A 113645-nucleotide genomic window follows, 5' to 3' on the forward strand; every position below is an offset into this window, starting at 1 on the left:
GGCCAGATCGACCGCCACGGTTGTGCAGGCCGACAAATCGGAAGAAGACAGGGATTGATCAATCGAACTATGATTTTTCATGGACTCGCCCTCGCTGTCGTTGGCTGTTTAGACTGCCACCGTGGCGGATTGACGCCTCGGCTTGGGCGAGTCCATCCAATTACAAGGGTTGCGGTTAGCCTCTGGGATGGTGTTTGGCGTGCAGGTCTTGCAAGCGGGCGCGGGCGACGTGGGTGTAGATCTGCGTGGTCGACAGATCGCTGTGGCCGAGCAGCATTTGCACTACCCGCAGGTCGGCGCCGTGGTTGAGCAAGTGTGTGGCGAAGGCATGGCGCAAGGTGTGCGGCGACAGCGACTTGCCGATCCCGGCCACCTTGGCCTGGTGCTTGATGCGATGCCAGAAGGTCTGCCGAGTCATCTGCTCGCCGCGCTGACTGGGAAACATGACATCGCTGGGACGCCCGCCAAGCAGCTCCTGGCGGCCATCGCGCAGGTAACGCTCGACCCAGACAATCGCCTCCTCGCCCATCGGCACCAACCGCTCCTTGCTGCCCTTGCCCATCACTCGCAGCACACCTTGGCGCAGATTGACCTGCTCCAGTGTCAGGCTGATCAGTTCCGTCACACGCAAGCCGCAGGCATAAAGCACTTCGAGCATGGCGCGGTCGCGTTGGCCGATGGCTTCGCTCAGGTCAGGCGCTTTTAACAAGGCCTCCACATCCGCTTCCGACAGGGATTTGGGCAACGGCCTACCCAGTTGCGGCATATCGACACGCAAAGTCGGATCGACGGCGATCAGCTTTTCCCTCAACAGATAGCGATAAAAGCCACGCACACCGGAGAGAAATCGTGCGGTGGAACGGGGTTTGTAGTTTTGCTCCAGGCGCCAGGCCAGGTGATCGAGAATCAACTCGCGCCCGGCATTGATCAACTCCAACCCTTTTTCCTGCAGCCAACCGTTGAACAGGGCCAGGTCGCTGCGATAGGCATCGCGGGTGTTGTCGGAAAGACCTTTCTCCAGCCACAGAGCGTCGAGGAATTGGTCTATCAGGGGATGATCGATGGCGGGCATAAAGGCTCAGGCAAGACCGACAGTACGGCCAAGGAAGATAAATCGCAGGCAACAAAAAAGCAGCCCGTAGGCTGCTTTTTTCTGCATCGGAAGCTGGACTTAAGCCAGTTTTTCCTTGATGCGAGCTGCTTTACCGGACAGGTCACGCAGGTAGTACAGCTTGGCTTTACGTACGTCACCGCGACGTTTAACGGCCATGCTGTCGATTTGCGGGCTGTAGGTCTGGAAAGTACGCTCTACGCCAACACCGTTGGAGATTTTACGAACGGTGAAAGCACTGTTTACGCCGCGGTTACGCTTGGCGATAACAACACCTTCGAACGCTTGCAGACGCGAACGGTCGCCTTCCTTCACTTTCACCTGAACGACAATGGTGTCGCCCGGGGCAAAGGTAGGGATCTCTTTGGTCATCTGCTCTGCTTCGAGTGCAAGGATGATTTTGTTAGTCATGCTGTGCTCCTAAGGTAAATCGTCGGATCTACCATCGATACGTTGTTAACTATCGTCCCGCTCGCGGATGTATTCCTCGAGCAGCTTCTTCTCTTCTCCAGAAAGCGAGCGGCTTTCCAGAAGATCGGCGCGTCGTTCAAAGGTCCTACCAAGGGACTGCTGTAAACGCCAACGCCGGATATGCGCGTGATTGCCACTTAGCAACACGTCGGGAACACGCTGATCCGCATACACCTCCGGTCGGGTGTAGTGCGGGCAATCCAGCAAACCATCCGTAAAGGAATCTTCCTCGGCGGAGTCCGCATGCCCTAAAGCTCCAGGCAGCAGTCGTGTAACCGCATCGATCAGGACCATCGCCGGCAGCTCGCCGCCAGACAGTACATAGTCGCCAATCGACCACTCTTCATCGACATGAGCCTCTATAAAGCGCTCGTCAATGCCTTCATAGCGGCCGGCAATCAGGATCAATGCATCCAGATTCGCCAACTCGCGTACCGCCGACTGAGTCAGTTGACGGCCTTGGGGGGACAGGTAAATTACCTTCGCCGCCTCCCCGGCTGCTGCCTTGGCCTGAACCAACGCATCTTCCAGGGGCTTGATCTTCATCACCATGCCCGGACCACCGCCAAATGGGCGATCGTCCACAGTGTGATGTCGATCCGTCGTGTAGTCTCGCGGATTCCAACAGGTGAGCTGCAAGAGCCCCTGTTTCACCGCACGACTGGTGATGCCGTACTCGCTGATGGCGGAGAACATCTCGGGAAACAAACTGATCACTTCTACGCGCAAGTTAGCCACGCTTAGAAGTCCGCATCCCATTCCACCTTCATCTCGCCTGCGGCAAGGTCGACGGCCAACACGCATTGCTCCGTATAGGGCAACAGGCGTTCGCGATCATCCAGGCTGCCAGCGCAAGGCTTGACCACCATTACATCATTGGCGCCGGTTTCCAGAAGATGATCGATTTTCCCGAGCAATTGCCCGAGTTGATCAATGACCTTCAGACCTTCCAGCTGGTACCAGTAGTACTCGCCGTCGGTCAATTCAGGGAACAGGTTGCGCGGCACGCAGATCTCATAACCAGCCAGAAGACGCGCTTCTTCACGATCATCAAGACCCTTGAGCTTTGCGACCAGGAACTTGTCGCTCCCGCGTCCGCTGACCAGCTCGACCTGTTTCACATTACCTTCGCGCTTGAGCGTCCAGGTTTTGTACTGCAACAGGTTTTCAGTCGGATCAGTAAAGGAATACACCTTCACTTCGCCGCGAACGCCATGAACCGAATAAATTTTGCCAATAACGATCAAATCATCAGCAACAGCTGGCGTCGCGTTCATATTGCTCAGGCCGCAGCCTTAGCCGCGTCCTTCAACAACTGAGCAACACGCTCAGAAGGTTGTGCACCAACGCTCAGCCAGTAGGCTACGCGCTCTTGGTTCACGGACAGACGGACTTCTTGACCACGAGCAACAGGGTTGAAGAAACCAACCTGTTCCTTGTGCGAACCGTCGCGCGGGTTGCGGCTGTCGGTTACGGTCAAGTGGTAAAACGGGCGCTTTTTGGAGCCGCCAAGGGCAAGACGGATTGTTAGCATGTGAACATCGTTCCTGTAGTCGGTGCTGCAAATCTAAAGGCACAGCGGGCATAGGTGCCCGAAAGGCCGCATATTCTAAGGAATATCCGGACTTTTGCAAATGACTTTTTCCGGCGGCCTTTCAGTCGCCATCAAGATTTGCTATAGAGCCGTCGTTGAAAACGGCCAGTCAGCTCCCGCCAAGTGCGGGTTTGCTGGAGATCCCACTTCCGTGTGGGAGGTGCAAGGGCAAGCCCCTGCGTAAATTATTTACATTCTCGGCATGCCGCCGCCGGGCAACATACCGCCCATGCCGCGCATCATTTTGGCCATTCCGCCTTTTGCGGAGAATTTCTTCATCATCTTCTGCATCTGCTTGTGCTGCTTGATCAAGCGACCGATGTCCTGCACCTGAGTGCCGGAACCCATGGCGATCCGGCGTTTGCGCGAACCGCTGATCAGCTCAGGGTCGCGGCGCTCGGCCGGGGTCATGGAATTGATGATGGCTTCCATCTGCTTGAATTGTTTCTCGGCCGCACCCTGAGCGTTGCCCATCTGCGCCAGGTTCATGCCGCCGATATTTGGCAGTTTGTCCATGAGGCCGCCGAGGCCGCCCATGTTTTTCATCTGTTGCAACTGATCGCGGAAGTCTTCGAGGTCGAAGCCCTTGCCCTTCTTCAGCTTCTTGGCCAGTTTGTCGGCCTTGTCCTTATCGAGGGTCTGCTCGGCCTGCTCGATCAGGCTGAGTACGTCGCCCATACCAAGGATGCGCGAAGCAATACGCTCAGGATGGAACGGCTCGAGCGCTTCGCTCTTCTCGCCCATACCGATGAACTTGATCGGCTTACCGGTGATGGCGCGCACCGACAGTGCAGCACCGCCACGGGCGTCGCCGTCGACCTTGGTCAGGATCACACCGGTCAGCGGCAGCGCGTCGCCAAAGGCCTTGGCCGTGTTGGCGGCGTCCTGACCGGTCATGGCGTCGACCACGAACAGCGTTTCGACCGGGTTGATCGCGGCATGCAGCGCCTTGATCTCGCCCATCATCTCTTCATCGATGTGCAGGCGACCGGCGGTATCGACGATGACCACGTCGATGAATTTCAGTTTTGCTTCTTTAATAGCCGCTTGCGCGATGTCGACCGGCTTCTGGCTCAGGTCGGACGGGAAGAAGGTAACGCCGACTTCACCCGCGAGCATTTCCAGCTGCTTGATCGCCGCCGGACGGTAAACGTCCGCAGACACGACCATGACCGACTTCTTCTTGCGCTCTTTAAGGAAGCGCGCGAGTTTGCCGGCGGTGGTGGTTTTACCCGCCCCCTGCAAACCGGCCATCAGCACGACGGCTGGAGGAACGGCGCTCAGGTTCAAGTCTTCGTTGGCCGCGCCCATCAGGCTTTCGAGCTCGGCCTGGACGATCTTCACGAAGGCCTGGCCCGGCGTCAGGCTGCGCGACACCTCGGTGCCGACGGCGCGTTCCTTGACCGAATTGACGAAGTCCTTGACGACCGGCAAGGCGACGTCAGCTTCGAGCAACGCCATGCGCACTTCGCGCAGGGTGTCTTTGATGTTGTCCTCGGTCAGCTTGGCCTTGCCGGTGACATGGCGCAGCGTCTGCGAGAGACGGTCGGTTAAGTTTTCAAACATTGCGCGATCCTTTCAGGCCCTGTGTAGACCGGGATAATGGCGGCCCAGACCGGAATAAACATGTGCTCGGCGAGCCTGCGGCGTGGGCAGGTCGCGGATTATAGCGAAGACTGCGTCTGGCGGACACCTCGTCGTCAGGTTGCATGGTCTTTCGTGCTGCGGGGGTTCTATGCCAAACTCAGCGCCTTTCGGGCTTGCCTAACAGGATTTATGCTCCCCTTGTCACCCAGTCTGCTAACTACCCTCGCCGCCGCCTGCTTATATGCCGCTGCGACTCTCTATCAGGGCACTCGTCTGGCCACCGGTGCCAAGGCGAACAAACGCCTGCTGGTCACGCTCGGCGTACTCGCCGTGCTGGCTCATAGCGCCAGTCTGTTCACCCATCTGCTGACACCGATTGGCCTGGGCCTGGATTTTTTCAGCGCCGCCAGCCTGATTGCCGCCGCGGTGATTGCCCTGACGCTGTTGGCCTGCTCGCGGATCCCTGTGGAAAACCTGCTTATATTGCTGTTCCCGCTCGGTGCCGCCACCGTGCTGCTCGCACAGTTCGCCCCCGCCGGCACCGTGCAGATCATCGACGAAGAACCGGGCATCCTCGCCCACATCCTGCTGTCGATCCTCGCCTACGGCATGTTCACCATCGCGGTATTCCAGGCGTTGCTGCTGCTGGTTCAAGACCATCAGCTCAAGCACAAACACCCGTCCGGCCTGATCAAGAACTTCCCGCCGCTGCAAACCATGGAAAGCCTGCTGTTCGGTTTCCTCTGGGCCGGCTGGACCCTGCTGTCGCTATCGCTGATCTCCGGCTGGCTGTTCGTCGACAACCTGTTCGCCCAGCACCTGGTGCACAAAACCTTGCTGGCATGCCTCGCCTGGATCGTTTTCAGCGTGCTGCTCTGGGGCCGTAACCACCTCGGCTGGCGCGGACACAAGGCCATTCGCTGGACCCTCGCCGGTTTCTGCCTGCTGATGCTGGCCTATTTCGGCAGTAAGCTGGTTCGTGAATACATCCTGCATATCTGACGGGCGGCATTAATGGACGACTTGCCCATAGGGCCGATGCTCGCGGTAGTGGCCCTGCTGATTTTATGGTCGGGGCTGTTTACCGCCATCGAAGCTGCGCAACAGTACTTGCTCGCCCAGCGGACCGCTTCGCGTTCGAGCGACAAGCCGGTGGCAAAACTGAGCTTTTCGCTCAATAGCCTGATCCTCTGCAACACCCTGTGCCGCGCACTGGTCGTGGTCATTAGCACCTTGCTGGCGATTTTCACTTGGGCGGAAAACGGTCCATGGGTGGCCTGCCTGGGGGCTGGCGCCGCGCTTCTGGTGTTCGCTGACTACCTGCCGCGTACCCTCGCCGTCCGTTATCCGGACGCCGTCCTGACCCTGGGCAACACCTTGCTTGGCGCGCCACTGAAAATCATCTATCCCGCCGCCTGGTTGCTCAATGGCATAAGCCAGCTGCTGATGCGACCGTTCGCCCGCAAAGTCAACGTGGTGCAGCAGAGCGAAGACCAGGCCCCGAACGATCGGCTCGACAATCACGAACACGCCGTCTGCCGCCCACACCCGCTGGCAGGCATCCATGCGCTGGACAACATCACGGTCAACGACATTCTGGTGCCACGCAGTGACGTCGACGGGGTCAATCTGGACGACTCCCTCGAGGAAATCATCGAGCAGCTTCGCGCCAATAAACGCACGCGCTTGCCGGTTTTCCACAGCGACATCAATCAGGTCGAGGCGGTGCTCAATACCCGGCAGATCCGCCATCTGCTGTCCGACGCCAGTCTGACCCGAGAGGCACTGCTGGCAGCCTGTCACGACCCTTACTTCGTGCCGGAAAGCACCCCGTTGCAACTGCAGCTGTTGAATTTCCACAAACAACAGCGACGCCTGGGCATGGTGGTCGACGAGTACGGCGAAGTGCTCGGTGTCGTGACTCTGGAAGACATTCTCGAAGAAATCGTCGGCGAGTTCGAAAGCCAGCACAGCCTGGATAACCCGCACATCCATCCACAGGCCGATGGCCGCCTGGTGATCGAAGGTGCAGCGTCGATTCGCGAATTGAACAAGAGCCTGGGCTGGCACTTGCCGAGCGACGGTCCGAAAACCCTCAACGGGTTGGTGACCGAGGCGCTGGAGACGATTCCGGACAGTGCGGTATGCCTGAAGATCGGGCGTTATCGGCTGGAGATTCTGGAGACTGAAGACAATCGGGTCTCGCGAGTGCTCATCTGGCATACGAGTTCGGCCCCAGCGGTTGTACCTGCACGATAGATCGCGGCGATCTTTTTGCCCTTGTTGAATCGTTAGCCGCCTTTCTATAATCGAGCCGCTTATCCAAGCCCCGCCATACCCAAGTGCTACCCGCACTCCGCGTTAAGCCCACATCCCTGGGTGTTCGACCATAATAATTCGCTCCACTGGGGCACATGACTGTCAGGGATAACCGCATGACGACCAGCACGACTTATAACGACACCGCGCCTGCGCAGCCGACGAACTCCGCCACCCGCGTGGCGACCGCGAGTTTCATCGGCACCGCCATCGAGTTCTACGACTTCTACGTCTATGCCACTGCCGCTGCGCTGGTGATCGGTCCGGTATTCTTTCCGCAGACTTCCGGCACGGCACAGATGCTGTCGGCGTTCCTCACCTTCGGCATCGCCTTCCTGGCTCGACCGCTAGGATCGGCGCTTTTCGGCCACTTCGGTGACCGCACCGGGCGCAAATCGACGCTGGTTGCCTCGCTGCTGCTGATGGGCGTATGCACCACGCTGATCGGCGTGCTCCCGGGTTACGACAGCATTGGGGCCTGGGCGCCGATCCTGCTCTGCGTGCTGCGCTTCGGCCAGGGCCTGGGACTCGGCGGCGAATGGGGCGGCGCGGCGCTGCTGGCCACCGAGAATGCGCCCAAGGGTAAACGCGCCTGGTTTGGCATGTTCCCACAGCTCGGCCCCTCGATCGGCTTCCTCGCGGCCAATGGGCTGTTTCTGACGCTGGCCATGACCCTGAACGACGAGCAGTTCCGCTCGTGGGGCTGGCGGATTCCGTTCCTGCTCAGTGCCGCGCTGGTGATGGTTGGTCTGTACGTGCGCCTCAAGCTCCACGAAACCCCGGTGTTTGCCAACGCAATGGCTCGCCAGGAGCGGGTGAAGATCCCGCTGGTCGAGCTGTTCAGCCAATATTGGGCGCCGATGTTGCTGGGTGCCGGGGCGATGGTGGTGTGCTACGCGCTGTTCTATATCTCGACGGTGTTTTCGCTGAGCTATGGCGTGTCGACGCTCGGCTACACCCGCGAGACCTTCCTCGCACTGCTGTGCTTCGCCGTGCTGTTCATGGCCGCCGCTACGCCGCTGTCGGCCTGGGCCAGTGATCGTTACGGGCGCAAACCAGTGTTGATCATCGGCGGTGTGCTGGCGATTCTGTCCGGCTTCCTGATGGAGCCGCTGCTGACCCAAGGCTCGACGTGGGGCGTGGCGCTGTTCCTGTGCATCGAGCTGTTTCTGATGGGCGTGACGTTTGCGCCGATGGGTGCTCTGCTGCCGGAACTATTCCCCACTCACGTGCGGTATACCGGTGCGTCGGCAGCCTACAACCTGGGCGGCATTGTCGGGGCCTCGGCGGCGCCGTTCTTCGCACAGAAGCTGGTCGCGATGGGTGGCTTGAGTTATGTCGGCGGGTATGTGTCGGGGGCGGCGGTGCTGAGCTTGATTGCTGTACTGTGCCTGAAGGAAACGCGCAATAACGATCTGAATCGGGTTGCCTGACAGATCGCCATCGCGAGCAATCTCGCTCCCACAGGGTTCTTGGTTGGCCACAGATTGTGTGTACACCCCAATTCCCATGTGGGAGCGAGCGTGCTCGCGATAGCCGCGACTCGGTTTACAACTCTACAACAACAGCCTGGGAAGCGCGGGTCGCTTTAGCACGAGCCGCTTCAATCGACTCATCCCGCGCCAACGCCACACCCATCCGACGCTGACCATTGACCTCAGGCTTGCCGAACAGACGCAACGCAGTATCCGGTTCGCTCAACGCAGCACCGAGATTGGCGAAAGCCGTCTGTGTCGACTGCCCTTCCACCAGAATCACCGCCGAAGCCGATGGGCCGAACTGACGAATCAATGGAATCGGCAGGCCCAGAATCGCCCGTGCGTGCAGCGCGAACTGCGACAGGTCCTGGGAAATCAACGTCACCAGACCGGTGTCATGTGGACGCGGCGAGACTTCGCTGAACCAGACTTGATCGCCTTTGATGAACAGCTCAACACCAAACAGACCACGGCCACCCAAGGCTTCAGTGACGGCTTTGGCAACGCGCTCGGATTCGGCCAAGGCAATCGGACTCATGGCTTGTGGCTGCCAGGATTCCTGATAGTCGCCCTTCTCCTGACGGTGACCGACTGGCGCGCAGAACGTAGTGCCGCCAACGTGACGCACGGTCAACAGGGTGATTTCGTAGTCGAAGTCGATAAAGCCTTCGATGATCACGCGGCCTTTACCGGCACGGCCGCCTTCTTGAGCGTAATCCCAAGCGGTTTTCACGTCATCGGCGCTGCGCAGCAGGCTCTGACCTTTGCCCGACGAGCTCATCACCGGTTTAACCACACATGGGAAGCCGAGGTCTTCGACAGCCTTGCTGTAATCCTCGAAGGTGTCGGCGAAGTGGTACGGCGAGGTCGGCAGGTCCAGCTCTTCAGCGGCCAGGCGACGGATGCCTTCGCGGTTCATGGTCAACTGCGCGGCGCGAGCGGTCGGGATCACGGTGAAGCCTTCGGCTTCCAGTTCCACGAGGGTCGCGGTGGCAATGGCTTCGATTTCCGGCACGATGAAATGCGGCTTTTCGGCTTCGATCACCGCTCGCAGGGCGGCGCCGTCGAGCATGTTGATCACATGGCTGCGATGGGCGACCTGCATGGCTGGCGCATTGGCGTAGCGATCCACGGCAATCACTTCAACGCCCAGGCGTTGCAGCTCGATCACCACCTCCTTGCCCAACTCGCCACAGCCACACAGCAATACGCGGGTCGCGGTTGGCGACAATGGAGTTCCGATACGGGTCATCTCAGGTCCTCAAGAAGCGGATCATCGAGGGTCGCAGCGCCTGGCGCGCTTCCCATGGGGAGAAAGCGCGGCATTTTACATGAACCGAGGGGTTTGGCTTTAACCGGGAATCGCGTTCTTGCGCAGGCGCCAGGCCATTGCGATCCAGACAATGGTTACGCCCGCGAACTTCGAGCCCATGGCGGTGAGGATCACGCCTGGAGTGAACGCATCGATCATGCCGAAGAAAATGAAGGTGTCGAGGGGAATACTCAGGGCCGAACTTATCCACAGGCGGTCGTGCAAGGGACGCTTGGTGATGCTGAACACCAGCCAATCGATGCATTCGGACACCGCGAACGCAGTGGCGCTGGCCAGCGCGATGGAGGGATCGGACGTCACGTAGGACAACACCAGCGCTGCCAGCATCGCCGCGATCGCGCCATGGCCGAAACGGGTTTGCACCATATCGCGCAAAACGAACACCAAACCACCCCAAGCCGACCAGATGATGTCCAGGTGCGGGGCGGTGGAAAAGGCGAAGTTGATCAGCACGACGCTGCTGATGTAAGCGATCAGGAAGAACATGGGGCAGCGGGATACCTGTCAATTTGGCGCACAGAGTACCGTAGGAGCTGACGAGTGCAACGAGGCTGCGATCTTTTGACGTTGTTTTTAAAGGCAAGATCAAAAAATCGCAGCCTAGTTGCACTCGTCAGCTTCTACAGGTCAGGCGTTTTGTTGATCATCCAAAGTAACCCGCTCGACTTCGCCCGCTCATGGCACAACCCCAACACCTTGCGCCGCTCTTCGTTGTCCATCCGGCTCCAGCGCGTGATCTCCTCAACTGTGCGCTGACACCCGGTGCAAATATCGTCCTCGTCCAGCGCGCAGATATTCACGCAAGGCGATCGAACCGGGCGCTCGGGCGTGCTCATTCTTCCTGCTCAACCAGATCGCGGGCATAACGTTGCGAGTTATGCACATAGTGGGCAGCGCTGGCCTCCAGCATTTTTTTCTGCGGCTCGGTCAGCTCGCGCACCACTTTGCCGGGAGAGCCCATGACCAGCGAACCGTCTGGAATCTCCTTGCCCTCACCAATCAGTGAGTTGGCGCCGATGATGCAGTTCTTGCCGATTTTCGCGCCGTTGAGGATCACCGCGTTAATCCCGATCAAGCTGTAATCGCCCACCGTGCAGCCATGAAGCATGGCGTTATGGCCGATGGTCACGCCGGTGCCGATGGTCAGCGGGTAACCCATGTCGGTGTGCATCACCGTGCCGTCCTGGACGTTGCTGTTCTTGCCGATCAGGATCAGTTCGTTGTCGCCACGCAGCACAGCGTTGAACCAGACGTTGGCGCCCTCTTCCAGTTTGACCTTACCCACCAGCACGGCATTGGGTGCGACCCAGCTCTGCGGATGGGTTTCGACGCGGGCGTCGCCCAGGCGATATTTCATCTTATTGTCCTCAAGGCCAGGCTGGCTCACGTGCAAAAAGCGGGGTTCGCGCCATACGAGCGATGGCTTCAGGTGTTGATAAACGTCTTGGGTGGCTCGTGCAGGCTGATTTTGGCGTCATAGAGCAGGTTGATCAACTCGACGATCATAATCGCCGTCAGGCCCCAGATTTTGTACTCGCCATAGCGATAGCTCGGCACGTACCAACTGTGCCCCTGGTAATCGATTCGATGGGTGTGTTCGCGCGGATCCTTGCGGAAGAACTCCAGCGGTACGCTGAAGACTGCGGCAATCTCGGCATCGTTGGCCCGGTACTCGACAAAGTCCGGAATCACACCGACATAGGGTGTGACCTTGATGCCGTGCAGGGAGATCAACGGGCTCAGCGGGCCGATCACTTCGACCAGCCCCGGCGGCAGACCGATTTCTTCTTCGGCTTCGCGCAAGGCGGTGAAAATAAGGTCCGGGTCTTCAGGGTCGCGTCGCCCGCCGGGAAAGGCGACTTCGCCGCCATGGGTCGAGAGCCCGCTGGCGCGCAGGGTCAGAACCAGTTCCGGTTCGTCACTGCGAGTGATGGGCACCAGTACCGCGGCTTCAGGGAAACGTTTGTCGGTTTCCAGTGTGCGTGGGGTGTGGTTGCTTACTCGATGCAGTAGCTCGTCCAGCATGAGACTTCTCGATTTATTCGCTACCTCGCATCATGCACCAATCGAACCGACCGCCCAACCCCATAACCACTGCATGTCGCTAAACGACAACTTGCCGACAGACACCGCCGCACGCCAAGATAGGCGCAGCATTCAGGAACCCAAGCATGAAATTTTGCAGTCAGTGCGGCAACCCGGTCACCCAGCGCATTCCCGAGGGCGATTCACGCCTGCGTTTTGTCTGTGACAGCTGTCAGGCGATTCACTATCAGAACCCCAATATCGTCGCCGGTTGCGTGGCGACCTGGGGCTCCAAGGTCTTGCTGTGCCGACGCGCCATCGAGCCTCGGCTCGGTTATTGGACCCTGCCCGCCGGCTTCATGGAAAACGGTGAAACCATCGAGCAGGCGGCCATTCGCGAGACGGCCGAAGAAGCCTGCGCGCGGGTGCGCAACCTGAGCATCTATACGCTGATCGACGTGCCGCACATCAGCCAGGTGCATGTGTTCTTCCGCGCCGAGCTAGTGGACCTGGACTTTTGCGCGGGTCCCGAGAGCCTGGAAGTAGCGCTTTTCGAAGAAGCCGACATCCCTTGGTCCGAGCTGGCTTTCCGCACGGTGGGCCGTACCTTAGAATGCTTCTTCGCTGACCGGCGGACCGAGGTCTACCCCGTGCGGTCCGAGTCGATCCCACCGCTTGCTCAGCCTGCCATTACATAAAGCTCCTTGATCTAAAATCACCTATAACTAAATAGTCGCGACACCTCTTAGGGATATCGTTTCAATGCGCTGGTTGCTTGCCGTGTTTTGCTTGTCGTTCGTTGCTATCTCCCAGGCTTCCGTCGCTGAAACCCTGGACGGCAAAGTCATCGAAAAAGTTCTCGTACTCAAGTCCGCCCACCAAATGCAATTGATCAATGACGGCAAGCCGATCAAGACCTATCGCATCTCATTGGGAAAAAGACCCATCGGCCCGAAACTCATGGAAGGCGACAAACGCACGCCTGAAGGTTTTTACTGGCTGGACTGGCGCAAGGTCAGTGACCGTTTCAATCTGGCGATGCACATCTCATACCCGAACATCAGTGACTCCGCGCGCTCCCGGCGTGAAGGCGTCGAACCCGGTGGCATGATCATGATCCACGGCACCCCGGACACTGAAGAAAACCCCGAAGACCTGTTCCACACGCTGGACTGGACCGACGGCTGCATTGCCATGCGCAACATGGACATGCGCGAGGTTTGGGGTTTGGTGCCGGACGGCACGATGATCGAAATCCGTCCGTAAAGGCTACCTTCGGTCGCCCTCGAAAAAATAAATTCAAAAGATCGCAGCCTGCGGCAGCGCCTACCGGGTAGATACCAATTTCACCCGTAGGAGCTGCCGCAGGCTGCGATCTTTGCTTTCAAAACCCCCACCGCTAATACCACTTCAAACCAGCAACCCTATTACCCATCAATCAGGGCAGGCTTTCCCGCGCCAACAGCAAAGTGGTCTCATTGACATGGTATTTAAGTGGTATTAGTTTTCACCCCACCACCGGGCGACAACAATCCTATATCCGCATCGGACCAAACCTACATGAATGACCTCCACGCCCTACGCCCTGACGACACCCAGCCCACGCCGTTGTACCTGCAACTGGCGCGCAATCTGGAAGCGGCGATCCATGCCGGCCAGTGGAAAGCCGAACAGGCGATGCCGTCGGAGCGCAACCTCAGCGAAATGCTGGGCATCTCCCGGGTCACTGCACGCAAAGCGCTGGAAGTTCTGTTCGAGCAAGGCCTGATTCGCCGCAACCAGGGTTCCGGCACCTTCATCACCCCGCGCCTGGAACAACCGCTGTCGCGTCTCTCGGGTTTCAGCGAGATGCTGCGGCTGAAGGGCTTCGTCCCCGGCTCGCAATGGCTGGAACGTGAAATCACTCCGCCAACCCACGAAGAACTGATCCGCCTCGGCCTCTCGCCGAACGACAAGGTCGCGCGGCTCAAGCGTCTGCGTAAAGCCGACGACACGGTAATGGCGATCGAGATGAGCACCCTACCCGCCTCGATCATTCCCAAGCCGCAAGCCGTGGGCGACTCCCTGTACGAATACCTCGACGGCATCGGCAAGCCGATCGTCCGCGCCCTGCAGCACATTCAGGCGATCAACGCCTCGGACGAATTCGCCGCCCTGGTGGGCATCGCGCCCGGCACCGCCATGCTGCTGATGACCCGGGTCGGTTACCTGGAAGACAACACGCCGATCGAAGTCACCGACACCTACTGCCGCAACGACTATTACGACTTTGTCGCAGAGCTTCGTCGCTAGACAAGCAAACGAGAACCAATCATGTCCGAAGACAACATCCTCACCGCCCACGGCTGGGTTCACGGCCGGCTGATTCACGAACACGGTAAGGTCGTGTCGATCGAAGGCCAACCGTGCGATCCAGCCGACAACGACCTGCCTTACCTGCTGCCGGGTTTCATCGACCTACACGTTCATGGCGGCGGCGGAAAAGACATCATGGAAGGTGCGCCAGCCTTCGAGACCATCACCAAAACCCACGTGCGTTTCGGTACGACCTCGCTGCTGGCGACCACCATGACCGCGCCGCCGGAAGAAATTTCCAGCGTGCTCAAAGCCGTCGGCGAATATTGCGAGCGGCGCCCGAAAGGCAGCGCCCGAGTCCTTGGCGTGCACCTCGAAGGCCCGTACATCAACCCCGGCAAACTTGGCGCCCAACCGAATTTCGCCCACACCGCGTTGATGGCCGAAGTCGAAGAATATCTGGCACTGGCGCCGATCCGGGTGATCACCATCGCCCCGGAAATCGCCGGCCACGACGCCTTGATCCGTGACCTCAGCGCTCGCGGCGTGCGGATGCAAATTGGCCACACCCTCGGCAGTTACGAGGAAGGCGTGGCCGCGCTTGAAGCCGGTGCCAGCAGTTTCACCCACCTCTACAACGCCATGAGCCCGCTGCATCACCGCGAGCCGGGCATCGTCGGCGCGGCACTGGCCCACGCCAAATACGCCGAGTTGATTCCGGACTTGCTGCACGTGCACCCCGGCGCCATCCGTGTGGCCCTGCGTTCAATCCCGTGCCTGTATTGCGTCACCGACTCCACCGCCGCCGCCGGCATGCCCGACGGTGAATACAAGCTCGGCAGCCACACCGTGACCAAATGCCTGGGCGGTGTGCGCTTGCCCGACGGCACTCTGGCCGGCAGCACGCTGACCATGGATCAGGCTTTGCGCAATCTGGTGAAGATCGGTTTGCCGATCGCCGAGGCCTCGCAACGTCTTTCGCAATTCCCCGCCGACTACCTCGGCCTCAACGAACGCGGGCGCCTGCAACCCGGCAGCTGGGCCGACTGCGTGCGGCTGGATCGCTCACTCACACTGACCGCCGTCATGGTCGAAGGAGAAGACATTGACTTCAAAAATGCTTGAAGAGGCGCTGTCCTCGTTCGAGGCCGTGCAAGCCCAATTGCAGCAACTCGACCCGCAGATGATCGAGATCGCCGGGCGCCTGCGCCGTCAGCCACCGCAAGTGGTGATGACGGTCGCTCGCGGCAGCTCCGATCATGCCGCCAGTTATTTTGCCTACCTGACCATGCAGCAGTTGGGCTTCCCGGTGGCGTCGTTGCCGATGTCGGTGGTGACCATGCTGCAAGCACCGCTGAAGGTCAGCGGCCAAGTGGCGTTCGCCTTCTCGCAGTCCGGGCAAAGTCCCGATCTGGTGAACAGCATGCGTCTGCTGCGCAAGCGCGGCGCCCTAAGCATCTCGATGGTCAACGCCGAGAGTTCGCCGCTGGAGGCCGCGTGTGAGTTCAGCCTGCCGCTGTGCGCCGGCACCGAAAGCAGCGTCGCCGCGACCAAGAGTTTTATCGCCACCCTCAGCGCCAGCGCCCGTTTGATCGCCCACTGGAAAGAGGATGCGCAATTGCTGGAGGCCGGCCTCGCGCTGCCGGAAGGTTTGCGCGAGGCGGCGAAACAGGACTGGAGCCCGGCCATCGACGCCCTGCGTGATTGCCAGCGACTGATGGTGATCGGCCGTGGCGCCGGTTTCGCCATCGCCCAGGAAGCCGCGTTGAAATTCAAGGAAACCTCGGCGATCCAGGCCGAAGCCTTCAGCAGCGCCGAGGTCCGTCACGGCCCGATGGCGTTGATCGACGAAAATTATCCACTGCTGATCTTCGCCCCTCGCGGCGCCGAGCAAGCCGGTTTGCTGAGCCTCGCCGCCGACATGCGCCAGCGCGGTGCCCGCGTATTGCTGGCCGCACCGGATGATGTTGCCGAACGCGACCTCACCCTGACCCGCGCCGAGCACCCGGCCCTCGACCCGATTCTGGCGATCCAGAGTTTCTACGTCATGGCCGCAGGCCTGGCCGTCGCCCGAGGCATGGACCCGGACCAGCCGCGGCACTTGAGCAAAGTGACCCGCACGCACTGAGTGGAGAACCCTGTAGCAGCTGTCGAGTGAAACGAGGCTGCGATCTTTTCAACGCAGAATCAAAAGATCGCAGCCTCGTTTCACTCGACAGCTGCTACAGGGCGAGTTGATCCGAACCGTATTTCCTGATGAGACCGAGCCATGCACAACAATAATAAAGAGCTGACCCTCAGCGCCCCGCTCAGCGGCCCGGTGCTGACGCTCGCCAAAGTTCCGGACCCGGTGTTCGCCAGCGGCGCCATGGGCGACGGGATCGCCATCGATCCGCTGAACGACACCCTCCATGCCCCGTGCGCCGGCGTCGTGGTGCACGTCGCGCGCACCGGCCACGCCGTCACCCTGCGTGCCGACAACGGCGCCGAATTGCTGCTGCACCTGGGCCTCGACACCGTCGAGTTGCAGGGCGAAGGCTTCTCGATGCTGGTCAAGGAAGGCGCGCGAGTCAGCAACGGCCAACCGTTGTTGCGCTATGACCTGGACAAGGTCGCGCAACAGTGCAAAAGCCTGGTCAGCTTGATGATCCTGACCAACAGCCAGGACTTTCAGGCGCGGCCGATCACGCTGAAGTCAGTGAAAGTTGGCGAGCCATTGCTGCATATCATTCGTCGGCACGCGTCGGGTGCGCAGGCTGAAGCGGAGCTATCCGGGGAAGAAATTCATGGTTACGTTCGCATCGCCCATCGTGGCGGGCTGCATGCTCGTCCGGCGGCGCTGATTCGTCAGACGGCGCAAGGTTTCAAGAGCAAATCGCAGCTGCATTTCGCTGGGAAATCGGCGACCTGCGACAGCTTGATCGGACTGATGGGTTTGGCCGTTGGCGAACAGGACGAGGTTCAGGTCAGCTGCCAGGGCCCGGACGCCGAAGCCGCGTTGCAAGCGTTGCTGATCGCGTTATCCACAGCATTGGCCGAAGACAGCCACGCCGCCGCGCCGACACCGATTGCCCGACGCACTCGAGCGGCCGAAGCGGATGTGCTGCACGGCGTCTGCGCCGCTCCCGGTTTGGTTGGCGGGCCGTTGTTCCGCTTGACCGCTATCAGCCTGCCGGAGGACGCCGGCAACCATGATCCCGAGCAACAGCTACACGTTCTCGACACCGCGCTGACCGTTGTGCGCAGTGAAATCGACCACACGCTGGCCCAAGCCAGGAAACATAAAAACACCGACGAAGAAGCGATCTTTGCCGCGCACCTCGCCCTGCTCGAAGACCCGGCGTTGCTAGACGCGGCGAACACTTCCATCAACCAGGGCATGGCCGCGACCCACGCCTGGAGCCAGTCGATCGACGTGCAGTGCGAGGTGCTCCAGCAACTCGGCAGCCTGTTGTTGGCCGAACGCGCCAACGATCTGCGCGACCTCAAACAACGCGTGCTGCGCGCCCTGCTCGGCGAAACCTGGCACTACGACGTGCCGGCCGGCGCCATTGTCGCCGCGCAAGAATTGACGCCGTCCGATCTGCTGCAACTCAGTCAGCAAGGTGTCGCCGGGTTGTGCATGGTTGAGGGCGGCGCGACTTCCCACGTGGCGATTCTCGCGCGAGGCAAAGGCTTGCCGTGCATGGTTGCACTGGGTTCTACGCTGCTGGATCAGCAGCAAGGCCAAGCGGTTGTGTTGGATGCCGATGGCGGTCGCCTCGAACTGATGCCCAGTGCCGAACGTTTGGCCGAGGTGCATCAAGCACAACTCGATCATCAACAGCGCCGCGCCGAGCAACAGGCTCAGGCTCACACCCCGGCGCTGACGCTCGACGGTTTGCAGATTGAAGTCGCCGCCAATGTGGCCTCCAGCGCCGAAGCGGCTGATGCCCTGGCCAATGGCGCCGACGGCGTCGGCTTGCTGCGTACCGAGTTTCTGTTTGTGGATCGCAGCACCGCGCCGGACGAAGAGGAACAGCGCGCCGCCTATCAAGCCGTGCTCGACGCCATGGGCGACAAGTCGGTGATCATCCGCACCATCGACGTTGGCGGCGACAAACAACTCGACTACCTGCCGCTGCCGGCGGAGGCCAATCCAGTGCTTGGCCTGCGCGGCATTCGCTTGGCTCAGGTCCGTCCGGAAATCCTCGATCAGCAACTGCGCGCCTTGCTGCATGTCAGTCCACTTTCGCGTTGCCGGATCCTGTTGCCGATGGTGACCGAAGTCGATGAGTTGCTGCACATCCGCCAGCGTCTCGACGCGTTGTGCACTGAACTCGGTGTGCTTGAGCGTCCAGAACTGGGCGTGATGATCGAAGTCCCGGCCGCCGCGCTGCTGGCCGAGCAGCTTGCAGAGCATGCGGACTTCCTGTCCATCGGAACCAACGACTTGTCGCAATACACCCTGGCCATGGACCGCGACCACGCCGGCCTCGCTTCGCGGGTAGACGCCATGCACCCGGCGCTGCTGCGGCTGATCGCCCAGACCTGCGCCGGTGCTGCGGTGCATAACCGTTGGGTCGGTGTCTGCGGCGCGCTGGCCTCCGATCCTCTGGCCACGCCGGTTTTGATTGGCCTGGGCGTCAGCGAGTTGTCGGTCAGCCCGGTACAGATCGGTGAAATCAAGGACCGCGTCCGCCACCTGGACGCGAGCGAATGCCGACGCCTCAGCCAGGACCTGCTCAAGTTGAGCAGCGCCGCTGCTGTGCGTCACGCCTGTCACCAGCAATGGCCTCTGAGCTGAACAACAACAAAAATCCAGGGAGATACGCCATGTACCAATACTTCATCGAAGGCCTGCAGCGCCTCGGCCGCGCGCTGATGCTGCCGATCGCGATCCTTCCCATCGCCGGCCTGTTGCTGCGTCTGGGCGACACCGACCTGCTGAACATCGCGATCATCCACGACGCCGGCCAGGTGATCTTCGCCAACCTGGCGATGATCTTCGCCATCGGCATCGCAGTCGGTTTCGCCAAGGACAACAACGGCACCGCAGGTCTGGCCGGGGTGATTGGCTACCTGGTGATGATCTCCACCCTCAAGGTGCTCGACGCGAGCATCAACATGGGCATGCTCGCCGGGATCGTCAGCGGCTTGATGGCGGGCGCGCTGTACAACCGTTTCAAGGACATCAAGCTCCCGGAGTACCTGGCATTCTTTGGCGGCCGGCGCTTTGTGCCGATTGTCACCGGGTTCGCCGCCGTCGGCCTGGGCGTCATCTTCGGCTTGATCTGGCCACCCATCCAATACGGCATCAACAGCTTCGGCACGTTGATGATGGAGAGCGGCAGCTTCGGCGCGTTCGTCTTTGGCGTTTTCAACCGCCTGCTGATCGTCACCGGGCTGCACCACATCCTCAACAACATGGCGTGGTTCGTCTTCGGCAACTTCACTGACCCGACCACCGGAGCCATCGTCACCGGCGACCTGTCGCGCTACTTCGCCGGTGACCCGAAGGGCGGCCAGTTCATGACCGGCATGTTCCCGATGATGATCTTCGGTCTGCCCGCCGCGTGCCTGGCGATGTACCGCAATGCTTTGCCGGAACGCCGCAAGGTCATGGGCGGGATCTTCCTGTCGATGGCGCTGACGTCGTTTTTAACCGGTGTGACTGAGCCGATAGAATTCGCCTTCATGTTCCTCGCGCCGCTGCTTTATCTAGTGCATGCGTTGCTGACGGGGCTATCGATGGCGATCACCAACCTGCTGAACATTCACCTCGGGTTTACGTTTTCCGGTGGTTTGATCGACATGATTCTCGGCTGGGGAAAATCCACCAACGGCTGGTTGATGGTACCGGTCGGCCTGGCGTATGCGGTGATCTACTACGTGGTGTTTGATTTCTGCATTCGTCGGTTCAACTTGAAGACGCCGGGGCGTGAAGATGTTCTGAAGGGCGACAAAGTAGTCATCGCCGAGAATGAACGGGCCGGGGCTTACATCAAGGCGCTGGGTGGTGCACAGAATTTGATCACCGTGGGTGCGTGCACCACTCGGCTGCGGCTGGACATGGTGGATCGCAACAAGGTAAACGATGTGGAGTTGAAAGCGCTGGGTGCGATGGCGGTTGTGCGTCCGGGCAAGGGTGGGAGTTTGCAGGTGGTGGTCGGGCCGATGGCCGACAGCATTGCCGATGAGATTCGCTTGGCGATGCCTGCTTTGGGGCGTGCGATCATTTCCTCCCCCGCTGCGATGATCGATACCCCGAAACCTGCGGCGGTGGCGAATTCAGAAGCACAGCAATGGCTGAACGCTTTGGGTGGCGGCGAGAACGTGGTGCAGATGGATTGCATCGCCATGACCCGGATACGGCTGCAACTGGCGGACGGCAAGGCCTTGTCGGAGTGTGATTTGAAGGCGTTGGGTTGCCAGGGTGTGAGTCAGTTGGACGGCGGCGTTTGGCATCTGTTGGTTGGCGACAAGGCAGCGAGTTTGAATGATGCGCTGAATGCGTTGGTGAATCGCAGTGAGGTGAGTGCCAAGGTTTAAATTGTGGGTCCTCCCGGGCAATAAAAAACCCGCTGAAATCACTTCAGCGGGTTTTTCATTTCAGCGATCTGGAAGATCAGAAATCCTCCAGCCGCCACACCTCATAAGCCGGTGTCTCGTAGGGATGACTGAGTTTCAATGCTGCCACCACGGCCACCATCAACTCATCCGCCACCACAAGCTCAACCTTCCATTCCTCAACCTGCTCGACCTGCCCCGCTTCACCAATAAACGGCTGACTGCCATCCAACGGGCGAAACTGGCCGAGGCCGAGCACTTGCCAGGCGCAATGGTCATAAGCACCGATCCGCCCGCCACCGGCGGCGAATACGGCACCCTTGACCTGTTCCACATGACTGGCCGGAACAAAAAAAATGAGCTTGTACACGGCGCTTAGTTCACCCAGACGCGCGCGTTACGGAACATACGCATCCAAGGTGCGTCTTCGTTCCAGTCTTCCGAACGCCACGAGTTCTGCACCGCGCGGAACACACGCTCCGGGTGAGGCATCATGATCGTCACGCGACCGTCACGGCTGGTCAAACCGGTGATCCCGCGCGGCGAGCCATTCGGGTTGGCCGGGTAGTTTTCGGTGACCTTGCCGTGGTTGTCGACGAAACGCATCGCCACGCAACCCGACAGATCGGCTTCCAGCAACGCTTCTTCGCTGGCGAACTCGGCATGACCTTCACCGTGAGCAATAGCGATCGGCATACGCGAACCGGCCATGCCCTGCAGGAAGATCGAGTTCGACTCCTGGACCTGAACCATCGCCACGCGCGCTTCGAACTGCTCGGAGCGGTTACGCACGAAGTGCGGCCAGAACTCGCTGCCCGGGATCAGCTCGTGCAGGTTGGACATCATCTGGCAACCGTTGCACACGCCGAGGGTGAAGCTGTCGTTACGTTCGAAGAAGCCCTGGAACGCATCGCGAGCACGGCTGTTGAACAGCGCGGACTTGGCCCAGCCTTCGCCGGCGCCGAGAACGTCGCCGTAGGAGAAACCACCGCAAGCGACCAGGCCTTTGAACTCGTTCAGGTCGACACGGCCGGCCAGAATGTCACTCATGTGCACGTCGATCGCGTTGAAACCGGCGCGGTCGAACGCGGCCGCCATTTCCACCTGACCGTTGACGCCCTGCTCACGCAGCACGGCAACCTGTGGGCGGATGCCTTTCTTGATGTAAGGCGCGGCGACGTCCTGGTTGACGTCGTAGCTCAGCTTGACGCTCAGGCCCGGGTCGTCTTCTTCCAGCAGCACGTCGAACTCTTGCTCGGCGCAGTCGGCGTTATCACGCAGACGCTGGATCTGGTAGCTGGTTTCAGCCCACTGACGTTGCAGCAGACGACGCTGGCCTTCGAACACGGTTTCGCCGTTGAAGGTGATGTTGATCTGGCCGTTGTTCATCGGCTGACCGATCACCGACACGCACTCGCCCAGACCGGCAGCGCTGAACTGCGCGAGGATGTCTGGAGTAGCGTCCTGGCGAACCTGGATCACGGCGCCCAGTTCTTCGTTGAACAGGATCGCGGCGATGTCGGCGGAAGTTTCTGCCAGACCGTCGAGGTTCAGGCTCAGACCGCAATGGCCGGCGAAGGCCATTTCCACGGTGCTGGTCAACAGACCACCGTCGGAACGGTCGTGGTAAGCCAGCAGGTGACCGTCGGCGTTGAGGCCCTGGATCACGGCGAAGAAGGCTTTGAGGTCTTCGGCGTCGTCGACATCGGGCGCTTGCGAGCCGAGCTTGCCGTGAACCTGGGCCAGGATCGAGGCGCCCATGCGGTTCTGGCCACGGCCCAGATCGATCAGGATCAGGTCGGTGGTGCCCTTGTCCATGCGCAGTTCCGGCGTCAGGGTCTGACGGATGTCAGCCACTGGCGCGAAACCGGTCACGATCAGGGACATCGGCGAGGTGACGGTCTTGTCGACGCCTTCATCGTTCCAGCGGGTGGCCATGGACATGGAGTCCTTGCCCACCGGAATGGTAATGCCCAGTTCTGGACACAGTTCCATGCCGACCGCTTTGACGGTGTCGTACAGACGCGCGTCTTCGCCTGGGTGACCGGCAGCGGACATCCAGTTGGCCGACAGTTTGATGTCGGAGATTTTGTTGATGCGCGAAGCCGCGATGTTGGTCAGGGTTTCGCCGATGGCCATACGGCCCGACGCCGGAGCGTCCAGCAGTGCCAGCGGAGTGCGCTCGCCCATGGCCATGGCTTCACCGGTGTAAACGTCGAAGCTGGTGGCGGTGACGGCAACGTCGGCTACCGGAACCTGCCACGGGCCGACCATCTGATCACGGGCCACGAGGCCGGTGATGGTGCGGTCGCCGATGGTGATCAGGAAGCTTTTGCTCGCCACGGCCGGGTGATGCAGAACGCGTTCGACGCAGTCTGCAATCTCGAGGGTCGACGGATCGAAATCGTCGCCCAGTTCGTTTTCACGAACGGCCGAACGGTGCATGCGTGGGGCTTTGCCCAGCAGCACTTCGAGCGGCATGTCCACCGGGCTGTTGCCGAAGTGACTGTCGGTGACGGTCAATTGTGGCTCGGCAGTGGCTTCGCCAACAACGGCAAACGGGCAACGCTCGCGCTCGCAGATCGCCTGGAAGCGTTCGAAGTCAGCCGGGCCGACCGCCAGAACGTAGCGTTCCTGGGATTCGTTGCTCCAGATTTCGTGCGGGGCCATGCCCGGCTCGTCGTTTGGAATGTTGCGCAGTTCGAAGCGACCGCCACGGTTGCCGTCGTTAACCAGTTCCGGGAAGGCGTTGGACAGACCGCCCGCGCCGACATCGTGGATGAAGCTGATCGGGTTGTGCTCACCCAACTGCCAGCAACGGTCGATGACTTCCTGGCAGCGACGTTCCATTTCCGGGTTTTCGCGCTGTACGGAAGCGAAGTCCAGGTCAGCCGAGCTGGTGCCGGTGGCCATGGAGGAAGCGGCGCCGCCACCCAGACCGATCAGCATCGCCGGGCCGCCGAGCACGATCAGCTTGGAACCGACGGTGATCTCGCCTTTCTGTACGTGTTCGGCACGGATGTTACCCATACCGCCGGCCAGCATGATCGGCTTGTGGTAACCGCGAACTTCGTCGCCACGCGGGGTGGTGATCGACTGTTCGAAGGTACGGAAGTAACCGGTTAGGGCCGGACGACCGAATTCGTTGTTGAACGCGGCGCCACCCAGTGGGCCTTCGATCATGATGTCCAGCGCGGTGACAATGCGCTCAGGCTTGCCGTACGGCACTTCCCACGGCTGCTCGAAGCCCGGGATTTGCAGGTTGGACACGGTGAAACCGGTCAGGCCAGCCTTTGGCTTGGCGCCACGGCCGGTAGCGCCTTCGTCGCGAATCTCGCCACCGGAACCAGTGGATGCACCCGGGAACGGGGCAATCGCGGTCGGGTGGTTGTGGGTTTCGACCTTCATCAGGATGTGCACCGGTTCCTGCACCGCGCCGTACTGGCGGGTTTCAGGGTCCGGGAAGAAACGACCGGCGACGTTACCGACGATCACCGAAGCGTTGTCCTTATAAGCCGACAGAACGCCTTCGCTGTGCATCACGTAGGTGTTCTTGATCATGCCGAACAGGCTTTTTTCCTGGCTCTGACCGTCGATGTCCCAACTGGCGTTGAAGATCTTGTGACGGCAGTGCTCGGAGTTCGCCTGGGCGAACATCATCAGTTCGATGTCGTGCGGGTTGCGCTTCAAGCCGACGAAGGCGTTGACCAGGTAGTCGATCTCGTCTTCGGCCAGGGCCAGGCCCAGCTCGGTGTTGGCTTTTTCCAGCGCGGCGCGGCCGCCACCCAGTACGTCGATCGCGGTCAGCGGTTTCGGCTCGGCGTGGCTGAACAGGCCGGCAGCTTGTTCAAGGTTGCCGAGGACGATTTGGGTCATGCGGTCGTGCAGCACACCTGCGATCAGCTGCGCTTCGGCGTCGCTGAACTGGCCGGCGACGTAGAACGCGATGCCGCGTTCCAGGCGCTGGATTTTCGTCAGGCCGCAGTTGCGAGCGATGTCGCTGGCTTTACTGGACCATGGCGAGATGGTGCCGAACCGCGGCAAGACCAGGAACAGACGACCGGTCGGCTCTTGTACGGGAACACTTGGGCCGTACTTCAGAAGGCGCGCGAGCACCTGCTGTTCGTCGCCGGTCAGGACGCCGGTAACTTCGGCGAAGTGAGCGAATTCAGCATACAAGCCGCTGACAGCCGGGACCTTCTGGCTCAGTTGCTCAAGGAGTTTGCTGTGGCGAAAGGCAGAAAGGGCAGGAGCGCCGCGCAGGATCAACATCTTCGGGACAGCCTCGGGAAGGGGTGTGCTTTGAGGCCGTGCATTCTAGCCTAAACAGGCCGCGACATCACCCGAAACGGTACGGGCGGCTGCACCCGGGCGTCGGGCCGGGTGTTCGGACATAAAATAGCCGCGCGCCGAGCGTTATTTTTTCTGTCACAAAATGCTGCTCGGGCCCATTCCTGCGGGCTCCGGAGCGGTTTTCAGTTGCCTAGCAGACAAGCCCTTCGCTGTCGAGATATGGCGCTCGTGGTCCTTTGCGTATACTGCGCAGATGTTTTCCCCAACGGCTTTGCGTCCGCGGTTCGCCAAATGGCTGATCGCAACCGGACTCTTCCTGGTGCTCAGTGGCTGTGTTGATAAACCCAACACGCTGGAGCGCGTAAAGGAGGATGGCGTGCTGCGGGTGGTTACCCGTAACAGTCCCGCCACCTACTTTCAGGATCGCAACGGTGAAACCGGCTTCGAATACGAGCTGGTGAAGCGCTTCGCCGACGATCTGGGGGTGGAACTCAAAATCGAAACCGCGGAAAACCTCGACGACCTGTTTAATCAGGTGGGCAAACCCAACGGCCCGGTGATCGCTGCTGCCGGCCTGGTCAGCAGCGAAGCACGCAAAAAGCAGGTGCGGTTTTCCCACTCCTATCTCGAAGTCACCCCACAGATCATCTACCGCAACGGCCAATCGCGGCCGACCGACGCGAAGGATCTGGTGGGCAAGAAGATCATAGTGCTCAAGGGCAGCACCCACGCCGAGCAATTGGCGGAGCTGAAAAAGAAATTTCCCGGTATTGAATACGAAGAATCCGACGCCGTTGAAGTCGTCGACTTGCTGCGGATGGTCGATGAAGGCCAGATCGATCTGACCCTGGTCGATTCAAACGAAGTCGCAATGAACCAGGTCTACTTCCCCAACGTACGGGTAGCCTTCGACCTCGGTGACGCCAGCAACCAGAGCTGGGCAGTGGCCGCTGGCGACGACAACAGCTTGCTCAACGAGATCAACGACTACCTCGACAAGGTGAAGAAAAACGGCACCCTGCAACGCCTGAAAGACCGCTATTACGGGCATATCGATGTACTGGGTTACATGGGCGCCACCACCTTCGCCCAACACTTGCAACAACGCCTGCCCAAATACGAACAGCACTTCAAGGCGTACGCCAAGAAGGAGAAAGTCGATTGGCGTCTGCTGGCCGCGGTCGGCTATCAGGAATCGCTATGGCAACCGGCCGTCACATCGAAAACCGGCGTTCGCGGCCTGATGATGCTGACCCAGAACACTGCGCAGGCCATGGGTGTGTCCAATCGACTGGACCCCAAACAAAGCATCATGGGTGGCGCCAAGTACCTGGCCTACATGAAGGATCAGCTGGATGAGTCGATCCAGGAACCGGATCGCACATGGTTTGCACTGGCGGCCTACAACGTTGGCAGCGGTCATCTGGATGACGCGCGCAAACTGGCGGCCAAGGAAGGACTGAACCCGGACAAGTGGCTGGACGTGAAAAAGATCCTGCCGCGCCTGTCCGAGAAGAAGTGGTTCAGCAAAACCCGTTACGGCTATGCCCGTGGCGGCGAACCCGTTCACTTCGTGGCGAACATCCGCCGCTACTACGACATCCTGACGTGGGTGACGCAGCCGCAGCTGGAAGGCAATCAGGTGGCCGAGGGCAACCTGCATGTGCCGGGGGTCGACAAGACCAAGCCGAATCAGGAAACCCCACAGCTCTAACAGAACAACCTAGATCCAATGTGGGAGCGGGCTTGCTCGCGAAAGCGGTGTATCAGTCAACGAAGATGTTGAATGTTAAACCGCATTCGCGAGCAAGCCCGCTCCCACAGGGTTTGGTGTTTGGCTTTAGGCTTTTGCGGCGGCCAGGATCAGTGCTTTCATTTCAGACACCGCCGACTTGAACCCGACAAACAACGCATGCGCCACCAGCGCGTGACCGATGTTCAGTTCGTTGATGCCTTTGATCGCCGCTACAGCTTCAACGTTGTGATAGTGCAGACCGTGACCGGCATTGACGATCAGCCCTTGAGCCAGGCCAAACGCCACGCCATCCGCCACACGCTTGAGCTCTTCAGCCACTTCGGTCGGTGTCTCGGCGTCCGCATAGCGACCGGTATGCAGTTCAATAGCCGGCGCACCAACACGACGAGACGCTGCAATTTGCCGCTCGTCAGCATCAATGAACAGCGACACTTCACAGCCGATCTTCGCCAGGCGATCCACCGCCGCTTTGATCCGCGCTTCCTGCCCCGCCACGTCCAGACCACCCTCGGTCGTCAGCTCCTGACGAGTTTCCGGTACCAGGCAAATGTGCGCCGGACGAATGCGTTCGGCGAACACCATCATCTCTTCGGTGACGCCCATTTCGAAGTTCATGCGGGTTTGCAGCACATCCTTGAGCAGCAATACGTCGCGCTCCTGGATGTGCCGACGGTCTTCGCGCAGGTGCACGGTAATGCCGTCAGCGCCCGCCTCTTCCGCGTCCAATGCTGCCTTGACCGGATCCGGATAGCGCGTGCCCCGGGCCTGACGCAGGGTGGCAACGTGGTCGATGTTCACGCCAAGAAGAATGCGATTGCTGGTGGTCACGGAAGCGCTCCTGAAAATGGAAAAGTTCGGCGCACAGCATACACGGGGCGATAGGGTCTGTTGATGTTTGGCAGCGGCCGCGACGGATGACCACTTGGTGCAGGGCAAGGCGCGAGGAACGTAGTTTGGTTGTTCCAAATAAGTTCCGAGCAACGCAGCCCTGCGCCAAGTGGGCGCCCGTCGCGGCCGCTGCCAAACATCAACAGACCCTATGGCTTGCGAAACAACTCGCGACTGACCAAGGGACGACCGCCCAGATGAACGGCCAGTGCCTGGCGCATCAAGCGCTTGGCTGCCGATAGCGCGCCAGGGGCTGACCAATCTGCATCGGCCATGGCCAACAGCTCGGTGCCATTGAACAGACCGGGTTGCAGCAGGTAGACCCGTTCGAGCCCCGCATCTACTTGAAGACGGTACAGACCGTCCGGCGCGATGGGCTCGTCGTGGATGTCGGTGGTCAGGGCGAAGCCGTAACCCAAATCGTCAAGCAGTCGCCATTCAAAGGAACGCAGCAACGGTTCCAGCGGACGACCTTCGGCAAGGGCAAGCAGGGTCGCGGCGTAGTGGTCAAACACAGCGGGATGCGGGTCTTCGGACGGCAACAGCCGAATCAACAGCTCATTGAGGTAGAGACCGCTGAACAGCGCCTCACCATTGAGCCAGGTAGAGACGCCAACGCTTTCCATGCGACCGACGTTCTTCAATTCACCCCGCCCACGGAACTCGACTTCCAGCGGCACGAACGGTCGCGCCAGCGTCCCGGCCTTGCCCCGAGCGCTGCGCAACACTGCCCGCAGCCGACCTTGCGGCGTGAGGAAATCCACCAATGCGCTGTTTTCGCGGTAGGCGCGACTGTGGAGCACGAAGGCGAGTTGGCCGATGGGTTGGGACATGGAGTTCTCAATGGAGAAACGCAATTTTACAAACAACCCAAAACCAATGTGGGAGCGGGCTTGCTCGCGAAAGCGGTGTAACAGTCAACATCAATGCTGAATGTTACATCCTATTCGCGAGCAAGCCCGCTCCCACAGGGGCTCACTGGTGTATCTGGAACCGAGGGTTACAGGTCGCCGTAACCCAGCGAACGCAAGGCGCGTTCATCGTCGGACCAGCCGCCTTTCACCTTGACCCAAAGGTTGAGCATGATCTTGGAGTCGAACAGCAACTCCATGTCCTTGCGCGCCTCGGTGCCGATGCGTTTGATCCGCTCGCCCTTGTCGCCAATGATGATTTTCTTCTGGCCGTCGCGCTCGACGAGGATCAAGGCATGGATGTGCAGGGTTTTGCCCTGTTGCTTGAACTCTTCGATTTCGACGGTGATCTGGTACGGCAGCTCGGCGCCCATCTGGCGCATGATTTTCTCGCGTACCAGTTCAGCGGCGAGGAAGCGGCTGCTACGGTCGGTGATCTGGTCTTCCGGGAAGAAGTGATCGTTTTCCGGCAGGTAACCGGCAATCACGCGCTCCAGCGTTTCGAGGTTATGCCCGTGCTGGGCCGAGATCGGCATGATCTGCGCGTTCGGCAACTGTTCCTGCAACCAGGTCAGGTGCGGCATCAACTCGGCTTTATCTTCGATGCGATCGGTCTTGTTCAGCGCCACGATCAGCGGGCCGGTCACGTATTGAACGCGCTCGAGCACCATCTGGTCTTCGTCGGTCCACTTGGTGCGGTCAACCACGAAGATCACCACGTCGACGTCTTTCAATGCTGCCGAAGCGGTCTTGTTCATGTAGCGGTTCAGGGCTTTCTCGCCACCTTTGTGCATGCCGGGGGTGTCGACGTAGATCGCCTGCACGGCGCCTTCAGTCTTGATGCCCAGCATGTTGTGGCGAGTGGTCTGAGGCTTGCGCGAGGTGATCGCCAGCTTCTGGCCGAGGATGTGGTTCAGCAGCGTGGACTTGCCCACGTTGGGACGGCCGACGATGGCGACATAGCCACAGCGAGTTGCAGTTGAATCAGTCATGGCCATTCTCCACGCCCAGGGCAATCAGTGCTGCAGCGGCCGCTACCTGTTCGGCAATACGACGGCTCACACCCTGACCTCGGCTTTTTTCATTCAGTAAGGTGATTTCACATTCGACGAAGAACGTCCGGCAATGCGGCTCACCCTGGATATCCACCACTTCGTAACGCGGCAGTTCACAACCCCGCGACTGCAGGAACTCTTGCAGACGGGTTTTTGGATCTTTGTTAGTGTCGACCAGCGTCAGGCCTTCGAACTCCCCGGCCAGCCAGGCCAGTACGCGTTCGCGTGCCATGTCCATGCCGGCATCCAGGTAGATCGCACCGATCAGCGCTTCAAGGGCATCGGCCAGAATAGACTCGCGACGGAAACCGCCGCTTTTCAATTCACCGGAACCCAGGCGCAGGTATTCACCCAGATCGAAACCGCGGGCCAGTACGGCCAGGGTCTCGCCTTTCACCAAGCGAGCGCGCAATCGCGACAACTGGCCTTCGCGGGCCAGCGGGAAGCGATCGAACAGCGCCTCGCCAGCGACAAAGTTAAGGATGGCATCACCGAGGAATTCCAGGCGTTCGTTGTTACGTCCGGCAAAGCTGCGGTGAGTCAGGGCCAGGACCATCAGTTCCTGATCCTTGAAGGTGTAGCCGAGCTGACGCTCGAGACGGCTTAAGGAGACGCTCACGGTTTACCCACGCTGAGTTCGTGGTTGGGTTCCACCGCCATCGCCGTGATGCGGCGCAGGCTTGGGACAATTAACGCTGTGTTCAAAAATAACGTCCTGAATATCATTGGCTTCATGCTTCGGGGCCGATTGTGCCGACTCCAGAAATGCATTCGGCGCTGTGTTCAACAGCGCCGTGTGTGATTACTTGATCAGGCCAACCCGCGAGAAATTCGGCAGGTGACTGAGTTTAGGTTCCGGCCAGCTCATCCAGACTGCGAAGGCCTTGCCGACGATATTCTTGTCGGGAACCATGCCCAGCAGATCCTTGGGAATGCTCGGATCATCCCAGTAGCGACTGTCATTCGAGTTGTCGCGGTTGTCGCCCATCATGAAGTAGTGCCCGGCAGGCACGGTCCACGAATGGTCCGGCGTTGCGCGGTAACGGCTCATTTCCTTGCGGATCAGGTGCTCGGCAACGCCGAGTTTTTCCTTGTAGAGCTCGGCGCTGCCCAACGTGCCCGGCTCGGAGCCGACCAGTTGTTCGGCAATCGACTCACCGTTGACGAACAGACGCTTGTCGGCGGTGTAACGAATCTGGTCACCCGGCAGGCCCACCACACGTTTAATGTAGTTGACGTTCGGATCGCTCGGGTAGCGGAACACCATCACATCGCCGCGCTGTGGATCACCGACTTCGATGACTTTCTTGTCGAGCACCGGCAAGCGGATCCCGTAAGAAAACTTGTTCACCAGAATGAAGTCGCCAACGTCCAGGGTCGGTTTCATCGAGCCGGAAGGAATCTGGAACGGTTCCAACAGGAACGAACGCAGTACCAGCACGATGAACAACACCGGGAAGAACGACTTGCCGTATTCGACCAGCAGCGGCTCTTTATTCAGTTTCTCGACCACCATCCCATCAGGCTGGCTGACACTGCCCTGATAGGAGGCAATGGCGGCACGCCGACGCGGCGCCAGGAAAACCAGATCGAGCAACGCCAACAGGCCGCAGACGAACACGGCGATGACCAGCAACAGCGGGAAATTTAGTGACATAGGACCTAACTATCCAACCTGAGCACTGCAAGGAAGGCTTCTTGTGGAATTTCCACGTTACCGACTTGCTTCATGCGTTTCTTACCGGCCTTCTGCTTTTCAAGCAGTTTCTTCTTACGGCTAACGTCACCGCCGTAGCATTTGGCCAATACGTTCTTTCTGAGTGCCTTGACAGAGGTCCGCGCAATAATCTGCCCGCCAATGGCGGCCTGGATCGCGACGTCGAACATCTGACGTGGAATCAGTTCCTTCATCTTCTCGGTCAACTGGCGACCTTTGTAGTGCGCGTTATCCTTGTGCACGATCAACGCCAGGGCGTCGACCTTGTCACCGTTGATCAGCACATCCAGTTTCACCAGATTAGCCGATTGATAACGATCGAAATGGTAATCCAGCGATGCATAGCCACGGCTGGTGGATTTCAGACGGTCGAAGAAGTCCAGGACCACTTCGTTCATCGGCAAATCGTAGGTCACTTGAACCTGGGTACCGAGGAACAGCATGTCGTGCTGTACGCCACGCTTCTCGATGCACAGGGTAATGACGTTACCCAGATGCTCTTGCGGCACAAGAATATTGGCCCGCACGATCGGTTCGCGCATGTCTTCGATCGAAGACAGGTCTGGAAGCTTCGACGGGTTGTCGACGTAAATCGTTTCACCGGTTTTCAGCAGCAGTTCGAAAATTACCGTCGGCGCCGTGGTGATCAGGTCCAGGTCGTACTCGCGCTCCAGGCGCTCCTGGATGATTTCCATGTGCAGCATGCCGAGGAACCCGCAACGGAAGCCGAAGCCCAGGGCGTCGGAGCTTTCCGGGGTGTATTGCAGGGACGAGTCGTTGAGCGTGAGCTTTTGCAGGGCTTCACGGAAATCTTCGAAGTCGTCGGAGCTGACCGGGAACAGGCCGGCGTATACCTGCGGCTGAATGCGTTTGAAGCCTGGCAGCACGTCGACGTCCGGCGTGGAGCTCAAGGTCAGGGTGTCACCGACCGGTGCACCGTGAATATCCTTGATGCCGGCGATGATGAAGCCCACTTCGCCGGCCTTCAGGTCAACGGTGGCGGTGTGTTTCGGGTTGAAGACACCGACGCTGTCCACGAGGTGGATCTTGCCGGTGGACTTGACCAGGATCTTGTCGCCCTTCCTCACACGCCCGTGGCGCACGCGAACCAGGGAAACAACGCCCAGGTAGTTGTCGAACCAGGAGTCGATGATCAACGCTTGCAGCGGGTCTTCATAGTTGCCGGTCGGCGCAGGAATGGTCTTGACCAGACGCTCTAGCACTTCGTCGACGCCCAGACCGGTCTTGGCGCTGCACTCGACCGCGTCGGTGGCATCGATGCCGATGATTTTTTCGATTTCTTCTTTTACGCGGTCCGGATCGGCCTGAGGCAGGTCGATCTTGTTCAGGACCGGCATCACTTCCAGGCCCTGCTCGATCGCGGTGTAGCAGTTGGCTACCGACTGCGCTTCAACGCCCTGACCGGCATCGACCACCAGCAACGCGCCTTCACAGGCCGCCAGCGACCGGCTGACTTCATAGGTGAAGTCGACGTGGCCCGGGGTGTCAATGAAGTTCAGCTGGTACTTGATGCCATCGCGAGCGGTGTAATACAGGGTGACGCTGTGGGCCTTGATGGTGATCCCGCGTTCACGTTCCAGGTCCATGGAGTCCAGAACCTGGGCTTCCATTTCGCGCTCGGCAAGGCCGCCACACATCTGGATGAAGCGATCGGCCAGCGTCGACTTGCCATGGTCAATGTGGGCGATGATGGAGAAATTGCGGATATGACTCAAATCACTCACGGATCAACACTCAAAAAGGCTGCAGGCATAGCCCGCCGAAAAATAGCCGGGAATTGTACCTGATCCACGGCGCAAGCGTCACGTTTGCAGGTCAGACGGCGCCTACAAAAACGCCCCGGTCTTGCGACAGGAGCGTTTTGAGTGACCTGCAAGGTCAGGAGAAACCCTTGATCAGCCGGCCCGGCGCAACAACCAGACCCCGGCCAGGGCACAGACACCCGCCGGAACCAGTACCGCAAACAGTGGCGAGAAACCGAAGACCAGGCTCGAAGGACCGAGCAAATCCTGAACGATACGGAAGGTGAAGCCCACCAGCACGCCGGTAAACACTCGCTGACCGAGGGTCACCGACCGCAATGGACCGAAGATGAAGGAAATCGCCATCAGTACCAGCGCGGCGGTGACCAGCGGTTGCAACACCTTGACCCAAAATGCCAGCCAGTAACGACCATTGCTCAAGCCCTGGTCAGCCAGGTAATGGATGTACCCCCACAGACCACTGATCGACAGCGAATCGGGCGACATCACCACGGTATCCAGCAGTTGCGGGCTCAACGCCACGTTCCAGCGCTCGACCGGAACGGTCACCACTTCGGTGTTCTTGTCATGGAATAACGTGGTCGTGACATCGCTGAGCTGCCAGTGATCCTTGTCGAATTCGGCGCGCTTGGCGAAGCTCGAGGACAGCATGTGGCGCTGATCGTCGAAGCGATAACGGGTCACGCCATATAGCAAACCGTTTGGCTGCACGGAGTTGACGTGAATGAACTCGTCCCCCTGACGGTGCCACAGGCCATGCTTGGCGCTTTGCGCATCGCCGCTGCCCTGGGCCAGCGAGCGATTGGCCTGAGCGGTGACTTCGGTGGCCGGCGCAACGTATTCGCCGATCAGCACACCCACCACCATCAGGATCAGCATTGGCTTCATGACCGCCCAGACGATTCGCCCGATTGACACGCCCGCAGCGCGCATGATGGTCAACTCGCTGTGGCTGGCCAGGCTGCCGAGGCCGATCAGGCAACCGATCAGTGCCGCCATCGGCAACATGTCGTACAACCGACGTGGCGCGGTCAGCAAGACGTAGCTCAACACGTCCATCAAGGTGTAGGTATCGCTGACCTCACTCATCTCATCGATGAACGCGAACAGCGTCGCCAGACCGAGAATGATCCCCAGTACCGCCAGAATTGCCACGAAAACGCTGCTACCAATGTAGCGATCGAGCTTATCCACGAGCCACCTCCAGCGCGCTGCGGCGACTCGCCAACTTCAATTGCATTGCCTCCCAATAGAGCAAGCCCAGGCCAATCGCCAGGAAGATCGCGTGAACCCACCACAACCCCAGAACAGGCGGAATCTTGCCTTTTTCAAGGGCGCCACGAGCGGCAATCAGAATGCTCAGATAAGCCATATAAAGAAGAATCGCCGGCAGCAGCTTGAGGAAACGGCCCTGACGCGGATTGACCCGCGACAGCGGCACCGCCATCAGGGTCACGATGAACACCAGCAACGGCAGGGATAGACGCCATTGCAGCTCGGTGCGGGAGCGGATGTCATCGCTGGCGATCAGGGTACTGGTGGCCATCGCATCACGGTCGGTCACTTCATCGCTGACGTCCGGCTTGGGCAGCAATACGCCGTACTCGTCGTACTTGATCGCCCGGTAATCAGCCTGTCCCGGATTGCCGTCATAGCGATAGCCGTTGTCGAGAATCAGGTAACGGTTACCGTCGGGCCGAATTTCCTGACGGCCCTTCTCGGCCACCAGCACGGAAATCCCGCGATCCTTGTTTTCGGAATTGACGTTCTTCTGCGAAATGAACACGCCGCCAAGGTTGATGCGGTCGTCCGACAGCGTTTCGGTGTAGGTCACCCGCGTTCCGTCACGCAGGGCCTGGAAGCGACCTGGCTCGAGGGTGTCGAACTCGGTCAGGGCATCCTGTTTGTTCAACAGCAACTGGAATTGATTGGCGCCTTGTGGCGCCAGGCTCAGGCTCAGCCATGCCACCACCATCGCGACCAGGGTGGCTGGAAAAAGGGTCATGGCAAGCAGACGTTGCTGACTCATGCCGGTGGCCGCCAGCACGGTCATTTCGCTTTCAAGGTACAGGCGACCGTAAGCCAACAGGATCCCGAGAAACAGGCCCAACGGCAGAATCAGTTGCAGGAAGCCCGGCAGACGGAAACCCATGATCAGGAATAGCGAGCCCGGATCCAGGAGGCCAGAGGCCGCCTGGGCGAGGTATTTAATGAAGCGACCGCTCATGATGATGACCAGCAACACAGCGCTGACGGCGCTCAAGGTCAACAGGACTTCGCGGGATAGATAACGGAAGACGATCAAACCAGACACTCCAGGGTTGTCAGGCTAAGGCGGCCAAACAAGCAAACGTATCGGGCAGCCCACAAGACAGAGCCGCCGAAAAAAGTTGGCGCATTATCCTGTGATTGGGTGCGCCTGTCACTGCGCATGCTCAAGCAGGCGGGTAAAGCGCTGAAGATCGTACAACCGAGGGTTGTCAGGCTCGGGGCACGAGGTTCAAACTGCGGCCTTTGTCGCGGGCCGTGACCCTGCGTCTTTCTATTTATAAGCAAGCTCGAGTGCATGCCGTCGAGCTCTTGCGTGTTGACCATTAATTCAGGGACCCGGACATGGAACTGGTTGTAAAAAGCGTTAGCCCAGAAACGTTGAAAACCGCCACTCTGGTGGTCGCCGTCGGCGAAGGCCGCAAGCTCGGCGCCATCGCCAAACAACTCGACGAACTGAGCGGTGGCGCCATCAGTGCTGTTCTCAAGCGCGGCGACCTGGCTGGCAAAGTCGGCCAGAGTCTGTTGCTGCACAGCCTGCCGAACCTCAAGGCCGAACGCGTGCTGCTGGTGGGCGTTGGCAAGGATGAAGAGCTGGGCGACCGCCCGTTCCGTAAAATCATCGCCGGTATCCTTAACACCCTCAAAGGCCTGGGCGGCAGCGATGCGGTACTGGCCCTGGACGAAGTCGTGGTCAAAGGCCGTGACAGCTACGGCAAGACCCGCCTGCTGGCCGAAACCCTGGTGGACGGCGAATACACGTTCGACCAGTTCAAAAGCCAGAAAGCCGAGCCTCGCACCCTGAAGAAAGTCACCCTGGTGACCATCAAGGCTGCACAGGCTGAAGTCGAGCGCGCCGTGGCCCACGCCACCGCTATCGCCAACGGCATGGCGTTCACCCGCGACCTGGGTAACCTGCCGCCGAACATCTGCCACCCGACGTTCCTCGGTGAGCAGGCGAAGAACCTGGGCAAAGAATTCAAAAGCCTGAAAGTCGAAGTCCTCGATGAGAAGAAGATCAAGGACCTGGGCATGGGCTCGTTCTACGCCGTGGGCCAGGGCAGCGCCCAGCCACCGCGCCTGATCGTCATGCAATACAACGGCGGCAAGAAATCCGAGAAGCCGTACGCACTGGTCGGCAAAGGCATCACCTTTGACACTGGCGGCATCAGCCTGAAACCGGGCGCCGGCATGGATGAAATGAAGTACGACATGGGCGGCGCTGCCAGCGTATTCGGCACCCTGCGTGCCGTGCTCGAGCTGAAACTGCCGATCAACCTGGTGTGCATCCTGGCCTGCGCCGAAAACATGCCGAGCGGCAATGCTTCGCGTCCTGGCGACATCGTCACCACCATGAGCGGCCAGACCGTGGAAATCCTCAACACCGACGCCGAAGGCCGTCTGGTGCTGTGCGACGCCCTGACCTACTCCGAGCGCTTCAAGCCACAAGCGGTGATCGACATCGCGACCCTGACCGGCGCTTGCGTCGTTGCTCTGGGTTCCCACACGTCGGGCCTGCTGGGCAACAACGACGAACTGATCGGCCAACTGCTGAGCGCCGGCCAATCGGCTGACGATCGCGCCTGGCAACTGCCGCTGTTCGATGAGTACCAGGAACAGCTGGACAGTCCGTTCGCCGACATCGCCAACATCGGTGGTCCGAAAGCCGGCACCATCACCGCTGCCTGCTTCCTGTCGCGCTTCACCAAGAACCTCAACTGGGCGCACCTGGACATCGCCGGCACGGCCTGGACCAGCGGCGGCAAGGACAAGGGCGCCACTGGCCGCCCGGTTCCATTGCTGACCCAATACCTGCTGGACCGCGCCAAAGCCTGAAACCGATGACCCAGGGGGCGTCACTTTCGGGTGACGCCGCCCTTGGCTCAGGAACCGCAATGACCAAAGTCGACTTCTATATCCTGCCCAGCGCCGATCCTTCGGCGCGGCTGGATTTCGCCTGCAAGCTCACCGAAAAAGCCTGGCGCATGGGTCACCGCATCTATCTGCATTGCAGCGATGCCGCCCAGCGTGACGATCTCGATGCGCGTTTGTGGGCCTTCAAGGGCGAAAGCTTCGTGCCCCACGGCCCTGCTGAAAATGAGCCGGACGGTTTGATTGTGTTGGGTCTTGGCGATGACTGCGGTCCGCATCAGGACCTGTTGGTCAATCTCGCCCTGAAAGTCCCGGCATTCGCCAACAAGTTCGCCCGCGTGGCGGAAGTGGTGGTGGAAGATCCGACGATTCGTACGGCTGCGCGGGAGAGTTTCCGTTTCTACCGCGAACAGGGCTATCCTCTGCAAGATCACCGTTTACAGCGACTCTGAGCATTCCGATGGACACTCCAAAACCGCAGCAAAAGTCCGCGCATCTGCTGGACGACCTTGAGTCGATCCGTCAATTGCTCGGCGATGACAACCTGCAACCGCCCTTGCTTACCGACACGGTCGAGGACGGTGATCAGGAACAGATTCCGATGCTGTTCGATACGGTCGGCGCCAGCCCAACAATTCCTGAACCGGCGCCACCCGCCCCTGCTGCCCCTGCTGCCCAACCGGCGCCTGCCGCCAGCAAGAGCCCCGACGACCTGCTGCACCTGGATGGCGAACTGCGCGCCGCCGCGCAATTGATCATGCAAGACGTGATCGACGACTTCGCCCCGCACATCGAAACCGAAATCAAACGTCGCCTCAGCGCGCGGATGGAACGCCTCCTCAGCCAGTACGAATAACCCACCCTCCTTGTGGGAGCGGGCTTGCTCGCGAATGCGGTCCAACATTCAACATTAATGCTGACTGACACACCGCCTTCGCGAGCAAGCCCGCTCCCACATTTGATTGGCGTCGTTTTTGATGATGCGCCCTGTCTGCACCCGCTCGCCCTACGCCCCATGCCCCGCTATACTTGCCGGCTTTTCCTGAATAAATGCCAATAGGGTCCCGCCGCGCATGGATAAGACCTACCAGCCGCACGCCATTGAAACTTCCTGGTACAACACCTGGGAGTCAGAGAATTACTTCGCCCCGCAAGGCGCGGGCGAGTCCTACACCATCATGATCCCGCCGCCGAACGTCACCGGCAGCCTGCACATGGGGCACGGCTTCAACAACGCGATCATGGACGCCCTGATCCGTTTCCGCCGCATGCAGGGTCGTAACACCCTGTGGCAGCCGGGTACCGACCACGCCGGTATCGCCACGCAAATGCTGGTGGAGCGTCAACTCGAAGCCCAGGGCCAGAATCGTCACGATCTGGGCCGTGAGAAATTCCTCGATAAAGTCTGGGAATGGAAGGATCAGTCCGGCGGCAACATCAGCCGTCAGATCCGCCGTCTCGGCTCGTCCGTGGACTGGGGCCGCGAGCGCTTCACCATGGACGACGGCCTCTCGGAAGCCGTTAAAGAAGCCTTTGTGCGCCTGCACGAAGACGGCCTGATCTACCGCGGCAAGCGTCTGGTCAACTGGGACACCAAGTTGCACACAGCGATTTCCGACCTCGAAGTGGAAAACCATGACGAGAAAGGTTTCCTGTGGAACCTGAAGTACCCGCTGGCCGACGGCGCCAAGACCGTTGAAGGCAACGATTACCTGATCGTCGCGACCACTCGCCCGGAAACCATGCTCGGCGACGCCGCCGTAGCGGTTAACCCGAACGATGAACGCTACCAAGCCCTGATCGGCAAATTTGTCGAGCTGCCGCTGGTCGGCCGCCGCATCCCGATCATCGCCGACGATTACTGCGATCCAGAATTCGGCACCGGCTGCGTGAAAATCACCCCGGCCCACGATTTCAACGACTACGAAGTCGGCAAGCGCCACAACCTGCCGCTGCTGAACATCTTCGACAAGAACGCCGCTGTATTGCCGGCCTGTCAGGTGTTCAACCTCGACGGCACGCTCAACGAAAGCATCGACGGCAAGATCCCGGCCGAATATGCCGGCCTGGACCGCTTCGAAGCGCGCAAGCAGATCGTTGCTGCGTTTGATGCTGCCGGCCTCCTGGTCAGCGTCAACGACCACGCGCTGAAAGTGCCGAAAGGCGACCGTTCCGGGACCATCATCGAGCCGTGGCTGACCGACCAGTGGTACGTGTCGACCAAGCCATTGGCTGAGCCAGCCATCGCTGCTGTTGAAGACGGCCGCATCGCGTTCGTGCCGAAACAGTACGAAAACATGTACTTCTCGTGGATGCGCGACATCCAGGACTGGTGCATCAGCCGTCAGTTGTGGTGGGGCCACCGGATTCCGGCCTGGTACGACGAGTCGGGCAAGGTCTACGTCGGTCGCGACGAAGCCGAAGTACGTGCCAAGCACAACCTCGGCCCGGACGTTGAACTGCAACAGGACAACGACGTTCTCGACACCTGGTTCAGTTCGGGCCTGTGGACATTCTCCACGCTCGGCTGGCCAGAGCAGACCGAGTTCCTGAAGAAATTCCACTCCACCGACGTGCTGGTGACTGGCTTCGACATCATTTTCTTCTGGGTTGCCCGGATGATCATGCTCACCATGCACTTGGTGAAGAACGAAGACGGCACGCCGCAGGTTCCGTTCAAGACCGTTTATGTTCACGGTCTGGTGCGTGACGGTCAGGGCCAGAAGATGTCCAAGTCCAAGGGCAACGTCCTGGACCCGCTGGACATCATCGACGGCATCGAGCTCGAAGACCTGGTGCAGAAACGCACCTCCGGCATGATGCAGCCGAAACTGGCGAAGAAGATCGAGAAGCAGACCCGCGACGAATTCGCCGACGGAATCGCCAGCTACGGCACCGACGCCCTGCGCTTCACCTTCTGCTCGCTGGCGTCCACCGGTCGCGACATCAAGTTCGACATGGGCCGTGTCGAGGGTTATCGCAACTTCTGCAACAAGATCTGGAACGCCGCGCGCTACGTGCTGGACAAGGGCGAAGACTGCGGTCAGAACGGCGAAGCTTACGAGCTGTCGCTGGCGGATCGCTGGATCATTTCGCAGCTGCAACGCACCGAAGCCGAAGTGACCCGTCAACTCGATCAGTTCCGCTTCGACCTGGCCGCACAAGCCTTGTACGAGTTCATCTGGAACCAGTATTGCGACTGGTACCTGGAACTCTCCAAGCCTGTGCTGTGGGACGAAAACGCGCCGGTCGAACGTCAGCGTGGCACCCGCCGTACGCTGGTTCGGGTATTGGAAGTCGCGCTGCGTCTGGCGCATCCGTTCATGCCGTTCATCACCGAAGAAATCTGGCAGCGCATCGCGCCGCTGGCCGGTATCGAAGGCAAGACGATCATGCTGCAACCGTGGCCAGTGGCCAATGAAGAGCGCATCGATCCGGCTGCCGAGAACGATATCGAGTGGCTCAAGGAACTGATGCTCGGCACGCGTAACATCCGCGGCGAAATGAACATCGGTCCAGGCAAGCCGTTGAACCTGTTCCTGAAAAACGTCAGCGCCGAAGATCAGCGTCGTCTCACCGAGAACGAAGCCCTGCTGAAGAAGCTGGCTCGCCTCGAATCGATCACCGTGTTGGCTTCCGGCGAAGAAGCACCACTGTCCGCCACCGCACTGGTTGGCGAGATGGAAGTGCTGGTGCCGATGGCCGGCCTGATCGACAAGGACGCCGAACTGGCGCGCCTGGACAAGGAAATCCTGCGTCTGCAGGGCGAAGTTCAACGCGTGGGCGGCAAGCTGTCCAACGCCGGTTTCGTCGACAAGGCCCCGGCCGAAGTCATCGAGAAGGAACGCGCCAAACTGGCTGAAGCTGAACAGGCTTTGAGCAAGTTGGCCGAGCAGCATGCGCGGATTGCCAGCCTGTAACGGCAAATCGCAATGAAAACGGGAGGCCCGAAATGGCCTCCCTTTTTTATGCCTGCCGATTTCTCAAACACCGCAAATCCCCCGTAGGAGCTGCCGAAGGCTGCGATCTTTTGACTTTGCTTTAAAAAAACAAGATCAAAAGATCGCAGCCTTCGGCAGCTCCTACAGGGGATATGCGTCATCAGGGAGCGGATGTGGGACAATACCCGCCACTTTTAGCCATACCCGAATCGACCACACCCATGAACGCCCCCCGCACACCAAGACCTGCGCGCAAAAAGCCTGATTCCGCGACCCCGGCCAAAGCCGTGGAGCCCCGCGAGAAGGCCAGCCTGCATCCGCGCAACCGCCATCAGGGTCGTTACGACTTCCCGGCGCTGATCAAAACCACGCCGGAACTGGCGAAGTTCGTGATCATCAACCCGTACGGCAAGGAAAGTATCGACTTCGCCAGCCCGGACGCAGTGCGGGTGTTCAACCGTGCGCTGCTCAAGTCGTTCTACGGCGTCGCCCATTGGGACATCCCGGCCGACTACCTCTGCCCACCGGTTCCGGGGCGTGCCGATTACGTGCACTTCCTGGCCGACCTGCTGGCTAGCGTCAACGACGGTGAAATCCCGCGCGGCGCGCCGGTCAAGGTGCTGGATATCGGCATGGGCGCCAACTGCGTCTATCCGTTGATCGGCTACAGCGACTACCGCTGGCACTTTCTCGGCTCGGAAATCGACCCGACGGCCGTGGCCGCCGCCAAAGCCATCGTGCAGTCCAACGGACTGAACAAAGCCATCCAGTTACGCCAGCAAAGCAACCCCAAGCACATTCTGCTGGGCCTGCTCGAACCCGGCGAACGCTTTGACCTGACCATGTGCAACCCGCCGTTCCACGCCTCGATGGACGAAGCGACCAAAGGCAGCGAGCGTAAATGGCGAGCGCTGGGCCGTGCCGATCCAAAACGCAAGCTGCCTGTGCTGAACTTTGGCGGTCAATCGGCCGAACTGTGGTGTGAAGGTGGTGAAGCACGGTTTGTGACGCAACTGATCGCCGAGAGCGCGCATTTCCAACACAAAGTGCTTTGGTTCAGCACCCTGGTCTCGAAAGCCTCCAACCTGCCGGCGATCCAGACGGCGCTGAAAAAGGCCGGCGTACTGGAAAGCCAGGTTGTGGAAATGTCTCAGGGTCAGAAGCAAAGCCGCTTCGTCGCCTGGACCTTCCAGACCAAATCCGAGCAGCAGGTCTGGCGCGAACGTTGGGCTCGCAAGAGCTGATTAGTCACTGAGACAGCGATTGGCCCTTGGTCAGTCGCTAAATCGCAGACACAAAAAAGCCGTGCCCGGATCACTCTGGAGCACGGCTTTTTTTACTGCGTCTTACTTGTTAACAGCGTCGGTCAGGCCTTTGGCCACAACCAGCTTGATAACTTTCTTGGCAGCGATTTCGATGGCAGCGCCAGTCGAAGGGTTGCGGCCGGTACGGGCAGGACGCTCAGTCACTTTCAGTTTGCCGATACCTGGCAGAGTGATTTCGCCGCCGTTTTCCAGCTGATCGGCAACGATTTGGCCCAGTTGGTCCAGAGCGTTACGCGCGGTGGTTTTTGGCGCGTCGATAGCTTCAGCGATGTCGGCGATCAGTTGGTCTTTAGTAAGAGCCATGTAGTGTTCCTTCCCTATCAAATTCATATGGATTGCAGAGTGCAGTGTCAGCCATCGAGCCCGATCTTCTGGATCTGGCACCCTCGGCCATAACCGCGACGAGTCGGGGTTATAGATACCGAAATCAGGGTTTGGTTCGACCTGACAAATGCTGAATGCACGCTTAACGCAGTGACTTCGCGTAAGACCGGGCAAAACTAGCACAGAGACGGGGAAATATCCGCCTCTAGCTACCCATTTGGTCAGCTTTATTGCTCTAAAACCGTAAAAAACAGCATAAGCGCCGTTGGACACCTGCGAATTGCCCTTCGTGCCGCGCCAAAACCAGTGGTTGCGGTACACTGGGCGCTTTTTCGGGGGAGCACGCCCTCCTCTCTTCAATCAGCCGAGAAGCCCATGCCGATCCGCCATTGCATCGTCCACCTGATCGACAAAAAACCCGACGGCACACCTGCAGTTCTCCACGCCCGCGACTCCGAACTGGCCGAGTCGAGCGCCATCGAGTACATGCTTGCCGACCTCAACGAGAGCTACAACGCCAAACAAGGCAAGGCCTGGGGGTTCTTCCATGCCGAGTCCGGGGCGCATCCGTTCAGCGGCTGGCTGAAGGAATACCTCGATGGCGGCAAGGATTTCACAGCGTTCAGCCGGGTGGCGGTGGAACACCTGCAAAAGCTGATGGAAGAGTCGAACCTCTCTGTGGGCGGCCACGTGCTGTTTGCGCATTATCAGCAAGGCATGACCGACTACCTGGCGATCGCCCTGCTGCACCACAGTGAAGGCGTTGCAGTGACCGATCAGCTGGACGTGACCCCGTCCCGGCACCTGGATCTGGGCCAACTGCACCTAGCGGCACGGATCAACGTGTCCGAGTGGCAGAACAACAAGCAGTCCAAGCAGTACATTTCGTTCATCAAAGGCAAGAACGGCAAAAAGGTTTCGGAGTATTTCCGAGACTTCATCGGCTGCCAGGAAGGCGTCGATGGCCCGGGCGAAACCCGCACCCTGCTCAAGGCCTTCAGTGACTTCGTCGAAAGCGAAGACCTGCCGGAAGAATCCGCCCGCGAGAAGACCAAGACCCTGGTGGATTACGCCAGCAGCCAGGCAAAACTGGGCGAACCCATGGGCCTGGAAGAACTCTCGGAGCTGATCGACGAAGAGCGCCCGAAAGCCTTTTACGATCACATCCGCAACAAGGACTACGGCCTGTCGCCGGAGATCCCGGCAGATAAACGTACCCTCAATCAGTTCCGCCGCTTCACCGGTCGCGCCGAAGGCCTGTCCATCAGCTTCGAAGCGCACCTGCTGGGCTCGAAGATCGAATACGACGAAGAAGCCGGCACGCTGATCATCAAAGGTCTGCCGACCCAGCTCACCGATCAGCTCAAGCGACGTAACTGATGCTCGGCGGCGTACTGAAGAAATGCCTGCTGATCCTGCTGGTGGTCGTGGTCTACCAGAACTGGGGCAAGATCGAGCGGGTGTTCAATCCGGCGCAGGTGGTGTCGGAGCAGACTCAGGCCAAGGCCAACGTCGTGCTCTACGCCACTGAATGGTGTGGTTACTGCAAACTGACTCGGCGCTTTCTCGATCAGAAGGGCATTCCGTACAAGGAGTTCGATATCGAGAAGGATGCCGAGGCGCGCAAGGACTACGAGGCGCTGGGTGGCGGCGGGATTCCGATCATCGATGTGAACGGGACGTTGATTCGCGGGTATGACCCGGATGAAATCCTGGCCGCACTGAAATAAACACAAACCCTGTGGGAGCGGGCTTGCTCGCGAAAGCGGCCTGTCAGTCAACATCAATGTTGAATGTAATGGCCTCTTCGCGAGCAAGCCCGCTCCCACAGGGGTTCATCGGCGCTTTTCGATGCGGAACCCGAATCGCGGAAAGTGCACATGCACCACACCGCCCCGCTCGTCTTCACGACGCAGAATCAATTCTTCACTGTCTGCAAACAGCAACTCACCCACCACCGGATCAACGCCGTAATCGATGGCGGCAATGACCACCTGCTGGCCAGCCTCAAAACCATTCGGTTCGTCGAACTGCTCATCCGGCAATGCGGCCGGTGTGGCATTGCGCGCAACCTCCAGCGCCTCTTCGGAGCTCATCTCGCTGAATGCGCCATGACCGAAGCCCAACACGCGCCCCAGCCACGCCGAAACCGCCGGATAAGCATCGACCAACGGTGAAGTGACGGGCGTGGCTTTGAGGAACCACAACGGATGGGCCAGGGCAAAGTCGGCAATCGATGGCTCACCGAACAGGAAGTCGCCCTGTTCGCGCTGAAGCTGTTGTTCCAGACGCGTCATGATGGTTGGCCATTGATGCCGGGCCTGCTCTGCCGACAGCCGTGTGGCGCTGTCACCACTGAACAACTCCGCGCGATCGGCAATGAACGCCTTGATCGCTTCCGGCGGTAAATTGCCGAAGCGCACAGCGATCGATTCCGGTTGAAACACCAGGCTGACCGCGTGCTGGAACACCACCGAATCCGCCCATGCGGCGACCGTGGCGGCGATCATTTCCTGACCTTCCGGGAAGAACGCCGGCAAGGCTTTTTCCTGTTCCAGACGACGGGCGATCAGCGACGTGTCGCAATAGATATCCGCGCCGATCTGTAACACCGGCGTCTTGCGGTAGCCGCCGGTCAGCGCGGTCAGATCGGGTTTTGGCATCACCGGCGAGATCTTCACCGAGCGCCAGGACAGCCCCTTGAAGCCCAGCAGCAAGCGGGCCTTTTCGGAAAAAGGGGACGTCGGGTAATGATGAAGAATCAACTCAGACATGTTCGGCTCCGCCGCACGGATAAGGAATCCGCAGCTTACCGCGCATTCCCTGAGCAGCCCACCGATCTGCCTGATGGGGACATATCAGTCAGATTGATAAGCCCGCAGCAGCACTCGCCACCAGGCATTCCTTGGCGCTTTTCTTGAGTTTTTTGATCAGCCGTTCCTGACGCAGCGCTTCGCTTTTATCGCAGCAGGCTTCGGTGTAAACCAATGCCACGGCAGGGCTGGAGAGAAAAAAGCGTGCGCCCTTGCCACTCTGGTGGGTGGCGAAGCGACGTACGGGATCATCGCTGATCCCGCAGTAGAGCGAACCATTGGCCGCGCGAACGAGGTAGACGAACCAGGGTTTGCTGACGGGCAGCGTTGGTTCGGCGGCAATGACGGAAGATTCGCTGGCGGTGTTCACGTGGCGATCAAGGCTTGAAAGGAAACAAGCCGCGATCTTATCAGCGACTGGCCTGGAATGCCTTCAGCCCCTTCAAGGCTTGCGCGCGCACGGCGTTTCTCACCGCCGGCGTCCAGCCCAACAACAACCCCTTGAAACCCAGCGCCTGTCGAGACCAGGCCCACAAATCGAAGCTGTCGTGATGCTCGCAGATCTTGCCGTCGCGAAAAACAAAACGTGCCTGAATGTCGTTGACCACGGTGTTGCCGGTCTGGCTGAACAGGTACGTCGCCACCCAATGGGCGCCGCCTGTGCACTCGTCGCTGCGCACGTTATCGAACGTCAGTGAAAAATCCTTGGCCCGAGTGGTGAGCATCCGCCACATGTCGCCTGCATCGCGGCCGTGCAATTCGCCGAACGCTGGATCACTGAACACCACGTCGTCGGTATAGCAGGCGCTCATGGCCTCGGCATCCAGCCGCTGGAAGGCTTGGTAGAACTGGGTGATCAATGCGTTGTGGGCATCACTCATGGACAGGCTCCCTGCGCTTGCAAAGTGGTTTCAAAAGATAGCCTGCACGATAGTCAACAAAGGCGCGAAACACTATCGGCATTCGTGAGCCGAATACCGACAGTGCGCGGGTGTCAGACCTTTTCGCTTTCGACCTGGACGTACAGCGAACGGCCAGCGCCCAGGCCGGCGATGATCGCCCCAAGGCCGATGATGCCGAAAATCCAGCCCAAGGCGTTCCAGCCACCGGTCCAGTCATGCACGATGCCGACCGCGAACGGCCCCATGGACGCCAGGGTGTAACCGAAGCCTTGGGCCATGCTCGACAGGTTCGCCGCGACATGGGCGTCCCGCGAACGCAGCACGATCAGGGTCAACGCCAGACTGAACGTACCGCCCTGCCCCAGACCCAGCAGGATCGCCCAGCCCCACAAGCCTTCGATCGGTGCGTAAAGACAACCGAACAAACCGCCAAGGGTCAGCAGCATGACGATGACGATCGCCAGACGCTGATCCTTGCCACGCGTCGCCAGCCATGGCGCCGCCAGTGAACTCGCCAACTGAACAATGACCGAGCCTGACAGCACCAGACCCGCCTGGGTCGGCGTCAGGCCGCGACCGATCAGGATCGACGGCAACCAGCCGAACACAATGTAGGCCAGAGAAGATTGCAGGCCCATGTAGAGCGTCACTTGCCAGGCCAGTGGATCACGCAACAGACCGCGAACCCGATACGCGACGTTATGCGCGCCGTGTTTGTGCCCGACCTGTGGCAACCAGAAAATCGCCGCGACCAATGTCGGAACCACCCAGAAGCCGAGGCCCAACGCCCAGCTCTTGTCGAAATGCTCGCTCAACGGCACGGTCGCGCCCGCGGCCATCGCCGCCCCCAGGCACAGGGCCATGGTGTAGACACCGGTCATGGTCCCGGCCTGTTTCGGGAAGTCGCGCTTAACGATGCCCGGCAACAAAACGCCGATCACACCGATGCTCGCGCCGGCCAGCACGCTGCCGGCAAACAGGCCGATCTCGCCGAGCGAACTGCGCAGGATGATCCCGCCGGCCAACATCAAGAGAATGCCCAGCACCACTCGCTCGGCGCCAAAACGTCGGGCCAGCACGGGCGCCAGCGGTGCAAACAAGCCGAGGCACAGCACCGGCAATGTCGTCAGCAATCCGGCCTGGGCTGCCGACAAACCGAGGGTTTTCGACACCTCGCTGAGCATCGGCGCCATGCTCGACAGCGCCGGACGCAGGTTCAGCGCCACCAGAATCAGGCCCAGCAACAGCAGCCACGGCCGCCGCAGGATCGGGTGACTTTGCTGGACCTGTTCGTCATCCGCCTCCGCGTCGATCAGCAGCTCTTCGAGTTCCGCCGTGCGCTTGGGCTGAGTGATGTTGCTGTTGCTGCTGGACATGGAATTCTCGGTTTCAAGGTTCATTGATCAACTGCCTCGACAGGGCTTTGGCCCGTTCCGGGTCGCGTTGCTCGACGGCATCAAGCAGTTCGATATGGAGGTCGAACACCTCTTGGCGTCGAGGGGAAATGTTCAGGGTCTCGCGCAACTGCGCCCCGATGACGCTGGAAAAATAGCGGTACAACTCACTGAGGGTCGGGTTGTGTGCGGCGTCAACCAAGCGGCGGTGGAACACCAGATCGCAGGCGATATACGTGACGAGATCGCCGTGGTAGTGACTGCCACTGACGCCCAACGCCTCACGCAATGCCACCAGGTCTTCGTCGGTACGACGCAATGCCGCCAGGCCGATGGCCTCGACTTCCAGAATGTGCCGAGTCTCCCGGGCCTGCTCGTGGGAGCAGCGGGACAACGCCTTCATGGTGTCGAGCGGATCGACCACCGCCCGCAAATAGCTGCCGTCGCCTTGACGGATTTCGATCAACCCGGAAAACGCCAATACGCGCATGGCTTCACGCACGGTATTGCGGCTGATGCCCAGCTCGGCGGACAGCTCAGGTTCGGTCGGTAAACGCTGGCCGACCGTCCAGACGCCTTCGGTGATGCGCAGGCGTAGCTGGTCCAGTGCCTGGTCGACCAGGGACCGTTTAACTAGCGGAGAAATGTCTGACATAGGATTCGCCCTTTCATCCAATCATAGGATGAATTTTCTGACATGTTAGTCAGCTTCAAGTAGGACGGCAACCGCCTACGGTCAGAGAGAGGGAATGAAGCGGGATTTTCGATTAGTCAAAATTACCCTTTAAGGGTAATTTCAGGGGCAGGGTTTTGGTTTCTTATGGAAAAGAGCACACCCCATTACGACTTGGCGGTGACCAAGGCTGAGGTGGTCAGGCTGGGTAGAAAGGCATTCACCCGACGGGCTGTGGAATCGGGCAGCTACATGGGTTTCAACGTCCGGCAAATGATCGAGGTGATCTGTGCACTGGAACGCCGAATGCTTTTCAAATCCATGACCACCTATGTCGACCACCGGGTTTGGCAGGACGTTTATCACACAACATTTCACGGATTGGAGATTTACATAAAAGTGTCTTACCGCCCCGGCGGTGGACATCCAGTAGTCTCCTTCAAGGAGAAAGACCTATGAGAACGCAGCAATGCGTCAACTGCGGCACACACGATGGGATGGGGCACTTCGAAGGCCGCACACTCTCAGTCAATTACAAACAGATGTCGCGACTTGTTGACGAGCTTGCGGGTTGGGAATGCAGAGTTTGCGGTGAAATCGAATTCGATCATGACACCGACAGCGCCGAGCGTTATGCAGATGCCAGCGATCAATTGCTTCAGGACTGCCTGCAACTGATCGGCTCGGAGATCAAGCGTATCCGCCGCAAACTCCACCTCACGCAAAAAAACGCAGTGAAGTTGCTGTCCGGCGGTGGGAACAATGCCTTTTCGCGGTATGAGCGTGGAGAGCGGCCTGCGCCCAAACCGTTACTCACACTGATGCAGCTGTTGGATCGTCATCCCTATTTACTGGCGGAAATTCAGGTATTGAACGAAGGTGCCGCCCTCAAACAACTATTGGCCGCCCGCCATCCGGAACTGGAAGCGGCATTAACCTCCTGACCTCAAACCCCAGACAAAAATAAACCCGGATCAAGTCCGGGCTCATTTCAACGCCTGCGCAGGATCAATGCAAAATCTGGCTCAAGAACAGCTTGGTACGCTCATTCTGCGGATTATCGAAGAAGTCGTTTGGCGCGGCCTGTTCGACAATTTCGCCCTTGTCCATGAAGATCACACGGTTGGCCACGGTGCGGGCGAAGCCCATTTCGTGGGTCACGCAGAGCATGGTCATGCCGTCTTCAGCCAAGCCGATCATGGTGTCCAAAACTTCTTTCACCATCTCTGGGTCGAGTGCCGAGGTCGGTTCGTCGAACAACATGATTTTCGGTTTCATGCACAGGGCACGGGCAATCGCCACACGCTGTTGCTGACCGCCGGACAGTTGCCCCGGGAATTTATGCGCCTGCTCCGGAATGCGTACGCGCTCCAGGTAATGCATGGCGATTTCTTCGGCCTGGCGCTTGGGCATCTTGCGTACCCACATCGGTGCCAGGGTGCAGTTCTGCAGGATGGTCAGGTGCGGAAACAGGTTGAAGTGCTGGAACACCATGCCGACTTCACGGCGAACCGATTCGATCTGCTTGAGGTCGTTGGTCAGCTCTACGCCATCGACCACGATCCGCCCCTGCTGGTGTTCTTCCAGACGGTTGAGGCAACGAATGGTGGTGGATTTGCCGGAACCCGACGGGCCGCACAGGACGATACGCTCGCCCTGTTTGACGTTCAGGTTGATGTCTTTCAACACGTGGAACTGGCCGTACCACTTGTTCACGCCCTGCATCTGAATAATGCCTTCAGGGCTCACAGGCTTTTTGATTGCTTCGCTCATCAGAGAACTCCTAACGCTTGTGGCCAGTGTCGAGCTTGCGTTCCAGATGCATGGAATAGCGCGACATACCAAAACAGAAAATCCAGAACACCAGGGCCGCGAACACATAGCCTTCAGTGGCCATGCCCAACCATTTCGGGTCGGCGGCGGCTTGTTTGACACTGTTGAGCAGGTCGAACAGGCCGATGATGATCACCAGGCTTGTGTCCTTGAACAGCGCAATGAAGGTGTTGACGATGCCAGGGATCACCAGCTTCAGGGCTTGCGGCAAAATCACCAGGCCCATGCTGCGCCAGTAACCGAGGCCCATCGCTGCAGCCGCTTCGTACTGACCTTTGGGAATCGCTTGCAGACCGCCACGCACCACTTCGGCCACGTAGGCCGACTGGAACAGGATCACACCAATCAGCGCCCGCAGCAGTTTGTCGAAGTTCATGCCTTCAGGCAGGAACAACGGCAGCATCACCGAGGACATGAACAGCACCGTGATCAACGGCACGCCGCGCCAGAATTCGATGAAGGTCACGCAGACCACACGAATCGCCGGCATGTTCGAACGACGGCCCAGCGCCAGGACGATACCCAGCGGCAACGCACCGGCAATACCGACAGTGGCAATCACCAGGGTCAGCATCAGACCGCCCCATTGACTGGTCGCGACGTTGGTCAGACCAAAGACGCCGCCGTGTAACAGGAAGTAGGCAATGATCGGGTACAGCACCAGAAAACTCAGGCCATACACCGCTTTACGGTGAAACCGTGAGATGAACAGTGGCGCTATGCCGATGACCGCCAGCCACACGGTCAAGTCCACGCGCCAGCGTAGTTCCGGCGGGTAGTAGCCGTACATGAACTGGCCGAAACGCTGCTGGATGAACACCCAGCAGGCGCCCTCCTTCGTACAGTCGGCGCGCGTGGTGCCGACCCAATTGGCGTCCAGAATCGCCCAATGCAGGATCGGCGGCACCACCAGGTAAATCAGGTAGAACGCGAACAGGGTCAGCAGGGTATTGAGCCAGCTGGAGAACATGTTCGCGCGCATCCATGCGATCACACCGATGCTGCTGCTCGGTGGTGGCATGTCAGGCTTGAAAGTATGAGTACTCATGCGCTTTTCCTTACCGCTCGATCAGCGCAATGCGCTTGTTGTACCAGTTCATCAGCAGGGAAATGCTGATACTGATCGCCAGGTACACGCTCATGGTGATGGCAATCACCTCGATCGCCTGCCCGGTCTGGTTCAGCACCGTACCGGCAAACAACGAGACCATTTCCGGATAACCGATACCGGCCGCCAGCGAGGAGTTCTTCGCCAGGTTCAGGTATTGGCTGGTCAGCGGTGGAATGATCACGCGCAGGGCCTGCGGGATGATTACCTTGCGCAGGGTCGGACCGTTGCGCAACCCCAACGAGTGCGCCGCTTCCGTCTGGCCGTGGCTGACCGACTTGATGCCCGAACGCACGATCTCGGCGATAAACGCCGCGGTGTACACCGTCAGGGCCAGTGTCAGCGCCAGCAGTTCCGGGATCAGCACCCAGCCACCGACGAAGTTGAAGCCTTGCAGCTTCGGCATTTCCCAGTGCAGTGGCGCGCCGAAGATCAAGGCGCACAGCGCAGGGATGACCAGGAACAGCGCCAGACCCACCCAGAACTTGTGGAACGGTACGCCGGTCGCTTCGAAGCGTTTAGTGGCCCAGCGGCTCATCAGCACGATGGCGACAATGGCCACGACGACGCTGACCACAAACGGCCAGAAACCATCCGCCGTCAACGCGGCCGGCATGTTCAGGCCGCGACTGCTGACAAAGAAGGTGTCGCCGAAGTTATGGCTGTTGCGTGGCCCCGGCATGGTCAGGAACACCGCGAAGTACCAGAACAGGATTTGCAGCAGCGGCGGAATGTTGCGGAAGACTTCCACATAAACAGTCGCCAGCTTGCTGATGATCCAGTTCTTCGACAGCCGTGACACACCAACGATGAACCCGAGGATCGTCGCCAGGATCACGCCGATGAAGGTCACCAGCAGGGTGTTGAGCAGGCCGATGACAAACACCCGGGCATACGTGTCCGATTCGGTGTAGTCGATCAGGTGTTGAGCGATGCCGAAACCGGCACTGCGCTCCAGAAAGCTGAAGCCGGAGGTAATGCCCCGGTGTTGAAGGTTGGTCTGCGTGTTGTCGAACAGATACCAGCCCATCGAGACCACCGCCACAATGGTGATGATCTGAAATAGCCACGCACGCACTTTTGGATCGCTGAGGCTGAGCCTCTGCTTTGGTGCGCCGATTGAATTTTGCATGAAGTGCCCCGCAAATAATGGAACAGAACATCACCCGGTGGTTGGCCCACCGGGTGATAGAACCATCAGCGCACTGGTGGTGCGTATTGAATGCCGCCGTTGTTCCACAGAGCGTTCAGCCCGCGGTCGATGGCCAGTGGAGTGCCCTTGCCGAGGTTTTTCTCGAACACTTCACCGTAGTTACCTACTTGCTTGACGATCTGCACGACCCAGTCTTTCTTCACTTTCAGGTCTTTGCCGTATTCACCGTCAGCGCCCAGCAGACGAGCAACGTCCGGGTTCTTGGTGGCTTTGGCTTCAGCTTCAACGTTTTTCTGGGTGATACCCATTTCTTCAGCGTTGAGCATCGCGAACAGGGTCCACTTGACGATGCTGAACCACTCTTCGTCGCCTTTACGCACGACCGGGCCCAGAGGCTCCTTGGAGATGGTTTCCGGCAGAACGACGTAGTCGGTCGGGGTCGCCAGCTTGCTGCGTTGTGCGTAGAGCTGGGATTTGTCGGAAGTCAGCACGTCGCAACGACCGGATTCCAGCGACTTGGCGCTTTCATCGGAGGTGTCGAAGGTGATCGGGGTGTATTTCAGACCGTTGCCGCGGAAGTAGTCGGAAACGTTCAGCTCGGTCGTGGTACCGGCTTGAATGCAGATGGTGGCGCCGTCGAGCTCTTTCGCGCTCTTCACGCCCAGCTTGTTGTTCACCAGGAAGCCGATGCCGTCGTAGTACGTCACGCCAGCAAACACCAGACCCATGCCCGAATCGCGGGAGCTGGTCCAGGTGGTGTTACGCGACAGCACGTCGATTTCGCCGGACTGCAGCGCGGTGAAACGCTCTTTGGCGTTCAACTGGCTGAATTTGACCTTGGTCGCATCGCCGAAAACGGCAGCGGCTACAGCGCGGCAGACGTCAGCATCGATGCCGATGATCTTGCCAGTCGAGTCCGGAACCGAGAAGCCCGGCAGACCGTCACTTACGCCGCACTGTACGAAACCTTTCTTCTGCACTGCATCCAGGGTTGCACCCGCCTGAGCGAACCCACTGACACCGAGTACTGCGGCTGCAGTCACGATAGCCAGGGTGGATTTCAACATCTTCATTCAAACCTCCAGTTTTGCTCTTGTTGTGTCGGAGCTGAGTCCAGTCGCACCCTTATGAGGCGTTGTTGACCCGTATTGGCTTTTTTTGGGGTCAACCGACGTAAGACCTGCGCTATGAGTCTAGTAGGAGAAAATCCACATCATGGACAACTCACTTCTCACCAATCGGCCGAACGGGCTGTAGCCCTTTCACGTTCGCGAAGCCCGTAGCGGCCACTGGCGAACATCCATCACCGGATTCTTTGCTATCCCACCGCCAGCGGTACACTGATAGTGTTACCGCAAGGGGCGAGATGGGTTGCACCATTCCCCCATAGCAAAGCCCGTACCAGACCGCTCACTGAAGCGATTTAGCGCCAGGTCAATAGCAAAACTTGCAGCCTTGCGACATCTTATTAACTGATCAACCAGGCGTGCACTCGGGTCTCGCACCCAATGAGAGCGTCTGCACAACATTGGAGCAACCATGACCGAGCCCTTGATTCTTCAACCCGTCAAGCCCGCAGACGCCTGCGTTATCTGGCTGCACGGCCTGGGCGCCGATCGCTACGACTTCTTGCCGGTGGCCGAGGCGTTGCAGGAAAGCCTGCTGACCACCCGCTTCGTTCTCCCTCAGGCACCGACCTGCGCCGTCACCATCAATGGTGGTTACGAGATGCCAAGTTGGTACGACATATTGGCCATGAGCCCCGCGCGCGCGATCAACCGCGAGCAGCTGGAAGAGTCAGCAGACAGGATCATTAAATTGATCGACGTGCAGCGCGCCAGCGGAATAGACGCCTCGCGGATATTTCTGGCAGGTTTTTCCCAAGGTGGCGCGGTGGCGTTACACACCGCGTTTCTGAAATGGCAGGGGCCGTTGGGTGGCGTACTTGCCCTCTCGACCTATGCCCCGACCTTCAGCGATGAACTGGAGCTTTCCGCCAGCCAGCAGCGCATTCCCGTTCTGTCTTTACACGGCCAGTACGATGACGTCGTTCAAAACTCCATGGGCCGAACCGCCTACGAGTATTTAAAGCAGCATGGTGTCACCGTGACATGGCAGGAATACCCAATGGGCCACGAAGTGTTACCCGAGGAAATTCGCGACATTGGTGTCTGGCTCGCCGAGCGCTTGCGTTAACTGTTTATGTGAAAAGCAGCCCATTGATCCATCCCACTACGCCGCGCCCGATTCTTGCATTACACTGGCCGGCGTATATTCCTTAACCAATTGATGAGATGACCGTGCTCAAAGCACTCAAGAAAATGTTCGGTAAAAGCGAGACTGAGCAGCTCGCGCCAGTCTCCAGCGCTCCGTCTCACCATCCCAGCCACCGCACCGACGGTAATCAGTCTGGCCGGACCGCAACCGTAGCGGTACCGAAGCACGAGCCGATGACCACACCGGCCGTCCAACCCGTTGAGGCTCAAGCCTCTGAAGAACCGCACAGCGAAGCTGCAAAACCTGCCCGACCGCGTCGCGAACCGAAGCCAAAAGCACCGGTTATCCCCTGGAAACTCGAAGATTTCGCCGTCGAACCCCAGGAAGGCAAAACCCGTTTCCACGATTTCAAACTCGCCCCCGAACTGATGCACGCCATCCAGGACCTGGGCTTCCCGTATTGCACGCCGATCCAGGCACAAGTCCTCGGCTTCACCCTGGCCGGCAAAGATGCCATTGGCCGCGCCCAGACCGGCACCGGCAAAACCGCAGCGTTCCTGATTTCGATCATCACTCAGTTGCTGGAAACCCCGCCGCCGAAAGAGCGTTACATGGGCGAGCCACGGGCGCTGATCATTGCACCGACCCGTGAACTGGTGGTGCAGATCGCCAAGGACGCAGCCGACCTGACCAAATACACCGGCCTCAACGTCATGACGTTTGTCGGCGGCATGGACTTCGACAAGCAGCTCAAAAACCTCGAAGCTCGTCATTGCGACATCCTCGTGGCCACCCCGGGTCGTCTGCTGGACTTCAACCAGCGCGGCGACGTGCACCTGGACATGGTCGAAGTCATGGTCCTGGACGAAGCCGACCGAATGCTCGACATGGGTTTCATCCCACAAGTGCGTCAGATCATTCGCCAGACCCCGCCGAAAAACGAGCGCCAGACGCTGCTGTTCTCCGCGACCTTCACCGAAGACGTGATGAACCTGGCCAAGCAATGGACCACCGACCCGTCGATCGTCGAGATCGAGTCGCAGAACGTGGCCAGTGAAAACGTCGAGCAACACATCTACGCCGTCGCCGGTGCCGACAAATACAAACTGCTCTACAACCTGGTCAACGACAACGGTTGGGAGCGGGTGATGGTGTTCGCCAACCGCAAGGATGAAGTGCGGCGCATCGAAGAACGTCTGGTGCGTGACGGCGTCAACGCCGCGCAACTGTCCGGCGACGTGCCGCAGCACAAGCGCATCAAGACCCTGGAAGGTTTCCGCGAAGGCAAGATCCGCGTCCTGGTCGCCACCGATGTGGCCGGTCGCGGCATCCACATCGACGGCATCAGCCACGTGATCAACTTCACCCTGCCGGAAGTCCCGGACGACTACGTGCATCGCATCGGTCGTACCGGTCGTGCCGGCGCCGATGGCGTGTCCATCAGTTTTGCCGGTGAAGACGATTCCTACCAGCTACCGTCCATCGAGGCGCTGCTGGGTCGCAAGATCAGTTGCGAAACGCCACCGACGCATCTGCTGCGGGCGGTTGAGCGCAAGCGCCCGTAACGCGGGTCGCACTAAAAGAGGCGCAGCCGGAAACGGACTGCGCTTTTTTTTCGTCCGGAGATTGCTCAAGACAACTAAAAGTCCATAATAGACAAATTAGTTTACTTCCCACTCCCGGAGCCGACCATGTCCAGTACGCCTTACGTGATCACCCAACCTCAGGCCCGCGAGCTGCTGGCGCAGGTCGACGTGCCGCAGATCCTGCGCAAACTGTTCCGCGACCTGGCCGCCGGGCAAGCCGTGCAACCGGCGCAACAACTGGTGGAATTCCCACAGGGCGCTGGTGATTTTATCAACTACCTGGGCGTGCTGGCCGAAGACGGCGTTTACGGGGTCAAGACCTCGCCGTACATCGTGCGCGAACAAGGCCCGCTGGTGACCGCCTGGACGCTGCTGATGTCGATGCAGACCGGCCAGCCGTTGCTGCTCTGTGATGCCGGTGAACTGACCACGGCGCGCACGGCTGCAACCACAGCCGTGGCGGTCGACGCCCTCGCCCCGCTCAAGGCCGAACGCCTGGCGATCATCGGCAGCGGCAAGATCGCCCAGGCGCACCTGCATTACGTCAAAGGTCTACGCGACTGGCAGAGTATCAGCCTCTACTCGCCGAGCCTGAGCGACAAGAATCCCGACGTATTGGCGCAGCTCAAAAGCCTCGATCCTCGGCTGACCATCGTCGACAGTCGTGAAGCAGCGGTTCAAGACGCCGACGTGATCATGCTCTGCACCTCGTCCGAAGGCCCGGTGATCGACCCGTCAAGCTTGAGCAAACCGGCGCTGATCACCTCCATCAGCACCAACGCACCACGTGCCCACGAAGTGCCGCCGCAGAGCCTCAATGACATGCAAGTGTTCTGCGACTATCGTCTGACCACCCCGGGCTCGGCCGGCGAGATGCTGATTGCCGGTGAACAACATGGCTGGGACAAAAACGCGATCATCGGCGACCTGCCCGATCTGCTCAGCGAAAAAGTCCAGCGCCCCGACTACGACCGCCATGTGTTCTTCCGCTCCATTGGCCTGGGCCTGGAAGACATCGCACTGGCCAATGCCCTTTACCGCTTGCAGCCCTGACACCACGAACCCTGTGGGAGCGGGCTTGCTCGCGAATGCGGTCTGACATTCACCGACGACGTCGACTGACACACCGCTTTCGCGAGCAAGCCCGCTCCCACAAGGGCCATCCACACATTCGGCATTTACGCCCCACAGGAGACGTTCATGAGCCAGGCAGATTTCATCATCATCGGCGGCGGGATTGCCGGCGCTTCCACCGGTTTCTGGCTGTCGCAGCACGCCCGAGTGATCGTGCTCGAACGCGAATCCCATCCGGCCTACCATTCCACCGGACGGTCGGCCGCATTGTTCACCGCCGCTTACGGCACACCGCAGGTTCGGGCGTTGACCCAAGCCAGCCGCGACTTCTTCGACGCGCCGCCAGCCGGTTTCTGCGAACACCCGCTGCTGACCCCGCGTGGCGAGATGACCGTGGACTTCACCGGCGACCCGGACGAACTGAACAATCAATACCTGAGCGCCAAAGCCACGGTGCCGGAGATGCAGCGGCTCAGCGCCGACGAGGCCTGCGTGCTCCTGCCGATTCTGCGTCGGGAAAAAGTCCATGGTGCGATTTACGACCCGACCGCCAGCGACATCGACACCGATGCCTTGCACCAGGGCTACCTGCGCGGTATCCGACGCAACAAGGGCGAAGTTCATACCGACAGCGAAGTCCTGAGCCTGACCCGTGACGCCGAAGGTGTGTGGCACGTGCAAACCAACGGTCAGACCTTCAGCGCCCCGATCATCATCAACGCGGCAGGTGCCTGGGCCGACAAAATCGGTGAGCTCGCCGGTGCCAAACCGCTGGGCCTGCAACCCAAGCGCCGTGCGGCGTTCATCTTCGCCGGCCCCGAGGGCGTGGACATCCACCATTGGCCAATGCTGGTCAGCCTCGATGAATCCTTCTACATGAAGCCCGATGCCGGAATGTTCCTCGGCTCGCCAGCCAACGCCGACCCGGTAGAACCGCACGACGTGCAGCCCGAAGAGCTGGACATCGCGATGGGCATCTACCAGATCGAAGAAGCCACTACCCTGACCATCCGCCGTCCGACCCGCACCTGGGCGGGCTTGCGCAGTTTCGTGAGCGACGGTGATTTGCTGTCCGGTTTCGATCCGCAGGTGCCGGGGCTATTCTGGGTAGCGGCACAAGGCGGTTATGGCATCCAGACCTCGCCGGCCATGGGCCAGGCCAGCGCTGCACTGGTACGCGGTGAAGCCTTGCCCGAACAACTGACTCGCTTCGGTCTGAACCCCGGGATGCTCTCCCCCGCTCGACTGGGCTGACTTTCGGACGCAGGTGACGTGTCGACTCGATTGCGGCAAACTTCCAGCGCCCCTTTTTGACGGGGCGCTGATGCTGTCTGGAGCTCCACTTTATGAACGCCCAAGAACAAGAACCGGCCGGTGATGACTCTGCATTGAAGAGCTCACCGCTGGATAACTTCCGCGCGATCGCCGATGCCATCGCCACGTTGTTCTTTCCTCACGCCGAGGTGGTGCTGCACGACCTGCGTACCCAGAAGGTCGACTACATCGCCAACAACCTGTCCAAACGGGAAATCGGTGACGACTCGGCGCTGGAGGACATGCTCAGCGACGATATCAGCGAACGAAACATCGGGCCGTACGAAAAGCTCAATTGGGATGGCCAGAAGATTCGCAGCCTGAGCAGTGTGCTGCGCGACAGCGAAGGTCATCCGCTGGCGGTGCTGTGCATTAATTTGAATATTTCGTTGTTCGAAAATGCCAAGGCCGCGCTGGACCTGTTCCTGTCGCCGAGCAAGTTGATTCCGCAACCGGACTCGCTGTTTCGCGATGACTGGCAGGAGCGCATCAACACCTTCCTCCACGCCTGGCTGCGCGAACGTCAGCTGAGCCTGAACCTGCTGACCCGTGACCATAAACGCGAACTGGTGCTGGCACTGCACGCCGAGGGCGCCTTCAAAGGCAAAAGCGCCTCCAACTATGTGGCAAACGTGCTGAACATGGGGCGGGCAACGGTGTACAAACATTTGAAAGAACTGAAGGGCTGAAACCTGTGGCGAGGGAGCTTGCTCCCTCGCCACAGAGTACACGGCGTTAGCGTTACTCCAGCGCCGAAGCCGGCCCGAAGAATTCGTAACGGCTTTGCTTCTCCGGTACATCCAGCGCTTTCAGGTGACGCTTGACCGCCGCCATGAAGCCTTTAGGTCCGAGGAAGTAAGCGTCCAGGTCACGCTGCTGCGGCAACCACTCGCCCAGTTGCTCCTGGCTCAACAGGCCAACCTTGTGCGCCGCCGGGCTCACGCCATCATCTTCGTCGTAGCAATAGAAGCGTTTGAGTTGCGGGTGACGCTCGGCCAAGCCATCGATCCAGTCGCGGAAAGCATGAACGCTACCGTTACGCGCGCAGTGGATAAAGTGCACCGGCCGTTCGGTCGCCAGCGCCGCTTCGAGCATCGCCAGCGTCGGAGTAATGCCAACGCCACCGCTGATCAGCACCAACGGTTTGTCGCTTTCGGTCAGGGTGAATTCACCCGATGGCGGGAACAGCTGGATACTGGAGCCCACATGCAATTGATCGTGCAGATGATTGGAGGCGCGACCACCGGTTTCACGTTTGACGCTAATCCGGTACTGGCCCTTGTTGGCCAAGGCTGACAACGAATAATTACGACGAATTTCTTCGCCATCGAGGATCAGTTTCATACCGATGTACTGGCCTGGCTCTGCCGTCAGAATCGGGCCTTTGTCCGCCGGTTCGAAGTAGAACGAGATGATTTCCGTACTCTCCTCGACCTTGGCCACCACGATGAATTCCCGCGCCCCGCGCCAGCCGCCCGGTGCCTGCTCCTTCTGGTCGTAGATGCTGGTTTCGGCGCCGATCAGGATGTCGGCCAATTGACCATAAGCAGCCCCCCAGGCGGCCATCACTTCAGGTGTGGCGATCTCGTCGCCCAGCACTTCGGAGATGGCTCGCAGCAGGCAGGCGCCGACAATCGGGTAATGTTCCGGGAGGATTTGCAGGGCCACGTGCTTGTTGATGATCTTGGCCACCAGGTCGCCCAACTGGTCGAGCTGGTCGATGTGCCGCGCATACATCAAGACACCGTTGGCCAAAGCGCGCGGCTGATCACCGCTGGCCTGGTGGGCCTGGTTGAATAGCGGGCGGACTTCCGGGTACTCGGAGAGCATCATGCGGTAGAAATGAGTGATCAATGCTTCGCCACCGCTTTCCAGCAAGGGCACGGTGGATTTGACGATTGCACGGTCTTGAACGCTAAGCATAAGGCGACTCCTGATCTACTTGGATTTGCTAACTGACTGCCTTGTACTTATCAGTTTCCGTGCCAGATAATTAAATCTTAAAAATCAACACCTTAAATTCTTTATAGTCATATCGACACACACTGACTTATAGTCATACCGACTACATGGAGTCACTATGACTGCAAAAGCCTTGCTAACCACCCTGCTGCCACTGGTCTCCGACCTGTCCCGCGAACTCCCCGAAGGCGAGCGTTATCGGCGCTTGCTCGAAGCCATGCGCGCCTTGCTCCCGTGCGACGCTGCGGCCCTGCTGCGCCTTGATGGCGAATGGCTGGTGCCACTGGCCGTCGACGGCTTGAGCACCGACACCCTCGGTCGACGCTTCAAAGTCAGCGAACACCCGCGTTTCGAAGCGCTGCTCAGCAGTCCCGGCCCGACTCGTTTCGCCGCCGACAGCGACTTACCCGACCCTTACGACGGACTGGTCGATGGCCTCGATGAGCATCTGGAAGTCCACGACTGCATGGGTTGCCCGCTGTTTATCGACGAGCGTCCGTGGGGTTTGCTGACCCTCGACGCACTCGATCCGGAGCGCTTCGAACCGATCGAACTGGATGCCCTGGAAGCCTTCGCCAGCCTCGCCGCCGCCACGGTCAACGCCGCCGAGCGCATCGAACGCCTGGCCAATCGTGTCGAAGACGAACATCAGCGAGCCGAGGTCTACCGACAAGCCAGCGGCCAGCAGAACCGCGAGATGATTGGCCAGAGCAAGGCCCACAAACGGCTGGTGGAAGAAATCAATCTGGTGGGCGGCAGCGATCTTACCGTGCTGATCACCGGCGAAACCGGGGTCGGCAAGGAACTGGTCGCCCAAGCCATCCACGCCGCATCGCCCCGGGCCGACAAGCCGATCATCAGCCTCAACTGTGCCGCGCTGCCGGACACGCTGGTGGAGAGCGAATTGTTCGGCCACGTCCGCGGCGCCTTCACCGGCGCGATGAACGATCGGCGCGGCAAGTTTGAACTGGCCAATGGCGGCACGCTGTTTCTCGATGAAGTCGGTGAGCTGTCCCTGACCGTCCAGGCCAAATTGCTGCGAGTCCTGCAAAGTGGTCAGCTGCAGCGATTGGGCTCGGATAAAGAACATCAGGTGGACGTACGTCTGATTGCCGCGACCAATCGCGACCTGGCCGAGGAAGTGCGCAGCGGCCGCTACCGTGCCGACTTCTATCACCGCTTGAGCGTTTATCCGTTGCTGGTGCCAGCACTGCGTGATCGTGGGCGGGATGTGTTGCTGCTCAGCGGCTATTTCCTGGAGCAGAACCGCTCGCGTATGGGCCTCAACAGCCTGCGCCTGAACAGCGATGCGCAGGCTGCATTGCTGGCGTATGCATGGCCGGGCAATGTGCGGGAGTTGGAGCACTTGATTGGCCGCAGTGCCTTGAAGGCGCTGGGTAATTGCAAGGAGCGGCCGAAGATTCTCAGTTTGAGCGCGGCGGATCTGGATTTGCCCAATGGCAGCGTTGAGCTCGCAACCGAGCCAGCCCCTGTCAGCCCTGCTGCTTTGGTCTCGGGAGACTTGCGGGCGGCGACCGAGGATTATCAGCGTCGACTGATCAACGCCTGTCTGGAACGGCACCATAACAATTGGGCGAGTGCGGCGCGTGAGCTAGGCTTGGATCGGGCGAATCTTGGAAGGATGGCCAAACGCCTGGGAATGAAATAACGCGATCCCTTGTAGCAGCTGCCGAAGGCTGCGTCCGAGGACGAAGTCCTCGCCAAACCATTCACCGCGCTATATCTGGTGCACCGAGGGATCGGGATTTACGACTGCTTCGCAGCCGGACGCAGCCTTCGGCAGCTGCTACACAGGATCGCGTTGGTCGGCAATACCGGGGAATAACCCTAAAGCCTGCCCACAACAAGTCGATAACCCGGCATCGATAGCTGTTGGCGATCCTCGCGATCGCCCATCACCTTTTTCCACAGAAGGTTTTTATGTCTTCAAACAAAGCCCGCGCAGATTCACTTTCGCTTCTGCTGTTTACCTTGCGCAGCGGCAAGCTGATGGCGATCAACCTGCTGAAAGTCAGTGAAATCATTCCCTGCCCGCCGCTGACCAAGCTGCCGGAGTCGCATCCCCACGTCAAAGGCATCGCCACCCTGCGCGGTGCATCGTTGTCGGTGATCGACCTCAGCCGTGCCATCGGTGAACGGCCGCTGGAAGACCCGAACGGTGGTTGCCTGATCGTCACCGATGTCAGCCGCTCCAAGCAGGGTTTGCACGTTCAAGCGGTGAGCAAGATCGTCCACTGCCTGACCACCGACATTCGTCCGCCGCCCTTTGGCTCTGGCGGCGTGCGTTCGTACATCACTGGCGTGACCTCGGTCGACGGCACGTTGGTACAGGTGCTGGACATCGAAAAAGTGATCCATGGCATCGCCCCGGCGCAGATCGAAACGGCCCCGACCGAACTGAGCATGGAAGACGCCGAAGTACTCGGCAACGCGCGGATTCTGGTGGTCGATGACAGTCAGGTTGCGTTGCAGCAATCGGTTCACACCTTGCGCAACCTCGGCCTGCAATGCCACACCGCCCGCAGTGCCAAGGAAGCCATCGACTGCCTGCTGGACCTGCAAGGCACGGCCCAGCAGATCAACCTGATCGTCTCGGACATCGAAATGTCTGAAATGGACGGCTACGCCTTCACCCGCACCTTGCGTGAAACCCCGGACTTCTCGCACCTCTATGTTCTGCTGCACACCTCTCTGGACAGCGCGATGAACAGCGAAAAGGCCCGTCTTGCCGGTGCGAACGCGGTGTTGACCAAGTTCTCCTCGCCAGAACTGACCAAGTGCCTGATCGAAGCAGCCAAGGCTGTCGCTGAACAAGGTCATTGAGGCTTGAACAAGGACTTCTGCTTTCTGATGCGGCGCAACCTCGCTGAAGGTGTGCCTGCGATCACTTGGCCTCAGGGAATCGTCCTCAGTGAATACCGCCCCGAACGGGCTGAAGCGGTTCATCGTTTGATGGAACTGGGTTATCAGCAAGGTGGCGGTCGCGTGCCGGCACTGGACGTCTGGCAGCAGCGATTTGAAACCGATCCGGAATACGACCCGACCCTGTGCTTCATCGCTCTGGACACCGAAGGTATCGTCGGCGTGTGCCAGTGCTGGACCAGCGCCTACATCAAGAACCTGGTGGTGCATCCGCGGGCTCAAGGACGGGGTTTGGGTCGTGCATTGTTACTGCAAGCGTTCAAAGTGTTTCAGCAACGGCGCGAAGGTTTTGTGGATTTGAAGGTATTGGAAGACAACCTTCGGGCGCAGCGTTTGTATGAAAACGCCGGAATGCGGGTAGTCCGCCGGGAACCGGTTCCGGCCTGACATACTCAGACCTTGGTCAATACCCACCCAAGGATGCCGAACATGAAAGGCTCGACCTTTACCCTCCTCTGTCTCGCCGCCCTCGCCTCCCAGGCCCACGCCTCCAGCCCCGACGCCTGGGCCGCCTACGACAAAGCCGTGCTCGCCAGTTGCACCCAGGCCAGCGGCTTGAAAGATGCCAAACCCATCGGCAACGCCGCGCAGTTCGATGACCGGGTTGGCTACACCGCACTTCTGTTGCAAGGCCAATACCCGCAAAAACACATGAAAGGCCAGCAAGGCAACGAACTGTGTCTCTATAACAAGAAAAGCAAAACCGCTTACGTCACCGAATGGGACTCCATCCGTCCCACCGCCAAGGCGCAATGACTGGCGCATAACTTGCTTCGATAGCGGCCTATGCGGCGGCATTCTGTCGCCGTTTCATGTCCTTTTATGCGACTGGCCGTTCAATGAATACGATGTTTTCCTGCGTAGGCTGTGGCAAATGCTGCAACGACCACCACGTGCCCCTGACCCTGCCCGAAGCCCGGATGTGGGCGGCCGATGGCGGTCAAGTGATCGTGCTGGTGGAAGGTTTCCTGGGCAATGGCCTGGGCCTGCCAGTGCAGCAACGCGAACACGCCGAACGCCGTTCGGTGAGGGTTCGAAGCGGCGCATCCGAGGCATACATAGCCATCACCTTTGCCGCCTACAACGTCGGTCCTTGCCGGAATCTTGACGAAGACAACCTCTGCCGCATCTACGAACGCCGGCCGCTGGTGTGCCGTATCTACCCGATGGAAATCAATCCGCACATCCCCCTGAACATTGCTGTGAAGGAATGTCCTCCCGAGTCGTGGGAAAAGGGAGCAGATCTGATTGTGGGTGGTGAATTGGTGGATCAGGAACTGGTCGGATTAATCCAGCGCTCCCGCCAGGCGGATCGCGATGACATTCGGACCAAGGATGCGATTTGCGCGTTGCTGGGGATTCGGACTACAGCACTGAAGGGCGATGGCTTTACTGCTTATCTGCCGGACATGACGGCGTTTGCGAGGGTCATCGATAAGGTTGCGGCGCAGCCAGTGGCTGAGTCTGGCGCTGACTGGTTGTTTCATGTGTCGGGCGAGGACATTGCCGGGCAAGTGCTGGCGACGGGTGCGCACGTGGCGACAGATACGCCCGTGAACTATGCGTTTATTTCGCTGCGGGCGGCTTGATCCAGAAGGTGTATTGCCTTTGATGGCCTCTTCGCGAGCAAGCTCAGCTCCTACAGTGGATTTGCGCTGTACACAAAATCTGTATCTCACAGAGATCAACTGTAGGAGCCGAGCTTGCTCGCGAAGACGGTAGATCAGGCACCGCAGCGTTTAAAACTCAGCGTTTACCCATTGAGCGACGAGTGCCAGGAGGCGCCGCGCCCGGCGTCTTGGTGTGGCCATTCTTGGCGCCATTCTTGTACCAGGGCTGGCTGGCGTTCTTCGCACCAGCCAACTCACCCGGTTTGAACGGGAACTTGAACGCAGGGATCGCGACCTTGGTTTCGCTGTCTGCGCTGGAGTCGACGCTGTCTGGCAGGTCTGCCTGGTCGTCGCTCAAAGCGTCGGCAACCGGCGGTTGTGTCGGGGAAGTCATGAAAGCTCCGGGTGATGCAATAGAGTCGGGCCCAGTCAGCGAGCCGCGAAAGGCGGCAGTATACCTGTGTCGGAAGCTGCAAGCTTCAAGCCGCAAGCGAGTCCGTCGGGTTTTGTGTCTTGGTCGGCTACCTGGCCGCCAAGATCAAAAGATCGCAGCCTCCGGCAACTACGGGGGGATAGGCGTCGATCCGCAGAGGTCCAAACTGACAGCGCCGTCAGTTAGCAATCACCTTCCTGACGGGCGAACAGGTTTATAAAGGAGGGTATAAACCTGACAAGACCCCGACCACTTAGCCCGGCGCCCCACTCGCATGCGAATTCAGAAAAAACCCGCCCTGCTCGCAGCCCTTCTGATCGTTCTGGCAGCGCTGGGCCTGTGGTACGCCACCAAACCCGCCACGGCAAAACTGGCCGCTCCGACCGCCATTCCCGTACGGGTCGTCAGCGTCACCGAAAAAGACGTCCCCCGCTACGTCAGCGGCATCGGCTCGGTGCTGTCGCTGCACAGCGTGGTAGTGCGCCCGCAAATCGACGGCATCCTCACCAAAATCCTGGTCAAGGAAGGCCAACTGGTGAACAAAGGCGACCTGCTCGCCACCATCGACGACCGCTCGATCCGCGCCAGCCTCGATCAGGCCCGGGCGCAATTCGGCGAAAGCCAGGCGCAGCTGCAAGTCGCGCTGGTCAACCTCAAGCGCTACAAGCTACTGAGCGTGGACGACGGCGTATCCAAGCAGACTTATGACCAGCAACAAGCCCTGGTCAACCAACTCAAAGCCACCGCCCAAGGTAACCAGGCCTCGATCGACGCTGCTCAGGTGCAGCTTTCCTACACACAGATTCGCTCCCCGGTGACCGGTCGCGTCGGTATTCGCACGGTGGATGAAGGCAACTTCCTGCGCATGACCGACGCTCAAGGCCTGTTCACAGTGACCCAGATCGACCCGATCGCCGTGGAGTTCTCCTTGCCACAGCAAATGCTGCCGACCCTGCAGGGTCTGATCAACGATCAGGAACATGCTCAGGTGAAGGCCTACATCGGCGCCGACACTGACGGCGAAACCGGCAACCTGCTCGGCGAGGGTCATTTGACCCTGATCGACAACCAGATCAACGCCAACACCGGGACCATTCGCGCCAAAGCTGAATTCAACAACCCCGGGCAAAAACTCTGGCCGGGCCTGCTGGTGACGGTAAAAATTCAGACAGCGCTGGATAAAGATGCGCTGGTGGTGCCGCCCACCGTCGTACAACGCGGTCTCGATCAACATTTCGTGTACCGGGTCAACGGCGACAAGGTCGAAACCGTCACCGTACAAATGGTCTATCAAGGCAGTGGACAGGACATCATCAAAGGCGTGAAGCCTGGCGACATATTGGTCAGCGATGGACAGTCGCGGCTCAAACCGGGCTCGACCGTCCAGGTACTGACCGACCCGTCGCAAGTGGTCCAATCGGAGCCGAAACCATGAAGGACCATGTCTCGGTCTCTGCCTGGTGCATCGGCCATCCGGTTGCGACGATTCTGCTGACCTTTGCACTGGTACTGCTCGGTGTCATCGCCTTCCCGCGCCTGCCCATCGCGCCATTGCCGGAAGCCGAATTCCCCACCATCCAGGTCGCGGCGCAATTGCCCGGTGCCAGTCCGGAGACCATGGCCTCATCGGTGGCCACGCCGCTTGAAGTGCAATTCAGCGCCATCCCCGGCGTGACCCAAATGACCTCGAGCAGCGCGCTGGGCTCGACCAACCTGACCCTGCAATTCACCCTCGACAAGAGCATCGACACCGCCGCTCAGGAAGTTCAGGCCGCGATCAACACCGCCGCCGGCAAACTGCCTAAAGACATGCCGACCTTGCCGACCTGGAGGAAGGTCAACCCGGCCGACAGCCCGGTACTGATCCTCAGCGTCAACTCGACCCAGATGCCCGGCACCGAACTCAGCGATTTGGTGGAAACCCTGCTCGCCCGTCAGATCAGTCAGATCGACGGGGTAGGCCAAATCAACATCACCGGTCAGCAACGTCCGGCGATCCGCGTTCAAGCCTCGGCTGACAAACTGGCTGCCATCGGCCTGACCCTGGCGGACATTCGTCTGGCGATCCAGAACACCAGCCTCAACCTGGCCAAAGGTGCGTTGTACGGTGAGTCGAGCATTTCGACGCTGTCGACCAACGACCAGTTGTTCCATCCTGAGGAATACAGCCAACTTATCGTTTCCTACAAGGACGGCGCCCCGGTTCACCTCAAGGATGTGGCGAAAGTCGTCAACGGTTCGGAAGATGCCTACGTGCAAGCCTGGGCCGGTGACAAGCCTGGGGTGAACCTGGTGATTTCCCGGCAGCCGGGCGCCAACATCGTTGAAACCGTGGATCGCATTCAGGCCGCCCTGCCCGGCCTCGAAGCCATGCTGCCGGCGTCAGTGCAGGTCAAAGTGCTGGTCGACCGCACCCAGACCATCCGCGCCTCGCTGCACGAAGTGGAAGTCACCCTGCTGATCGCGATCATGCTGGTGGTGGCGGTGATGGCGCTGTTCCTGCGCCAATGGTCGGCGACGATGATCGTATCCGCAGTACTCGGTGTGTCCCTGATCGCCAGTTTCGCCCTGATGTACATCATGGGTTTCAGCCTGAACAACCTGACGCTGGTAGCGATCGTGGTGGCCGTGGGGTTTGTGGTCGACGATGCGATTGTGGTGGTGGAGAACATTCACCGTCACCTTGAGGCTGGCGACGGCATGCGCGAGGCGGCAATCAAAGGTGCCGGCGAGATTGGTTTCACCGTGGTATCGATCAGCTTTTCGCTGGTGGCGGCGTTTATTCCGTTGCTGTTTATGGGCGGCGTGGTCGGGCGGCTGTTCAAGGAATTCGCCCTGACCGCCACCTCGACCATCATGATATCGGTGGTGGTCTCACTCACGTTGGCGCCGACGCTCGCTGCGCTGTTCATGCGTGCGCCGGTGCATCACGCCCACAGCAAACCTACGTTTGGCGAACGCTTGCTGGCAGGCTATGAAAAACTTCTGCGCCGCGCCCTCGCCCACCAGAAGCTGATGATCGGCGTGTTCGGCCTGTCCCTCGGTCTGGCCATCGCCGGTTACATCTTTATCCCCAAAGGCTTCTTCCCGGTGCAGGACACCGGTTTTGTCCTCGGCACCACCGAGGCCGCCGCTGATATTTCCTACGGCGACATGGTGAAAAAACACCTGGCGATGGCCGAAATCGTCGCGGCGGACCCGGCGGTCGCAGCGTTTTCCCACTCGGTCGGCGTTTCGGGCAGCAACCAGACCATCGCCAATGGTCGCTTCTGGATCTCCCTGAAAAAGCGCGGCGACCGCGACGTCTCCGCCAGCCAGTTCATTGACCGGATTCGTCCGCAACTGATGAAAGTCCCGGGCATCGTGCTGTACCTGCGCGCCGGGCAAGACATCAACCTAAGTTCCGGCCCAAGCCGCGCCCAGTATCAATATGTACTCAAGAGCAATGACGGTGCAGTCCTCAGCACCTGGACCCAGCGCCTCACGGAAAAACTGCGCGCCAATCCGGCGTTCCGTGACATTTCCAACGACCTGCAACTGGGCGGCAGCATCACCCACATCAGCATCGACCGCAGCGCCGCCGCGCGTTTCGGCCTGACTGCCAGTGATGTCGATGAAGCGCTGTACGACGCCTTCGGCCAGCGGCAGATCAACGAATTCCAGACCCAGATCAACCAGTACAACGTGATTCTGGAACTGAACACCAAGCAGCGCGGCAAGGCCGAAAGCCTCAACTATTTCTACCTGCGCTCGCCCCTGAGCGGGGAAATGGTGCCGCTGTCGGCGCTGGCAAAATTCGACGCGCCGACCGTGGGTCCGCTGTCCATCGCCCATGACGGCATGTTCCCGGCCGCCAACCTGTCGTTCAACCTCGCGCCCGGCGTGGCGCTAGGCGATGCGGTGATCATGCTCAACCAGGCCAAGGCCGACATCGGCATGCCGGCCGCCATGAGCGGCAACTTCCAAGGCGCGGCCCAGGCGTTCCAGAGTTCGCTGGCCAGTCAGCCATGGCTGATCCTGGCGGCATTGGTGGCGGTGTACATCATTCTCGGCGTGCTTTACGAGAGCTTCGTGCATCCGCTGACCATCATCTCGACGCTGCCCTCCGCAGGTCTCGGAGCGGTGATCATGTTGTGGATCTGCGGGCAGGACTTTTCGATCATGGCGCTGATCGGGCTGGTGTTGCTGATTGGTATCGTGAAGAAGAACGGCATCCTGATGATCGACTTCGCGCTCGAAGCGCAGCGCAAGGGCGGGCTGCCGCCGGAAGAAGCGATCTACCAGGCCTGTATCACGCGGTTCCGGCCGATCATCATGACCACCCTCGCCGCCCTGCTTGGCGCGCTGCCATTGATGCTCGGCTACGGCACCGGCGCCGAACTGCGCCAGCCATTGGGCATCGCGGTGGTCGGCGGCTTGCTGGTGAGCCAGGCGCTGACGTTGTTCACCACTCCGGTCATATACTTGTGGCTTGAGCGGCTATTCCATAGGCCCAAACCTGCGCCCGTACCGGCGCTGGCGACCACAGACTGAGGTGGGGTCATGCGCGTTCTGATTATCGAAGACGAGGAAAAAACCGCGGATTATCTGCACCGCGGTCTGACGGAACAGGGTTACACCGTGGACCTGGCGCGCGACGGTGCCGACGATTACCTTGGCAAACCGTTTTCCTTCCTCGAACTGGTGGCGCGCCTGCTAGCGCTGACCCGCCGCAGCGGTGGCCATGAACCGGTGCAGGTGAGCATGTTTCTGGATCGTCAGCGGTGATCCGCACTACGAATACGGCAACCTGACGCCGCAGGTCCGCGCCTTTCCCGAAGGCCCGCTGGGCATGCGCGACTTGAATCTGCCAGATCAGCCTTATCCGCTGAAAGTGCTGGTCAGCCAGTTCCCGGCCAAGAACCAGCGCCCGCCGTTGCGCTTCATGATCGGCATCGACATCGAGACGTTTTTGCAGACTCAGCACCCTTTGCTGATTGCCCTGATCAGCCTGGCGATCATCGGCGTGTTGCTGGCGTCGGCCCTCGGTTATTGGGTGGGGCGGATCGGTCTCAAGCCGCTGATCAAGTTGTCCCAGGAAGCCCAGCGGCTGGCACCGCCGTTGTTGTCCGGTCGCCTGCAGTTGTCGCCGCTACCGCCCATGCGCTCGATCATCAACGACATGCTGTTCCTCGCCAGTGCGGATCAGGGCAGCAAACCCACCAAGCTGACCTCCACGTCGCTGGCCGATGAAGTGGCGACGACGCTGGAGTATCTGGATTTCATTCTTGAAGACGCTCAGGTTCAGGTGCAGGTCAGTGGTGATGCTCAGGTGCGGATCGAGATTGCTCATCTGCGCCGGGCGTTGATTAATCTGCTAAGCAAAACCTCGCGCTGCGCCTGCAATGGGCGACCAACCGTGGCGGCACCGGCTACGGCGCGCTGGATCAGGACACCGATGAATACCGGGTGATCTTCGACTACCCGCTCAATGTCTTCTAAGCTTCAATAAGTAAAAGGCCAGCATGTTTTGCTGGCCTTTTTTTTATCCGGGATTTATACAGGCGCTCCGAACGCAAACGGTTTCTGGGATTCTGCCTGAGTCTTGCAAAACACTTTCATAACGCCTCATTAGCAGAAGTCAGAACCATGAGTGTGAGCAGTGCAACATCTCACAATCCGATCCGGTCGACGCGATCGGAGCGGCTTCTGGTTCTCGGCAGTTTGCTGCTGGTGATTGCGATATCGAGCATCGTGGTGTTCCTGCTCATTCGCGAACGCGCCAATGCTGAACAGTCTGCCACTCGCGCAGCAACCAATATCGTGCAATTGATCGACGCAGACGTGCTGCGCAATGTCGAACTCTATGACCTGTCCTTGCTCGGCTTGATCGCTGCCTCGCAGCGTGAAGACCTCAAGAGCGTTTCCCCTGCCATCCGCCATCTGGCCTTGTTTGACCGTGCCACTGCCGCGCCATACAAGGGCGACATTTTGTTGCTGGACAACAAGGGCGACGTGATTGCTGACTCGGCCTCGGTAGAGCCCAGAAAGGGCAATTTTGCTGACCGCGAATACTTTCAGTCGCACGTGACCAATCGTGATCCGAGCATGCTCATCAGCCGTCCCTTCCGTTCCAGACAGGCTGAACATGAATGGCGAATCAGCTTCAGTCGCCGGGTCAGCGGCTCACAGGGCGAATTTCTTGGCGTGGCCGAAGCCGCCATGCGCTTGAGTTATTTCGATCAACTGTTCAACAGCTTGAGCATCGGTCGTGACAGCTCGGTCAACCTGATCAGCTCGGACGGTATTCTTCTGGCTCAGGAACCCCGCCTGGCCGAAGAGTTGATTGGCAAGGACTTCAGCAACCGTCCCAACTTTCAGCGCATCGTCAAAGAAGGCAACGGCAGCTTCACCGGTGTTTCAAGCCGCCACACGGATAATCGCTTGTACACGTTCTCCAAGGTGGGCAACTTGCCGTTAATCGTCATCGTTGCACTGTCCAGTGATGAAGTGTTTGCCTCGTGGAAGCGTACGACGGTAGTGGTTAGCGTTGCGACTATTGCGCTGTGCATCGGCTTGCTCTGGCTGACTTGGCTGCTCAGCCGGGAACTGCGCCTGCGCCACCACGCCGAACAGGAACTGGCGCAACTGGCGGCCACCGATGCCTTGACCGGCCTGGCCAACCGCCGAACGCTGGTTCAGGTCCTGCGTCATGAGTGGTTCCGCGCTCAACGTTCCGGCCAGCCGTTATCGCTGCTAATGATTGATGCCGACCACTTCAAGGCCTTCAATGATCGACATGGGCATCAGGGTGGTGATGATGCCTTGCGCTCGGTGGCCAAGGTGATCTCCGACAATGTGAGGCGACCAGCGGATCTGGTCGCCCGTTACGGCGGCGAAGAGTTTTCGGTGATTCTCGCGGAAACCGACAGCCAGGGTGCGCAACAGATTGCCGAACACATCCGAGCGACAGTGGAGCAATTGCCGCCGGTGCCAGGTGCCGAGTCACCGATTACTGTCAGTATCGGTATCAGTACCTGGACCACCTCCGCCGAGATCAGTCTGGAACAGCTATTGTTTGCAGCGGACAAGGCGCTGTATCAGGCCAAGGAAAGTGGGCGTAATCGGGTCGTCGCTGCGGACTGAGGCCTTTCCCGCAGGCATAAAAAAAGGCCACCCGAAGGTAGCCTTTAAAAACTAGAGAGGTTTTTTACTTACACGGCCGCAACTGGACGCATGTAAGAGATCGGTGCAGTGCTGGCGTCTTCGAAAGTCACGACTTCCCAAGCATCTGTCTGCTCAATCAACTTGCGCAGCAGCTGGTTGTTCAATGCATGTCCGGACTTGAAGCCCTTGAACTCACCAATCAGGCTATTGCCCAGCAGGTAGAGGTCACCAATTGCATCGAGGATCTTGTGCTTCACGAATTCGTCTTCATAGCGAAGACCGTCTTCGTTCAGTACACCATCCGCGTCGACCACAATAGCGTTTTCAACGCTGCCGCCGAGTGCGAGGTTGTGCTTGCGCAGGTACTCGATATCACTCATGAAGCCAAAGGTGCGGGCGCGGCTGACTTCTTTTACGAACGAAGTGCTGGAAAAATCCACGCTTGCACTTTGTGTGCGGTCACGGAAAACCGGGTGATCGAAATCGATCTCGAAGCTCACTTTGAAACCTTCGAAAGGGACGAAAGTGGCGCGCTTGTCGCCGTCTTCCACTGTCACTTCCCGCAGGATCCGGATGAACTTCTTGGCGGCGTCCTGTTCTTCCAGGCCGGCCGATTGGATCAGGAATACGAAAGGTCCAGCGCTACCATCCATGATTGGAACTTCAGACGCGGAGAGCTCGACGTAGGCGTTATCGATGCCCAGGCCAGCCATGGCCGAGAGCAAGTGCTCCACCGTATCCACTTTGGTGTCACCACTGACCAATGTGGTCGACATCGTGGTTTCACCAACGTTTTCCGCGCGGGCAGGAATCTGCACCACAGGGTCGAGATCGGCACGAACAAACACAATGCCGGTGTCGATAGGTGCGGGCTTGAGGGTCAGGTATACCTTCTCCCCGGAGTGCAGGCCTACACCTGTAGCACGGATAATATTTTTCAGTGTGCGTTGTTTAATCATGGCTTGGGCCGCTTCAGCGCAAATTGCGAACTGGTATCAACAAAGGCTGGCGATGATAGCAGACCAGACCTTTGCTGAACACCAATCACCTTCATAGCCCTGATACATTCCATTAATCGGCCTGACGACGCAGGAAAGCCGGGATGTCCAGGTAGTCCAGATCATCTTGCGGATTCATCTTCGCGGCAGTCGCAGCACCGGCCTGAGCCTGGTTGCGCATGACGGTCGGACGGTCCAGGTCACGGTAGTTCACAGCAGGCGCTTCCTGACGCGAAGGCGCTTGTTGCTGCGGCTGCGATGCCACGGACGTGTGCATGGTGTTGTCGATAACCTTCACAGGCTTCTCGATTTTTGCGCCCAGACCTGTGGCAACCACGGTCACGTGCAGCTCGTCGCGCATGTCCGGATCGATAACGGTACCGACCTTGACCATCGCGTGCTCGGAAGCGAACGCTTCGATGATGCTACCCACGTCGGAGTACTCACCCAGGGACAGGTCAGGACCGGCGGTGATGTTCACCAGGATGCCGCGTGCACCTTGCAGGTTCACGTCTTCCAGCAACGGGTTGCGAATGGCCGCTTCGGTGGCCTCACGTGCACGGTTCGGACCGCTGGCGCAGCCAGTGCCCATCATCGCCATGCCCATTTCGCTCATCACGGTCCGTACGTCGGCAAAGTCGACGTTGATCATGCCCGGACGCTTGATGATGTCGGAGATACCGCGAACGGCACCGGCCAGTACATCGTCGGCCTTGGCGAATGCGGACAGCAGGCTTGCGTCCTTGCCAAGGATGGTCAGCAGCTTCTCGTTGGGAATGGTGATCAACGAGTCGACGCTTTCAGACAGCAGACGGATGCCTTCATCGGCGATCTGCATGCGCTTGCGGCCTTCGAACGGGAACGGACGAGTCACCACCGCAACGGTGAGAATCCCCATTTCCTTGGCCACTTCAGCAATGATCGGCGCAGCACCGGTACCGGTTCCACCGCCCATGCCAGTGGTGATGAACACCATATTGGTGCCCTGCAGGACTTCGGCAATGCGCTCACGATCTTCGAGAGCGGCCTGACGACCTACTTCAGGGTTGGCGCCAGCGCCGAGACCTTTGGTCACGCCGGTGCCCAGTTGCAGAATGGTCCGCGCGCCGATGCTTTTCAGCGCTTGGGCATCAGTGTTGGCGCAGATGAATTCAACGCCTTCAATGTTGCTCTTGACCATGTGGTTGACGGCGTTGCCGCCGCCTCCGCCAACACCGATAACTTTAATAACCGGGCTTGCGGGGATGTTGTCTACGAGTTCGAACATTTTCCCTCTCCTTTCATTTCTCTAGTTTTTTCGCCTACTGCTTTTTGCTGCGGTGCTGCGGTGCTGCGGTAAATCTTTAGAAATTGCCTTGTACCCAGCTCTTGAAGCGATCGAGCAAGGCGACTTTCGGTTCTTCATTGCTGTAGCTGTCGCGGCTGCTGATGCCCGAGAACGAAATCCCGTCGGACTGCTTCTGCAGGCCGTACATCAACAGGCCAACGCCAGTGGAATAAATCGGGTTACGAACCACATCGTCCAGGCCCTTGACGCCATGCGGCACGCCCAGGCGGACCGGCATGTGGAAGATTTCTTCGGCCAGTTCGACTGCGCCTTCCATCTTCGACGTACCACCGGTCAGCACGATGCCGGCCGGGATCAGGTCTTCGTAGCCACTGCGACGCAGTTCGGCCTGGATCAGCGTGAACAGCTCGTCGTAACGCGGCTCGACCACTTCGGCCAGGGCCTGACGGGACAGCTCGCGCGGTGGACGGTCGCCGACACTTGGGACCTTGATGGTTTCACCGGCACCGGCCAGTTTGGCCAGGGCGCAGGCGTAGCGAATCTTGATTTCTTCGGCGTACTGAGTCGGGGTGCGCAACGCCATGGCAATGTCGTTGGTCACCTGATCACCCGCAATCGGGATCACCGCGGTGTGACGGATCGCGCCTTCGGTGAAGATCGCGATGTCGGTGGTGCCGCCACCGATGTCCACCAGGCACACGCCCAGCTCTTTCTCGTCGTCGGTCAGGACCGAATACGCGGAAGCAAGCTGCTCGAGAATGATGTCGTCGATTTCCAGACCGCAGCGGCGCACGCATTTTTCAATGTTCTGTGCGGCGTTGACGGCGCAGGTGACCACGTGAACCTTGGCTTCCAGACGTACGCCCGACATGCCCAGAGGCTCGCGAACGCCTTCCTGGTTATCGATCACGTAATCTTGCGGCAGAGTGTGCAGCACGCGCTGATCAGCCGGGATTGCCACGGCCTGGGCGGCGTCGAGAACTCGCTCCAGGTCAGCGGAGCTGACTTCGCGATCACGAATCGCCACGATGCCGTGAGAGTTCAGGCTGCGGATATGATTGCCAGCCACGCCGACGAACGCGGAGTGAATGCGGCAACCAGCCATCAGCTGCGCCTCTTCGATCGCGCGCTGGATCGATTGCACGGTGGACTCGATGTTCACCACCACGCCTTTCTTCAGGCCACGGGACGGATGGGTACCGATCCCGACGATTTCCAGCGTGCCGTCGTCCGAGACCTCGCCGACCAGCGCCACCACCTTGGAGGTGCCGATATCGAGACCGACGATCATTTTGCCGCTTTGCACGTTTGCCATGGGTCCTGCCTCTTCTTAATTCTTCGCGACAGCGGGTTGGGCTGTCGTGGGCGCTACAGGTTCCCGCCAGCCAACAGCGAGGCCGTTGGCGTAGCGCAGATCGATGCGCGCAATGTTCGTAATCTGTTCTTTAAGCGTCTTGTCATAGATGGCAATGAAGCGGCGCATCTTTTCCACCTGGTTGCCGCGTCCCAGCAGCAGTTCGATTCCCGGGCCTGCGCTGCCGGCGCCGGTGGTCAGGAACCAGCTGCCTCGTTCACGCAACTCCAGGCGCGCAATCGAGAAGCCCAACGGCCTGAGCATCTGGCTCAGCACCTGGTATTGCTGCATCACTTGCTGTTGGGCCCGTTGTGGGCCGAACAGCTGTGGCAAGTGTTCGTAGTTCGCCAGCTCTCGCGGGGTGAACGCTTGACCCTGGTTGTTCAACAGCGACTCATCGCCCCAACGGGCCACCGGCAGTTGTTCTTCCAGGCGGATCACCACTTGATCCGGCCACACCCGACGCACTTCGGCGTGGGCAATCCACGGCATCGTTTCAAGCTCGGTACGCATGCTCTCCAGGTCGATGGTGAAGAAGCTCGACGCCACGTACGGGGCGATCCGCTGCTGCACCGCTTGCTGGCTGATGTAACTCAAGTCGCCCTGCACGTTGATCTTGGTGATCGGCCGGTCGGCGTACGGCAACAAACGCTGCGCGCCTTCGTAAGTGCCGAAACCCAGTGCGACCAACAGCACCGGCCAGAACAAGGCTTTGAGAAAACCAAAATTGGCTTTCGGCAGGCGCGCAGACATCGGCTCTTTGGCCACCATTCGGCTGGCACCCCGCGGTACCGGCTTGCGGCCGGGTGGTGCGGAGGGCTGATGTCTCAGCTGTGCGCCTTGCATGCTCTTAACCTCGCGGCTCGATACTTGCGGCCAGAATCGCCAGAACCAGTTGCTGGAAATCCAGACCGGCAGCACGAGCCGCCATCGGCACCAGACTGTGATCGGTCATGCCCGGTGCGGTATTGACTTCCAGGAACCAGAACTGCCCGTCGGCGTCCTGCATCACGTCAGCCCTGCCCCAACCGGCGATACCCAGCGCCTCACAGGCTTTCGCCGTGAGGTCCATCAGTTCTTTTTCTTTGCTGCTGTCCAGGCCACACGGAATCCGGTACTGGGTATCGGAAGCCACGTACTTGGCGTCGTAGTCGTAGAAACTGTGCGTCGTGCCCAGGGCGATCGGTGGCAACACCTGGTCACGCAGGGTGGCGATGGTGAACTCCGGACCTTGAATCCATTGCTCGACCAACACTTGCGAATCGTAGGTACTGGCCGCTTTCCACGCGTCGATCAACTCAAGAGCTGAAGACACTTTGGCCATCCCGATACTTGAACCTTCATGGGCCGGTTTGACGATCAAAGGGAAGCCCAGTTCCGTCGCCGCCGAAATACAATCGGCCTCAGAACTCAGTACGGCATGGCGTGGCGTCGGAATACCGAGGCTGTGCCAGACCTGTTTGGTCCGCAGCTTGTCCATGGCCAGCGCGGAAGCAAGAATGCCGCTGCCGGTGTACGGAATACCCAGGCATTCCAGCAGGCCCTGCATGCTGCCGTCTTCACCGCCACGACCGTGGAGAATGATGAAGGCGCGATCGATTTTTTCGTTCAGCAGACGCTGCAAAAGATCATCGCCCACGTCGAGACCAAACGCGTCCACACCGGCGCTTAGCAGCGCGTCGAGAACCGCGTTACCCGACTTCAGGGAAACCTCACGCTCGGCACTCTTGCCGCCGAAGAGCACGGCGACGCGGCCGAAATCTTTCGGCGCAATAGTGGAGACGAGGTTGGCGTAAGCAGCAGTCATTTCAACTTCCCCACGGTCGGCGCGGCAACGGCGCCAGCGAACAACGGACTTTTCAACAATTTCGGCGCAAGACCACCGATGTCACCGGCGCCTTGGCACAACAGAATGTCGCCGGCACGCAGCAGCGGTTTGACGATGGGCGCGAGGTCAACACCGCGCTCGATGTAGATCGGGTCGAGCTGACCGCGCTGACGGATGCTGTTGCACAGCTTGCGGCTGTCGGCGCCCGGGATCGGTTCTTCACCGGCCGGGTAGACTTCCATCAACAGCAGGACATTGGCGTCGGCCAGTACATTGACGAAATCGTCGTACAGGTCGCGGGTGCGGCTGTAGCGGTGCGGCTGGTAAACCATCACCAGACGGCGTTCCGGCCAGCCACCGCGCACGGCTTTGATCACTGCGGCGACTTCGGTCGGGTGGTGACCGTAGTCGTCGACCAACATCACGTTGCCGCCTTCTACCGGCAGTTCGCCGTAGACCTGGAAGCGTCGGCCGACACCCTGGAACCCGGACAGGCCCTGGACGATGGCTTCATCGCTGACGCCTTCATCGGTGGCGATGCAGATGGTTGCCAGTGCGTTCAGCACGTTGTGGTTGCCCGGCATGTTCACCGAGACATCCAGCGGATCGCGATCAGGACGCAGCACGGTGAAGAAGGTCTGCATGCCTTGCTGGCGCACATTGATCGCGCGCACGTCGCAATCGTCGCCGAAGCCGTAGGTGACCGTCGGGCGTTTGACCAGCGGCAGGATTTCACGCACCACCGGATCGTCCAGGCACACCACCGCCAAACCGTAGAACGGCAGGTTGTGGAGGAACTCGACGAAGGTTTTCTTCAGTTTGTTGAAGTCGCCGTCGTAGGTCGCCATGTGATCGGCGTCGATGTTGGTGACCACGGCCACCAGCGGTTGCAAGTGCAGGAAGCTCGCATCGCTTTCGTCAGCTTCGGCGATCAGGTAACGGCTGGTGCCAAGCTGTGCATTGGTGCCCGCGGCATTCAGACGGCCACCGATCACGAATGTCGGGTCCAGGCCACCAGCGGCAAACACCGAGGCGATCAGGCTGGTGGTGGTGGTTTTGCCGTGGGTACCGGCGACGGCGATGCCGTGGCGGTAGCGCATCAGCTCAGCCAGCATTTCAGCGCGAGGCACCACCGGAATGCGACGTTCCAGGGCGGTGGCGACTTCCGGGTTGGACGTGTTCACGGCACTGGAGGTGACCAGCACATCGGCGGTCGCGGCGTTCTCGGCGCGGTGGCCGATAAAGACCTGGGCGCCGAAGGACTCGAGACGCTCGGTCACCGGCGAAGCTTTCAGGTCGGAACCGGACACTTCATAGCCCAGGTTCAACAACACTTCGGCGATGCCACACATGCCCACGCCGCCGATACCGACGAAGTGGATGCGACGGATACGACGCATTTCCGGTTGCGGCATGGCTTTCTGATTCTCAACCATGGGCCACCTCCAGGCAGGTATCGACCACGTTACGGGTTGCATCGGGTTTGGCCAGGCGGCGTGCCGCGGTGGCCATGTCGGTGAGTCGTTGTGGTTGCATCAGGACCTCTGTCAGGCGTGCGGCAAGATCCGCTGCGCCAGTCGTTCTTTGCGGCATCAGGAAGGCAGCGCCTTCACGGGCCAAATAATCGGCGTTGCGGGTCTGGTGATCGTCGATCGCGTGGGGCAAAGGCACCAGCATCGAGGGCAGACCGGCGGCGGCCAGTTCACTGATGGTCAACGCGCCTGCGCGGCACACCACCAGGTCGGCCCAGCCATAGGCTTGGGCCATGTCTTTAATGAAAGGCTGCACTTGCGCCTCGACGCCAGCCGCGCGATAGCGCTCTGCAGTCACTTCATCGTGGTTTTTGCCGGCCTGATGAAACACTTCCGGGCGCAGGTCGGGGGCGACTTGCGACAGGGCTTCAGGCAGCAACTTGTTCAACGGTTCTGCGCCCAGGCTTCCACCCAGGATCAGCAAACGCGCCTTGCGACCGGCCAGAGCCTGTCGCGGTGTTTCGAGGAACAGCTCGGTGCGCACCGGGTTACCGGTGGTCCGACGGCTGCCCGACAGGGTAAAGGTGTCGGGGAACGCTTCACAGACTCGGGCGGCCAACGGCACCAGCAACCGATTGGCGGTACCGGCCACGGCGTTCTGCTCGTGAACGATCACCGGCACGCCGGCCAGTTTGGCTGCAACGCCACCAGGTCCGGTCACATAACCACCAAAGCCGACGACACACACCGGCCGCAGTTGGCGAATGATCGCCCGTGCCTGCCAGATCGACTTGAGCAACATGAACGGCGCCTTGAGCAGGGACAATTTGCCCTTGCCACGCAATCCGCTGGCATTGATCCGATGCAGTTCGATGCCGGCCACCGGGACCAGATCGTTCTCGATGCCGCGCGGTGTCCCGAGCCAATGCACGGTGTAACCGCGGGCCTGGAATTCCCGAGCACAGGCCAGCGCCGGGAACACGTGCCCACCGGTGCCGCCCGCCATGATCAGCACGTTAGCGCCCATGGGTTGACTCCTCGGCGAAGTCGCTCTCATGGAATTCCGTCTCTTCACTGCCCAGGTGGGTTCGACTCTCCCACTCGATGCGCAGCAACAAGCCGAGACAGGCACCGCAGATCACCAATGAACTGCCGCCATAACTGAGGAACGGCAGGGTCAGACCTTTGGTCGGCAGCAGGCCGACGTTTACCCCGATGTTGATCAGGAACTGGCCGATCCACAGGAACGACAGGCCGTACGCGATGTAGGCGGCGAAAAATTGCTTGGCCTTCTCGGCCCAATAACCGATGTACATGCCACGAATACAGACAAAGACGAACAGCGCCACCGTGCACAAGGAACCCACGGCACCCAGTTCTTCGGCCAGGACCGAGAACACGAAGTCGGTGTGGGCTTCCGGCAGGTAGAACTGTTTCTGCACGCTGTTGCCCAGGCCAACGCCCAGCCATTCGCCGCGACCAAAAGCGATCAACGCTTGAGACAACTGATAGCCGGCACCGAACTGGTCGGCCCACGGATCCGCAAAGTTGGTCAGGCGCGCCATTCGATACGGCTGCACTTGAATCAACAACACCACCGCCGCGACCGCCAGGACAACCATCAAGGAAAAACGGAACAGCCCGACCCCGCCGAGGAACAGCATCGCAGCAGCAGCCCCCATCATCACGACGGTGGCACCGAAGTCCGGCTCCATCAGCAACAGACCCGCCATTGGCAGCAGAACGATGAACGGCTTGAAGAAGCCCATCCAGCTTTCACGCACTTCTTTCTGACGACGCACCAGGTAACCGGCAAGGTAAATGACGACAAATACCTTGGCGATTTCCGACGGCTGAACGTTGAAGAAACTGAAGCCGATCCAGCGCATCGAACCGTTCACTTCACGGCCGATCCCCGGGATGATCACCATCACCAGCAAACCGAACGCACCAATCAGCATCAGCCAGCCCAAGCGTTGCCAGGTGGCGATCGGAATCATCATGGTGACGATGCAGGCACCCAGGCCCAGCACAATGTAGATAAGGTGGCGAATCATGTAATACAGGGGACTGCCCGACTGCACCGCGGCCACCTCGGTCGAGGCCGATGCAATCATGACCAGTCCGAGGCCGATCAATGCCAGGCAGCCGGCGAGCATCGGGAAGTCGAGGTCGATGCCGCGCCCGGTGATGATCGGCGACGGATAAGGCTTGATGATGTTCATCAGGCTCATACCAGATCCTCCACAGCACGGACGAACTGGTGACCACGGTCTTCGTAATTCTTGAACATGTCGAAACTGGCGCAGGCGGGCGACAGGAGCACGACGTCGCCCGGTTGCGCAGCGGCGCGGCACTGCTCGACTGCTTCGATCAGCGAAGCGGCGCGAATCAGCGGCACGGCATCGCCAATGGCCTCACCGATCTTGTCGGAGTCACGGCCCATCAGCACCACGGCGCGGCAGTTGGCCGCCACCGGAGCACGCAGGTCCTTGAACTCGGCACCCTTGCCGTCGCCACCGGCGATCAGCACGACCTTGCCGTCGATGTCCGCACCCAGGCCTTCGATGGCAGCCAGTGCGGCGCCGACGTTGGTGGCTTTGGAATCGTTGTAGTAGCTCACGCCGTTCAGGTCACGGACCCACTGGCAGCGATGCTCAAGCCCGGCGAAGGTGCGCAGGCTCGACAGCATGGCGTCGAACGGCAGGCCGACGGCGTGGCCCAGGGCCAATGCCGCCAAGGCGTTGGACTGGTTGTGGGCACCGCGAATTTTCAATTCGCGCACCGACATCAGGTTCTGGAATTCGAAGGCCAGGTACTTCTCGCCGTCTTCTTCGCGGATACCAAATGCCTTGAAATCAGGTTTGCTCAAACCGAAGGTCCAGCACGGCTGACCTTCACCAATCAGCGGACGGCTCAAGGCATCCTGACGGTTGACCACAAACTGCTTGGCACCCCGGAAGATCCGGTGCTTGGCCAGGTGATAGGCCGGCAGACCGCTGTAACGGTCCATGTGGTCTTCGCTGACGTTGAGCACGGTCGCCACTTCGGCGTTGAGTTGATCGGTGGTTTCGAGCTGGAAGCTCGACAGTTCCATCACGTACAGCTCGACGTCGTCGCTGAGCAGGTCCAGCGCCGGCGTGCCGAGGTTGCCGCCAACGGCGACACACTTGCCGGCCGCTGCTGCCATCTCGCCCACCAGTGTGGTGACGGTGCTTTTTGCGTTGGAACCGCTGATAGCGACGATCGGCGCCTTCGCGTTACGCGCGAACAGCTCGATGTCACCGGACAATTTCACGCCACGGGCGGCGGCAGCCTGCAGGGCCGGGGTCGCCAACGCCAGGCCGGGGCTCACGTAGAGCTCGTCGGCGCGGCACAGGAATTCGACGTCCAGCTCGCCACAACGCACTTCCACGTGCGGATAGTCACGCTTGAGCGTGGCCAGTTCCGGTGGATTTTCCCGCGTGTCGGCGACAGCGAACGACGTGCCCCGGTTCGCCAGGAAGCGAACCAGGGACATGCCGCTCTTGCCGAGGCCGACAACGATGCGGAAGTGGTCAGAAGCGATCAGAGACACTCGTTCTACCTCAGCTTCAGGGTGGCAAGGCCAACCAGCACGAGAATCACGGTGATGATCCAGAAACGGACGATCACACGTGGCTCGGGCCAGCCCTTGAGTTCAAAGTGGTGGTGAATCGGTGCCATGCGGAACACACGGCGACCGGTGAGCTTAAAGGACGCAACCTGAATGACGACTGACAGGGTCTCCATCACGAACACGCCGCCCATGATGAACAGGACGATTTCCTGACGGACGATCACCGCGATGGTGCCCAGTGCCGCGCCCAGCGCCAGTGCGCCGACGTCGCCCATGAACACCTGAGCCGGATACGTGTTGAACCAGAGGAACCCGAGGCCCGCGCCGATCAATGCGCCGCAGAACACAATCAACTCGCCTGCGCCCGGTACATACGGGATCAGCAGGTATTCAGCGAATTTCACGTTACCCGACAGGTAGCAGAAGATCCCCAACCCGCCGCCGACCATTACGGTGGGCATGATCGCCAGACCGTCGAGGCCGTCGGTCAGGTTGACCGCGTTGCTCGAGCCGACGATCACGAAGTAGGTCAGGACGACGAAGCCTATGCCCAGCGGAATGCTGTGGTCCTTGAGCATCGGCAAAATCAGGGTGGTTTCCACCGGTGTCGCTGCGGTCATATAAAGGAAGATCGCCGCGCCCAGGCCGAACACCGATTGCCAGAAGTACTTCCAGCGGCTCGGCAAGCCACGGGAGTTCTTCTCGATCACTTTGCGGTAATCGTCGACCCAGCCGATCGCGCCAAACAACAAGGTCACCAGCAGAACGGTCCACACATAACGGTTGGTCAGGTCAGCCCAAAGCAAGGTGCTGACGCCGATGGACGACAGGATCAGCGCGCCGCCCATGGTCGGGGTGCCGGACTTGGACAGGTGCGATTGTGGGCCGTCGTTACGAACGGATTGACCGATCTGACGGTTCTGTAAAGTGCGGATCATCCACGGGCCATAGCACAGCGACAAAACCAGCGCGGTCAGCACACCGAGAATCCCGCGCAGGGTCAGGTACTGAAAGACCGCGAAGCCTTTGTAGAACTGTTGCAGATACTCCGCTAGCAGCAGCAGCATTAATGTTTCTCCAGGCTGGTCCCGCACAAAGCGGCGACGATGTTTTCCATCGCGGCACTGCGCGAGCCCTTGATCAAAATGGTGGTATTTGTGTCTTGCTCGGCGCCGAGGGCCTTGATCAGTTCAGCCTGAGTGGTGAAGTGATAGGCCTGCTCGCCGAAAGCGTTCACGGCGTGAGCCATCATTGGCCCGACAGCGTAAAGCGCGGAAACCTTGCCGCGGGCGTACTCGCCCACGTCGCGGTGCCCCTGCTCCGCCCAGTCGCCCAACTCGCCGATATCCCCGAGCACCAGAACGGTGCGACCGGAAAAGCCGGCGAGTATATCAACGGCGGCGCACATGGAGGTGGGGTTCGCGTTGTAAGTGTCATCAATGACGCGCATGCCGTTGGTCGCCAGTTGCGCGACGGTGCGGCCCTTGACCGGTTGCACAGCGCCAAGACCGGTGGCGATGCCGAACAGCGACACGCCCAGCGCATGGGCTGCGGCGGCGGCGGCCATGGCATTGGCGACGTTATGGGTGCCGAGCAGGTTCAGTTGAACGCGCTCCATACCTTCAGGACTGTGCAGGTTGAACGCCGGGCAACCGCGAGCGTCGCGGTCCAGGTCGCTGGCGTAGAAATCGGCGCTGACATTGCTCAGGGCGAAGGTCAGCACTTTGCGACCGGCAGCGCGGGTCTTCCAGATATCGAACGCCTTGTCGTCAAGATTGAGAACGGCGACGCCATCGGCATCCAGCCCTTCAATAATCTCGCCCTTGGCTTCAACGATTTTTTCCGGCCCGCCGAACTCGCCAACATGGGCGGTCCCGGCGTTGTTGAGCACGGCCACATGAGGCTTGGTCATGCCGACGGTGTAGGCAATTTCGCCGAGCCGCGAAGCACCCAGTTCAATCACCGCAGCGGTATGTTCCGGTGAGAGTTCGAGCAGGGTCAGCGGAACGCCGAGGTCATTGTTCAGGTTGCCACGGGTCGCCAACACCGGTCCGCGCGTGCGCAGGATGCTGGCGAGCATTTCCTTGACCGTGGTCTTGCCGCTGGAACCGGTGATGGCCGCAACGGGATGGGTGTAAGCCGCACGGTTCAGCGCGCCGAGTTGCCCCAGCGCCTGACGAGTATCTTTCACCAGCAATTGCGGCAGTGCGCTGTCGGCAACTTCGCGCTCGACCAACGCCGCTACGGCGCCTTTTGCGGCGACGTCATTGAGATAGTCATGACCATCGAAGCGCGGACCGGCCAGGGCAATAAAGAGTTGGCCTGGTTTGATCGCGCGGCTGTCGATGCTGACCCCGTCGAAGCTGGCATCGGCAGTGACCAGGCGGGCATTCAGTGCGCCGGTCAGCTCGCTCAGTTTCAAGGCTTTAAGCATGGGCCACCTCCCACGCGGTCAAGGCGTGATCGGCCTCGACCAGATCGGAGAACGCGTGACGCTGGCCGTTGATTTCCTGATAGTCCTCGTGACCTTTACCGGCCAGGACAATCACGTCATCCGCCGAAGCGCTGGCGATCAATTGGGCAATCGCCCGGCCACGGCCAGCGACGAAGGTGACTTTATCCACAGCGGTAAAACCGGCACGGATGTCGTCGAAGATCACTGCTGGGTCTTCGGTGCGCGGGTTGTCATCGGTCACCAGCACGCTGTCAGCCAGACGCTCGACCACTTCTGCCATCAACGGACGCTTGCCGCGATCGCGATCACCACCGCAACCAAACAGGCACAGCAAACGACCCTTGGCGTGAGGACGCAGGGCCATCAATACTTTTTCCAGCGCATCCGGTGTGTGGGCGTAATCGACCACCACCAGCGGCTGAGCGCCGCCGCCGAGGCGCTGCATACGTCCGGCCGGGCCTTCGAGTTTTGGCAGGACCTTGAGAATTTCGTCCAGCGCGTAGTCCAGACCGAGCAAAGCGCCGACCGCGGCCAGCACGTTGCTCAGGTTGAAGCGACCGAGCAAGGTGCTGCGCAGATGATGCTCACCCTGCGGCGTGACCAACGTGGCGCGCACGCCTTCGTCATCGAACTGCGCTTCACGGCAATAAAGGTAAGCGCTGGTATCTTCCAGGCTGTAGGTGATCAAGCGCGACTCGCATTTTTCGGCGGCCAATTGCCGGCCGAATTCGTCGTCGAGGTTAACCACCCGGCACTTCAAATCGTTCCAGGCAAACAGCTTGGCCTTGGCTTCACCGTAGGCTTGCATGGTGCCGTGGTAATCCAGGTGATCGCGGGACAGGTTGGTCATCACCGCCACATCGAACGCCAGTGCGGTCACGCGGCCCTGATCCAGACCGTGGGAAGAAACTTCCATAGCGACGGCTTTGGCACCAGCCTTTTTCAGGTCGGCGAGAGTTGCCTGCACCGCGATCGGGTTCGGCGTGGTGTGCAGGCCGCTTTCGAGCGCGCCGTAAAAACCGGTGCCCAACGTGCCGACGATGCCGCAGTGCTGACCGAGCAAATCCAATGCTTGCGCAACCAACTGTGTCACGCTGGTTTTGCCGTTGGTGCCGGTCACGCCGATCAGGTTCAGATGACGACTAGGGTCACCGTAAAAACGCCCGGCGATGTCCGACAGCTGCGCCGCCAGGCCTTTGACCGGAATCAGCGGCACATCGGTAATCGGCAACACGGTCGCGCCTTCGACTTCATACGCCACAGCGGCAGCGCCGCGTTGCAGAGCGTCGGCAATGTGCGCACGACCGTCGAACTTGCCGCCAGGAACGGCGAGAAACAGGTCGCCAGCCCGTACGTTGCGGCTGTCCAGGGTCAGTTCGCGGATCAACAGATCGCGGCCGGCGTGGGCGAAAATCTTGTTCAGACTCAGAGACATCAGCCGCGCCCTCCATTGGCTTTCAGCGGAACGACCGGTGCTGCGTTCGCTTGTTGAGTAGTTGGCAGGTTGTCCGGGGTGATGTTCATCAGGCGCAAGGTCCCGGACATCACTTTGCTGAACACCGGCGCCGAGACCAGACCACCGAAGTAACCGGCCTTGGTCGGCTCATCGATCACCACCACGATTGCGTAACGCGGATCGCTCATCGGGCCAAAGCCTGCGAACAGCGAACGGTAGGAATTCTCGGCGTAGCCTTTGGTGCCCACAGATGTCTTGCGCGCAGTCCCCGACTTGCCGGCCACGTGATACGCCGGCACCTGCGCACGGAACACACCGCGAGGGGCTTCGATCACTTGTGTCAGCATGCCTTGCATGGTTTTCGCGACCGCTTCCGGCAATACCTGTGTGGTTTGCGGTGGTTTGTCCGTTTTGATCAGGGTCAACGGCGCGAGACGACCGTTGTTGGCCAGGGCCGAGAAGGCGTGGACCAACTGGATCGCGGTCACCGAGATACCGTAGCCGTACGACAGCGTGGCGGTTTCAGCCTTGCGCCATTCGCGGTAGTTCGGCAGGTTGCCGACGCGCTCGCCCGGGAAGCCCAGGCCGGTGTCCTGGCCGAGGCCGACTTTTTGCGCCAGACGGAAAATCGTTTCGCCGCCGATATCGAAGGCGACCTTACTCATGCCGACGTTACTGGAATTGATCAGGATGCCGGTCAGGTCGAGTACCGGGCCTTCGGTCTTCGATACGTCCTTGATGGTGTACTTACCAATCTGCAAGGAGCCCGGATACACCTCGACAGTGTCGCTTGGTTTCCAGCGCCCGGTTTCGATCGCGGCGCTCATGGAAATCGCTTTCATGGTCGAACCCGGTTCGAACACGTCGATCATCGCGCGGTTACGCATCATCGCCGGTTGCAGGTTGCGACGGTTGTTCGGGTTGTAGGTCGGCTGGTTGACCATGGCGAGGATCTCGCCGCTCTTCACGTCCATGATCACCAGGCTGCCGGCCTTGGCGCCGTTCTCGATGATCGCGTTACGCAGTTCACGGTTGGCCAGGTATTGCAGACGCAGGTCAATGGACAACGCCAAGGGCTTGCCGGCCTTGGCGTTTTTGGTGACCTGAACATCCTTGATAAGTCGGCCACGCCGATCCTTGATCACCTGTCGCTTGCCGGGGACCCCGGCCAGCCATTCGTCGTAGGCCAGCTCGACGCCTTCACGACCGTGGTCATCGATGTCGGTAAAACCGACCATATGGGCAGTGACTTCACCGGCCGGGTAGAAACGACGAAATTCTTCGATGCCATAAACGCCCGGTACTTTCAGATCGAGCACCGACTGGCCCTGTTCGGGGGTCAGCCCGCGCACCAGATAAATGAATTCTTTGTTGGCCTGGGCCTCGAGACGTTCGGCCAGGGCTTTCGGGTCCTGCCCCAAGGCAGCCGCCAGTGCAGGCCACTTCTCTTTGGCCGTTTGCATTTCCTTGGCATTGGCCCAAAGGGTGGTGACTGGGGTACTCACGGCCAAAGGCTCGCCGTTACGGTCGGTGATCAGACCACGGTGAGCCGGAATCGGGATATGACGAACGCTGCGCGCATCGCCCTGACCTTTAAGAAAGGCACGGTCGACTACTTGCAGATCGATAATGCGCCAGGCAATCGCCGCGACCATGACGCCGAGCAAACCCAATACCAGGCGAAACCGCCACGGGAAGAGTGCGCCTTCGAGTTTCATCATGGCGCCACCATCTGCACTTCAGCAGCGCCTGGAATGCGCATCTTCAGTTGCTCGGTCGCCAGGACTTCGATACGGCTGTGGGCAGTCCAGGTGCTCTGTTCGAGAATCAAACGACCCCATTCCGCTTGCGCCTTGTCGCGCACGCTCAACTCGTTGTACAGCGAGTTCAGCAGTTGACGGTTCCAGTGGGCACTGTAGGAAACGCCGATGGCTGACACGAGCACGCCAATAAACAACAGCAGCATGAAAAAGCTTCCGCCGGGAAGTGGCTTGGCGAAAAGCTTGCTCACCGCAGCTTCTCCGCGACGCGCATGACGGCGCTACGGGAACGTGGGTTGGCTTTGAGTTCGGCCTCGGAGGCGGACTGTGCTTTGCCATGGATTTTGATTATTGGTTCGAAGGCGACGTGACGTACCGGCAGGTTGCGCGGCAAGTTGTCGGCTTCGCCTTTCACCAGTTTGCGCATGAACAGTTTGACGATGCGGTCTTCCAGCGAGTGGAAGCTGATGACCACCAGGCGGCCACCGACTTCCAGGCATTCCAGCGCGGCTTCGAGGCCGGCTTCCAGATCACCCAGTTCGTTGTTGACGTGAATACGCAAGCCCTGGAACGCACGGGTCGCCGGGTTTTTGCCCTTTTCCCATGCAGGGTTGGCGACTTTCAGGACTTCAGCCAGATCGGCAGTGCGCTCGAACGGCTTGATGTCGCGACGCTCGGCCACGGCACGGGCCATCCGGCCGGAGAAACGTTCTTCGCCATATTGCTTGAACACCCGGGCAATTTCTTCCACCGGCGCGGTGTTGACGAATTCGGCAGCGCTGATCCCGCGGGACGGATCCATGCGCATGTCCAGCGGGCCATCATTGAGGAAACTGAAGCCGCGTTCAGGGTCGTCGAGCTGCGGCGAGGACACGCCGAGGTCGAGCAAAACGCCGCTGACCTTGCCGTCCAGACCACGTTCGGCGACTTCCGAACCGAGCTCGGCGAAGCTGCGCTGTACAACGACAAAGCGGCCGTCTTCGGCCGCTAGCGTTTGCCCGGTGGCTATCGCTTGAGGATCTTTATCGAATCCGAGCACCCGACCATCGGGGCCGAGCTGGCTGAGGATCAACCGGCTGTGTCCGCCGCGCCCGAACGTACCGTCCAGATAGCAGCCATCAGGACGTACGGCGAGAGCCTCCACGGCTTCGTCAAGCAGTACGGTGATGTGGTTAAAGCCGCTATCAATAGTCACAGGATCAAATCACGCAGTTCATCAGGCATGGCGCCCGGTTGTTGAATGGCAGCCAGGTCAGCGGCAGAAACCGCATCCCAGGCATCCTCGTCCCACAATTGGAACTTGTTCAGTTGGCCTACCAACATCGCGCGCTTATCCAACTTGGCATATTCACGAAGACGCGGCGGAACCAGAAAACGACCACTGCCATCGAGCTCGAGGTCGACGGCATTACCAATCAGTAAACGTTGCAGGCGGCGGCTCTCTTCGCTAAACGAAGGGAGTGTGCGCAGTTTGGTTTCAATAATTTCCCACTCATCGAGGGGGTAAACACACAAACATGGATCAACGGCGTCGATGGTGACGATTAACTGACCGAAACTTCTCGAAACCAGCTCGTCACGGTACCGGCTCGGCATAGCGAGACGGCCCTTTGCGTCGAGACTGATAGCGTTAGCTCCGCGAAACACGTCAGCGTTTCTCCAAATATTAGCGTTTTGAGCTCAAAAAACCCACTTCATGCCACTTTCCGCCACTTGCGCACACTATAGGAATGCGGCCACCGCACCGTCAAGGCGCGGATTAAAGGAAAAGCCTTACAGAACTGAGATTTAGGATCATAAAAGGAGGGGTAGCGGGAATCTGACGTGTCATCCTGCTCAATAACCTGAATCAGCACTGAAGGCTGCGTTCGAAAGTTAAAGTAATTTGTTAAGAGTAAGATTTTTTCGGTATTAGGAAAGTGCTTCTGCTGTTGATTCGGTAAGGAGGGAAATTGCTACTACAGGCGCCCTGCTCAATGATTAAAGCAGGGAGGGGGAAAAAGGTGGAGAGTCGATCTGTAAGCCGGGTTCTGTCTTGAACAGTCATTCGTCTACGATGGCCATCACTGGACATCTTTAGCAACCTACCCGGTCCCAGCGCGGGCCACGCCTTGGGACCCTATTTGGTCTTGCTCCAAGTGGGGTTTACCTAGCCACGAACTGTTGCCAGACGTGCGGTGCGCTCTTACCGCACCTTTTCACCCTTACCGGCGCCGAAGCGCTTAGGCGGTTATTTTCTGTGGCACTTTCCGTAGGCTCACGCCTCCCAGGCATTACCTGGCACTTCGCCCTATGGAGCCCGGACTTTCCTCCCCCCCCTAATTTTCATAGAGGGCAGCGACTGTCCGATCGACTCTCCGCCGCGAAGATTAACGGCAGAGCAGCCGAAGGACAAGCGCTAAACGCCTTGGGCTACGCCTGCACGTCGGTTTTTACTCGCCCTTCTGTTTATCCAGCGCGACCTGATAGAGCACATTCTTGCGCTCGCCGGTAATTTGCGCCGCCAACGCCGCGGCTCGCTTGAGCGGCATTTCTTCAAGCAACAGATTCAGAATGCGCATTGCCTCACTGCTGACGGCGTCCTCGGTCTCGGGGGCAGACCAACCCGCCACCAACACCACGCACTCACCGCGCTGCTGATTGCTGTCTGACTCGACGAACTCGCGCAACTCAGCCAGTGGCAAGCCTTTAAGGGTTTCGAAAGTCTTGGTCAGCTCGCGCGCCAGCAACGCCGGACGCTCACCACCAAACACCAACTCCATGTCTTGAAGGCACTCAAGGATCCGGTGCGGGGCTTCATAAAAAATCAGCGTGCGCGGTTCTTCCTTTACCAACTCAAGACGGGCGCGCCGACCGACAGCCTTGGCCGGCAGGAAGCCTTCGAAGATGAAACGGTCCGACGGCAACCCCGCCGCCGACAACGCTGCAATCAACGCGCAGGCGCCCGGAACCGGCACCACATTGATACCCGCAGCACGAGCCTGACGCACAAGGTGATAACCAGGATCGGAAATCAACGGCGTGCCGGCATCTGAAATCAGCGCCACATCGTCGCCGGCGAGCAAGCGGGTGATAAAGCGGCTACCTTCATCCCGTTCATTGTGTTCATGACAGGCTGCCAGCGGTGTAGGAATGCCGAAATGCTGCATCAATCGCTGAGAGTGACGGGTATCTTCGGCGGCGATCAGGGCGACCTCGCGCAGGATTTTCAGCGCACGCGCACTGATGTCGTCCAGGTTGCCGATGGGCGTCGCCACCACATAAAGCGAGCCAGCAGCGGAATTCAAAGCACCTGGAGCAGTCAAAGCGCACACCTCATGATCGGTAAAAGCCGCCATTGTAGCGCGTCGTGACGTTCGCGATACGCGCAAGCAACCCTCGGTTTTGCAGCCTTTTGTGCAGTGCCGCAACATTTGCACGAGCTAAATTGATCGATTCACACCAGTAACATCGCGCCCCGGCCAGTGCTTGGGTACAATTCCACGCTAATTTGATCGAGTATCAGGAACACTACATGATCGCTTGCCTGCGGCTGTTCACTGCCCTCTGCCTCGCTGCCTTGCTGGCGGCTTGCGCCAGCTCGCCCTCCTCCAGCCTTGGCGAACTTCCACGGACCCCGGATGCCAGTATCGAGCAATTGCTCGCACAGGCAGCCCAAAGCAAAGACCCGGAAAAAGCCTCCCTGTTGCGCCTAGGCGCGGCAGACCTGGCCTATCGTCAGGGGAATGCCGGCCAGTCCGCGCAAATACTGCAACAAGTCCCCGTCGAAACACTCAAGCCTGGCCAGCAGGTTTTCGCCAGTACCCTGGCGGCTGAACTGGCCATGGTTCGCAATCAGCCCAAAGCGGCGCTGACAGCCTTGAGTCATCCGAGCCTGCAACGCCTGAGTGAGCTGCCGGTTGAGCAACAGGTTCGCACCGGCACTGTTCATGCCCGCGCCCTTGAAGCTGATGGCCAGACGCTGGCCGCCGCACGGGAGCGCATCTTCATCGCGCCAATGCTCGAAGGTGAAGCCGCGAGCAAAAACCACGAAGCGATCTGGACCCTGATCGCTTCGCTGCCGACCGACCAATTGCAGCCAAACACCTCCGATGACCTCGGCGGCTGGATGGGCCTGGCGCTGGCAGTGAAAAGTGCCGGCACCGTGGAACAACAGCAAGCGGCGATCGACAACTGGCGCGCACAGAATCCAAAGCACCCGGCCGCCATTCAACTGCCGTTGCCACTGACCAAACTCAAGGAACTGGCCAGCCAGCCACTGAGCAAAATCGCCCTGCTGCTGCCACAAGACGGCCCACTGGCGTCGGTAGGCAAAGCACTGCGCGAAGGTTTCATGGCTGCTCACTACCAGGCCCAACAAGCCGGGCAGAAGCCGCCAGCCATCGAGTTCTATGACAGCTCGAAACTCACTTCGATGGACGAGTTCTACCGCAAGGCCCAAGCCGATGGCGTGCAGTTGGTCGTCGGTCCGCTGGAGAAGCCGCTGGTCAAACAGCTCAGCGCTCGCCCGCAACTGCCGATCACCACCCTGGCGCTGAACTACAGCGAAGGCGAACAAGGTCCGGCCCAGCTGTTCCAGTTTGGTCTTGCGGCTGAAGACGAAGCCCGCGAAGTGTCCCGCCGTGCTCGCGCCGATGGCCTGCATCGCGCAGCCATCATGGTGCCGAAAGGCGAATGGGGCGATCGCGTGTTGAGAGCGTTCAGCCAGGACTGGCAGGCTAACGGTGGCAGCATCGTCGCTACCGAACGCGTCGACCAACCGGTTCAACTGGCCCAGCAGATTGCCGACATGTTCCAGCTGCGTCAGAGCGAAGGTCGTGCCAAGAGCCTGCAAAGCACCGTTGGCGGGCAGGTAGCCGCCCAGCCTTCGCGTCGCCAGGACATCGAGTTCATCTTCCTGGCTGCAACGCCTCAGCAAGCCCAGCAGATCAAGCCGACCCTGAACTTTCAGTACGCCGGCGACGTGCCGGTTTATGCCACCTCCCACGTGTTCAGCGCCAGCGGCGATGTGAATCAGTACAACGACATGAACGGCATTCGCTTCTGCGAAACCCCATGGTTGCTGGAGGCCAACGATCCACTGCGCAAACAAGTGACCGCTCAATGGCCACAAGCTGCTGGCAGCCTGGGCCGTCTGTACGCAATGGGTGTTGATGCCTATCGCCTGGCACCACGCTTGGGGCAACTCAAGGCGTTGCCGGACAGCCGCATCGAAGGTCAATCGGGCAGCCTGGGCATGACTGCAAACCAGCGAGTCGTGCGTCAGCTGCCATGGGCACAGTTCGTGAGCGGTCAGGTTCAACGCCTGCCGGACACCCCGCGCTGATGCCCGACAGGTCACGCCAGCAAAGCGGTAAAGATGCCGAGCGCCATGCGCTCGAGCATCTTCAACAACAAGGTCTGCGCCTGCTGGCGCAGAACTGGTTGTGTAAACGCGGCGAGCTTGATCTGGTCATGCTTGATGGCGATACAGTAGTATTCGTTGAAGTCCGCTACAGAAAAAACACTCAATGGGGTGGCGCGCTCGATAGCATTGATGAGCGCAAACGGCAGAAACTGATTTTTGCCGCGCAGTATTTTCTTCAGCGCGAGTCGCGTTGGGCCAATTCCCCTTGCCGTTTCGACGTGGTTGCCATCGACAGCAACCTCGATCAGTTGAACTGGTTGCAGAATGCCTTCGACAGCTGATCGCGTACGTTCCGAACCGGACACTTTCACCCAACACTTTTGCTCTTTGCTTTGCGGGCTGCACATTCATGTGCCGAGTAGCCGCGCTAATTAAGGTCACACAGATGGACATGCAATCCCGAATTCGCCAGCTTTTTCAGGCCAGTATCGATACCAAGCAAATGGCGATGGACGTACTTGCACCGCACATCGAGCAAGCCAGCCAGGTGATGGTCAACGCCCTGCTCAACGAAGGCAAAATGCTGTCCTGCGGCAACGGCGGCTCTGCCGGTGATGCCCAGCACTTCTCATCTGAGCTGCTCAACCGTTTCGAGCGCGAGCGTCCGAGCCTGCCAGCGATTGCGCTGACCACCGACAGCTCGACGATCACCTCGATCGCCAACGACTACAGCTACAACGAAATCTTCTCCAAACAGATCCGCGCCCTCGGCCAGCCGGGTGACGTATTGTTGGCGATTTCCACCAGCGGCAACTCGGCAAACATTATTCAAGCGATCCAGGCCGCACATGATCGCGAAATGATTGTCGTAGCATTGACCGGTCGCGATGGCGGCGGCATGGCGTCGCTGCTATTGCCCGAGGACGTCGAGATTCGCGTACCGGCCAACGTCACCGCACGTATTCAGGAAGTCCACCTGCTGGCGATCCATTGCCTTTGCGATTTGATCGACAGCCAACTGTTCGGGAGTGAAGAATGACCCCTAATCGCCTAGGCCTTCTGGCCTTGACCCTGTGCCTCGGCATCAGCGGCTGCACCTCGGTGGTTAACGCCAGCCGTGAAGCACCGATTGAAGATGACCGCGGAACCCGCACCTTCGGCAGCAAGATCGACGACTCTCTGATCGACACCAAGGTCGGCGTGAACATTGCCAAGGCCGATCCAGCCCTGGATAACGACTCGCACATCGTCGTCACCAGCTTCAATGGCGTCGTGCTGCTCGCCGGGCAAACCCCGCGTGCCGACCTCAAGGCCAAGGCCGAACAGGCCGCTGCGGCTGTTCAGCGGGTGAAGACAGTCCACAACGAACTGCAAGTCCTGCCACCTTCCGGCTTCCTTGCCCGCCAGAACGACACTTGGCTGACCTCCAAGATCAAGACCCAGATGCTCACCGATCCGAACATTCCGGGCTCGCGCATCAAGGTTGTCACCGAGAACGGCATCGTCTACCTGCTGGGCCTGCTGACCAAGCAGGAAGCTGCCCAAGCCACCAATTTGGTGCAGGGCGTTTCCGGCGTGCAGAAGATCGTGAAGTTGTTCGAATACATCGATTGATACCAGCAGGAGCACGGCTGGCGATGGTGTTCTTGAGGCCGCCATTGCGAGCAAGCTCGCTCCCACAGGGCACAAAAAAGGCGATCCATCCGGATCGCCTTTTTTATTACTTCACCACCTTCAAACTGGGTCGACCGCTGGGACGCGGCGGCTCGCTGTCGGGTGGCGGAATGTCGTCATCCGGCTCGATCTCTTCCTCGTCTTCCATAGGCGATTCCAGATCGAACACCATGCCTTGACCGTTCTCCCGGGCGTAAATGCCCAGGATCGATGCGATAGGCACGTACAGGGTGTGCGGCACGCCACCGAAGCGCCCTTCGAAGCTGACCGCTTCGTTGTCCATGTGCAGATGACGCACGGCTGCCGGCGATACGTTCAGGACAATCTGTCCGTCACTGGCAAAACCCTGAGGCACCTGCACCGACGGATACTCGGAATTGACCAGCATGTGCGGGGTGCAATCGTTGTCCACAATCCACTCGTAGAGCGCGCGGACCAGATAAGGTCGACTGGAGTTCATAGCGGCTCCTTAAGCCTTAGCGCATATCGCGTTCGACACCAGACAGACTCGCCTGGAAAGCCTCACGCGCAAACGAGCGCTCCATGTAATCAAGCAGCGGCTTGGCAGGCCGCGGCAGTTCTATACCCAGAATTGGCAATCGCCAGAGTATTGGCAATAGGCAGCAATCCACCAGGCTTTGTTCCTCACTGAGGAAAAACGGCTTGTCGGCGAACAACGGCGACACGCCGGTCAGGCTTTCGCGCAGCTCTTTACGAGCCACGACACGGGCTGCCTCCTTGGACCGGGAATCCAGGATCAGATCCACCAGACCACACCAGTCACGCTGAATACGATGAATCAGCAGACGGCTGTTGGCACGCGCCACTGGATAAACCGGCAGTAAAGGCGGGTGCGGGTAACGCTCATCCAGATATTCCATCACCACGGTCGACTCCCACAACGCCAGGTCACGATCGACCAGGGTGGGCAAGCTGCCGTAAGGGTTCACTTCAATCAGTTTAGGCGGCTGGCGACCAGCTTCCACGTAAATGATCTCGGCGCTGACACCCTTCTCTGCAAGTACGATACGCACTCGGTGGGAATAGTGGTCGGCGGGGTCGGAGTAACAGGCCAACCGATTGGTCACGCCCATGGCGGTCCTCCTCGCTTGTTGAAATTATCGGAAACGGAAAAACGCGCGCGCCCAGAGGGCGCCTCCCGTAACGCCTGGATCACCAGGCTCGTTACACCTTCAGAGACGCCCTTGGGCGCGCGCGATTGACAGCAATTTTACAGCAATATCAATGGACGTCTTTCCAGTATTCACGCTTGAGCAAGTATGCGAATACGAAGAAGAACGCCAGGTACAGCAACACATAGGTACCGATGCGCTGATGCTGCAGCTTCACCGGGTTGGCCGAGTAGGCCAGGAAGGTCACCAGATTCTTGACCTTCTCGTCGAACTGCTCTTCGTTCAGCGTGCCGGTTTTCGGCAGTATGGTCAGCTGGTCGCAGGCTTCATGAGTCAAAGCCGTGCCGGTCAGCGGATCGTATTGCTTCTTGCCGCCTTCGACGATTTGAACTTGTTTACAGCCTACCACCTGACGACCTTGCAGGCCGACCAGAACGTTAGGCATCCCGACGTTCGGGAACACCTTGTTGTTCACGCCCCAAGGACGCGATGGGTCTTCGTAGAAAGATTTCAGGTAACCGTAGAGCCAGTCAGTGCCACGAACGCGGGCGACCAGGGTCAGGTCGGGCGGCGCCGCACCGAACCAGGTCTTGGCGTCAGCCGGCTGCATCCCGATGCTCATGTGGTCGCCGATCTTGGCGCCGGTGAACACCACCTTCGAGAGCATCAGGTCGTGCGGGATGCCCAGGTCATCGGCGACACGCTCGTAACGCTGGAACTTGGCGCTGTGACAGCCCATGCAGTAGTTGGCGAATGTACGCGCGCCATCTTGCATTGCAGCTTTGTCGGAAACGTCGATATCGACCTTTTCCAGCTCAGGACCACCGTGTTCGGCCGCGAAGGACAGCACAGGCAAAGCAGCAAGAATCAGTACAGCAAATAGCTTTTTCATCAGCCAGTCACCCTTTCCGGAACCGGTTTGGTCTTCTCGAGCCTGGTGTAGAACGGCATCAGAATGAAGTAGGCGAAGTACAGGAAGGTACATACCTGCGACAGCAACGTCCGCTCAGGGGTTGGGGCCAGTACGCCCAGCACGCCCAGGATCACGAACGAGATGCAGAACACCCAGAGCCAGATCTTGCTCAGCCAGCCTTTGTAGCGCATCGACTTGACCGGGCTACGATCGAGCCATGGCAGGACGAACAGCACAGCAATGGCCGCGCCCATGGCGATAACGCCCAGGAGCTTGTCCGGAATCGCCCGCAGAATCGCGTAGAACGGCGTGAAGTACCAGACCGGAGCGATGTGCTCTGGCGTCTTGAAGGCGTTCGCCACTTCAAAGTTCGGCTTCTCGAGGAAGTAGCCGCCCATTTCCGGGAAGAAGAACACGATCGAGCAGAAGATGAACAGGAACACCACCACGCCGACGATATCTTTCACGGTGTAGTACGGGTGGAAGGCAATGCCGTCCAGCGGTACACCGTTTTCGTCTTTGAATTTCTTGATGTCCACGCCGTCCGGGTTGTTCGAACCGACTTCGTGCAGCGCTAGAACGTGCAGCACCACCAGACCGAGTATCACGATCGGCAACGCAACAACGTGCAGGGCGAAGAAGCGGTTCAGGGTGATACCGGAAATCAGGTAGTCACCACGGATCCACTGAGTCAGATCGTTGCCGATGACCGGGATCGCACCGAACAGCGAGATGATCACCTGAGCCCCCCAGTAGGACATCTGGCCCCACGGCAGCAGGTAACCCATGAAGGCTTCAGCCATCAGCGCCAGGTAGATCAGCATACCGAAGACCCACACCAGCTCACGCGGCTTCTGGTACGAACCGTAGAGCAAGCCACGGAACATGTGCAGATAGACCACGATGAAGAACGCCGAGGCGCCGGTGGAGTGCAGCAGACGCAGGATCGAGCCGTACTCGACGTCGCGCATGATGTATTCGACGGAAGCAAACGCCTCTTCCGCCGACGGGGTGTAGCTCATGGTCAGCCAGACACCGGTAACGATCTGGTTGACCAGAACGAGCAGTGCGAGGGAGCCAAAGAAATAGAAGAAGTTGAAGTTCTTCGGGGCGTAGTACTTGCTGAGATGGTCTTCCCACATTTTGGTCGCGGGAAAGCGCGCATCAACCCAATCCATGAACTTGCTCATCACGCTTTCTCCGTATCGACGCCAATGACAATGACGTCATCGGTTTCATAGGAATGCGGGGGAACTGGCAGGTTCAAAGGCGCAGGTTGCGACTTGTAGACGCGGCCAGCCAGATCGTAGTGGGAGCCGTGGCAAGGGCAGAAATAACCACCTACCCAGTCCTTGCCCAGATCCGCAGGTGCCACTTCTGGACGGAAGGTCGGCGAGCAACCCAGGTGTGTGCAAATACCGATCAGCAGCAGAACCTCTGGCTTGATCGAACGCGTTTCCGGGTCGACATAGGTCGGTTGTGTCGAGTTCTTGGAGGTCGGGTCAGACAGCTGGCCCTCGATCTTTTTCAGATTCCCCAGGATTTCCGCGGTTCGGCGGACAATGAACACCGGCTGACCGCGCCACTCAGCAATCATCTGCTGGCCTGGCTCGATTTTGCTGACATTCACCTTCACCGGTGCACCTGCGGCTTTCGCCTTGGCACTGGGAAACCATGACCCCACGAACGGGACCGCAGCCCCCACCGCTCCTGCAGCACCCACCACGGATGTGGCTGCTACCAAGAAGCGACGCCGGCCTGCATTCACGCCGTCATTGCTCATTCAGTCCTCTCCCATCAGCTTTGTGGCCTGTTAAATCAGGCGTCTACTAAGTAAAAATCTGAACTTATAAAAATTTTGCCGAATGGTAATGAAAAGCCCCAATTCTGACAAGGTAATTACCGAGGGGCTCCACCGCCAAGCCTTGCAGTATAGGGCTTCTACGGCTGTGGCAAGTTGTCACAGAGCAATTCTTTGATAAATCGCGCCCATAAAAAAACGCCCAGCTTCGCGAGGAAACTGGGCGTTCTTTTTGAACGCGAAAGCGAATTAACGCTTCGAGTACTGCGGACGCTTACGCGCTTTACGCAGACCAACTTTCTTACGTTCAACTTCACGTGCATCGCGAGTAACGAAGCCAGCTTTGCGCAGAGCGCCACGCAGGGTTTCGTCGTACTGCATCAGTGCGCGAGTGATACCGTGGCGGATTGCGCCAGCTTGACCACTTACACCACCACCGATCACGGTGACGTAGATGTCGAATTTCTCGACAGTCTCAGTCAATTCCAGCGGCTGACGAACTACCATGCGGGCAGTTTCGCGGCCGAAGAAATTTTCCAGGGTGCGGTTGTTGATGGAGATGTTACCAGTACCCGGACGCAGGAAAACGCGTGCGGTTGCGGTCTTGCGACGGCCAGTGCCGTAATTTTGAGTCGCCGACATAATGAACTATTCCGTTAAAACTTCAGTTCTTGGGGCTGCTGAGCAGTATGAGGGTGTACAGCGCCCGCATAGACTTTCAGCTTACGATACATGTCGCGACCCAGCGGGTTCTTAGGCAGCATGCCTTTGACCGCGGTCTCGATCACGCGCTCAGGGGCTTTAGCGATCAGCTTTTCGAAGTTGATCGACTTGATGCCGCCCGGGAAACCGGAGTGGGAGTAGTAGATCTTGTCGGTGGTTTTAGCACCAGTTACACGAATCTGCTCGGCATTGATAACGACGATGTAGTCGCCGGTGTCAACGTGAGGAGTGTACTCAGCTTTATGCTTGCCACGCAGACGGCTCGCGATTTCGGTGGCCAGACGACCCAGGGTCTGACCTGCAGCGTCGACGACAAACCAGTCGCGCTGTACTGTTTCCGGTTTAGCAGTAAAAGTTTTCATTCTTTATAGCCTCAGGGGCCGCCCTGTAAATTAGACGGCGGATCTTACTGAATAGTGCGTACTTTGACAAGTCAAAGGCAGCCGGATACAGACGCTTTCGGGGGCTCGGGTCGGCGCGTCCGTTCAACGGCAAGATTCTTCGGCGGCGGCGCATCACTTCCACTGCAGAAAGAGGTGCGCAATTATGCAGATTGCGAAAAATAATTCAACCTGCTTTTATGATTGTTTTGCCCAAGGAGCACCCGATGGACTATCGCCAGCTAGGCCGAACCAATCTGAACGTAAGCGCCATCTGCCTCGGCACAATGACCTGGGGCGAGCAAAACAGCGAGGCTGAAGCCTTCGCCCAGATTGAACGGGCCAAGAGTGCCGGGATCAATTTCATCGATACTGCCGAAATGTACCCTGTGCCGCCGAAGGCCGAAACCTACGCCACCACCGAACGCTACATCGGCAATTACTTCAAAAGTCGCGGTGATCGCGCCGACTGGATCCTGGCCAGCAAGATCGCCGGACCCGGCAACACCATCGACTACATCCGTGACAAAAACCTGCGACACAACCGCCAGCACATCACCGAAGCCGTGGACGCCAGCCTCAAGCGCTTGCAGACCGACTACATCGACCTCTACCAGCTGCATTGGCCGGAGCGCAGCACCAACTTCTTCGGCCAGCTCGGTTACAAACACAAGATCGAAGCCAACCTCACGCCGCTGGAGGACACCCTCGAAGCCCTGGACGAACAGGTCAAGGCCGGCAAGATCCGCCACATCGGTCTGTCCAACGAAACGCCGTGGGGCACCATGCGCTTCCTCGCCCTGGCCGAAGCCCGTGGCTGGCCGCGCGCCGTGTCGATCCAGAACCCTTACAACCTGCTCAATCGCAGCTTCGAAGTCGGCCTGGCGGAAATCGCCATCCGCGAACAGTGCGGCCTGCTCGCCTATTCGCCGCTGGCGTTCGGTTTCCTGTCGGGCAAGTACGAAGGTGGCGCACGTCCGCCTAAAGGCCGCCTGAGCCTCTACAGCCGCTTCAGCCGCTATTTCAACCCGCAGTCGGAAGCAGCGTGCAGTCGTTATGTGGCACTGGCGCGTGAACACGGACTGGACCCGGCGCAAATGGCGTTGGCGTTTGTCACTCAGCAGCCGTTTGTGACCAGCAACATCATTGGCGCGACGACGATGGAGCAGCTTGAAAGCAATTTAGCGAGCTTCGAGTTGAAGCTGTCGGATGAAGTGCTGGAGGGTATTGAGGCGATTCATAAGGATCACCCGAACCCAGCACCGTAACTTACGACGATGATCGTTCCCACGAGAGCGTGGGAACGATCTCGCGGCATTACAGCGACCGCGCAATAATCTCCTTCATGATTTCATTGGTCCCCGCATAAATCCGCTGCACCCGCGCATCCGCCCACGCCCGGGCAATCGGGTATTCCCACATGAACCCGTAACCGCCATGCAACTGCACGCACTCGTCGAGTACCTTGCATTGCAGGTCAGTGCCCCAATACTTGGCCATCGCCGCTGTAGGCACGTCGAGCTTGCCTTGCAGGTGCAGTTCCAGACAGCGATCGACGAAGACCCGACCGATCTGAATCTCGGTCGCCATCTCCGCCAGTTTGAAGCGGGTGTTCTGGAAGTCGGCGATCGCCTTGCCGAATGCTTTGCGCTCGCGGGTGTAATCCAGCGTCCATTGCAACGCAGCTTCAGCCGAAGCAAGCCCGCCGATGGCAACGGTAAGACGCTCTTGAGGCAATTCCTGCATCAGGTACGCGAAGCCCATCCCGGCCTGCCCCAACAGGTTTTCTTTTGGCACTCGAACGTCCTGGAAGAACAGTTCCGAGGTGTCCTGAGCCTTCATGCCGACTTTTTCCAGACGCTTGCCCTTGGCGAAGCCCGGGGTGTTGGCTTCCACCAGAAACAGGCTGGTGCCTTTCGCGCCAGCCTTCGGATCGGTCTTGGCCACGACAATCACCAGGTCCGCCAGATAGCCGTTGGTGATGAACGTCTTCGAGCCGTTGATCACATACTCGTCGCCATCAAGCACGGCGGTGGTTTTCACCCCTTGCAGGTCGGAACCGGCACCAGGCTCGGTCATGGCAATCGCCGTGACCATCTCGCCAGACACCAGTTTCGGCAGGTATTTGAGTTTCAGCGCTTCACTACCGTAATGCAGGATGTAAGGCGCGACGATGTCCGAATGCAGGGAAAAACCGATACCGGTCAGGCCGAGACGACCGATCTCTTCGATCACCACCGCGCTGTAGAGAAAGTCCGCCCCCAGGCCGCCGTACTCTTCTGGCAGATGCGAACACAGCATCCCCGCCTCCCCTGCCTTGTTCCAGAGTTTGCGGTCGATATAGCCTTGTTTTTCCCATTGCCCATGGAGCGGCACAGCCTCTTTTTCGAGGAACGTTCGCACGCTGTCGCGAAAAAGTTCGTGCTCGGAACTGAACAAGGTTCTGGGGATCATGCGGCACCTGTCGTTATTGTCAGCCGGAATTGACCTTCAGAGACTAAGCCCCGCATCCGATACAGGACACTGGACACATCAGACAAAAAATAAGACGATCCAGCCGTCTGGTGACCACTTTCCCCTATAAGAATAAAGTTGAATTATGTCTAACCAAGTCTCCACGCCCTTGCGGCGCGTCAGCATCCTGGCTATCGACCGGGTTTTCGCTTCCACCCTCATGCAAGCCAAGGATTTCTTCCACCTGGCCAGCCTGCGTTACGGCAAACAACTGGGTCAAGGCCTGACTCCGGCGTTCGAAACCCGCCTGGTCAGCCCCGACGGCAAACCGGTGAACAGCTTCAGTGACGTGATCATGCCGGTGGACGGCGGCCTGGAAAACGCCGACATCATTGTCCTTCCAGCGTTCTGGGACGATTTCGACACCCTCTGCCAACGTTATCCACAGGTCCTGCCCTGGCTGCGCCAGCAACATGCTCGCGGCGCAGTACTCTGCGGCGAAGCCACCGGGGTGTTCTGGCTGGCCGAGGCCGGGCTGCTCGACGGCAAGGAGGCGACCACTTACTGGCGCTTCTTCAATGCGTTTGCCGAACGCTTCCCACGGGTTCAGCTCAATCAGGACAAGCACCTGACCGATGCCGACAACCTGTACTGTGCTGGCGGAACCACCTCGGCCTGCGACCTTTACATTTACCTGATCGAACGCTTCTGCGGCGCCAACGTGTCCCAGGCCGTGGCGCGGGACATTCTTTATGAAGTGCAGCGCAGCTACTCGCCAGGACGAATCGGTTTCGGCGGTCAGAAGCTGCACCAGGATGTGATCATCCTGCAGATCCAGCACTGGCTCGAAGAACACTTCGCCGACAAATTCCGCTTCGAAGACGTGGCTCGCGAACACGGCATGAGCATCCGTAATTTCATGCGGCGCTTCCAGACCGCCACCGGCGACAAACCGCTGCATTACCTGCAACGACTGCGTATCGAGACGGCCAAAGGCTTGCTGTCCGGCAGCCGCAAGAGCATCAAGACCATCAGCTATGAAGTCGGTTACGACGATGCGAGCTTTTTCGCGCGGCTGTTCCGCCAGCACACCGAGCTGTCACCGAACCAGTATCGGCAGCAGTTTCAGCAAGCTGCATAAACAAAAAAAGGGCCTGCATTTGCAGGCCCTTTTTTATTTCCGAAACGTCCTACGGCTTATGCGCCCGGGACAGGAATTCGTGAGACTGCATTTCCAAAAGACGACTCAGGGTGCGCTGGAACTCAAAGTTCAGGCGACCGCCGGTGTAGAGGTCTTTGAGCTCGACTTCAGCGGAAATGATCAGCTTCACGTTACGGTCGTAGAACTCGTCGACCATGTTGATAAAGCGTCGGGCGATGTCGTCGGTGGTGACGCTCATCTGCTCGACACCGCTGAGCAACACGGCATGGAAGATCTTGCCCAGTTCGATGTAATCGTTCTGGCTACGCGGGCCGTCGCAGAGTTCGCGGAAGTCGAACCAGGCCACGTCATCGCACGTGCGCAAGGCGCGAATTTCGCGATTCTCGATCATCAACACATCGTTCTCGATGGCTGCCGTGCATTCCGGCGTCAGGGCGCGGAAGCTCTTGCGCAGGCTTTCGTGGGACGCTTCATCCAGCGGAAAGTGGAACAGCTCCGCTTGCTCAAGGTGACGCAGACGGTAATCGACGCCGCTGTCAACGTTGACGATCTCGGTGTTCTGCTTGATCAGCGCAATGGCCGGCAGGAAGCGCGCACGTTGCAGGCCGTCCTTGTACAGACCATCCGGCACGATGTTCGAAGTCGCGACCAGGGTCACGCCGTTCTTGAACAGCTCTTCCATCAGCGTGCCGAGGATCATCGCGTCGGTGATGTCGGACACGAAGAACTCATCGAAACAAATCACCCGGGCTTCGTCAGAGAAGCGCTTGGCGATGATGGTCAGCGGGTTTTTCTCGCCGCCGAGGGTCTTCATCTCTTCGTGCACGCGCTTCATGAAACGGTGGAAGTGAGTGCGGACCTTTTCCTTGAACGGCAGCGCTTCAAAGAAGGTGTCGACCAGATAGGTCTTGCCACGGCCAACACCACCCCAGAAATAAATGCCCTTGACTGGCGCCTGCTCTTTCTTGCCAAACAGTTTGCCGAACAGACCCGGTTTGCTGTGCGAGGCCGCGACCAGATCGTCGTACAGGCGCTGCAAATGGCGCACCGCAGTTTCCTGCGCGGCGTCATGGAAGAATTCCGGGCGTTTCAGATCAGCTTGATATCGTTCTAGGGGCGTCATAATTCGTTAGCAAGGCAACAAAAACGGGCCGTCACTGTAGCGACGGCCCGTGGGAATGGCAATCGGCCCTTGGTCGGGCCGCTGATTTATTCCTGAACCGGCGTCAGAGCAACCCGCAGGGTCTCGATGCCAGCATCGCGAGCGGTGCTGTCAGCAAAGGCCGGGCTGTCGGCAACGCACTCGCCTTCGAGCCAGACGCTGAAGCTCAGGTCTTCGTTGCGCACGTCCAATGGCTGACCCGATTGCAGTTGCTTGGTCACCTGGCCTGCGGTTTTACCGTCGGCAAAGTTGCGCGACAGCAGCAATTGATCGCCGTCGGCCGCCAGCAGACGGAAGCGGAAGCTGCCGTCGTCTTCACGGAAGCTGACGAAACGCGCAGCTTTCGCGGCTTTCTTCTTGGTGGTGGTCGCAACTTGGGTTTGAGCGACGAAAGAGCGCAGGCCAACCGCTTCACGCAGTTCGTGAAGGAACGGTGTCGCCACCGAGCGGGCCTTTTGGGCGCCGATTTGCAGGATGTCTTCCAGGTCTGCCGGGCGTTCGATCAACAGGTTATAACGCTCGCGGGACTCGCCCAATTCGTTATCCAATAGCTGGAACAGACGATTCTTCGCCTCCCCCCAACCCAGGCCCTGCAACAGTTCGCTGCGGAATTCGTCGGACTGCGCCGGGGTGGCGAAGGCCTGGAACAAGGTGAACAGGTGTGAGTTGTCCGGATCTTTCGCTTCGCCCGGCGCACGGGAGTCGGTGACGATCCGCGAAATCGCGTCCTTCATTTCCTTGGCGCTGCTGAACAACGGAATGGTGTTGTCGTAGCTCTTCGACATCTTGCGACCGTCGAGGCCTGGCAGCGTGGCAACGCTTTCTTCGATCAGCGCCTCGGGCATGGTGAAGAATTCTTTGCCCTGGCCGAACAGGTGGTTGAAGCGCTGGCCGATGTCACGGGCCATTTCCACGTGCTGGATCTGGTCACGGCCGACCGGCACCTTGTGGGCGTTAAACATCAGAATGTCCGCGGCCATCAGCACCGGGTAGCTGTACAAGCCCATGGTGATGCCAGCATCCGGGTCTTCGCCGGTTTCGACGTTCTTGTCCACCGAGGCCTTGTAGGCGTGGGCGCGGTTGAGCAGGCCCTTGGCGGCGACGCAGGTCAGCAGCCAGGTCAGCTCTGGGATTTCCGGGATGTCGGACTGGCGATAGAAGGTTACGCGGTCCACATCCAGGCCACCGGCCAACCAGGTCGCGGCGATTTCCAGACGCGAGCGCTGGATGCGCAGCGGGTCATCGCATTTGATCAAGGCGTGGTAGTCGGCCAGAAAGTAGAACGAATCGGCATTGCTGTCACGGCTGGCAAGGATCGCCGGGCGGATGGCGCCGGCGTAGTTGCCCAGGTGCGGCGTGCCGGTGGTGGTGATGCCGGTGAGGATACGGGTACGAGTCGTCATGGGTAATCGCTTGTCAGACTGCAATCAATTCGAAAGACGCGGCAGGATCAGATCCTTGAGATCGGTCAGCTTGCCATGAAAAAAGTGTCCGCATTCTGCCACTTTCAGCAGCTCATGGGGGCGCTCGAGTTTCGAGGACCAGTCGTAGACAGCTTGCGGATCGATGACTTCGTCGGTTTCCGGCTGGATCAGGGTCAACGGGCAGTTGACCGGCAACAGGTCATAACCGTTGAGGCGGGTGACAGCAGCCGCAACCATGAACAAATGCTTCAGTTGTTCGCCCTTGACTTCCAGGCGTCCACCGAGACTTGCGGCAACAAAACCGCCGAAGGAGAAACCGAACAGCGTCAGGGGTAGTTCCGGATGTTTGGCCCGCAGCCACTCGGCGGCCGCTTGAGCATCGTCGACTTCGCCAGTGCCCATGTCGTGGCTGCCTTCGCTGGCGCCGACGCCACGATAATTGAAACGCAATGTAATCAAACCGGCGTCGCGCGCGGTGCGCTGCAGGGTCGAGACCACTTTATTGAGCATGGTGCCGCCCTGCACCGGGTTCGGATGGCAGATCAGCGCAATGCCCCGCGGCTGTTCATTGTCCAGGTACAAAGCTTCCAGTTGGCCGACAGGGCCATCAATCACTACAGGGGTTTCGCGCATAAGCAAGGAAGGAACTCCGTGACCTCGAATCGGGTCGACTCGTCTAGCAAATTGTCTGTGCCAATCTATTGCGAGTGAATCGCGGTATACAGCGCAGGTTCGAGCCGTTAACGTAAAGCAAAGCCGTTTATAGAGGAAGGACTCGTGGAACACTCGCTCTTAGTTTGGTTGTTGCCGACTCTTGCCCTGGTTGTGGGTGTCGCCATTGGTTTCCTGATCGCTCGCCTGGTGCCGAATGCCGCGCCTAGCAGCACGCAACGTCAGCTGGATGACGTTCAGGAACGTTTCGACAGTTATCAGAACGAGGTGGTCACCCACTTCAACAGCACTGCAACACTGGTCAAGAAACTGACTCAGAGCTATCAGGAAGTGCAGGATCACCTCGCCGAGGGTGCCAACCGCCTGGCCCTGGACGAGCAAACCCGCCAACGCCTGCTGGCCTCGCTGCACGCCGATGCGGCAGCCGCCCCACGGGAACGCCTGACGCCACCGCGCAATCAGGAGCCACCTCGCGACTACGCCCCCAAAGCCCCGAACGCGCCGGGCATGCTCGATGAGCATTACGGCCTGAAGAAGTAATCAGGTTTCGCGCACAACAAAAAGCCCCCGGACGAGTGATTGTCCGGGGGCTTTTTTACGCCTGGGGTTCAGTCAGGCTGTTACTGGTACTGCTGAGTCGGTTGCTGATATTGCTGACCCGGAATCGCCTTCAAATTGACCTCGACCCGACGGTTCTGCGACCGACCATTGACGTCACCGTTGCTGGCAATCGGGTTATCCGGCCCGGCACCGCGAGCCGACAGGTTGGCACCGCTCACGCCCTGAGACGTCAGGTAAGTCGCCACGCTCTGGGCACGACGCTGGGACAGGTCCATGTTGTGCTGGCGGCTGCCGGTGCTGTCGGTGTAGCCGACGATCTCGATCTGGTTCTGGTTGAACTCCTTGAGCGAGCCCGCCAGATTGTTCAGCGGCTGATAGAAACCCGACGCGATGTTCGCCGAATCGGTGGCGAAGGTGATGTTACCCGGCATGATCAGTTTGATCTGATCACCCTGGCGCTGCACTTCCACCCCGGTGTTGGCCATGCTGGCGCGCAGCTTTTTCTCTTGCTGGTCGGCGTAATAACCGTAACCGGCAGCGGAGGCACCCACCACGGCGGCGCCAATCAGCGCGCCCTTGCCACGGTTATCGTGACTGATGGCGGCACCGGCCAAAGCACCGGCCAGAGCGCCGAGGCCACCGTATTTAGCGGTTTTGCTCATGCCCGTGGAACCACCGTCGGCCTGGCCCTGGTTGTCGTAAGGGTTAGGCGAGGCGCAGCCAGACAGCAAGGCCACAGCCGTAGCGACAATAATCAAACGCTGCTTGGTGAACATGAAGAGCTCCTACTTTTTGCATTCTGTGGTGCAACGGACTAAGGCATTAAACCTTTGCGGGCGTTGGATCATTGCGGATGAAAAAAATTCCGCCACGCCCCTCACAACGTTAGAAATCAGGCCCGCACAAAAGGGTTCTCGCGCATTTCATCGCCCAGACGCGTGTCGGGACCATGCCCGGTCACCACCGTCGCCTCTTCGTCGAGGGTGTACAGCCGCTGCTTGATCGACCGCACGATGGTCGCCTGATCGCCACCCCACAAATCCGTGCGCCCTACCCCGCGACGAAACAACGTGTCACCGGCAATCAGCAGCTTAGCCTCTGAAAACCAAAAGCTCATGGAACCCGGAGTATGACCCGGCGTGTGCAACGCCACGCCGCAGCCGCAGGCCAGTTCTTCATCATCGGCCAACCAGCGATCCGGCGGCGGCACCGGCGTGTAAGGGACGCCGAACATCTGGCATTGCATCTCCAGATTGTCCCAGAGGAATTGATCTTCTTTATGCAGATGCAGTGTTGCGCCGGTTTTTTCCTTCAACTGACCGGAAGCCAGGAAGTGATCGAGGTGCGCATGAGTGTGAATGATGCTGACCACCTTCAGGCCCAGTGCGTCGAGCCGCGCGAGGATCAGTTCGTGATTACCGCCCGGATCGACCACGATGGCCTTTTTGGTGACCGGATCGCCGATGATCGTGCAGTTGCACTGCAACGGGCCGACGGGGAAGGTTTCGCGGATGAGGGCTGTATTCGGGGTTTGCATGGGTTTAATCCTGGAGCCAAGACAGGGTACTGCGGTTGTGATCCGCAAAATTGATAGGTTATCCTCGCGCCGCGCCTATTTTGAAACAAGACGGCAGGAAGCCAATGCCCCCTTCAATGGAACACGTGCTCGTCGATAAAAGCGTCCTTTGTCTGGACCCGGACATTATCAACCGTATTCGCGGCAAGAATGGTCTGCCCTTTATCGCCCACTCCGATCTTCTGGAGCTTCAGTCCCTGACAAAGGGGCATGAGCAGATCCACAACAACGCTCGACAATTTTTCCAGCTTTTCGCCGGCCAGCCTTCGCGACCGCACCGCGCGCTCCCCAAAGGTACAGCACTACGTCCCGGCGATTTACTGGCCGAATGCGCTTTCGATGGCCAACCGATCTTCGCACTCAAGCGAACGACGGCGCCACAGAACCAGACCAAGTCGGGTGAGGCCGTCGACTTGTGCCGTCACTACGACCTGCTGTTACTGACTTGCGATGAGGCGCAACTCATTCAGTGCAAAGCCGCTGATGCCAGAGCCATACGCTGGATCGGCCGCGCGCTGATCGTGCCTTTCGACCTGCCCAAGACGCCCCTCACCACTGCCGATCGTCTTATCCAGAATAAAGGCGCAAGTGTCACGCAAGGTTCGGTGGTAACGACGCCAAGCGGCCGCCGATTGACGCTTAGCAAGTCCATCAGCTCCGGTGGCGAAGGGACGATCTACGCCGTGGCGGGCAACGCAGAAGTATGTAAGATCTATCACACCGGAAAGCTCAGTATCCGGCGTCGCGAGAAGATCGAGCTGATGGTGACACGCCGAATCGTTGAGCCTGGCATTTGTTGGCCGACCGAGCTGGTTTTCAATGCTGATCAAGAGTTTGTTGGCTATGTGATGCCTCGGGCGGAAGGGAAAACCCTTCAAACCTCGGTATTCGTCAAACCGTTATTGGCGAAAACGTTCCCGCGCTGGACGCGACGAGATCAGGTGAATGTCGCGATTGCCTTTCTGAAACAGGTGCAATACCTGCATTCGCTGAACATCATTGTGGGCGACATCAACCCTATGAACCTGCTCGTCACTCCGGACAGCAACGAGGTCTGGATGGTCGATACAGACAGCTTTCAGATCGATCATTTTCCCTGCGAAGTTGGCACCGTGCCTTTCACCGCGCCTGAGATTCAAGGGAAAGAATATGGCAAATACCTGCGTACAAAAGATCACGAGCTGTTCGCCGTCGCCACCATGCTGTTCATGATCCTGCTGCCAGGCAAACCACCCTATTCCCAACAAGGTGGCGGAACGGCGTCCGACAACATCAAGAACATGAACTTCCCCTATCGATTCAAAAAGGACAGCGGCAAAGGCAAGGTAAGCGTCACGCCGGTGGGCACCTGGCAGAATATCTGGAGTCATTTGCCGTACCTGCTCAAACAGGCGTTCAGCAACACATTCGAAGATAATCAGCGTCGACCGATAGGTGACTGGTTGACGCTACTGGCTCAGTACGGCGAGGAGTTGCGCAAGTGCAAGCATTCCGATGAGCTGTTCCCCGCCGCTTTTCGTATCACCGACCCGGTTGAGGCTGTCTGCGGTAGCTGCAAAAAAACCTACACCGAATCCAAGGCCTGGCTTAAGAAAATGCAGGCCTCGGGTAAATCCATTCGATGCGCAGACTGTCAAAAGGCGTCCAAACTGAAACACCTGGCCAGTGAAAGCCAAAAGAAAACCGAGCAGGCAGAGCAGCGTGCGGCGCCACCTCCGGCGGCGGCCATGCCTCGCCCCAATCCGCCGCCGGTACGTAACATGACAGCACCTGCACCAGCGCCTAAACAAACCGTGCCTGCTTCTGCGCCAGCGCCTGCCCCCATGCGCCAGACGCCGACTAGACCGCAGCAGCAACCGACTTCCGCCCGACCTCAACCGTATCGATCCGCGCCAGCACGCCCGCTCAACCAAGAGAGCATCGTTGTGCGATGGTTCAAACGACTCTTGAAGCGTTTTTTGTAACGCTCAGCTCAAAAGGATAATCCCATGCAAGAAGACTATCTCCTTCGTCAGGAAGACCTCGCCGAAAACCCGACCACACGCGTTCCCGTTTGCCTTGTGCTGGACGTCAGCAGATCAATGGAAGGCGAGCCCATCGCGGAACTGCATTCCGGCGTTCAGATGTTTTTCGAGGCGATTCGTGACGATGAGGTGGCGCAGTATGCCGCTGAAGTCTGCATCGTGACCTTCGGCGGGACAGCGCAAAAAGTGCTGGATTTCAGCTCCATCAGTCGTCAGGACGTCCCCCCGTTGGTGGCATCGGGCATGACACCGATGGGGCATGCCGTGAGCATCGCTTTGGACTTGCTGGAAGCACGCAAGGAAGATTATCAACGTGCCGGTGTTGATTATTTCCAGCCCTGGATGGTCCTTATGACCGATGGCGAACCGACAGATGATATTGGCGAAGCGGCCGCTCGCGTGACCAGCATGATCAGCAAACGCAAACTGACCGTTTTCCCGATCGCTATCGGTGCGGCGGCGAACTTACAGTCGCTGGCCCAGTTTTCCCCTACACGCCCGCCCCTGCGCCTCAAAGGTTTGCACTTCAATGAGTTCTTTGACTGGCTGAGCCGAAGTGTTTCGCGGGCGTCTCAATCGACACCTGGTGACGCGGTGGCGCTGGACATTAAAGGTATCGAAGCCTGGGCACAGGTCTGAACCATGCCTGAGATCCCGGAAGACTTCAGCTGTAAAACGGCCTGCGCGTTTGTGGCAGGACGCTCGCACCTCAAGACTCAAACGCCTTGCCAGGACTATGTCGCGGCCAGAGAGTCCAACGAGGTGACCTGCATTTCATTGGCCGATGGGGCTGGCTCCAGAGCCAGATCCGAAATCGGCGCCCAAGTAGCGGTCACGGCCACCCTGGCCTTTGTCTGCAAAAACTTTGAAAGCCTCTGGCAAAACATCGACAAACACAACGCGAAGGCAGCCCAGCGACTGGTTAATCGCTGCCTGGACGCGTTCAGACGCAAATCTGCAAAGCTCGGCGGCGATATCAACGACCTGGCCTGTACCTTGTCGTTCGTCGCTTACTCACGAGGCCGCTACCTGGCAGGCCACTTGGGCGATGGCGTCATCGCAAGCGTTGATGCGGACGGTCAACTTCAGGCCCTTTCTCATCCAGAAAATGGCGAGTTCGCCAATACCACCCTGTTTCTGACTGACCATAAAGCGGCGTCGCGGCTCAGGTTGCACCGCGGGCAAATCGAAGCCACAACTGGCTTCGCGATAATGAGCGACGGCACCGCAGAAAGCCTCTATCACAAATCCAGCGGCGTCCCCGCCCCGGCGATCCAAAAGCTGCTGGAGTGGAATGCAACGTTGCCCAGAAAAAAAATGAGGGAAGTGTTGGCTGACAACCTGCAACAGTCCATTGCCAGTAAAACCGGAGA

General features: G+C 59.4%; 106 protein-coding genes, 1 other RNA gene and 2 pseudogenes (1 of these 109 running past the window's edge). 45 read left to right on the forward strand and 64 right to left on the reverse strand.

Going from position 1 to position 113645, the window contains the following annotated elements; genetic code table 11:
• Positions 1-175: 175 nt before the first annotated feature.
• From xerD to ffh, 6 genes are all read right to left on the reverse strand, one after another.
• Positions 176-1072, reverse strand: coding sequence for a site-specific tyrosine recombinase XerD (gene xerD, locus FQ187_RS06120; protein ID WP_008151625.1), 897 nt, complete (start codon positions 1070-1072; stop codon positions 176-178).
• Between the two features lie 99 nt (positions 1073-1171).
• Complete coding sequence (gene rplS, locus FQ187_RS06125; RefSeq protein ID WP_003175895.1) at positions 1172-1522, reverse strand: 50S ribosomal protein L19; 351 nt, start codon at positions 1520-1522, stop codon at positions 1172-1174.
• A gap of 45 nt (positions 1523-1567) precedes the next feature.
• Entirely contained in the window at positions 1568-2341 is a 774-nt protein-coding gene (gene trmD / locus FQ187_RS06130) for a tRNA (guanosine(37)-N1)-methyltransferase TrmD (RefSeq protein WP_154503229.1), read from the reverse strand.
• Positions 2323-2859 carry a ribosome maturation factor RimM gene (rimM, locus tag FQ187_RS06135; protein WP_046053340.1) on the reverse strand — a complete coding sequence of 179 codons (537 nt, stop codon included), beginning with the start codon at positions 2857-2859 and terminating at the stop codon, positions 2323-2325. The genes trmD and rimM overlap by 19 nt, the downstream gene beginning before the upstream one ends.
• Before the next feature lie 5 nt (positions 2860-2864).
• Positions 2865-3116 (reverse strand): 30S ribosomal protein S16, encoded by a 252-nt coding sequence (gene rpsP / locus FQ187_RS06140; protein WP_007944872.1) that lies wholly within the window; start codon positions 3114-3116, stop codon positions 2865-2867.
• Positions 3117-3365: 249 nt separating this feature from the next.
• Positions 3366-4742 carry a signal recognition particle protein gene (ffh, locus tag FQ187_RS06145; protein WP_149628801.1) on the reverse strand — a complete coding sequence of 459 codons (1377 nt, stop codon included), beginning with the start codon at positions 4740-4742 and terminating at the stop codon, positions 3366-3368.
• Between the two features lie 210 nt (positions 4743-4952).
• Between ffh and FQ187_RS06150 the strand changes: the two genes are divergently transcribed.
• The 3 genes from FQ187_RS06150 to FQ187_RS06160 all read left to right on the forward strand — a co-directional run bounded on the left by FQ187_RS06150 (position 4953) and on the right by FQ187_RS06160 (position 8515).
• Positions 4953-5765: an inner membrane protein YpjD gene (locus tag FQ187_RS06150; protein ID WP_149628802.1), complete on the forward strand. Its 813-nt coding sequence runs from the start codon at positions 4953-4955 to the stop codon at positions 5763-5765.
• A 12-nt stretch (positions 5766-5777) separates the two neighbouring features.
• Positions 5778-7022, forward strand: a complete 1245-nt coding sequence (locus tag FQ187_RS06155; RefSeq protein WP_149628803.1) for a transporter associated domain-containing protein — start codon at positions 5778-5780, stop codon at positions 7020-7022.
• 176 nt (positions 7023-7198) lie between these two features.
• The gene (locus tag FQ187_RS06160) at positions 7199-8515 is read left to right on the forward strand and encodes an MFS transporter (protein WP_149628804.1); all 1317 of its coding nucleotides are present in this window, start codon (positions 7199-7201) and stop codon (positions 8513-8515) included.
• A gap of 115 nt (positions 8516-8630) precedes the next feature.
• On the opposite strand, the gene purT is transcribed toward FQ187_RS06160, so the two are convergent.
• The 5 genes from purT to FQ187_RS06185 form a co-directional block, all read right to left on the reverse strand.
• Positions 8631-9812 (reverse strand): formate-dependent phosphoribosylglycinamide formyltransferase, encoded by a 1182-nt coding sequence (gene purT, locus FQ187_RS06165; protein ID WP_111451373.1) that lies wholly within the window; start codon positions 9810-9812, stop codon positions 8631-8633.
• Positions 9813-9911: 99 nt separating this feature from the next.
• The gene (locus FQ187_RS06170; protein WP_149628805.1) at positions 9912-10379 is read right to left on the reverse strand and encodes a preQ0 transporter; all 468 of its coding nucleotides are present in this window, start codon (positions 10377-10379) and stop codon (positions 9912-9914) included.
• Between the two features lie 134 nt (positions 10380-10513).
• Complete coding sequence (locus FQ187_RS06175; RefSeq protein ID WP_149628806.1) at positions 10514-10729, reverse strand: DUF1289 domain-containing protein; 216 nt, start codon at positions 10727-10729, stop codon at positions 10514-10516.
• A complete protein-coding gene (locus tag FQ187_RS06180) occupies positions 10726-11250 on the reverse strand; it encodes a gamma carbonic anhydrase family protein (protein WP_007954617.1) in 525 nt (174 codons plus the stop codon). Before FQ187_RS06180 ends, FQ187_RS06175 begins: the two co-directional genes overlap by 4 nt.
• Before the next feature lie 68 nt (positions 11251-11318).
• Positions 11319-11918, reverse strand: a complete 600-nt coding sequence (locus FQ187_RS06185) for a CoA pyrophosphatase (RefSeq protein WP_149628807.1) — start codon at positions 11916-11918, stop codon at positions 11319-11321.
• 146 nt (positions 11919-12064) lie between these two features.
• Between FQ187_RS06185 and FQ187_RS06190 the strand changes: the two genes are divergently transcribed.
• The 7 genes from FQ187_RS06190 (at position 12065) to nagE (ending at position 20744) form a co-directional block, all read left to right on the forward strand.
• On the forward strand, positions 12065-12616 hold the full coding sequence (locus FQ187_RS06190) for an NUDIX hydrolase (RefSeq protein WP_033056401.1): 552 nt from the start codon (positions 12065-12067) through the stop codon (positions 12614-12616).
• Positions 12617-12680: 64 nt separating this feature from the next.
• Positions 12681-13184 (forward strand): murein L,D-transpeptidase family protein, encoded by a 504-nt coding sequence (locus tag FQ187_RS06195; RefSeq protein WP_129441472.1) that lies wholly within the window; start codon positions 12681-12683, stop codon positions 13182-13184.
• 294 nt (positions 13185-13478) lie between these two features.
• Positions 13479-14210 carry a GntR family transcriptional regulator gene (locus FQ187_RS06200; RefSeq protein ID WP_149628808.1) on the forward strand — a complete coding sequence of 244 codons (732 nt, stop codon included), beginning with the start codon at positions 13479-13481 and terminating at the stop codon, positions 14208-14210.
• Positions 14211-14231: 21 nt separating this feature from the next.
• Positions 14232-15338 carry an N-acetylglucosamine-6-phosphate deacetylase gene (gene nagA, locus FQ187_RS06205; RefSeq protein ID WP_149628809.1) on the forward strand — a complete coding sequence of 369 codons (1107 nt, stop codon included), beginning with the start codon at positions 14232-14234 and terminating at the stop codon, positions 15336-15338.
• Positions 15331-16341: an SIS domain-containing protein gene (locus tag FQ187_RS06210; RefSeq protein WP_371925511.1), complete on the forward strand. Its 1011-nt coding sequence runs from the start codon at positions 15331-15333 to the stop codon at positions 16339-16341. The genes nagA and FQ187_RS06210 overlap by 8 nt, the downstream gene beginning before the upstream one ends.
• Before the next feature lie 141 nt (positions 16342-16482).
• Positions 16483-18999: a phosphoenolpyruvate--protein phosphotransferase gene (gene ptsP / locus FQ187_RS06215; RefSeq protein WP_149628811.1), complete on the forward strand. Its 2517-nt coding sequence runs from the start codon at positions 16483-16485 to the stop codon at positions 18997-18999.
• A gap of 29 nt (positions 19000-19028) precedes the next feature.
• Entirely contained in the window at positions 19029-20744 is a 1716-nt protein-coding gene (gene nagE, locus FQ187_RS06220; RefSeq protein ID WP_149628812.1) for an N-acetylglucosamine-specific PTS transporter subunit IIBC, read from the forward strand.
• A 76-nt stretch (positions 20745-20820) separates the two neighbouring features.
• On the opposite strand, the gene FQ187_RS06225 is transcribed toward nagE, so the two are convergent.
• Both FQ187_RS06225 and purL read right to left on the reverse strand, forming a co-directional pair.
• The gene (locus FQ187_RS06225) at positions 20821-21132 is read right to left on the reverse strand and encodes a YqfO family protein (RefSeq protein ID WP_149628813.1); all 312 of its coding nucleotides are present in this window, start codon (positions 21130-21132) and stop codon (positions 20821-20823) included.
• Positions 21133-21137: 5 nt separating this feature from the next.
• Positions 21138-25034, reverse strand: a complete 3897-nt coding sequence (gene purL / locus FQ187_RS06230; protein WP_149628814.1) for a phosphoribosylformylglycinamidine synthase — start codon at positions 25032-25034, stop codon at positions 21138-21140.
• A 274-nt stretch (positions 25035-25308) separates the two neighbouring features.
• Here purL and mltF point away from each other — a divergent pair, with 274 nt between their 5' ends.
• Positions 25309-26769: a membrane-bound lytic murein transglycosylase MltF gene (gene mltF, locus FQ187_RS06235; protein ID WP_149628815.1), complete on the forward strand. Its 1461-nt coding sequence runs from the start codon at positions 25309-25311 to the stop codon at positions 26767-26769.
• Between the two features lie 126 nt (positions 26770-26895).
• Here the strand turns inward: mltF and pdxJ are convergent, their stop codons facing one another.
• From pdxJ to lptF, 8 genes are all read right to left on the reverse strand, one after another.
• The gene (gene pdxJ, locus FQ187_RS06240; RefSeq protein ID WP_149628816.1) at positions 26896-27639 is read right to left on the reverse strand and encodes a pyridoxine 5'-phosphate synthase; all 744 of its coding nucleotides are present in this window, start codon (positions 27637-27639) and stop codon (positions 26896-26898) included.
• A 209-nt stretch (positions 27640-27848) separates the two neighbouring features.
• Positions 27849-28532 carry a DNA repair protein RecO gene (gene recO / locus FQ187_RS06245; protein WP_149628817.1) on the reverse strand — a complete coding sequence of 228 codons (684 nt, stop codon included), beginning with the start codon at positions 28530-28532 and terminating at the stop codon, positions 27849-27851.
• Positions 28533-28699: 167 nt separating this feature from the next.
• Positions 28700-29602 carry a GTPase Era gene (era, locus tag FQ187_RS06255; RefSeq protein WP_008151577.1) on the reverse strand — a complete coding sequence of 301 codons (903 nt, stop codon included), beginning with the start codon at positions 29600-29602 and terminating at the stop codon, positions 28700-28702.
• Entirely contained in the window at positions 29595-30284 is a 690-nt protein-coding gene (gene rnc, locus FQ187_RS06260; protein ID WP_033053426.1) for a ribonuclease III, read from the reverse strand. Before rnc ends, era begins: the two co-directional genes overlap by 8 nt.
• 183 nt (positions 30285-30467) lie before the next feature.
• Positions 30468-31322 (reverse strand): signal peptidase I, encoded by an 855-nt coding sequence (gene lepB / locus FQ187_RS06265; RefSeq protein ID WP_149628818.1) that lies wholly within the window; start codon positions 31320-31322, stop codon positions 30468-30470.
• A 5-nt stretch (positions 31323-31327) separates the two neighbouring features.
• Positions 31328-33127, reverse strand: a complete 1800-nt coding sequence (gene lepA / locus FQ187_RS06270; protein ID WP_149628819.1) for a translation elongation factor 4 — start codon at positions 33125-33127, stop codon at positions 31328-31330.
• A gap of 171 nt (positions 33128-33298) precedes the next feature.
• Positions 33299-34360, reverse strand: coding sequence for an LPS export ABC transporter permease LptG (lptG, locus tag FQ187_RS06275; protein WP_149628820.1), 1062 nt, complete (start codon positions 34358-34360; stop codon positions 33299-33301).
• On the reverse strand, positions 34353-35471 hold the full coding sequence (lptF, locus tag FQ187_RS06280) for an LPS export ABC transporter permease LptF (protein WP_149628821.1): 1119 nt from the start codon (positions 35469-35471) through the stop codon (positions 34353-34355). The genes lptG and lptF overlap by 8 nt, the downstream gene beginning before the upstream one ends.
• 308 nt (positions 35472-35779) lie before the next feature.
• Between lptF and FQ187_RS06285 the strand changes: the two genes are divergently transcribed.
• The 5 genes from FQ187_RS06285 (at position 35780) to rlmF (ending at position 42491) form a co-directional block, all read left to right on the forward strand.
• Entirely contained in the window at positions 35780-37270 is a 1491-nt protein-coding gene (locus FQ187_RS06285) for a leucyl aminopeptidase (protein WP_149628822.1), read from the forward strand.
• A gap of 59 nt (positions 37271-37329) precedes the next feature.
• Positions 37330-37758, forward strand: coding sequence for a DNA polymerase III subunit chi (locus tag FQ187_RS06290; RefSeq protein WP_046048214.1), 429 nt, complete (start codon positions 37330-37332; stop codon positions 37756-37758).
• Positions 37759-37766: 8 nt separating this feature from the next.
• Positions 37767-38162 carry a DNA polymerase III subunit chi gene (locus tag FQ187_RS06295; RefSeq protein WP_149628823.1) on the forward strand — a complete coding sequence of 132 codons (396 nt, stop codon included), beginning with the start codon at positions 37767-37769 and terminating at the stop codon, positions 38160-38162.
• Positions 38163-38379: 217 nt separating this feature from the next.
• On the forward strand, positions 38380-41226 hold the full coding sequence (locus tag FQ187_RS06305) for a valine--tRNA ligase (RefSeq protein WP_149628824.1): 2847 nt from the start codon (positions 38380-38382) through the stop codon (positions 41224-41226).
• 242 nt (positions 41227-41468) lie between these two features.
• On the forward strand, positions 41469-42491 hold the full coding sequence (rlmF, locus tag FQ187_RS06315; RefSeq protein WP_056743581.1) for a 23S rRNA (adenine(1618)-N(6))-methyltransferase RlmF: 1023 nt from the start codon (positions 41469-41471) through the stop codon (positions 42489-42491).
• Positions 42492-42593: 102 nt separating this feature from the next.
• Here the strand turns inward: rlmF and FQ187_RS06320 are convergent, their stop codons facing one another.
• Positions 42594-42875: an HU family DNA-binding protein gene (locus tag FQ187_RS06320; RefSeq protein ID WP_007905514.1), complete on the reverse strand. Its 282-nt coding sequence runs from the start codon at positions 42873-42875 to the stop codon at positions 42594-42596.
• 396 nt (positions 42876-43271) lie between these two features.
• On the opposite strand from FQ187_RS06320, the gene yejK reads away from it, so the two are divergent.
• Together yejK and FQ187_RS06330 are read left to right on the forward strand one after the other, a co-directional pair.
• The gene (gene yejK / locus FQ187_RS06325) at positions 43272-44276 is read left to right on the forward strand and encodes a nucleoid-associated protein YejK (RefSeq protein ID WP_008147593.1); all 1005 of its coding nucleotides are present in this window, start codon (positions 43272-43274) and stop codon (positions 44274-44276) included.
• A complete protein-coding gene (locus FQ187_RS06330; RefSeq protein ID WP_149628825.1) occupies positions 44276-44626 on the forward strand; it encodes a glutaredoxin family protein in 351 nt (116 codons plus the stop codon). Before yejK ends, FQ187_RS06330 begins: the two co-directional genes overlap by 1 nt.
• 105 nt (positions 44627-44731) lie before the next feature.
• On the opposite strand, the gene FQ187_RS06340 is transcribed toward FQ187_RS06330, so the two are convergent.
• The 5 genes from FQ187_RS06340 to FQ187_RS06360 all read right to left on the reverse strand — a co-directional run bounded on the left by FQ187_RS06340 (position 44732) and on the right by FQ187_RS06360 (position 48660).
• A complete protein-coding gene (locus tag FQ187_RS06340; protein ID WP_149628826.1) occupies positions 44732-45670 on the reverse strand; it encodes a glutathione S-transferase family protein in 939 nt (312 codons plus the stop codon).
• An 88-nt stretch (positions 45671-45758) separates the two neighbouring features.
• Positions 45759-46079 carry a GIY-YIG nuclease family protein gene (locus FQ187_RS06345; protein ID WP_149628827.1) on the reverse strand — a complete coding sequence of 107 codons (321 nt, stop codon included), beginning with the start codon at positions 46077-46079 and terminating at the stop codon, positions 45759-45761.
• 40 nt (positions 46080-46119) lie between these two features.
• Positions 46120-46590: a nuclear transport factor 2 family protein gene (locus FQ187_RS06350; protein WP_149628828.1), complete on the reverse strand. Its 471-nt coding sequence runs from the start codon at positions 46588-46590 to the stop codon at positions 46120-46122.
• A 113-nt stretch (positions 46591-46703) separates the two neighbouring features.
• Positions 46704-48011, reverse strand: coding sequence for a CynX/NimT family MFS transporter (locus FQ187_RS06355; protein WP_149628829.1), 1308 nt, complete (start codon positions 48009-48011; stop codon positions 46704-46706).
• A complete protein-coding gene (locus tag FQ187_RS06360) occupies positions 48001-48660 on the reverse strand; it encodes a FadR/GntR family transcriptional regulator (RefSeq protein WP_149628830.1) in 660 nt (219 codons plus the stop codon). The genes FQ187_RS06355 and FQ187_RS06360 overlap by 11 nt, the downstream gene beginning before the upstream one ends.
• A 165-nt stretch (positions 48661-48825) precedes the next feature.
• Here FQ187_RS06360 and FQ187_RS06365 point away from each other — a divergent pair, with 165 nt between their 5' ends.
• Positions 48826-49137: a type II toxin-antitoxin system MqsR family toxin gene (locus tag FQ187_RS06365; protein ID WP_149628831.1), complete on the forward strand. Its 312-nt coding sequence runs from the start codon at positions 48826-48828 to the stop codon at positions 49135-49137.
• Complete coding sequence (locus tag FQ187_RS06370) at positions 49134-49622, forward strand: type II toxin-antitoxin system MqsA family antitoxin (protein ID WP_149628832.1); 489 nt, start codon at positions 49134-49136, stop codon at positions 49620-49622. The genes FQ187_RS06365 and FQ187_RS06370 overlap by 4 nt, the downstream gene beginning before the upstream one ends.
• A 64-nt stretch (positions 49623-49686) precedes the next feature.
• Here the strand turns inward: FQ187_RS06370 and FQ187_RS06375 are convergent, their stop codons facing one another.
• From FQ187_RS06375 to FQ187_RS06390, 4 genes are all read right to left on the reverse strand, one after another.
• Positions 49687-50451, reverse strand: a complete 765-nt coding sequence (locus FQ187_RS06375) for an amino acid ABC transporter ATP-binding protein (RefSeq protein ID WP_149628833.1) — start codon at positions 50449-50451, stop codon at positions 49687-49689.
• 10 nt (positions 50452-50461) lie between these two features.
• The gene (locus tag FQ187_RS06380) at positions 50462-51559 is read right to left on the reverse strand and encodes an amino acid ABC transporter permease (protein ID WP_149628834.1); all 1098 of its coding nucleotides are present in this window, start codon (positions 51557-51559) and stop codon (positions 50462-50464) included.
• 10 nt (positions 51560-51569) lie between these two features.
• Positions 51570-52751 carry an amino acid ABC transporter permease gene (locus tag FQ187_RS06385; RefSeq protein WP_149628835.1) on the reverse strand — a complete coding sequence of 394 codons (1182 nt, stop codon included), beginning with the start codon at positions 52749-52751 and terminating at the stop codon, positions 51570-51572.
• 65 nt (positions 52752-52816) lie between these two features.
• Complete coding sequence (locus FQ187_RS06390) at positions 52817-53845, reverse strand: amino acid ABC transporter substrate-binding protein (RefSeq protein ID WP_123365710.1); 1029 nt, start codon at positions 53843-53845, stop codon at positions 52817-52819.
• Positions 53846-54311: 466 nt separating this feature from the next.
• Here FQ187_RS06390 and FQ187_RS06395 point away from each other — a divergent pair, with 466 nt between their 5' ends.
• The 5 genes from FQ187_RS06395 (at position 54312) to FQ187_RS06415 (ending at position 59652) form a co-directional block, all read left to right on the forward strand.
• The gene (locus FQ187_RS06395; RefSeq protein ID WP_149628836.1) at positions 54312-54968 is read left to right on the forward strand and encodes an alpha/beta hydrolase; all 657 of its coding nucleotides are present in this window, start codon (positions 54312-54314) and stop codon (positions 54966-54968) included.
• A 98-nt stretch (positions 54969-55066) separates the two neighbouring features.
• Positions 55067-56554, forward strand: a complete 1488-nt coding sequence (gene rhlB, locus FQ187_RS06400; protein WP_149628837.1) for an ATP-dependent RNA helicase RhlB — start codon at positions 55067-55069, stop codon at positions 56552-56554.
• Between the two features lie 126 nt (positions 56555-56680).
• Positions 56681-57628, forward strand: coding sequence for an ornithine cyclodeaminase family protein (locus FQ187_RS06405; RefSeq protein ID WP_149628838.1), 948 nt, complete (start codon positions 56681-56683; stop codon positions 57626-57628).
• A gap of 147 nt (positions 57629-57775) precedes the next feature.
• Positions 57776-58903 (forward strand): FAD-binding oxidoreductase, encoded by a 1128-nt coding sequence (locus FQ187_RS06410; protein WP_149628839.1) that lies wholly within the window; start codon positions 57776-57778, stop codon positions 58901-58903.
• Between the two features lie 92 nt (positions 58904-58995).
• Entirely contained in the window at positions 58996-59652 is a 657-nt protein-coding gene (locus FQ187_RS06415; RefSeq protein WP_129441407.1) for a transcriptional regulator, read from the forward strand.
• A gap of 52 nt (positions 59653-59704) precedes the next feature.
• On the opposite strand, the gene hmpA is transcribed toward FQ187_RS06415, so the two are convergent.
• A complete protein-coding gene (gene hmpA, locus FQ187_RS06420; RefSeq protein ID WP_149628840.1) occupies positions 59705-60886 on the reverse strand; it encodes an NO-inducible flavohemoprotein in 1182 nt (393 codons plus the stop codon).
• A 157-nt stretch (positions 60887-61043) separates the two neighbouring features.
• On the opposite strand from hmpA, the gene norR reads away from it, so the two are divergent.
• The 5 genes from norR to FQ187_RS06445 all read left to right on the forward strand — a co-directional run bounded on the left by norR (position 61044) and on the right by FQ187_RS06445 (position 65457).
• Positions 61044-62594, forward strand: coding sequence for a nitric oxide reductase transcriptional regulator NorR (gene norR, locus FQ187_RS06425; RefSeq protein ID WP_149628841.1), 1551 nt, complete (start codon positions 61044-61046; stop codon positions 62592-62594).
• Positions 62595-62866: 272 nt separating this feature from the next.
• Positions 62867-63769, forward strand: coding sequence for a chemotaxis protein CheV (locus FQ187_RS06430; protein WP_008147551.1), 903 nt, complete (start codon positions 62867-62869; stop codon positions 63767-63769).
• A gap of 27 nt (positions 63770-63796) precedes the next feature.
• Complete coding sequence (locus tag FQ187_RS06435) at positions 63797-64255, forward strand: N-acetyltransferase (RefSeq protein WP_149628842.1); 459 nt, start codon at positions 63797-63799, stop codon at positions 64253-64255.
• A 42-nt stretch (positions 64256-64297) separates the two neighbouring features.
• Complete coding sequence (locus FQ187_RS06440) at positions 64298-64624, forward strand: hypothetical protein (RefSeq protein WP_149628843.1); 327 nt, start codon at positions 64298-64300, stop codon at positions 64622-64624.
• Between the two features lie 83 nt (positions 64625-64707).
• Positions 64708-65457, forward strand: a complete 750-nt coding sequence (locus tag FQ187_RS06445; protein WP_149628844.1) for a YkgJ family cysteine cluster protein — start codon at positions 64708-64710, stop codon at positions 65455-65457.
• Between the two features lie 157 nt (positions 65458-65614).
• Here FQ187_RS06445 and FQ187_RS06450 read toward each other — a convergent pair whose 3' ends face one another.
• The gene (locus FQ187_RS06450) at positions 65615-65872 is read right to left on the reverse strand and encodes a hypothetical protein (RefSeq protein ID WP_149628845.1); all 258 of its coding nucleotides are present in this window, start codon (positions 65870-65872) and stop codon (positions 65615-65617) included.
• Positions 65873-66185: 313 nt separating this feature from the next.
• Between FQ187_RS06450 and FQ187_RS06455 the strand changes: the two genes are divergently transcribed.
• From FQ187_RS06455 to FQ187_RS06480, 5 genes and pseudogenes are all read left to right on the forward strand, one after another.
• A complete protein-coding gene (locus FQ187_RS06455; protein ID WP_149628846.1) occupies positions 66186-67346 on the forward strand; it encodes an efflux RND transporter periplasmic adaptor subunit in 1161 nt (386 codons plus the stop codon).
• Entirely contained in the window at positions 67343-70444 is a 3102-nt protein-coding gene (locus tag FQ187_RS06460) for a multidrug efflux RND transporter permease subunit (RefSeq protein WP_149628847.1), read from the forward strand. The genes FQ187_RS06455 and FQ187_RS06460 overlap by 4 nt, the downstream gene beginning before the upstream one ends.
• A 9-nt stretch (positions 70445-70453) precedes the next feature.
• Positions 70454-70639, forward strand: a pseudogene (locus tag FQ187_RS06465) (DNA-binding response regulator); the annotation flags it as partial.
• 19 nt (positions 70640-70658) lie between these two features.
• Positions 70659-71303: pseudogene (locus tag FQ187_RS06470) on the forward strand (two-component sensor histidine kinase); the annotation flags it as partial.
• Between the two features lie 236 nt (positions 71304-71539).
• Positions 71540-73036, forward strand: coding sequence for a sensor domain-containing diguanylate cyclase (locus tag FQ187_RS06480; RefSeq protein WP_149628848.1), 1497 nt, complete (start codon positions 71540-71542; stop codon positions 73034-73036).
• Between the two features lie 68 nt (positions 73037-73104).
• Here the strand turns inward: FQ187_RS06480 and lpxC are convergent, their stop codons facing one another.
• From lpxC to rsmI, 18 genes are all read right to left on the reverse strand, one after another.
• Positions 73105-74016: a UDP-3-O-acyl-N-acetylglucosamine deacetylase gene (lpxC, locus tag FQ187_RS06485; RefSeq protein ID WP_095130494.1), complete on the reverse strand. Its 912-nt coding sequence runs from the start codon at positions 74014-74016 to the stop codon at positions 73105-73107.
• 112 nt (positions 74017-74128) lie between these two features.
• Positions 74129-75322 (reverse strand): cell division protein FtsZ, encoded by a 1194-nt coding sequence (gene ftsZ / locus FQ187_RS06490; protein ID WP_033061342.1) that lies wholly within the window; start codon positions 75320-75322, stop codon positions 74129-74131.
• A gap of 76 nt (positions 75323-75398) precedes the next feature.
• The gene (gene ftsA / locus FQ187_RS06495) at positions 75399-76658 is read right to left on the reverse strand and encodes a cell division protein FtsA (protein ID WP_033061341.1); all 1260 of its coding nucleotides are present in this window, start codon (positions 76656-76658) and stop codon (positions 75399-75401) included.
• Positions 76659-76673: 15 nt separating this feature from the next.
• Entirely contained in the window at positions 76674-77543 is an 870-nt protein-coding gene (locus tag FQ187_RS06500) for a cell division protein FtsQ/DivIB (protein WP_149628849.1), read from the reverse strand.
• 4 nt (positions 77544-77547) lie between these two features.
• Positions 77548-78504, reverse strand: coding sequence for a D-alanine--D-alanine ligase (locus FQ187_RS06505; protein ID WP_149628850.1), 957 nt, complete (start codon positions 78502-78504; stop codon positions 77548-77550).
• Positions 78501-79961: a UDP-N-acetylmuramate--L-alanine ligase gene (gene murC / locus FQ187_RS06510; protein ID WP_149628851.1), complete on the reverse strand. Its 1461-nt coding sequence runs from the start codon at positions 79959-79961 to the stop codon at positions 78501-78503. The genes FQ187_RS06505 and murC overlap by 4 nt, the downstream gene beginning before the upstream one ends.
• A complete protein-coding gene (murG, locus tag FQ187_RS06515; RefSeq protein WP_046048250.1) occupies positions 79954-81024 on the reverse strand; it encodes an undecaprenyldiphospho-muramoylpentapeptide beta-N-acetylglucosaminyltransferase in 1071 nt (356 codons plus the stop codon). Before murG ends, murC begins: the two co-directional genes overlap by 8 nt.
• Positions 81014-82231, reverse strand: coding sequence for a putative lipid II flippase FtsW (gene ftsW / locus FQ187_RS06520; protein ID WP_149628852.1), 1218 nt, complete (start codon positions 82229-82231; stop codon positions 81014-81016). The genes murG and ftsW overlap by 11 nt, the downstream gene beginning before the upstream one ends.
• A complete protein-coding gene (gene murD / locus FQ187_RS06525) occupies positions 82228-83574 on the reverse strand; it encodes a UDP-N-acetylmuramoyl-L-alanine--D-glutamate ligase (RefSeq protein WP_149628853.1) in 1347 nt (448 codons plus the stop codon). Before murD ends, ftsW begins: the two co-directional genes overlap by 4 nt.
• Before the next feature lie 5 nt (positions 83575-83579).
• A complete protein-coding gene (gene mraY / locus FQ187_RS06530) occupies positions 83580-84662 on the reverse strand; it encodes a phospho-N-acetylmuramoyl-pentapeptide-transferase (protein ID WP_033061333.1) in 1083 nt (360 codons plus the stop codon).
• Complete coding sequence (gene murF, locus FQ187_RS06535) at positions 84662-86029, reverse strand: UDP-N-acetylmuramoyl-tripeptide--D-alanyl-D-alanine ligase (protein ID WP_149628854.1); 1368 nt, start codon at positions 86027-86029, stop codon at positions 84662-84664. Before murF ends, mraY begins: the two co-directional genes overlap by 1 nt.
• Positions 86022-87485, reverse strand: coding sequence for a UDP-N-acetylmuramoyl-L-alanyl-D-glutamate--2,6-diaminopimelate ligase (locus FQ187_RS06540; RefSeq protein ID WP_149628855.1), 1464 nt, complete (start codon positions 87483-87485; stop codon positions 86022-86024). The genes murF and FQ187_RS06540 overlap by 8 nt, the downstream gene beginning before the upstream one ends.
• Positions 87485-89224 carry a penicillin-binding protein 2 gene (locus tag FQ187_RS06545; RefSeq protein ID WP_178122685.1) on the reverse strand — a complete coding sequence of 580 codons (1740 nt, stop codon included), beginning with the start codon at positions 89222-89224 and terminating at the stop codon, positions 87485-87487. Before FQ187_RS06545 ends, FQ187_RS06540 begins: the two co-directional genes overlap by 1 nt.
• Entirely contained in the window at positions 89224-89517 is a 294-nt protein-coding gene (gene ftsL, locus FQ187_RS06550; RefSeq protein WP_003205353.1) for a cell division protein FtsL, read from the reverse strand. Before ftsL ends, FQ187_RS06545 begins: the two co-directional genes overlap by 1 nt.
• Positions 89514-90461 carry a 16S rRNA (cytosine(1402)-N(4))-methyltransferase RsmH gene (gene rsmH / locus FQ187_RS06555; protein WP_046048256.1) on the reverse strand — a complete coding sequence of 316 codons (948 nt, stop codon included), beginning with the start codon at positions 90459-90461 and terminating at the stop codon, positions 89514-89516. The genes ftsL and rsmH overlap by 4 nt, the downstream gene beginning before the upstream one ends.
• Entirely contained in the window at positions 90458-90913 is a 456-nt protein-coding gene (gene mraZ / locus FQ187_RS06560; RefSeq protein ID WP_149628857.1) for a division/cell wall cluster transcriptional repressor MraZ, read from the reverse strand. Before mraZ ends, rsmH begins: the two co-directional genes overlap by 4 nt.
• A gap of 356 nt (positions 90914-91269) precedes the next feature.
• An RNA gene (gene rnpB / locus FQ187_RS06565) (RNase P RNA component class A) lies at positions 91270-91623 on the reverse strand.
• Between the two features lie 75 nt (positions 91624-91698).
• On the reverse strand, positions 91699-92604 hold the full coding sequence (gene rsmI, locus FQ187_RS06570) for a 16S rRNA (cytidine(1402)-2'-O)-methyltransferase (protein ID WP_161990822.1): 906 nt from the start codon (positions 92602-92604) through the stop codon (positions 91699-91701).
• Between the two features lie 176 nt (positions 92605-92780).
• On the opposite strand from rsmI, the gene FQ187_RS06575 reads away from it, so the two are divergent.
• The 4 genes from FQ187_RS06575 to FQ187_RS06590 all read left to right on the forward strand — a co-directional run bounded on the left by FQ187_RS06575 (position 92781) and on the right by FQ187_RS06590 (position 96227).
• Positions 92781-94592: a penicillin-binding protein activator gene (locus tag FQ187_RS06575; protein WP_149628858.1), complete on the forward strand. Its 1812-nt coding sequence runs from the start codon at positions 92781-92783 to the stop codon at positions 94590-94592.
• On the forward strand, positions 94592-94954 hold the full coding sequence (locus FQ187_RS06580) for a YraN family protein (RefSeq protein WP_019582357.1): 363 nt from the start codon (positions 94592-94594) through the stop codon (positions 94952-94954). Before FQ187_RS06575 ends, FQ187_RS06580 begins: the two co-directional genes overlap by 1 nt.
• A gap of 104 nt (positions 94955-95058) precedes the next feature.
• Positions 95059-95652 (forward strand): phosphoheptose isomerase, encoded by a 594-nt coding sequence (locus FQ187_RS06585; protein WP_008025961.1) that lies wholly within the window; start codon positions 95059-95061, stop codon positions 95650-95652.
• Entirely contained in the window at positions 95649-96227 is a 579-nt protein-coding gene (locus FQ187_RS06590; RefSeq protein WP_008147477.1) for a BON domain-containing protein, read from the forward strand. Before FQ187_RS06585 ends, FQ187_RS06590 begins: the two co-directional genes overlap by 4 nt.
• A 106-nt stretch (positions 96228-96333) precedes the next feature.
• Here FQ187_RS06590 and FQ187_RS06595 read toward each other — a convergent pair whose 3' ends face one another.
• From FQ187_RS06595 to rplM, 7 genes are all read right to left on the reverse strand, one after another.
• Positions 96334-96747 carry a ClpXP protease specificity-enhancing factor gene (locus FQ187_RS06595; RefSeq protein WP_008155980.1) on the reverse strand — a complete coding sequence of 138 codons (414 nt, stop codon included), beginning with the start codon at positions 96745-96747 and terminating at the stop codon, positions 96334-96336.
• Positions 96748-96763: 16 nt separating this feature from the next.
• Positions 96764-97381, reverse strand: coding sequence for a glutathione S-transferase N-terminal domain-containing protein (locus FQ187_RS06600; RefSeq protein ID WP_008155978.1), 618 nt, complete (start codon positions 97379-97381; stop codon positions 96764-96766).
• A gap of 148 nt (positions 97382-97529) precedes the next feature.
• Positions 97530-98312, reverse strand: a complete 783-nt coding sequence (locus FQ187_RS06605; protein WP_149628859.1) for a cytochrome c1 — start codon at positions 98310-98312, stop codon at positions 97530-97532.
• Entirely contained in the window at positions 98312-99523 is a 1212-nt protein-coding gene (locus FQ187_RS06610; RefSeq protein WP_008155974.1) for a cytochrome bc complex cytochrome b subunit, read from the reverse strand. The genes FQ187_RS06605 and FQ187_RS06610 overlap by 1 nt, the downstream gene beginning before the upstream one ends.
• Positions 99523-100116 carry a ubiquinol-cytochrome c reductase iron-sulfur subunit gene (gene petA, locus FQ187_RS06615; protein WP_129441361.1) on the reverse strand — a complete coding sequence of 198 codons (594 nt, stop codon included), beginning with the start codon at positions 100114-100116 and terminating at the stop codon, positions 99523-99525. The genes FQ187_RS06610 and petA overlap by 1 nt, the downstream gene beginning before the upstream one ends.
• 267 nt (positions 100117-100383) lie before the next feature.
• Complete coding sequence (rpsI, locus tag FQ187_RS06620) at positions 100384-100776, reverse strand: 30S ribosomal protein S9 (RefSeq protein ID WP_003216038.1); 393 nt, start codon at positions 100774-100776, stop codon at positions 100384-100386.
• Positions 100777-100790: 14 nt separating this feature from the next.
• Complete coding sequence (gene rplM / locus FQ187_RS06625) at positions 100791-101219, reverse strand: 50S ribosomal protein L13 (RefSeq protein WP_007905295.1); 429 nt, start codon at positions 101217-101219, stop codon at positions 100791-100793.
• A gap of 245 nt (positions 101220-101464) precedes the next feature.
• On the opposite strand from rplM, the gene FQ187_RS06630 reads away from it, so the two are divergent.
• Entirely contained in the window at positions 101465-102505 is a 1041-nt protein-coding gene (locus FQ187_RS06630; protein WP_149628860.1) for an NADP(H)-dependent aldo-keto reductase, read from the forward strand.
• A 49-nt stretch (positions 102506-102554) separates the two neighbouring features.
• On the opposite strand, the gene FQ187_RS06635 is transcribed toward FQ187_RS06630, so the two are convergent.
• Positions 102555-103691 (reverse strand): acyl-CoA dehydrogenase family protein, encoded by a 1137-nt coding sequence (locus FQ187_RS06635; RefSeq protein WP_149628861.1) that lies wholly within the window; start codon positions 103689-103691, stop codon positions 102555-102557.
• 244 nt (positions 103692-103935) lie between these two features.
• Between FQ187_RS06635 and FQ187_RS06640 the strand changes: the two genes are divergently transcribed.
• Positions 103936-104832 carry a GlxA family transcriptional regulator gene (locus tag FQ187_RS06640; RefSeq protein WP_173860460.1) on the forward strand — a complete coding sequence of 299 codons (897 nt, stop codon included), beginning with the start codon at positions 103936-103938 and terminating at the stop codon, positions 104830-104832.
• Positions 104833-104881: 49 nt separating this feature from the next.
• Here FQ187_RS06640 and zapE read toward each other — a convergent pair whose 3' ends face one another.
• From zapE to FQ187_RS06655, 3 genes are all read right to left on the reverse strand, one after another.
• Positions 104882-105976, reverse strand: coding sequence for a cell division protein ZapE (gene zapE, locus FQ187_RS06645; RefSeq protein WP_149628862.1), 1095 nt, complete (start codon positions 105974-105976; stop codon positions 104882-104884).
• Positions 105977-106062: 86 nt separating this feature from the next.
• Complete coding sequence (locus FQ187_RS06650) at positions 106063-107418, reverse strand: tryptophan--tRNA ligase (RefSeq protein ID WP_149628863.1); 1356 nt, start codon at positions 107416-107418, stop codon at positions 106063-106065.
• A 24-nt stretch (positions 107419-107442) separates the two neighbouring features.
• Positions 107443-108072, reverse strand: a complete 630-nt coding sequence (locus FQ187_RS06655) for an alpha/beta hydrolase (protein WP_149628864.1) — start codon at positions 108070-108072, stop codon at positions 107443-107445.
• 144 nt (positions 108073-108216) lie between these two features.
• Here FQ187_RS06655 and FQ187_RS06660 point away from each other — a divergent pair, with 144 nt between their 5' ends.
• Positions 108217-108651 (forward strand): YhcB family protein, encoded by a 435-nt coding sequence (locus FQ187_RS06660; RefSeq protein WP_123365671.1) that lies wholly within the window; start codon positions 108217-108219, stop codon positions 108649-108651.
• A gap of 80 nt (positions 108652-108731) precedes the next feature.
• Here the strand turns inward: FQ187_RS06660 and FQ187_RS06665 are convergent, their stop codons facing one another.
• Complete coding sequence (locus FQ187_RS06665; RefSeq protein WP_149628865.1) at positions 108732-109448, reverse strand: OmpA family protein; 717 nt, start codon at positions 109446-109448, stop codon at positions 108732-108734.
• A gap of 116 nt (positions 109449-109564) precedes the next feature.
• A complete protein-coding gene (locus FQ187_RS06670; RefSeq protein ID WP_149628866.1) occupies positions 109565-110209 on the reverse strand; it encodes an MBL fold metallo-hydrolase in 645 nt (214 codons plus the stop codon).
• Between the two features lie 116 nt (positions 110210-110325).
• Here FQ187_RS06670 and FQ187_RS06675 point away from each other — a divergent pair, with 116 nt between their 5' ends.
• The 3 genes in view from FQ187_RS06675 to FQ187_RS06685 are tightly spaced (at most 24 nt apart) and all read left to right on the forward strand, a layout consistent with a single transcriptional unit that may run on beyond the window.
• Positions 110326-112212 carry a hypothetical protein gene (locus FQ187_RS06675; RefSeq protein ID WP_178122681.1) on the forward strand — a complete coding sequence of 629 codons (1887 nt, stop codon included), beginning with the start codon at positions 110326-110328 and terminating at the stop codon, positions 112210-112212.
• 24 nt (positions 112213-112236) lie between these two features.
• Positions 112237-112911, forward strand: coding sequence for a VWA domain-containing protein (locus FQ187_RS06680; RefSeq protein ID WP_149628868.1), 675 nt, complete (start codon positions 112237-112239; stop codon positions 112909-112911).
• Positions 112912-112914: 3 nt separating this feature from the next.
• A protein-coding gene (locus tag FQ187_RS06685) for a PP2C family serine/threonine-protein phosphatase (protein WP_149628869.1) crosses the window boundary here: on the forward strand, positions 112915-113645 show its 5' portion. The gene runs 88 nt beyond the window's last position; only the first 731 of its 819 coding nucleotides appear in the window; it begins with the start codon at positions 112915-112917; its stop codon lies beyond the right edge, outside the window.

Origin of the sequence: Pseudomonas sp. ANT_J28 (assembly GCF_008370005.1) — a bacterium.
Lineage (GTDB): Bacteria > Pseudomonadota > Gammaproteobacteria > Pseudomonadales > Pseudomonadaceae > Aquipseudomonas > Aquipseudomonas frigoris.

What these genes read in the sequence shown, in the direction of transcription:
- FQ187_RS06150 (WP_149628802.1), top strand. Translation starts at nt 4,953, where the DNA reads ATGCTCCCCTTGTCACCCAGTCTGCTAACTACCCTCGCCGCCGCCTGC.
- FQ187_RS06455 (WP_149628846.1), top strand. Translation starts at nt 66,186, where the DNA reads ATGCGAATTCAGAAAAAACCCGCCCTGCTCGCAGCCCTTCTGATCGTT.
- FQ187_RS06675 (WP_178122681.1), top strand. Translation starts at nt 110,326, where the DNA reads ATGGAACACGTGCTCGTCGATAAAAGCGTCCTTTGTCTGGACCCGGAC.
- FQ187_RS06540 (WP_149628855.1), bottom strand. Translation starts at nt 87,485, where the DNA reads ATGTCTCTGAGTCTGAACAAGATTTTCGCCCACGCCGGCCGCGATCTG.
- FQ187_RS06610 (WP_008155974.1), bottom strand. Translation starts at nt 99,523, where the DNA reads ATGAGCAAGTTCATGGATTGGGTTGATGCGCGCTTTCCCGCGACCAAA.
- FQ187_RS06415 (WP_129441407.1), top strand. Translation starts at nt 58,996, where the DNA reads ATGAACGCCCAAGAACAAGAACCGGCCGGTGATGACTCTGCATTGAAG.
- FQ187_RS06435 (WP_149628842.1), top strand. Translation starts at nt 63,797, where the DNA reads ATGCGGCGCAACCTCGCTGAAGGTGTGCCTGCGATCACTTGGCCTCAG.
- trmD (WP_154503229.1), bottom strand. Translation starts at nt 2,341, where the DNA reads ATGGGATGCGGACTTCTAAGCGTGGCTAACTTGCGCGTAGAAGTGATC.
- era (WP_008151577.1), bottom strand. Translation starts at nt 29,602, where the DNA reads ATGACTGATTCAACTGCAACTCGCTGTGGCTATGTCGCCATCGTCGGC.
- FQ187_RS06390 (WP_123365710.1), bottom strand. Translation starts at nt 53,845, where the DNA reads ATGAAGATGTTGAAATCCACCCTGGCTATCGTGACTGCAGCCGCAGTA.
- FQ187_RS06445 (WP_149628844.1), top strand. Translation starts at nt 64,708, where the DNA reads ATGAATACGATGTTTTCCTGCGTAGGCTGTGGCAAATGCTGCAACGAC.
- FQ187_RS06360 (WP_149628830.1), bottom strand. Translation starts at nt 48,660, where the DNA reads ATGTCAGACATTTCTCCGCTAGTTAAACGGTCCCTGGTCGACCAGGCA.
- rlmF (WP_056743581.1), top strand. Translation starts at nt 41,469, where the DNA reads ATGAACGCCCCCCGCACACCAAGACCTGCGCGCAAAAAGCCTGATTCC.
- rplM (WP_007905295.1), bottom strand. Translation starts at nt 101,219, where the DNA reads ATGAAAACTTTTACTGCTAAACCGGAAACAGTACAGCGCGACTGGTTT.
- FQ187_RS06450 (WP_149628845.1), bottom strand. Translation starts at nt 65,872, where the DNA reads ATGACTTCCCCGACACAACCGCCGGTTGCCGACGCTTTGAGCGACGAC.
- lpxC (WP_095130494.1), bottom strand. Translation starts at nt 74,016, where the DNA reads ATGATTAAACAACGCACACTGAAAAATATTATCCGTGCTACAGGTGTA.
- ptsP (WP_149628811.1), top strand. Translation starts at nt 16,483, where the DNA reads ATGCACAACAATAATAAAGAGCTGACCCTCAGCGCCCCGCTCAGCGGC.
- zapE (WP_149628862.1), bottom strand. Translation starts at nt 105,976, where the DNA reads ATGACGCCCCTAGAACGATATCAAGCTGATCTGAAACGCCCGGAATTC.
- FQ187_RS06605 (WP_149628859.1), bottom strand. Translation starts at nt 98,312, where the DNA reads ATGAAAAAGCTATTTGCTGTACTGATTCTTGCTGCTTTGCCTGTGCTG.
- FQ187_RS06395 (WP_149628836.1), top strand. Translation starts at nt 54,312, where the DNA reads ATGACCGAGCCCTTGATTCTTCAACCCGTCAAGCCCGCAGACGCCTGC.
- FQ187_RS06340 (WP_149628826.1), bottom strand. Translation starts at nt 45,670, where the DNA reads ATGTCTGAGTTGATTCTTCATCATTACCCGACGTCCCCTTTTTCCGAA.
- FQ187_RS06430 (WP_008147551.1), top strand. Translation starts at nt 62,867, where the DNA reads ATGTCTTCAAACAAAGCCCGCGCAGATTCACTTTCGCTTCTGCTGTTT.
- hmpA (WP_149628840.1), bottom strand. Translation starts at nt 60,886, where the DNA reads ATGCTTAGCGTTCAAGACCGTGCAATCGTCAAATCCACCGTGCCCTTG.
- yejK (WP_008147593.1), top strand. Translation starts at nt 43,272, where the DNA reads ATGCCGATCCGCCATTGCATCGTCCACCTGATCGACAAAAAACCCGAC.
- FQ187_RS06410 (WP_149628839.1), top strand. Translation starts at nt 57,776, where the DNA reads ATGAGCCAGGCAGATTTCATCATCATCGGCGGCGGGATTGCCGGCGCT.
- FQ187_RS06200 (WP_149628808.1), top strand. Translation starts at nt 13,479, where the DNA reads ATGAATGACCTCCACGCCCTACGCCCTGACGACACCCAGCCCACGCCG.
- FQ187_RS06330 (WP_149628825.1), top strand. Translation starts at nt 44,276, where the DNA reads ATGCTCGGCGGCGTACTGAAGAAATGCCTGCTGATCCTGCTGGTGGTC.
- FQ187_RS06160 (WP_149628804.1), top strand. Translation starts at nt 7,199, where the DNA reads ATGACGACCAGCACGACTTATAACGACACCGCGCCTGCGCAGCCGACG.
- FQ187_RS06350 (WP_149628828.1), bottom strand. Translation starts at nt 46,590, where the DNA reads ATGAGTGATGCCCACAACGCATTGATCACCCAGTTCTACCAAGCCTTC.
- recO (WP_149628817.1), bottom strand. Translation starts at nt 28,532, where the DNA reads ATGTCCCAACCCATCGGCCAACTCGCCTTCGTGCTCCACAGTCGCGCC.
- rsmI (WP_161990822.1), bottom strand. Translation starts at nt 92,604, where the DNA reads ATGGCGGCTTTTACCGATCATGAGGTGTGCGCTTTGACTGCTCCAGGT.
- FQ187_RS06505 (WP_149628850.1), bottom strand. Translation starts at nt 78,504, where the DNA reads ATGACTGCTGCTTACGCCAACCTCGTCTCCACTATTGCGCCGAAAGAT.
- FQ187_RS06285 (WP_149628822.1), top strand. Translation starts at nt 35,780, where the DNA reads ATGGAACTGGTTGTAAAAAGCGTTAGCCCAGAAACGTTGAAAACCGCC.
- FQ187_RS06440 (WP_149628843.1), top strand. Translation starts at nt 64,298, where the DNA reads ATGAAAGGCTCGACCTTTACCCTCCTCTGTCTCGCCGCCCTCGCCTCC.
- murG (WP_046048250.1), bottom strand. Translation starts at nt 81,024, where the DNA reads ATGGGCGCTAACGTGCTGATCATGGCGGGCGGCACCGGTGGGCACGTG.
- FQ187_RS06155 (WP_149628803.1), top strand. Translation starts at nt 5,778, where the DNA reads ATGGACGACTTGCCCATAGGGCCGATGCTCGCGGTAGTGGCCCTGCTG.
- FQ187_RS06665 (WP_149628865.1), bottom strand. Translation starts at nt 109,448, where the DNA reads ATGTTCACCAAGCAGCGTTTGATTATTGTCGCTACGGCTGTGGCCTTG.
- ftsW (WP_149628852.1), bottom strand. Translation starts at nt 82,231, where the DNA reads ATGAGCCTGATGAACATCATCAAGCCTTATCCGTCGCCGATCATCACC.
- rpsI (WP_003216038.1), bottom strand. Translation starts at nt 100,776, where the DNA reads ATGTCGGCGACTCAAAATTACGGCACTGGCCGTCGCAAGACCGCAACC.
- murC (WP_149628851.1), bottom strand. Translation starts at nt 79,961, where the DNA reads ATGGTTGAGAATCAGAAAGCCATGCCGCAACCGGAAATGCGTCGTATC.
- ffh (WP_149628801.1), bottom strand. Translation starts at nt 4,742, where the DNA reads ATGTTTGAAAACTTAACCGACCGTCTCTCGCAGACGCTGCGCCATGTC.
- FQ187_RS06680 (WP_149628868.1), top strand. Translation starts at nt 112,237, where the DNA reads ATGCAAGAAGACTATCTCCTTCGTCAGGAAGACCTCGCCGAAAACCCG.
- ftsZ (WP_033061342.1), bottom strand. Translation starts at nt 75,322, where the DNA reads ATGTTCGAACTCGTAGACAACATCCCCGCAAGCCCGGTTATTAAAGTT.
- FQ187_RS06635 (WP_149628861.1), bottom strand. Translation starts at nt 103,691, where the DNA reads ATGATCCCCAGAACCTTGTTCAGTTCCGAGCACGAACTTTTTCGCGAC.
- FQ187_RS06580 (WP_019582357.1), top strand. Translation starts at nt 94,592, where the DNA reads ATGCCCGACAGGTCACGCCAGCAAAGCGGTAAAGATGCCGAGCGCCAT.
- ftsA (WP_033061341.1), bottom strand. Translation starts at nt 76,658, where the DNA reads ATGGCAAACGTGCAAAGCGGCAAAATGATCGTCGGTCTCGATATCGGC.
- FQ187_RS06370 (WP_149628832.1), top strand. Translation starts at nt 49,134, where the DNA reads ATGAGAACGCAGCAATGCGTCAACTGCGGCACACACGATGGGATGGGG.
- FQ187_RS06460 (WP_149628847.1), top strand. Translation starts at nt 67,343, where the DNA reads ATGAAGGACCATGTCTCGGTCTCTGCCTGGTGCATCGGCCATCCGGTT.
- FQ187_RS06380 (WP_149628834.1), bottom strand. Translation starts at nt 51,559, where the DNA reads ATGAGTACTCATACTTTCAAGCCTGACATGCCACCACCGAGCAGCAGC.
- nagA (WP_149628809.1), top strand. Translation starts at nt 14,232, where the DNA reads ATGTCCGAAGACAACATCCTCACCGCCCACGGCTGGGTTCACGGCCGG.
- FQ187_RS06375 (WP_149628833.1), bottom strand. Translation starts at nt 50,451, where the DNA reads ATGAGCGAAGCAATCAAAAAGCCTGTGAGCCCTGAAGGCATTATTCAG.
- murF (WP_149628854.1), bottom strand. Translation starts at nt 86,029, where the DNA reads ATGCTTAAAGCCTTGAAACTGAGCGAGCTGACCGGCGCACTGAATGCC.
- FQ187_RS06600 (WP_008155978.1), bottom strand. Translation starts at nt 97,381, where the DNA reads ATGGGCGTGACCAATCGGTTGGCCTGTTACTCCGACCCCGCCGACCAC.
- FQ187_RS06355 (WP_149628829.1), bottom strand. Translation starts at nt 48,011, where the DNA reads ATGAACCTTGAAACCGAGAATTCCATGTCCAGCAGCAACAGCAACATC.
- FQ187_RS06630 (WP_149628860.1), top strand. Translation starts at nt 101,465, where the DNA reads ATGGACTATCGCCAGCTAGGCCGAACCAATCTGAACGTAAGCGCCATC.
- purT (WP_111451373.1), bottom strand. Translation starts at nt 9,812, where the DNA reads ATGACCCGTATCGGAACTCCATTGTCGCCAACCGCGACCCGCGTATTG.
- purL (WP_149628814.1), bottom strand. Translation starts at nt 25,034, where the DNA reads ATGTTGATCCTGCGCGGCGCTCCTGCCCTTTCTGCCTTTCGCCACAGC.
- petA (WP_129441361.1), bottom strand. Translation starts at nt 100,116, where the DNA reads ATGAGCAATGACGGCGTGAATGCAGGCCGGCGTCGCTTCTTGGTAGCA.
- lepB (WP_149628818.1), bottom strand. Translation starts at nt 31,322, where the DNA reads ATGTCACTAAATTTCCCGCTGTTGCTGGTCATCGCCGTGTTCGTCTGC.
- FQ187_RS06595 (WP_008155980.1), bottom strand. Translation starts at nt 96,747, where the DNA reads ATGAACTCCAGTCGACCTTATCTGGTCCGCGCGCTCTACGAGTGGATT.
- FQ187_RS06655 (WP_149628864.1), bottom strand. Translation starts at nt 108,072, where the DNA reads ATGCGCGAAACCCCTGTAGTGATTGATGGCCCTGTCGGCCAACTGGAA.
- FQ187_RS06405 (WP_149628838.1), top strand. Translation starts at nt 56,681, where the DNA reads ATGTCCAGTACGCCTTACGTGATCACCCAACCTCAGGCCCGCGAGCTG.
- FQ187_RS06185 (WP_149628807.1), bottom strand. Translation starts at nt 11,918, where the DNA reads ATGCTGGACGAGCTACTGCATCGAGTAAGCAACCACACCCCACGCACA.
- FQ187_RS06210 (WP_371925511.1), top strand. Translation starts at nt 15,331, where the DNA reads ATGCTTGAAGAGGCGCTGTCCTCGTTCGAGGCCGTGCAAGCCCAATTG.
- FQ187_RS06320 (WP_007905514.1), bottom strand. Translation starts at nt 42,875, where the DNA reads ATGGCTCTTACTAAAGACCAACTGATCGCCGACATCGCTGAAGCTATC.
- FQ187_RS06195 (WP_129441472.1), top strand. Translation starts at nt 12,681, where the DNA reads ATGCGCTGGTTGCTTGCCGTGTTTTGCTTGTCGTTCGTTGCTATCTCC.
- norR (WP_149628841.1), top strand. Translation starts at nt 61,044, where the DNA reads ATGACTGCAAAAGCCTTGCTAACCACCCTGCTGCCACTGGTCTCCGAC.
- FQ187_RS06290 (WP_046048214.1), top strand. Translation starts at nt 37,330, where the DNA reads ATGACCAAAGTCGACTTCTATATCCTGCCCAGCGCCGATCCTTCGGCG.
- nagE (WP_149628812.1), top strand. Translation starts at nt 19,029, where the DNA reads ATGTACCAATACTTCATCGAAGGCCTGCAGCGCCTCGGCCGCGCGCTG.
- FQ187_RS06575 (WP_149628858.1), top strand. Translation starts at nt 92,781, where the DNA reads ATGATCGCTTGCCTGCGGCTGTTCACTGCCCTCTGCCTCGCTGCCTTG.
- rpsP (WP_007944872.1), bottom strand. Translation starts at nt 3,116, where the DNA reads ATGCTAACAATCCGTCTTGCCCTTGGCGGCTCCAAAAAGCGCCCGTTT.
- rplS (WP_003175895.1), bottom strand. Translation starts at nt 1,522, where the DNA reads ATGACTAACAAAATCATCCTTGCACTCGAAGCAGAGCAGATGACCAAA.
- rimM (WP_046053340.1), bottom strand. Translation starts at nt 2,859, where the DNA reads ATGAACGCGACGCCAGCTGTTGCTGATGATTTGATCGTTATTGGCAAA.
- FQ187_RS06385 (WP_149628835.1), bottom strand. Translation starts at nt 52,751, where the DNA reads ATGCAAAATTCAATCGGCGCACCAAAGCAGAGGCTCAGCCTCAGCGAT.
- FQ187_RS06175 (WP_149628806.1), bottom strand. Translation starts at nt 10,729, where the DNA reads ATGAGCACGCCCGAGCGCCCGGTTCGATCGCCTTGCGTGAATATCTGC.
- mraY (WP_033061333.1), bottom strand. Translation starts at nt 84,662, where the DNA reads ATGCTGCTGCTGCTAGCGGAGTATCTGCAACAGTTCTACAAAGGCTTC.
- xerD (WP_008151625.1), bottom strand. Translation starts at nt 1,072, where the DNA reads ATGCCCGCCATCGATCATCCCCTGATAGACCAATTCCTCGACGCTCTG.
- FQ187_RS06545 (WP_178122685.1), bottom strand. Translation starts at nt 89,224, where the DNA reads ATGAAACTCGAAGGCGCACTCTTCCCGTGGCGGTTTCGCCTGGTATTG.
- FQ187_RS06170 (WP_149628805.1), bottom strand. Translation starts at nt 10,379, where the DNA reads ATGTTCTTCCTGATCGCTTACATCAGCAGCGTCGTGCTGATCAACTTC.
- FQ187_RS06650 (WP_149628863.1), bottom strand. Translation starts at nt 107,418, where the DNA reads ATGACGACTCGTACCCGTATCCTCACCGGCATCACCACCACCGGCACG.
- FQ187_RS06670 (WP_149628866.1), bottom strand. Translation starts at nt 110,209, where the DNA reads ATGCAAACCCCGAATACAGCCCTCATCCGCGAAACCTTCCCCGTCGGC.
- FQ187_RS06590 (WP_008147477.1), top strand. Translation starts at nt 95,649, where the DNA reads ATGACCCCTAATCGCCTAGGCCTTCTGGCCTTGACCCTGTGCCTCGGC.
- mltF (WP_149628815.1), top strand. Translation starts at nt 25,309, where the DNA reads ATGTTTTCCCCAACGGCTTTGCGTCCGCGGTTCGCCAAATGGCTGATC.
- FQ187_RS06180 (WP_007954617.1), bottom strand. Translation starts at nt 11,250, where the DNA reads ATGAAATATCGCCTGGGCGACGCCCGCGTCGAAACCCATCCGCAGAGC.
- FQ187_RS06365 (WP_149628831.1), top strand. Translation starts at nt 48,826, where the DNA reads ATGGAAAAGAGCACACCCCATTACGACTTGGCGGTGACCAAGGCTGAG.
- rhlB (WP_149628837.1), top strand. Translation starts at nt 55,067, where the DNA reads ATGACCGTGCTCAAAGCACTCAAGAAAATGTTCGGTAAAAGCGAGACT.
- FQ187_RS06500 (WP_149628849.1), bottom strand. Translation starts at nt 77,543, where the DNA reads ATGCAAGGCGCACAGCTGAGACATCAGCCCTCCGCACCACCCGGCCGC.
- FQ187_RS06585 (WP_008025961.1), top strand. Translation starts at nt 95,059, where the DNA reads ATGGACATGCAATCCCGAATTCGCCAGCTTTTTCAGGCCAGTATCGAT.
- FQ187_RS06480 (WP_149628848.1), top strand. Translation starts at nt 71,540, where the DNA reads ATGAGTGTGAGCAGTGCAACATCTCACAATCCGATCCGGTCGACGCGA.
- FQ187_RS06295 (WP_149628823.1), top strand. Translation starts at nt 37,767, where the DNA reads ATGGACACTCCAAAACCGCAGCAAAAGTCCGCGCATCTGCTGGACGAC.
- FQ187_RS06190 (WP_033056401.1), top strand. Translation starts at nt 12,065, where the DNA reads ATGAAATTTTGCAGTCAGTGCGGCAACCCGGTCACCCAGCGCATTCCC.
- FQ187_RS06305 (WP_149628824.1), top strand. Translation starts at nt 38,380, where the DNA reads ATGGATAAGACCTACCAGCCGCACGCCATTGAAACTTCCTGGTACAAC.